Below are 85,020 nucleotides of genomic sequence, written 5' to 3' on the forward strand. Positions count from 1 at the left end.
AAAAAAAATGAGCGTATTGGCATACACTCATTTTTACTACATTTTTCTAATGTCTGCTTAACTGACTGGCATTACTCAACTGAGGGCTTTTTCATACCAGTCAGATTACTGGACTTCTTCGATCAGATTTTCGAGAGAGTCTACTCGATTTGGCTGAAGAGGCTGTTCTTGAGGTGCAGAACTTTCATCATCTGGTAAACGAATCGGTTGATCTGGTAAATCTTCAAAGTCAGTTTCTGTACGTTTCGGGACGACCACAGGTGCTGGACGGTAAAGTGCTGTCGCCAGAGGCGGAGAAGATGGATCATTCTGTGCTTCATCAGCCTGAACCACCTTGGTGCGATTTACCGGTGCCTTGGCATTGCGGTCTAAACGTACCCATGCTTCTGGCTGGCCTTTTAATGCCTTGCCCATAAAATCGGTCCAGATCGGTAGAGCTGCCACACCACCATATTCACGGCGACCTAAGGTGGTCGGCTGGTCAAAGCCCACCCAGGTCACGGTGACTAACTTGCCATTGAAGCCAGCAAACCAGGCATCTTTGGCATCGTTGGTGGTACCGGTCTTCCCGCCGATATCACTACGACCAATTCTTAATGCCGCACGACCGGTACCATGCTGAATCACATCACGCAAAATATTGGCCATGTCATAGGCAGAGCTAGATTTTAAAATACGCTGTGCCTGACGATAATTACTGTCTTCGGCAGAGACTTTAGGTGCAGCCTGTTTTTGCTCTAAAGTTGTATTGTTGATTGCAATTGCTTCGTCATCTGCGGTAATAGGGTCAGTGGCTTGAACTGATTCTTCTTTTTCATTAATACAGGAGATACAGGCATATTCAGGTTTAGCTTCAAAGATGGTATTGCCATAGGCATCTTCAATACGGGTAATAAAGTGCGGCTGGATTCGGTAACCGCCATTGGCAAAGGTGGCGTAGCCAGTCGCCATCTGAATCGGGAGGACCTGCGGGGTACCTAAGGCAATGGTATAGTTACGTGGAATCTGACTGTCCTGTAAACCAAAATCCATGAATAACTGACGTGTACGTTCAATCCCGACGGCCTGTAATAAGCGCACTGAGACTGTATTACGTGACAGATAAAGTGCACGGCGTAACGGGATCATACCCAGATAACGGCCATCCGAGTTACGTGGCGTCCATTTGCCAATGGTAATGGGTGCATCATTGACCATGGTATGTGGCGTCATGCCACGTTCTAAAGCCAGGGCATAAACAAAAGGCTTAATGGTAGAACCGGGTTGACGCCAGCCTTGGGTTGCACGGTTAAATTTCGACTGATAAAAATTATATCCCCCGACAATAGCCTCAATAGCACCATTATTTGGGTTAATGGCAATCAATTGTCCTTGTACATTGGGGATCTGCACCAATGACCAAGAGGTTTTATTTTCATTGGGTCTTAAACGAACAATGTCTTTGACTTTGACAATCTCGGACGCTTTGCTCGGTGCACCACCTACACTGTTGACGTTACGAAAGCGACGTGCCCAAGACATACCTGACCAGGGGACGGTCACGCTGCTTCCGTCCTGCATGAGTGCTTCAAAACTAGAATTACCCACCTGAGTCACTTGCGCGGGATAGGTATTGGCATAGGCACGGAACTTGTCGAGGGGTTGATCATTTGCTTCAGCACCACGCCAGCCATGTCGACGGTCATAAGCCTCTAAACCTTCTTGTACCGCTTGCTCCGCATAGGCCTGACGTTCACTATGGATGGTGGTATAGACTTTATAACCAGAATCTACCGCCTGTTCACCAAAATTTTGTACCAGTTCAGAGCGTACCATTTCACCGACATACGGGAATTTGTTTCGGGTACTCCGGTCAGGCATATCTAAATTTACCGGTTCAGCAATGGCTTGCTGATACTGGCTCTGGTTTAAATAGCCCAATTGCAGCATACGACCCAAGATCCAATTACGACGTTCCAGGGCGCGTTTGGGATTGGCCACCGGATTATATCGAGAAGGTGCTTTAGGCAGTCCAGAGATCATCGCCATTTGTGCAATTGAAAGCTCTTCTAAACTCTTGTTATAGTAAATTTTAGCTGCTGCTGCGATGCCGTAAGCATTTTTCCCCAGGAAAATTTTATTGACATACAGGGTCAGAATTTCTTCTTTACTTAAGCTTTGCTCAATTTTACGGGCCAGAAAAATTTCAGTCAGTTTGCGCTTCAGCGTCCGTTCAGGGCTAAGGTAATAGTTTTTTGCCACTTGCATGGTAATGGTCGAACCACCAGTCTGTACATCCGAGCCGGTCACCGTCTCACTGAGTGCGCGTCCCAAGCTTTTAAAGCTGATTCCGCTATGCTCAAAAAAGCTGGAATCTTCGGCGGCGAGGAAAGCATGAATAAACTCGGGCGGAATTTGTTCATATTTCACGGGAACAGAAAGCTTGCCTCCATATTCGGCAATTAATTCATTATCTGAACTAAAAACTTGTAAAGGCTTTAATAAAGGGGCCTTTTTAAGCGTAGACATTTCAGGCAAAGATGGGGCAATATAGAGATACATGCCATAGAAACCCATCGGAATTGAGATCAGTATAATGATAATGATCAAAAAAAATGGATGAACTAGGCCTGAACAAGATAGCTTTTTCATAACAAGTAAGTTTTAATAAGAGCTAATGGCGAACTAATTACCGGTCAGTATATCCTGTCGATATCCATATTGTTAGATGAGTTATTGTATCTATATAAAATTATAGACTGGACCAATTGGTAAGTTAGATTGAATTGGGGACAAAAAAATAATAGGAAGTGTATTGTGCGCAGGTTATATCGTAAACCAAATAAGGGGTTAATAGGAGTCGATATTAGTTCGACTTCTGTTAAGGTTTTAGAACTTTCTGTAAAAAGTGGCCGTTACTGGGTAGAGAGCTATGCTTTGATCCCATTATCGGAAAACAGTGTTGTTGAAAAAAACATTTTAAACCCAGAAGCAGTCGCTGATGCCCTTGGGCGTGCAATTAATTTGGGCAATACCCAGTCGAATCAGGCCGCTTTTGCAATTCCTACTTCAATGGTCATCACCAAAATCATTGAGATGGATGCAGACATGTCAGATGATGAACGTGAAGTTCAGATTCGTGAAGATGCGGAACAATACATTCCTTTTCCACTCGATGAAGCAAGTCTGGACTTTGAAGTTCTGCCAGACCGCCTTTCCAATCCGAACCGGGTCAATGTACTGCTGGTCGCTACCCGAATTGAAAATGTCGAAGCACGTTCTGAAGTTTTAGAGATTAGCAGCCTAACGCCTAAGATTGCAGATGTAGAAAGTTTTGCGCTGGAAAATGCCTTTAAAGTATTTTCGGATACTTTACCGATGGGGGTCAATACGGTTGGTATTTTAGACATTGGTCATAGTATGACGACCTTGTCGGTGATGCAGAACAACAAGATTATTTATACCCGTGAGCAGGTGTTTGGCGGTAAGCAATTAACTCAGGAAATTCAGAATCGTTATGGATTATCCTTTGAAGAAGCTGGGCGTGCTAAAAAAACCCGTGCCTTGCCGGATGATTATGATATTGAAGTCCTAGAACCATTTCTGGATGCTGTCGTACAACAGGCAGCCCGTTCATTACAATTCTTCTTTTCATCCTCTCAGTTCAATGAGATTGACCATATTTTACTGGCCGGCGGGAATGCCAATATTCCAGGTCTGGCAAAATTATTACAACAAAAACTCGGTTACCGTGTCACGATCGCGAATCCATTTTTACAAATGGGATTTTCTCCTCAAATTGATATTAAAAAAATCGAAAATGACGCGTCATCACTCATGGTTGCATGCGGTTTGGCATTAAGGAGTTTTGATTAATGGCAAGAATTAACTTACTTCCTTGGCGTGATGAGCTAAGAATTAAAAGAAATAATGAATTCGTGGCAATCTGCGTGGGGGCGCTTTTCTTGGGATTAGCGGCAGCGGGTTCAACCTGGTTTTATTATGATCACAAGCTTCAAGATCAGGAGCAGGCCAATCAGCTGATTCAAAGCACCAACCAGAATCTGGATGTGCAGTTAAAGGCGCTTGAAGGTTTGCAAGAACAGCGTAATGCGATTGTCGAACGAATGAAACTCATTCAAGGTTTACAAACCCAGCGTCCGATTGCGGTGCATTTGATTGATGAAATTGTACGGGTGACCCCAAGCAATATGTATATCACCAAATTCCAGCGTATCGGCGACAAGTTTACCATTGAAGGTCGGGCTGAAAGTCCAAATACGGTAGCAGAACTGCTCCGTAATCTGGAAGCTTCATCTTGGTATCGAAATGCCTTTATGAACGCTTTTCTAGTGGCTGAAGAAGTCAAAGAAAAGGCGCCGAGCTCGATTATTCCACGTGTGGAAGAGTCCTATGGTAGTTTTACCGTGACGGTAGATCTGGATCAGATCGCTCAGCCAGTACTTAACGAAGAACAACAAGCAGTCACTACAACTACGGGGGCATCATCATGAGTAATGAAGAATTCGATGAGTTCAGCCAGGATGTCGTCGCTGTACCCAAAAATAAAATGACTGTTGAAAAGTTTTTTCAGCAATTCAATACATTAGATCCAAATAACTATGGTAGCTGGCCTTTATCGGTCAAAATTACCTGCTGGATTTTTATTGTCGCACTGGCCTTTGCTGTGATTTACTTCGTTATGATCAGAAGCACGATTGAGTCAATTTCACAAGCCAGTGCCCAGGAACAAAACCTGCTGAATGAATTCCGTGAAAAAGAATCCAAATTACGCAACTTACAACAATATCAAATCCAGCTTCAGGAAATGGAAGCTCGTTTTAACCAGCAGTTAGAACAGTTACCGAAAGAAACTGAAATTCCGGGTCTGGTTGAAGATATTAACCTGAGCGGTGTGAATTCAGGCCTGAAGTTTAAAAATATCCGTCTGGAACCTGAAATTAAACAAGAGTTCTTTATTGAACAGCCGATTTCAATTGAAGCGACCGGCGATTATCATGCTTTTGGTTCCTTTGTGAGCAGTATTGCCGGCTTGTCGCGTATCGTTACACTACATGATTTCACCATTACCGGTACTGAAAACAAAGAGAAAAAATCTGAAATTCCGGTCATTGATTATGTGGTGAAAGCCAAAACTTATCGTTATGTCGGTAATGCGGATGGTGCTGCAGCGCAGCCTGCAGCTAATAGCACAACTCAGGGGGCGCAGTAATGAAGAATATTAAAATTACTTCGGCTTTAACACTTGGGTTTTTATTATTGGGATGTGATTCACGCATTGATGCAGTCAATCAGGAAATGGCCAATATTCGTAATCAGCCACCTTTGCCAATTGAACCTGCGCCTGATTTTATGCCAGTTGAAACCTTCAACTATGCAGCCCATCAGATCAAAAGTCCTTTTTTACCAAGCTCTTTGGCTGCTGAACTGAAAATTATGGCGGGGAAACGGGTTTATCCAAACCTATCACGTCAACTGCAACCGCTAGAAAGTTATCCGCTGGAAACATTGACCATGAAAGGCAGTATGCGCAATCAGGCAGGACAGATTCTGGCTTTAATCCAGACGCCTGATGGTGAGGTTGAGCGGATCCAACGTGGTAGCTATATGGGACTTAATCATGGTCGTGTGGTTGGAATTACACCAACACAGATCGATTTGATTGAGATTATTCCAGATGGCCGTGAGGGATATGTGGAACGTCCGCGAAGTCTGGTTCTTATCGGGCCGGCGCCATAAGTTTTAAAGGAATAACAATGAATAAGAGTATTAAAGAATTTATTTTTGGGGATGTTAATACAATGAATCGTGTGTTTCGTCAGTTTTCCATGGGTGCTGTTGCGATTGCGGTGATGCAAGCGGCCAGTGCGCAGGTTTCAATGACCAATGTAGTACCCATGCAGCTTCCTGGACAAGGAACTGAGATTCGGGTGATGTTCAATGGTTTGCCGCCACAACCACAAGCCTATCAATTAGAATCACCATCACGTTTGATTCTGGACTTTGATAAGGCACAACAGAATTTAAAACAAAGCAGTATTCCGGTGGCAACACGTGAAGCTAGTTCGGTAGATGTCACTTCGGATGCTCAGCGTGCACGTCTGACTGTAAATCTGACCGAGGCTGGAGCCTTTACGACTCGTGTAGAAGGTAATACCTTTATTCTTAAAATTAACTCGGCAACTCCTGTAGCCATAACTCAACCTGTGCAGCAACAGTCAGCTCAGGGTATTAGCAACATTGGTTTCCAGCGCGGTGCGCAAGGTGAAGGCCAGGTCGTTATTGATCTATTAGGGAATAATACTCCTGTTGATGTACAGCAGCAGGGTACCAAGGTTATTGTGCGCACTTTAGGTTCCAAGATTCCGGCTCATTTGACCCGCCGTCTTAATGTGACTGATTTTGCGACTCCGGTATCAAGTGTGGATGCTGTGAATCAAAATGGTTCAGGAGTCATTACGATTCAGTCTGCGGAAAGTTATGAATATATGGCTTATCAGACTGATAACAAGCTGACCATCAGCTTGAAACGTCCGGAAGCTAAGAGCCCATTACGTCCTAAAACTGTGGCTTATACCGGCAAGAAAATTTCCTTAGATTTCCAGGATATCGAAGTCCGTCGTGTTTTACAGCTTTTAGCTGACTTCACTGATATTAATATGGTGGCCGCAGACAGTGTACAAGGCAATATTACTTTGCGCTTGAAAGAGGTACCTTGGGATCAGGCGCTGGATATTGTGCTGAAAACCAAAAATCTGGATAAACGGCGCAATGGCAATGTGATCTGGATCGCACCAGTTACAGAGCTGATAAAGGCTGAAGAGGAAGAAGCTAAGGCGATTAAGCAGAGTGTTGCACTTGCGCCTATCCAAACGGAATATATGCAGCTCAGTTATGCCAAAGCCGCTGATATTGAGAAACTGATTACGCAGAATAAAGGCGCATCTAGTTCAGGTAGTTCGAGTAACACTACAAATAATGATGAGAGAGAAAGCTTATTGAGTTCACGTGGCTCTGTGTCTATTGATGCACGAACCAATACTATTATTGTGAATGATACCCAGCCTTTTATTGATAAAATCCGTAATATGGTAGATCTGCTCGATGTACAGGTAAAGCAGGTAATGGTTGAAGCACGTATTGTGCGAGCTACCACGGACTTCACCAAAGAAATGGGAGTGAAGTGGGGGATTCTGTCTCAAGGAATTACCAACAATAATAATCTTCTGGTCGGTGGTAGTGACACGACGTTATGGGATCTTAGAGAGCCAGAACTAGATAGTGAAACAGGTCGCTGGACCTACGATATTCAAAGACCAGATAACTTAAATGTGGATTTGGGGGTAACCAGTTCAGGTGCCAGTCGTATTTCCTTTGGTTTGATCAGCCTTTCTGATTTTATGCTGGATCTTGAGCTTTCTGCACTTCAGGCAGATGGCTATGGTGAGGTGATTTCTACCCCTAAAGTACTGACTGCAGACAAGCAGAAAGCAACTGTTGCCTCTGGTTCTCAAATTCCGTATCAGTCAGCAGAGGGTGGTGGTGCGAATGCAGTATCTACTACGGAATTTATTGATGCTACGCTAAGTCTGGATGTCACACCAAGCATTACGCCAGATGGCAAAGTACAGATGGAACTCAATATTACCAGTGACTCACCGGGTAACCCGACACCGACTGGACAGCTCACTATTAACAAAAACCAGATCACTACCAATGTCTTGGTGGACAATGGCGAAACCGTGGTTCTAGGCGGTATTTTTGAGCAAGAAACCCGTAATGCACAAACTAAGGTACCTTTCCTGGGGGATATTCCTTATGTAGGACGTTTATTCCGTAAAGATTTAAAGTCGGATAATAAACGTGAGCTACTGATTTTTGTTACACCTCGAATTGTTAATGACAGTGTTTCAAGAAATCATTAATATATTTTGAATTTAACAAAACGAATAGGTGACTCCTTGCCAAGCAAAGAGTTTGAAACCCTGCCAAATATTTATTTGGTAGGGCCGATGGGGGCCGGTAAAACAACAGTAGGACGACATCTCGCAGAATTGTTAGGACGTGAATTTCTAGACAGTGATCATGAAATTGAACGTAAAACAGGCGCGACCATTCCCTGGATTTTTGAAAAAGAAGGGGAGCAGGGTTTCCGTGACCGTGAAACTGCTGTGATTAATGACCTTACCTCACGTCCCCATCTGGTCTTAGCCACCGGTGGTGGTGCCATTACTCAGACCTTAAATCGGGATTATCTGAAACAGCGCGGAATCGTTGTCTATCTCTATACGCCGGTTGAAATTCAACTGCAACGTACCTATCGCGATAAAAACCGTCCACTCCTTCAAGTCGAAAATCCGGAACAAAAGTTACGTGATTTATTGGCAGTCCGTGATCCCTTGTATCGGGAAGTGGCGCATCATATTATTGAGACCAATCAGGGTGCTGCGCGTGATCTGGCGCAGCGGATTCTCAATCTTATTACTTCTAAAAACTAAGTTCATTGAATAAAGTGGTTAATCAAGCATGCAAACCTTATATGTAGAACTCGGAGAACGTCGTTACCCTATTTTTATCGGGAGCGATCTGGATCCACAGGCCTTATTGGCTCCCTATATTCAGGGTAAGCAAGTGATGATTGTAAGCAATGCCACAGTTGCACCACTTTATTTGCAGCGTTATCAAACTGCAATTGAAGCTCTGGACAAACGTGTTGCGACCTGTATTTTGCCTGATGGTGAAAAATATAAGGATAGTCCGCATCTGAATCTGATTTTTGATGCACTGCTTGAAGCCGGTTTTAACAGGGACTGTACTGTGCTTGCGCTGGGTGGTGGTGTCATTGGAGATATGGCCGGGTTTGCTTCGGCCTGTTTCCAGCGCGGTGTATACTTTATCCAAGTACCGACGACTTTGCTGTCGCAAGTAGATTCAAGTGTTGGTGGAAAAACCGGGATTAATCACCCTCTGGGTAAAAATATGATTGGCGCTTTCCAGCAGCCGCAGGTGGTGCTGGCGGATATGTCGCAGCTTGTTACTTTGCCGGACCGCGAACTTTCAGCAGGTTTGGCTGAAGTGATTAAATATGCGCTGCTAGGCGATGAGTCATTTCTGGTCTGGCTTGAAGAAAAGATGGATGCTCTGGTCGCTCGTGATGAGAAATTATTGGCTGAAGCCGTTTATCGTTCCTGTGCGCATAAGGCACGGATCGTAGCCAATGATGAGAAGGAGCAAGGGGAACGTGCTTTACTCAATTTAGGTCATACCTTTGGTCATGCGATTGAATCCTACATGGGGTATGGTGTCTGGCTACATGGTGAGGCTGTTGCCACCGGTATGGTGATGGCTGCTGATCTGTCACAGCGTATGGGCTGGATTTCTCAAGAAGATTTAGAACGTACAAAAAAAATCATTTCTCGTGCCCAATTACCTACTGTTTGTCCTAAAATCCCTCTGGATGATTTTCTGGCCTATATGGCCCATGACAAAAAAGTCTTGAATGGACAATTACGTCTGGTGTTATTAAAGCAATTAGGCAAAACAGTGATTACCCGAGACTTTGATCTCGAGTTAATGAAACAGGCAATATTAGCCAATCAGGCATAGGTTTAGTTTTATGGCAGCATTACATACTCCTTGGCAAAAGATTCAGCATTATTTTTGGCTGGTCTGTGGTGTATGCTGCCTATTTGCTGCCTTAGTCTTTTGGGCGGTGACTGATTCAGATGATGTCGTCGAAATTGAAAAAAAGCCTGAAACTGAAGTTCAGTTGCAGATTCAACCAGAAAAAGTCGCCACAATGATCCATCTTGGTGCACTTTTTCAGGAAGTGAAACCACTGGACCTAAATACGCGTACCGTCGTGAATGCCAGTCATGAGCCGGAATTCCGTGGTACCAAATTTGTCAATGAAGCGAAAAACCAGCACGCCATTGAATTATTTCGTGTGACCAATGAAGCCATTTTAAAAAGTTTTCTTAAAAAACAGTCCGATCGTAAACCTTTTATTTATTTAAGAATCTCGGGTGAAAATCAGCCAGAACAATATGTATTGTTATATGGTCAATATAAGACGGCGGCGCAAGCCAATCAGGCTTTATCTACACTGAAGTTAAATTTACCGGCCTCAGTCAAGCCTGAAGTTGTAGCAATGCAGCAATATGTCAGTCTGGTCAATAATCTGGGTTCAGAGGAATTGGCCAGTAATCAAAAGCTTTACGAAATTCGTTTGAAAAATGTGCCTTTGCCGAAAGTAGATGAATCGGTGCGACTTAGACAGCAGCAAACCCAGACTGAGTCCAAGCCGCGTAGCTCTGATGCTGCGACTACCAGTACCACCATTGTGCGCCGTGATTCATCGGGAAATGTGGTCGATGTACAGAAATCTGAAAGTGCTGTAGAAGGCACGCCTCAACCGCAAAATAACAATAATCGACCTGCTCAGGGCAGTAATCCTCGTCCTCAAAATAATGAGATTAGTGATCCATTTAATTAGTCCGGTCTAAAATAGCGCATCCAAAAAATTACAGAATTAAAAATGAGCGCTTTTGGTGCAAAAAATGCACATTAAAATTAACCCTTAGAGTGCTGTTCTGCGCTAAATCTTTGTCATCTGTATTGTTTTAATTTATGCGCTGTTTGTTGGCATGGAATTTGCTTTATTGGTGCATGAATTGAATTAATCTCCCTGTTTTGGCGCGAAAAATGATTCGATGACACCGTATGAATGTCATATTTATTCCAGATTTTTATGTTATTCATGAGCAGAATAAACTTTATTTGTTATGCATTTAGTCTAAAAAAGGACTAGTCTGAAGAAATAAAGAAAAATGCTTTTGCTCTACCAATACAGTCTTCGAAAGTCCATTAGACGCTAGCGCAGAGAAAAGTTTAGATTGTTTAATAGCCTGTTGAGGCTTCGTGAAAGAAGGGTACGCTATGCACATGCCATCGCCTAATAATGTAGCTCCCGCTCAAGGTTTATACCAACCGGATGAGTTTAAAGATAACTGTGGTTTCGGTTTGATCGCCCATATGCAGGGTGATGCTAGCCATGATCTCGTCAAGACCGCGATTCATAGTTTGAGTTGTATGACCCATCGTGGTGGTATTGCCGCGGATGGCAAAACCGGGGATGGTTGTGGTCTGCTCTTGGCGATGCCGAAGAAATTTTTCCGTGAAGAAGCAAAACGCTTAAGTGATACCACTTTAAGTGAAGTGTTTGCTGTGGGGTTGGTGTTTCTAAATCTTGATCCGGCACTTGCTGCACATGCCAAACAGGTTTTAAACAAAGAGATTGAAGCTGAAGGTTTAATCGTTTTGGCTTGGCGCGTGATTCCGACCAATGTCGATGCATTGGGTGAAATTGCATTGCAATCGATGCCGGCATTTGAACAGATTATTGTTAACTGTCCAATGGGTGTGACTGAGGTTGAATTTAACCGTAAGTTATTCCTGGCACGCCGTCGTGCAGAACAACTGTTGGTGAATGATACGTCTTTCTATGTCACTACTTTGTGCTCAACGGTGATCAGCTATAAAGGCTTGATGATGCCGGAAGCGATTGCAGATTTTTATACAGATCTGGCTGATCCACGTTTGGAATCACATATTGTGGTCTTCCATCAGCGCTTCTCGACCAATACCTTGCCTCGCTGGCCGTTGGCACAACCGTTCCGTTACCTGGCGCACAATGGTGAAATCAATACCATTACTGCGAATCGTAACTGGGCCATGGCGCGTGTGCCGAAATTTGAAAATCCATTATTGCCAGGTTTAACTGAACTGAATCCAATTGTGAACCGTACCGGTTCAGATTCTTCAAGCCTGGACAACATGCTGGAGATTCTGGTGGGTGGCGGCATGGATCTGTTCCGTGCACTCCGTATGCTGGTTCCGCCTGCTTGGCAAAATGTGGAAACCTTAGATGCTGATCTGCGTGCTTTCTATGAATTCAACTCAAAACATATGGAAGCTTGGGATGGCCCGGCTGGTCTGGTGATTCAGGATGGCCGACATGCGATCTGTATGCTGGATCGTAACGGTCTGCGTCCTGCGCGTTGGGTCATCACCAAGAATGGTTATATCACGCTGGCTTCTGAAATTGGTGTCTGGGGTTATCAACCTGAAGATGTGATTTCTAAAGGCCGTGTCGGTCCTGGCCAAATGCTGGTCATTGATACGCAAACCGGTAAGGTGCTGGATACTCAAGATGTCAATAATCATCTGAAACGTATGCGTCCATACCGTGAATGGTTACGTGAAAATTCTGTGCGTTTGCAAGGTAGTCCAGAGCTGGAAGAATATTTATGTGATCAAGGCTTAAAAGGCGATGGCCTGAAAGCGGCACAAAAAATGTTCATGGTGACCTTTGAAGAGCGTGACCAGTTGTTGCGTCCGATTGCTGAAAGCGGTCAGGAAGCTGTAGGTTCAATGGGTGATGATACTCCAATGGCAGTATTGTCACGTCAGGTGCGCCATGTGTCGGATTATTTCCGGCAGCAGTTTGCACAGGTGACCAACCCGCCAATCGATCCGTTACGTGAATCGATTGTGATGTCACTGGAAACCTGTTTAGGTCGTGAACAAAATGTATTTGAACAGGGGTCTGAACATGCAGACCGCTTGATCATTTCCAGCCCTGTACTGTCTAATTCGAAAATGCATCAGATCCGTACCCTGGGTCGTGCCGGTTATGAAATTGCAGATATCGACCTGAACTATGCTGAAACCGAAGGTCTGGAAGCAGCGATTGCACGTATCTGTGAAGAATCTGCACAAGCCATTCGTGATGGCAAAACCCTACTGGTGCTTTCCGACAAGAAAATCCGTGAAGGTTACTTGCCTGCCAATGCTTTCATGATTACTGGTGCAGTGCATCATTACCTGATCAATACTGGTCTACGTACAGATGCCAACTTGATTATTGAAACCGGTTTTGCCCGTGATCCACATCAGTTCGCGGTGCTTCTTGGTTTTGGTGCGACAGCCATCTACCCGTACCTGGCTTATGACGTAATCAATGATCTGGTCGCGAAAGGCGAATTATTGGGTGATCCAATTTATGCACAAAACAATTTCCGTAAGGGGATTGAAAAAGGTCTACTGAAAGTTCTATCGAAAATGGGTATTTCTACGGTTGCCTCTTACCGTGGTGGTCAGCTGTTTGAAGCAGTGGGTTTATCCAATGAAGTAGTGGATAAATGCTTTATTGGTGTACCAAGCCGTATTCAGGGTGCTACTTTTGTCGACCTTGAAAATGATCAGAAACAGTTGGCGGATATTGCTTGGAAAAACCGTAAGCCAATTGATCAGGGCGGTTTGCTGAAGTTTGTCTTTGGCAAGGAATATCATGCCTTTAACCCAGACGTGATCAACTCGCTACATAAAGCAGTGCGTTCGGGTAATTATGCCGACTTTAAAGAATATGCTGAACTGGTGAACAAGCGTCCAATTGCGACGATTCGTGACCTGTTCAAGCTCAAAACAGATAACTCGATTCCAGTCGAACAAGTGGAATCTGTGGAAGATATCCTGCCTCGCTTTGACTCTGCGGGTATGTCTTTGGGTGCATTGTCGCCTGAAGCTCATGAAGCGATTGCGATTGCCATGAACACGATTGGTGGTCGCTCGAACTCAGGTGAGGGCGGTGAAGATCCAGCGCGTTACGGTACCATCCGTAACTCGAAAATCAAACAAATTGCATCGGGCCGTTTTGGTGTGACCCCTGCTTACTTAACGTCTGCAGAAGTCCTTCAAATTAAAGTCGCGCAAGGTGCAAAACCAGGTGAAGGTGGTCAGTTGCCGGGTGGTAAAGTAAATGGTCTCATTGCCCGTTTACGTTACTCTGTACCGGGTGTAACGCTGATTTCGCCACCTCCGCATCACGACATCTATTCAATTGAAGATTTATCACAGTTGATCTTTGATTTAAAACAGGTTAACCCACAGGCGATGGTGTCAGTTAAGCTGGTTTCTGAACCGGGTGTCGGTACGATTGCGGCGGGTGTAGCGAAAGCCTATGCCGATTTCATTACTATTTCTGGTTATGATGGCGGTACAGCGGCTTCTCCACTTTCTTCAATTCATCATGCAGGTTCACCGTGGGAACTGGGTCTTTCTGAGGCACATCAGGCTCTTCGTGTGAATGACCTGCGTGGTAAAGTTCGCGTACAGACAGATGGCGGTTTAAAAACCGGTCTGGATGTTGTCAAAGCAGCAATTCTGGGTGCAGAAAGCTTTGGCTTCGGTTCAACCCCAATGATCGCATTGGGTTGTAAATACCTGCGTATCTGTCACCTGAATAACTGTGCAACCGGTGTCGCGACTCAACAAGATCATTTACGTCAAGAGCATTATATTGGCGAGCCACAAATGCTGATCAACTTCTTCACCTTTATTGCTGAAGAAACCCGTGAATGGCTGGCAGCACTCGGTGTATCAAGTCTGAAAGACCTGATTGGCCGTACTGATCTGCTGGAAGTTTTGCCAGGTGAAACTGCAAAGCATGCACATCTTGATTTAAGCAAATTACTTGAGTCGCATCCTGCTGCGGAAGGTAAAGCGCAGTATTGTCAGGTTCAAGGTAATGCGCCATTTGATAAAGGCATTCTGGCTGAAAAAATGGTGGATGAAATTCTACCTGCGATTGAAGCGGGAACTGGCGGCGAATATAGCTTCACGATCGGTAACTGTGACCGTTCGATTGGTGCACGTCTGTCTGGTGAAATTGCAAAACGCTATGGCAACCTGAGCATGGAAGCCCATCCGGTGAAAGTTCACCTGAATGGTACTGCAGGCCAGTCACTAGGTGTCTGGAATGCCGGTGGTCTGCATATCAGTCTAGAAGGCGATGCCAATGATTATGTCGGTAAAGGCATGGCTGGCGGTCGCATCTCGATCTTCCCGCCAAAAGGTTCACCATTCCAGACCCAAAATACCGCGATTATTGGGAATACATGTTTGTACGGGGCAACGGGCGGTAAGTTATATGCAGCGGGTACAGCGGGCGAGCGTTTCGCGGTGCGTAACTCGGGTGCATTTGCCGTAATTGAAGGTGCAGGCGATCACTGCTGTGAATACATGACCGGCGGTATTGTGACGGTGCTGGGTAAAGTGGGGCATAACTTCGGTGCGGGTATGACTGGTGGTTTTGCTTATGTACTTGATCTGGATAATGACTTCGTTGATCATTATAACCACGAATTGATTGAGCTGAACCGTATTTCCACCGAAGCGATGGAAGAGCATAAAGCCTTCTTGGGTCGTATTCTGGATGAACATATTAAAGAAACGGGTAGTGCTTGGGCGTACAAGATCCGCCATGAGTTTGACTTCTACAGCCGCAAGTTCTGGTTGGTAAAACCAAAAGCAGCCAACTTGCAAACGCTGTTGAAAACCACTCAAGCTGATCCACAATAATTCCACTACTGCAGAAACATAGGCAGATGTAAGGCAACTGTGAACCCCTTACATCTCCCCACGGAGAGAGACATGGCAGAACGCCTGAATAATGACTTTCAATTCCTGGATGTCGCACGCCAAGATCCAGAGAAAAAAGAGATTGATGTCCGCAAAGCAGAATTTGTGGAAATTTATAAGCCTTATACCGCGGAAATTGCAGCCAACCAGACACATCGCTGTCTAGGCTGTGGTAATCCGTACTGTGAGTGGAAATGTCCGGTACATAACTACATTCCCAACTGGTTGAAACTGGTGTCTGAAGGCCGGTTGTTCCAGGCGGCTGAACTGTGTCACCAGACCAATACCTTGCCGGAAGTCTGTGGCCGGGTCTGTCCACAAGACCGTCTATGTGAAGGGGCATGTACCCTGAACGACGGTTTCGGTGCAGTGACGATCGGGAATGCAGAAAAATATATCAATGATACTGCCTTTGCTTTGGGTTGGCGTCCAGATATGTCCAATGTGCAATGGACCAATAAGAAAGTTGCGATTATCGGGGCAGGTCCTGCAGGACTTGGCTGTGCCGATATTCTGGTGCGTAATGGGGTAAAACCTGTGGTCTTTGATAAACGTCCAGAAATTGGTGGTTTACTGACTTTCGGTATTCCAGAATTCAAAATGGAAAAAGACGTAATGAAGCGCCGCCGTGAAATTTTCACCGGTATGGGCGTGGAATTTCGTTTGAATACTGAAATTGGCACAGATGTGACCATCGACCAGTTACTTGCCGATTATGATGCGGTATTTATGGGTATGGGAACCTATACCTACATGAAAGGTGGTTTTGCCGGTGAAGATCTGGATGGTGTGTATGATGCACTGGATTTCCTGATTGCGAATGTCAATCGTTGTCAGGGCTGGGAAAAAGATCCGTCTGAATATATCAGTGTTGAAGGCAAGAAAGTCATTGTTTTAGGCGGTGGTGATACCGCTATGGACTGTAACCGTACTTCGATCCGTCAAGGTGCCGAGTCAGTCGTCTGTGCGTATCGTCGTGATGAAGAAAACATGCCGGGTTCACGTCGCGAAGTACAAAATGCACGTGAAGAAGGGGTGAATTTCCAGTTTAACCGTCAGCCGATCGAAGTTGTTGGTGAAAATGGTAAAGTGACCGGTGTGAAATTTATTACTACTCAGCTGGGTGAGCCGGACAGCCGCGGTCGCCGTAGCCCAGAGCCGATTCCGGGTTCAGAAGAAATTCTGCCAGCGGATGCAGTCCTGCTTGCTTTCGGTTTCCGTACCAGCCCTGCTGACTGGTTCACCGATGTGGAAATTAATCTGGATGGTTCAGGTCGTGTCGTTGCTGCTGAGCAGCAGCAATATAAGTTCCAGACCTCAAATCCGAAAATCTTTGCCGGTGGTGACATGGTACGCGGTTCTGACTTGGTGGTTACTGCGATCTGGGAAGGCCGTCAGGCTGCAGAAGGAATTCTGGATTATCTGGATATCTAATCGTTAGCCATCAACGCATATCATTCAAGAAAACCCGCTACGGCGGGTTTTTTAATCTTCGATGATGGTGAAACTTAAAATGGACGCATTAAAAAGATTATAAAAAGTAACAAAACTTTAGAAAATACTGTTTAAAATCAAATTAATTAAATAAATATCAATAAATAATAGAGGATAAACATCATGCGTCTATTAAAACAATCTTTAATAACCCTGATGCTGGCCAGTACTTTGACCCTCACAGGATGTGGCTATAACACTTTGCAGGTGAAAGATGAAGCGGTCACTGCATCATGGTCCGAAGTGCAAAACCAGTATCAGCGCCGTGCCGACTTGGTGCCAAATTTGGTCAATGTGGTCAAAGGCTATGCTGCGCATGAAGAGCAGGTCTTAACCGAAGTGACTCAAGCACGTGCCAATGTTGCCGGTTTGAAAGTAGACCGTGAAGTTCTGGAAGATCCTGAGCTATTCCAGCGTTATCAGGAAGCGCAATCGCAAATGACCAGTGCTTTGTCACGTCTTTTGGCTGTGACTGAAAATTATCCAGACCTGAAAGCCAATCAGCAGTTCCGTGATTTGCAGGTGCAACTGGAAGGCACTGAAAATAGAATCGCGGTGGCACGTAACCGTTATATTACCACGGTTCAGGACTTTAACTCTTATGCGCGTCAGTTCCCGCAAGTTATGACTGCCAAAGTGATTGGTATGGACACCAAGCCGAATTTTAGTGCTGAGCAAAGTGCTCAGAAAGCGCCAACGGTTTCCTTTGAATAAGTATCCACTTATAAAATAAACGAGAGATCATATGTCTGAGATTCTGCTGAAATACTGTGCTGGTTTAATTCTCATGCTGGGCATGGGAATAACCATGCTTGTTTCAGCAGAAACGGCCACGGCTACAGATACTGAAGACGTCATTGTAGCCCGTGAAATCTTACAACCTAAAAATAATCAAAATACTCCAGCCCAAAATACAGAAACTGCAGCAGCATCACAGTCACAAATTGCCAATGACATGGCGGAAGGGCAGTTTCAACGCGACTTACCAAGCTTGAATGAACCGGTCATTGATCAGGCAAATTTACTTAGTCCCGCTGAAAAACAGCAACTCAGTCAGCGTATTCTGAAACTTTATAATGAAGGCAAAGGGCAAATAGGTATAGTCATTGTTCCGACCACCGGGCAGGAAGATATTTTTGATTACTCCATGCGCGTTGCTGAAGCTTGGCAGCTGGGTTCTACTAAACGTGATAATGGTTTGTTGATGACCATTGCCATTAATGATCGCCGTATTCAAATTTTGACCGGTTATGGCTTGGAAGGGGTGCTACCCGATATAGTGGCAGGTCGAATTATTCATGACAAAATTACGCCATTTTTTAAGCAAGGTCAGTATGCGCAGGGCATTGATTCCGGACTAACCGAAATTGAACGAATTTTAAATTTAGATCCTGAAATTGCAGCTCAGGCAGCCGATGAACTGAAAGAACGTCAGGAACAGGCTTATCAGGCACAAAAAGCCAGTAAGGCGACGTTCAGTAGTGTGCTGTTTATTATTGTCGCAGGTGTCGTGGGATCCATGATCTTTGGTAAACGTCTGAGCGCAGCGACTGCGGCGGTAGCAGGTACAGTCGCAGGATTGGTAAATGGCTTAGGCTTGGTTGCTAGTTTAATGATTGGTGTAGGTATTTTCTTTTTATTGATCACCGCCATTGCCCAGCTGATTTTACATGCCTTCTTGGCAGGTGGTGGTCGAGGCAGCGGTAGTGGCCGTGGTGGTTTTGGTGGCGGCGGCTTCGGCGGTGGCGGTGGTGGATTTGGTGGGGGAGGAGCATCAGGCTCATGGTAACAACTACAGATACAACAGAGATTGTCACGCAGCCAAAGCTGGAAGAACAGGCACAGCCGAGTTTTAAGCGTTGGCTCAAGCATTTCTTTTATATGCCGGCAACCAAGCGCTTTTTTTCCAGACAGGATCAGCATGCCATTGCAGTCGCGGTTGAAAAAGCGGAGCAGGGGCATGTGGGGGAGATTCAGGTGGTGATTGAAGGTTGTCTGCCTTCACGATCTGCCTATTATCAAGATACCTTATGTCGGGCCCGACAGTTATTTGCGGAAATTGGTGTTTGGGATACCGAATATAATAGTGGTGTGCTGCTATATTTAAACCTATGTGAACACAAGGTTGAGATTGTGATTGATCGTGGAATTAAAAATGCGACGACCCAGCAAGTCTGGGATGAAATCTGCCAAAATATTATTCAGCATTTAGTCCAGCAGAAGTTTAAAGAAGGTGTAATTGAAGGGGTAATTGAGATTGGAAAAGTATTGGATCAATATTATGATCGAAAAATAGATGACTTAAAGAATGAATTAGGGAATAAACCGATTATATTGGGGTGATTTTAGTCAACTAACTGACAATTTTTGTCAGTTAGTTGCACAAAATAAAACACAGTAGTTACAAAAATAAAAGTATTTTTTTAAAGTGCTGTTTTTTCTGTTAATTTTATTATAATAAAACTTGGCACACTTAGTGCTAAATATAAAATTAAGCTAAATGAGCTTTTTCTTTAGGCTTATAAATAAACAAAAAACATTTGTGGAGAATGTTATGAATACAGTACAAAAGGGTTTTACCCTTATTGAATTAATGATTGTTGTTGCAATCATCGGTATTTTGGCTGCGGTAGCGATTCCTCAATACCAAAACTATACAGTGAAAGCAAAAGTGGGGAATGCCTTAACTGCTGCGGAGACTTTAAAAACAGAAGTCGGCTTATGTGCACAAGAAACAGGTGCATTAACTGATTGTGATACTGGAAGTAATGGTATTTCTACATTTACTGCAACCAAAGAAGTAGCTTCTGCTTCTGTTACAAATGGTGTGATTACAATGGTTTTGGCAACTGGCATCAACTCTACGGTAGATAGTTCGAAAATTCAATATACTCCTACTTTAAATGCTACAAGTATCACATGGTGCTCTCACTCAAACATGACTCATGCTGCTGCACTTGATTTGGTAAGAAAAAATAGCGTTGGTAGCTGTACAGCTCCTACCTAATGCATTAAATTTAAAAAAGACTGGTTCGCCAGTCTTTTTTTGAATTATGAAAAATGGGGATAAAGTTGAATGTCGATACAAAATGGTGTTAATGAAATCTATGAACAATTAATTCAGTTTAGATTTAAGAATAAAAGTGGTGAATTCTATAAAGAAGATTGGAGAATTCTTAGAAATAATAATATCGTTCCTCATAGATATGATTTTGTGAAAGAAATTTCTTTGAATATATACTTTGAGTGTGAGGATTTAGATTCTTTAAAATCTAAGTTTCAGGATAAAATCCAGCAAAAAATAAAGAATGATGAATTAACTATAATTGAAATTATAAACGATACGGGTGAAAAGATTTTAACAGTAGAAGAGCAGAAAGAATTATTGAATCAAATAGAAATATTTGCTATGAAAGAATCTTTAATTTTTTGTGAATAGAAATTTATTTAGAAGTAGATATAAAAAATGTCAAAACGTCTAAAATTTTTCCTAGGCCATTTATCTATTTCTTTCTTTATTGCATTATTGGTAGTGAGCTTAGTTTTTTTCATTTGGTATCCTTCTCCACTCGCTAATGCTGTTGGCGTGACCCATATCTTTTTAATGCTGTTGGCAATCGATGTGATTATCGGACCACTCTTAGGCTTATTAGTATATAAGGAGAGAAAAAAATCACTTAAATTTGACCTAAGCGTAATTATCATTATTCAAATTGCGGCCCTATGTTATGGGATATTTAGTATTGAACAGGGTCGTCCAGCATGGTTGGTATTTCATGCAGATCGTTTTGAACTTGTACGTAAAAATGACATTATTTTAGACAATATTGATCAGACCCAGCCGCAATTTCAACACGTTTCATGGAGCAAACCACAGTTTGTTGCAGTAAAATCAGCCGTGAGTACTCATCAACATCAGAATGATATGTTTACAGAAGTATTGGGTGGTATTTCTATTGCACAACGACCGGAGCGTTATGTTTCGTTATCTAAAGCAAAAAGTCAAATACAAGAGAGAGCTTTGCCTTTAAAAGAGCTGGAAAAATACAACTCAAGAGAAAAAGTCGAAAATATTTTGAAAAATTATCCTCAAGTAGATTCATGGTTGCCATTAAAAGCTAATGCACTAGATATGGTTGTTTTAATAAATAAAGAAAAAGCTGAAGTTATCAAAATCGTTGATCTACGGCCTTGGGACTAAATAAAAATTACAGCGCTTAAAAAGCAGATTACCCTTTAATCTGCTTTTTTGTTTATCATGTGCCAAACTTCTACTGCCTGATATTTCCATGAAATTCACGCTTGCCCTCATCGCAGCAATCCTGATCTCCCTTGCATGGCTCATACCTATTCATTACCGTCCCTGGGTTACCTATACCGGTGAACTCTATGCCTTCTTCGCTTTATTCGCGCTTGCTGCCATCTGTCTAAAAGAAAAACTCAAAATTCCAGCAGTGAGTCTGCCATTGCTGTTGCTGGCCTGTATTCCTTTAGTCCAATTTCTTCTGGGACAAGTATTTTTCTTCAGTACCGCCATGATGACAGTCATTTATGTGTTTAGTTTCTGGCTAGCGAGTGTCTTGGGCTATAACTTATCTATAGGGAAAAATAACAGGGAAGAGACTTTTACCCATTTAAGCTATGTATTCTTGGTGTCAGGCACCATTACAGGCTTAATTGCCTTGTGTCAGTGGACGAATCTGGATTCAGTCTTGCCAGGTATGGTCAATATCAGTGCTAATCAGCGCCCTTATGCCAATTTCGCCCAGCCAAACAATATGGCGACTTTTTTGGTCATGGCCTTGATGAGCTGCCTTTATCTGTATGAAAAGAAAAAAATCCAGACCAGATGGCTATTTTCATGTGCGGCAATTATTGTCATGGGTGTGGCTTTAAGCCAGTCCCGTACTGCATGGGTGGCTGCGATCGCGATTATGCTTTATCTGGCGTTATACCAATATAAAGGGATCATTCGCCTGAAATGGTATTACAGCACAGCATGGTTCATCTTTTTTACTTCCTGCATTGTCGCTTTTCCATTACTCAGTCAGCTGGCGACTCAGGTCATGGATGCCCAAGTGGTGCAAAGCCGTGATGTAGTATCTCGTGCCACGGGGGATATGTCACGACTCGCCATCTGGCAGCAAATGCTGGCTGCAATTCAGGCCCAGCCATGGTTTGGTTATGGCTGGTATCAGACCAGTGTCGCTTTTGTTTCAATTAGTGATACGGTGCAGGGCCCGGTATGGATCCGAAGTGCGCATAATTTTATTTTGGATTTTTTGCTCTGGAATGGACTGATCATCGGTCTGCCTTTCTTGGCATATTTTGGTTATTTAGGCTTTCAGTTGCAGCGCTGGGTGAATACGCCAGAGTCTGTCATCGGGATCTTGATGATCGGGGCTTTTGTGACACATGCCATGTTTGAGTTTCCACAGCATTATGCCTATTTCCTGCTGCCAGTCGGTTTTATTCTGGGTACGGTTCTGGCACAAAATCCAAAAATTAAAACAGTGGTTATGCCATCAATCGGCATGAAATTCATTTTCGCTGTCGGGTTGCTTTTATTGGTTGTGATTTATCGGGATTATGACGTTGCAGTACCAAAACTCGGACAAAGTATTCGTTATGAAAAGCAGCAGGAAAAAATCACCAATGAAAAACCGATCTATCTGCTGACCGAGTTTAATCATCGCATTGGCTGGATTCGTTTAAATCCTTATAGCAAAGCGTCTGTTGAACAGATTCAGGAAGGTGAACAAATGGTCTTGAGCTATCCAACCAAATATAACCTGATCAAATATGCCAAACTCTTAGCTTTTAATGGCTACGAGGCTGAGGCCAAGCATCAGCTGCAACGCTTAAAGACCATTCAGAAAACTGAAATGAGTTATGAGGAATTAACGCAGGATATGTCTCGCTAAATACAAAAAAAGCCAGCAGATGCTGGCTTTTTCTTGGCTTAATTTTAAGTTTAGAGCTGACTTTGAATATAGTTTTCAATGCCAATGCTTTCGATCAAATCAATTTGTGTTGTGGTCCAGTCCAGATAGTTTTCTTCTTTCTCTAGGATTTCCTGAACCAGATCACGCGTCACATAATCCATTTGGGTTTCAGCCAATGCCACTGCTTTCTGGATGACTTCAATATTCTCTTTGACTTTGCGTACATCACAATGCAGCACTTCTTGAGTATGCTGACCAATATACAGTTTGCCCAGATTTTGTAAATTCGGCAGACCTTCCAAAAATAAAATACGTTCAATAATTTTATCGGCATGTTTCATCTGAACAATGGATTCTTTATATTCTGCCGAGCCCAGTTTCTCAATGCCCCAGTCATTAAACATGCGCGAATGCAGGAAATACTGGTTAATGGCAGTTAAGTGGTGATACAACACCTGATTGAGCTGATTAATCACATCACGATTGCCTTTCATCGCATAACTCCATTTGGACCTGTTTTATCTTTCTAAGAAAGCGCTCTAATCCTGATAGTAAAGCAAGTCAGGGGCAAATGGCGAGTAATTTATCAAATCAAACGTAAAACCTCGTTTTCAAGGCAGGGATATAAATGAGTGACCTAAGCCATACGACATGAAATGTCGTTTCAAATTAACATTTTTAACTTTGGATATTCTATTGGTTATTTTCATTGATAAAATAATCGCATGAAAACACTTAAATTACGCATTAAAGATAAACATTCTAAGATATTAGAGCAATTAGCATCTGAAGTGAATTTCGTCTGGAATTATGTCAATGATTTAAGCTTTAAACACCTTAAAAGAAAAGGTGAATTTCTCAGTGCTTACGATATTGCTGAATATACGAAAGGTACATCTAGGCTTTGTGGGTTACATAGTCAAACCATTCAGGCTGTTACCGAAGAATTAGTCATACGCAGAAAGCAATTCAAGAAGACCAAACTAAAATGGCGGGTCAGTCATAAGAAATCAGCCAGAAGATCACTAGGTTGGATACCCTTTAAGAAAGTAGCAATCAAGTATGCTGATGGCCATATCCAGTATGGCAAGCATCAGTTTAAAATATGGGATAGCTATGGACTGTCAAATTACAGTATCAAGACTGGTTCGTTTGTCGAGGATGCGCGTGGCCGCTGGTATGTCTGCTTAGTTGTGAATAGCCCTAAAATTGAGAAATCGACTGCGACTAATTTGATTGGGATTGATCTGGGCTTAAAGGATATAGCCACTTGTTCGGATGGTACGATAATTTCAAATCCCAAGTTCTACCGTCAATATGAACAGAAATTAGGGATTGCTCAACGAGCTAAAAATAGAAAACGTGTCTGTGCATTACACGCCAAGATTGCAAACTGTCGTAAAGACCATTTGCACAAAGCAAGTACGATGCTTATAAAGAAAAATGCACTAATTGTTGTAGGCGATCTGAGTGCGAAAAAACTGGTGAAAACCAAGATGGCGAAGTCTGTTCTGGATACCGGATTTTCAGCATTCAAGACCATGCTCAAGTATAAATGCGAGAACGCAGGAGTATGGTTTGAAGAAGTTAGTGAAAGTTTCACAACCCAAATGTGTTCGTGCTGTGGTGAGGTCACTGCAAGCAGTCCGAAAGGTAGAGCAGATTTGCGAATAAGAGTATGGGAATGTGAAAACTGTTCAAGTGTTCTGGATCGGGACTTGAATAGTGCTAAGAACATACTTGCGCTTGGGCATAAGCGTCTCGCAGGAGGAATCAGCTCTATTTAGAGAGGTGAGGATGTCAAGGAACAGCAAATGAAAATCGACATCGAATCGATCCGAACTCAGATGAATGACAATAAAAACCCGCCAGAGTCAAAGGCGGGGGAGGAGTAATGACCAAAGATCATTGTTTTTTTCATTATGCTTATAGGGAGAAATCTTTCTAAATTTATGCTGCAACGGCCAGCCGTGCTGCAATTTGTGAAACTTCATCACTGATGATCATACGAGCTTCTGGTGCACAGCGGCCACAGCAAGTTCCCAAGTCCAACATATCGCGGACATCACGATAACTTTCAGCGCCATTTGCAATAGCATCTTTAATGTCTTGATCTGTAATGCCACGGCATAGACAAACGTACATAGGACACAACCACAGTGATTAAATAAGATAAGTAATATTATTGATAATTGTTATCGTTTGTCAATAAAAATCATTTGAAATAGCTTTTATCACGATTGATGATTTAGATAAAAAAGCATCATCTGAGCGGAAATCCGAGTACTGCTCGGATTTCCACACAAAAGTGATTCGTGATTTAGAATGAGATATTGCGGGGCGGGGATTGAGTGATTTTTATAACTTATTGATTAATGATGACAATACCATCCATTTCAACCAAAGCATCTTTAGGCAGGCTTGCGACACCTAAAGCAGCACGTGCTGGATAGGGCTGGGCAAAATACTCGCCCATAATCTGATTGACCAGCTGAAAGTGAGATAAGTCGGTCAGAAAAATATTCAGTTTGGCGATATCTGCCAAAGAACCACCGGCTGCTTCACAGACTGCTTTTAAATTATCAAATACCCGGCGAATTTGAGCTTCAATGCCTTCAACCAGTTCCATACTATAAGGATCCAGACCAATTTGACCTGATAGATATAAGGTATCACCCACTAAAATGGCTTGCGAATAAGTACCAATCGCAGCAGGGGCATTTTCAGTATGGATTACTTGGCGGGACATTAATTTCTCCTTTTATCATCGACATACATCATATTCGATCAATTCGGCCGATAAAAGCACTATCGTTTTAAATGATCAACTCGCTTTAGAGGCTTCACTGAAAACGACGGGCTGAGCTAGACGGATAATTCGTGGGAAACCGAAATACATGCGTAAATCCCGGATAATCTGTGCAATCTGTTTACGGTTATGCACCACGATATTGACATAGGTTTTGTCATCCTGAGTACGTACCATTTCTACCCCGGAATGCGCTTTACGGCATTGGTAAATCAGGTCGGAAATCTGCTCGTCATTCATATCCAGGTCAATGCTAAGATAGGCAGTAAAGCTGATATCTTCCAGATCATCCGAGGTCCACTGTAACAGCATGATATTTTCTGGATGCTGATGCTGTTCATGCAGCAGGTTGTGACAGCGTGCACGATGCACAATTAAACCGCGACGGGTCAAATGACCCTGAATCGGATCACCCAGCACAGGATTACAGCAATGTGCATATTTGACATCGACACCTTCCGTTCCCTGAATCAGACGGTCTGAGCTGGCAATATTCTGATGTTGATCTTGGGCAAATAAATGGTTGGCCACCAGTTGCGGTAATAAATCACCGACTGCAATCTGTTCAAAGAGCTGTTCTTTGCTGGAAACATGGCGCCATTCCAAGAGGTTTTTCCAGTCTGCTTCAGTGAGATCGCGAATAGAACGATGGAAGAGTTTCAGTGCACGATTAAGTGCCTGTTGTCCGACCAGACGTTGCTCATCTGGATCTTGATCGCGCAGAATATTCTGAATAGCACGACGGGCTTTCTGGGTATTAATAAAACTGAGCCAATCCGGATTCGGGGTGGCGAGGACATCAGTAATGATCTCGACTACCTGACCACTGACTAAAGGAGTTGACAGTGGTTTAGTTTCATTATTAATTTTTGCACCAACGGCATGGTTGCCTAGGAATAAACTCGCGGCATAAGCAAAGTCGACCGCCGTGGCGCCTTGCGGCAATTCATGTAAATGGCCGTGCGGGGTATAGACCCAGATTTTTTCCTGATGTAAATAGTCCAGTAATTCACTGAATGTGGTTTTGGCACATTCGCCATCCACCAGTACATTCAGATTCTGCATTGATGCCTGAATCGCAGAGCGGCAGGCTTGCGGGGCACTTTCACCGAGCACGACGCCAAAACGTGCTGCTTTACGCATCAGTTCGGTTTGAATGGTGAGCGACAGGGTCGTCTCTTCGCCTTTCAAGCGCATCATCAAGGACTGGTTGCCTCCCGGTAATGGACGGCGGATATGATCTTCATAACTCTGGATTTTAAAGCTTTGGGTCAGAATTTCTGCCAGTCGGTCACAGTCCGCGATGCTCTGTAAAATAATCTCAAAAGCATGGCTATGCGTCAGCTCTTGCAGGTCGATATCATTTTTGACGAAGTGGCGCAGTAGCTCAATATTGTTGTTTTTCTTTTTGATCCGGCCTTGAATGGCATGCTGTTGCAGCAGTTCAGTCAAGTTCTTTTCCCATTTGGCCTGATATTCACAGCGTTTCGGCTTGGTTTCCTGTAGTGCGGTCTGAACGTTATTGTACATATCCAGATCAAGATTCTGATAGCACAAATGTTCCAGATTGTCGGCCATTTCATTCATGCCGACAATACGTGCCATTGGGACAAAAATTTCAAAGGTTTCGCGGGCAATACGCGCACGTTTGTCCGGACGTAGTGCATCCAAAGTGGTCATGTTGTGATAGCGGTCGGCCAGTTTCACAATAATGACACGTGGATCTTGTAGAGTCGCTTGTAGAATTTTCCGGAATGAAGCGGCTTTATTATATTCTTTATCGCTAGAATGACTCAGTTTGGTCACGCCATCGACCAGCTCGGCCACAGTAAAACCAAAAGTCTCAGTAATATCATCTTTGTTAAAGTCGGTGTCTTCAATCACATCATGCAGTAAGGCAGCCATCAGCGTTTCAGGGTCAAGACGCATATGCGCCAGAATACAGCTGACTGCAATCGGATGCAGAATATAAGGTTCACCACTTTTGCGCACAATCCCATCATGCGCCATATCTGCATAATCACAGGCCGCAAGCACACGTTCGACATCGCTTTCACTTAAATACGCATCGATAATGATCTCTAACTGCTGCTTGGCTTGACTGACCTGTGGGCCTGGCATAAAACACCTTTTCAACTGAATTTTTTACAAATAAAACGTGAAAGCGCTTTAGAAATGTGAATTTCCTGGTTTGATAGTTTTTGGCTGCTAGCGAGCAGAAAACCAATACAAACTTGATAGCTAACCCTTATGTTATAACCGTTCTGGCATAAATATAAAAGTCACATAACAAAAAAAGCCTAGTTTAGAACTAGGCTTTTTGAGTGACGATCTCTTATTGGAAAGAAAAACCGTCTAAGTTTAGATTATTTGCAGAAAGTGCAAGATCCAAGCTTGATGTTTGATAGTCTTGATCACGTTGTTTCAAAATGTCTTTTGATACATGACCTGAAGCGATTTCACGTAAAGCAACAACAGTCGGTTTGTCATTGTCCCATTCTACAGTTGGTTCAATACCTTGACGTGCCAATTGACGCGCGCGCTTGCTTGCCACTAGTACAAGCTCAAAGCGGTTGTCTACATGGTCTAAACAATCTTCAACGGTGACGCGTGCCATAAGAATTCTCGTTTGAATAATAAATTTTAACAGACTGCACAGTATAAAAGGCTTTGTCTATAGACTCAAGTTTTAATCACTGCTCAGTCGGCGTAATCAGTTTCTGAATCAGTTTTTCATGACGGTTGGCTTGTTGGCTAAGCACCAGACGATTGGCAATAATCACCGCTTCAAGGTCATGCAACGCCTTATTAAAGTCGTCATTAATAATGATATAGTCAAAGTTGCTATATTGTTGCATATCTTCTACCGCGCAGCTTAGACGATGTTCAATCACATCCACTGCATCAGTACCACGGTTAGACAGGCGTTCACGCAAGTCGAACTGGCTTGGTGGCAAGATAAAAATTTGTTTAGATTCAGGAAAAAGTCGACGAACCTGTTGCGCACCTTGCCAGTCAATTTCCAGTAGCACATCATGACCTTTGGCCAGTTGCTCTTTGACTGTGGCTTGCGCAGTACCGTAGTAATTACCAAATACTTCAGCGTATTCGATAAAACCACCTTCATTGACCAGATTTAAAAAATCTTCTTTATTGGAGAAATGATAGTGTACGCCATCGAGTTCGCCAGGTCGTTGACCGCGTGTAGTGTGTGACACAGAAACGTGAAGATTGTTGACACGCTCAAGTAGGGCTTTAACAAGGGATGTTTTGCCTGTTCCAGACGCTGCAGAAACGACAAACAAGAGACCCGACATGATATTTTTCCTGATATGATAAAATATCTTCTCTATTTTAGAGTAGAGCGGCTTTAAACTAAATAGTTGTCAGTCGATTGTTTACATTTATTTCAATTGAACCGCTAAAAATGGTGTGAGTATTGAGGATTCTATGGAAATTGTTTTAGCCAACCCACGTGGTTTTTGTGCTGGTGTAGATCGTGCCATTGCGATCGTGAACCGTGCCCTAGAATGCTTTAACCCACCGATTTATGTGCGGCATGAAGTGGTGCATAATAAATTTGTGGTCGATGACTTGCGTCAGCGCGGTGCGATTTTTGTCGATGAACTCGACGAAGTTCCTGACGATAATATCGTGATTTTTAGCGCACATGGTGTTTCTAAAGCCGTACAACAAGAAGCTGAACGTCGTGGTTTAAAGGTTTTTGATGCGACTTGTCCGTTGGTCACCAAGGTACACATTGAAGTGACGAAATATGCCCGTGAAGGTGTAGAAGCGATCCTGATTGGTCATGAGGGCCATCCCGAAGTTGAAGGCACCATGGGGCAATATGACAAAAAAAATGGTGGTGAGATTTATCTGGTTGAAGATGAAGAAGATGTCGCCGCTTTAACTGTACGCAATCCTGAAAAAGTCGCTTTTGTCACGCAAACCACTTTATCAATTGATGATACAGCGAAAGTGATTGATGCTCTTCGCCAGAAATTTCCGCTGATTCAAGGCCCACGTAAAGACGATATTTGCTACGCCACCCAGAACCGTCAGGATGCGGTGCGTGACTTGGCCAATCAGTGTGATGTGGTGCTGGTGGTCGGGTCGCCAAACTCGTCGAATTCGAACCGCCTACGTGAACTGGCCGAGCGCATGGGCAAACAGGCGTATCTGGTTGATAATGCCGATCAACTGGATCAGGCCTGGTTTAATCCTGAAACGAAAATTGGTGTGACTGCCGGCGCATCTGCTCCGGAAATTTTAATTAAACAGGTGATTCACCGTTTGCAGGACTGGGGGGCAACTGCACCTGAAGAGCTTGCCGGTCGTGAAGAGAACATTACCTTTAGTTTACCGAAAGAGTTACGTATTCCTGTAACTCAGGCTTAAGGCATGAATAGATTTGTCTGAAAATAAACAAAATTAGTCGAATAAAAAGTGCCCCATGTTTCTAATAACAGAGGCATTTTTTATGTTGTTATGGATAACTGATAGAGGCTGGTGTGACTGATTTGACAGAGGTTGGAATTGTATTGCCTCCACCTTTGGCTTTTCCTAACGTCACATTCACATTCCCTCCCATTTGGGTGGGGTCTTGAGTCATATCGGTTGTTTGGTCGCCAGTTACTAGAATATTACCAAAAACATTAATATTGGCATTACCGACGAATTTTCCTGATGCTGACCCTGTGCCTCCAGCACCTCTAGACCCTATCATATTTCCGTATAGGAACATTGGTGCCCCTGGAGATGAGTTAAATTCGAATCCTGTATCGGTTAATAAGAGTATATTTGCTAAGTTGGCAGGATATGAATCCATGTCTTTAATAAATTGACTTTTATTGGCGTTAAAATAGGCCATTGTGCTATAGCCCACGGGCTTGCCAGCAGTACTAAGGTTATCGCGCAGAATTGCATCATGTGGTTTGCAGTATTGTGTTGGATAATTGTTTGCTGGGCAGACTTTATTTAAACGAGCTAGAATATTTGCATCATTCGCTTCTAACAGATAGTGATATGGAGCATATGCATGGAATTCTGCACCGTGCTGATTACCGTTAGGCTGGACAGATTTAATTGTTCCTGTTGCAATAATAGTATTAATTATATCATCATTCCGAGTGTATGCGTTGCTCGCTATTTGATCATTCTTTTTTTTCATCGTTAAATTGACATCGCCATCAAACCAAGTAATCCCCGCTAGTTGTGCAGCTGAACTATCAAACGTCCACACACCGCGGCTCAATGACACACCGCTTGGGCATGTGATTGATGTTTTTGTTGTAATATTGCTTGTACCTGATAAGTTATTTTTAGAGCAGATAGCAGCTCCAGCCGGACTTTTTTCAAAAATATAATTGGCATCTGATTTCAAACTCATTGCATCAGGAATATTTATTCCGCCTAAATATGTAGTAACCGTAATATTTCTGACAGTTCCACCTCCTGTAATTGTACCAGCATTAGCACCACCAACGGCAATTGATACATTGTCTCCTACTATTCCACTAAATTCTGCACTTCCGAAAACCTTCAATCCACTCGCAAAGATCGACCCTGTTACAGTGCTCGTTGTTACCGTATCGGTGACTTTAAACAAGGCGCGTAAAATGGCTTTGGCACCGCCACTTTCGCCTATAATATCAAAGCAATAATTCCCCATTCCAGAGGGGCAGCTTGGGGATTTGTTGTAGTTAATGACTGTACCTGTCGTAGACGTAACCGTGCCTGTGGTGGTTGCGGCTATTTTCGCCATATCCATATTTGAACTTTTTAAAAACTCAGATAAGGCTTGATAACCGACCATAGTCTGCATTTGAGCTTGAGTTTGTGCATGCGTGGTTACCGCACTCGATTGCATGGTCTTTACGGAAGCCACGTAGCCAATCGTTGCAACGGTTAGAGTCATTCCCACTAGCAAAATAAATAGCAAAGATGTGATGCCAGACTGTCGTCGTTTCATATTGATTTTTTTATGAATACCCTTTGTTTTCATTTTAGTTCTCCTTGCTGTTATGGGTTCAGTAGACAGGTGGTGTTGCGAATTTGTCTAGCGACACTATCACTACTTGCCGCATAACTATATGCAGTCACTTCAATGGTAAATTTACCCACAAGACCGCTGACGGCTGGATTTGAGTTGATAATGCCGAATGGTGTGCAATTCGTTGCATCACTGACTTTAAACTCGAACTCACCTATACGGTTGTTGCTATTTTTAATTGTGGTGTTTGCGCTTTTAATCGGCATCAATAAAGTTTTGGTTGCCCCTGTGCTTGGGACTATTGCCTCTGAACAGCTATAACTCGAATATAGATTTAAACCATCAGTTTCATTGGCAAGGGCTTGGCAAATCGCACCTGATTTCCAAACAAATATAGGGCCAGCAGTGCCTTTTGTAATGAGCGTTCCATTTGCAGCTCGAACAGCAAAATTGGTACCATAAACCAAAGGAGTGGCAGAGTCATATCCTATGCTTTGCATCATTTTGTCAATGGAAATCAGTCCCAACATTAGCATGCTGTCTGTACCTGCGCCTAAACTTGATTCTGCGGTCAATTTCCCTGTTGTGATAAAAACCCGAGACATCGCTAACACAATAATAATTGCCAATGTCATAGCAATGAGCAGTTCAATCAGCGAGACACCCTTTTGGGAGAAGTTTAAAGTTTTCATATTTTTTCCTCCCTTGTTTAATAAGGTTTAATGTCTGCTGGGATTGGAACAAATGCGTTATTGTTGGTGTTGTTTTGAACTTTTAATGCTGGGAATTTCACTTTTATTTCCCCAGTAGTTGTTGATGCGATACCACCACCACTGCCATAGGCTGCGACGGTATAAGAGCCTTCTGTGTAGGTGCAATCTAGGTTGATATTTGTGGATGCTACGGTGATGGTTTTTGTACCAGCCGTTATGCACTGTGAAGATTCCAGTTGATTGCGCATTTGGCTAATGGTGTGTAAATGCACATTTTGATCACGATGAATCACTGCTGTACGTGCAGCAATAAAAGCACTTCCCAATCCAATAATTGCCATTAAAAAAATGGAAATGAGAACTTCAATCAGTGTCACACCACGTTGCTTTGAAAACGGATGCTTATAATTTAGCTGTCGCATCTGTGCCTCCATTCGCTGTAATCGTATAGTCTGTGCACGTCGAGATATTTTGACCGTTATTGTTGAATTGTAAGGGAGTGGTGCAGCCAGTCGGGCTAAGACTGATAGTCACTGGTGCAGGTATTTTAGCTTTCCAAATAACGACAGGAGTGGCTTTGGCATTTTCAACCGTTATTTCTTTGCTAGTATTGTTAATTTTAAGGGTTGCCGCTGCGGTAGTCGCACCAATAACACCCTCAGGGTTCTGTAAAGCTTCATTTCGTACTTTGCCCAAAGCTTCAACTAAGAGTTTTTCCGCATTGCTGATGTTTGTATTGGCCATCCATGCTTGCCCTAAAGGCATAACTTTGGTGGCCAATAGACCCAATAGCGCAATTGTAATGAGTAGCTCTATGAGCGATACACCATGTTGTTTTACCATGATGACATCCCGCCACATGTTGTACCTCCGCTAATGGTACGCGTGTTGGCTTGGTTGAGCGTTAACGTGCAACCAGCATTTCGAGTTCCTGTTTTTCCTGTTGCTGTTAAGGTGTATCCTGTCATTTTTGGAGGGGTGGCGCTGTTCATAGTGCCACTTACTGTATAATCAAAACTATCCGCTGATGGTTGCCAATCTGTAGCATAGGTTTTAGTTTCTGCGGTCGTTGTGGTTGGGTTTGGAGAGGGTGCAGTATAGGCTAAAGTTCTGAGGTAATTTCTTTCGACTACAAGGCTGAGCGCCACCAGATCAGAAGCTGCACTTTTGGCCTTAGATTTGGTAACATAGCTTGAATATGAAGGTAATGCGATTGCCGCCAAAATAGCAATAATGGCAACCGTCACCATCAGTTCAAGGAGTGTGAATCCTGAGTGTTTTTTAGACTGTGTTTGAGTTAACACGAAGGATTTTTGAGTCATAGGACGTAAAAAAAATATATTGAATGGGCAATCTTTTTTCATTGAATGAATGTCCATAATTACAAAAAATTTATCTTAACTTTGAGTGTAAATTAATTAGATATAAACAAAAGAATAAAAGTGACCAACGAGATAAAAATAGAGATAAATGGTTGGCTGTACATGAATTAAAAAAAACGATCAAAGATTAAAACTTAAAAAAACAATTTAAAAAGTTGTGAGGAGAAACTCGTGTATGAAAAAAATATCAGCTTAAACAGGAGTTTGTTTAGTCGAAATATTGGTGGCATTATCGGTGTTGGCGATTAGTATTCTCGGCTTTATTGCCTTGAAATGTCTGGTTGTTGAAGAGACATCCGAAGCTATTCATCGTGTAGAATGCATGAATATTGCTTGTGATTTGGCAGAACGTATGCGTGCAAATAGGCATGGTTTTTAAGCTATAAAATAAAAACCTCTACTGTGGCAAATCAAACGACATTTATAAGTGACTGTATGCGTAATTTTTCAGTGCAGCCGCTTTGGCTGATTTTGATGTGGCGCAGGTAACGCAGAAAGTAGCCCATTTAGGTATAATCGTAAATATGTTGCCATGTGCAGCAAATAATGACGGTCGAAATTGTTTATATGTAGCATGGGGGAGACCAATGCAATGGATGGTACAGTAGCAAATGATTGTACCGATGGCTCTGCTTATGCCTGTCTATCTGAAATCACCTGTGGGCATTTTTTCGTGTCATCAGCTCCATTTGTATAGACGAAATCAATTTGCTCATTTTGTGGTATTTGATCAAGTAAATCACCAAGTACTTGTGAATCACTGACATTGTTTGTAGTGAGCTGAACTGCCCGTATTTGAAGTGTTTTAGCATAGACACCAATATGCAGCTTACGCTATTGTCGACGATATTCAGGTTGATGTTTCTTGCGTTTCTACTCACCTTCACCCAGAAACTTTAAACCTGCGCAATCAACAAGTAGGTGAAGTCCATCTTTGCTTTTTTGATAGCTGATCGTAATATCAATATGCTTTTGTCGTCCGCAAATTGTTGTGTAGTTCAGCGTAGTCCAATTCACAAAGTTTTAATGACACTTTGCACAATGCCTGTGATCATACGGAAAGATAATCGAAATAAGGACTTATCATCAAACAGCATTGAATGGCGGTATCGGAATAGGTTTGATTTCGACCATGTTTGCCTTTTGCTTGGGCATACCATTGGGTATTGGGATCAAAACAGATCGAGAGATTTCCTCGATTGATCAAAACATGGTTGTAATAAGACTAATTGGTTGTACGATAGATTTTAGGTGTAGGCTTATTCATCTGAGAATTATATTGCTGAATCAGACCTTACGGACAGCTTTGTGAAACAAAGCCGTTACAGGCTCTGCCCAAGAAGGAAATGGGCATTTGGTGTTGAATTATCATGGTGAACGATGTTGACTCCCAGGTTCTGACAAGAATAATAGTAGGGCTTGTACGCCCTCCGCAACCTTAAACTGGGACGGCTGCTAAAATAAATTCAAACCTGCGGATAAATACGTTTAGATCTTTCATTCAGGGCAAACTTCGCGTAAAATACTGCCCTCTATGAAAGGGGTTTGAAATGTATCGATGGTCGGTACAGGGATAATCCGTAAAAACTATAAGGTTGTATCATGGTAGTTATTCGTCTTACTCGCGGTGGTGCTAAAAAGCGTCCATTCTATCAAATCGTTGTAACTGATAGCCGCAATCCACGTGACGGTCGTTTCATCGAACGTATCGGTTTCTTCAACCCTACAGCGCAAGGTAAAGCAGAGAAACTTCGTTTAGATGCTGAACGTTTTGCTCACTGGGTTTCTCAAGGTGCTCAACCTTCTGATCGTGTTGCTTCTTTAGCTGCTCAAGCTAAGAAAGCTGCAGTTGCTGCATAATTTTTATATAAATTAGGTAGTAGCTTGCCCATGACACCAACACAGAATGTTCCCGAAGATCGTATTCAGATTGGACAGTTGCGTTCAGCATATGGATTAAATGGGTGGCTCTGGGTCTATTCCAATACAGAACCTATGAGCAACATATTTGACTATCTGCCTTGGTACATTGAGACCAAAGCAGGTTGGCAAATTGTCGATGTAAAACGTTGGAAACCACATGGTAAAGGCCTGGTTGTTTCGCTGAAAGGTGTGAGTGATCGCACTGGCGCAGACGAACTGGTTGGCTCCAATGTCTGGATCTCTAAATCGCAACTGCCTCAAGCAGGCGTAGATGAGTACTATTGGTCTGATTTAAAAGGTCTAACTGTGTTAGGTCTGGACGATGAAGAGCAAGAAGTCAATCTCGGTCAAATTTTTGAGCTGTTTGAAACAGGTGCTAACGATGTGATGGTGGTTCGCGCAACTGCCGACAGCATCGATGGCGAAGAGCGAATGATCCCATGGCATAAAGATGTGGTGCAACGCGTTGATCTTGAAGCTGGTCGTATCTACGTCAATTGGGGCGTAGACTACTAAGAATTTTTCGGAAATACGGGAGTCTGCGATGTTTTTTGCAGTCATTACGCTTTTTCCTGAAATGTTTGAAGCGATTACAGCCTATGGGATTAGCGGGCGCGCAGCAAAACGTGAGTTGATGCAAATTCATTGCATCAATCCTCGCGATTATGCGACGGGCAACTATAAACGCGTGGATGAACGTCCATTCGGTGGTGGTCCGGGTATGGTGATGATGGCTGAGCCTCTCGCAAAAGCAATCCAGCATGCCAAAGAGCTTGCAAGGCAAGCGGGTGCAGTTCAGGTTCCTGTGGTGTATATGTCACCGCAAGGAAAAACCTTAAACGAAACTGCGGTACAGGATTTTGTCAAATATGACGGAATCATCGTACTGTGCGGACGTTATGAAGGCGTCGATGAACGTTTGATCCAGCAATACGTTGATCAGGAATGGTCAATTGGAGATTACGTCTTGTCGGGTGGTGAACTGCCTGCGATGGTTTTATTGGACAGTATTATCCGGAGACTTCCGGGTGCCATGTCTGATGAACAGTCACACGTGCAAGACTCATTTGTGGATGGTCTTCTAGATTGCCCACAATATACCAAGCCAGATCATTTTGAAGGTTTGGATGTGCCTGAGGTGTTAAAGTCCGGGCATCATGCCAATATTGAAAAATGGCGGTTTTTGCAGCGATATCAGCGTACACTTGAACGCCGCCCAGAGTTGGTGGAAAAAGTCGAGTTGACCAAGCAGCAGAAAAAATGGCTAAAAGATTTGTAAGATATTGATGAGTGATCATTTCTGTCTTCAAGCAAGTACTTAAAATTATTTAAGTATTCTTTAATAGGCTCTTTATGGTTGAGATGGTCAACCATAAAGGGAAAGATAATCGGGTGTATGCGCTTTAGCCTCTATACCCAGCGATGATCAGACCTCTTCTGACTCGCACATATTGGAGATACCCCATGAGCGGTAAGCATCCTTTAGTTCAAGTAATTGAAAACGCACAATTGAAACAAAACATCCCTGCTTTTGCACCAGGTGATACAGTTATTGTTCAAGTTAAAGTAAAAGAAGGCGACCGTGAGCGTTTACAGGCGTTCGAAGGCGTTGTAATTGCTAAGAAAAACCGTGGTTTGAACTCTGCGTTCACAGTACGTAAAATTTCTAGCGGTGTTGGCGTTGAGCGTGTATTCCAAACTCACTCTCCAATCGTTGCTGGTATCGAAGTGAAACGTCGTGGTGACGTTCGTCGTGCTAAACTTTACTACCTACGTGAATTGTCTGGTAAAGCTGCACGTATTCGTGAAAAATTACCAGCTCGTAAAACTAAAGCTTAATTTTAAGCTTTATACGAGTAAAAAAATGCGCCTTTGGGCGTATTTTTTATGCCTAATTTTTATGTAGATTTATTCGAAATGTTCCTGAAAAGGCAAGATCATAGCATCAAAAATATCCAAGAAAATTTTATGAATAAACATCAGGAATAATACAAAATATCCCCAAGACGGGAATCCTGCATTAAAAAGTTGAATGCAAATAAAACATTGTGTGATAGCCAGTAAAATACTGATCCATACATTTGCGATAATATGTCGATGACAAGAGGGGCAATAATAAGGCTCATATTTTTTAAATTGAAAAGGATTAATGACTTTTCGTTTGCAGCAGGGGGCAGGTTCTTTTAAATTTGTTTTTGATTTCTATAGAACGTATCTGCATTTATTTTATTTCACACTTATTTTTTATATTTGATGAATATTTTATATGCAGTTTGATCATGATTAGCAAGTAAATTTTAAGAAAAAAATTAGCGAAAAATAAGATAGAAAAGCCTCTGGATGAATAGAGGCTTGTGTAGCTCTATAAACCTTGCAGTTTTAAGCGGTTGGCATGCTGGCGATAAACATCGACTGGGTCTGGAGCAAAGATATTTTTTAACCCGAGTAACTGGTTCACTTCATCCAGATGGTTCCAGTTGTAGTTATCCCGAATGGTTTTACCGAATTTGGCACTACAGCGGGAGACCAGACCATCATTTTCCTTGCCGCCATCAATGAGTAAAGCTGTAACTTTAAGTGCTGAATCAGGATCGAGCGGGTTGGTGACTTGGCCTACACCTGTGAATGAATAGTTGTAGATACCTTTTTGTTGATATGCACCTTCACCACAGGTGGTAGTCGGCATACCGAGCGGATATTTCTGGTTGAATTGAGCGGATCCTGCCAGGGTCAGGCTGCTACCACCGGCCAGAGAATCATGCGGGAAACTGTTCGGATCCAACCCTTGTGCCCAGGTGATGGCCTTAGACACCAGGTTGATACCACCGACTAAAGGCCCTTGTATCGGTGTACCTTCTGCTTGCAGGATCAGGTCTCCAACCGGGGAGCCCTTATGCGGAGCACCGACAGAAGTCAGGGAAGCGACTATTCCATTCCCTGCACCTGCGACATAACGAATGGTCGGGCCGCCATGGGAATGACCAATCAGATTGACTTTGTCTGCACCGGTAATGGCCTGAATTTCTTTGACTTGCTCTAAAAGTTGTTCACCCCGAATTCCTGAGGAGTTAAAAGGTGAGACACGTGTTGCCCAGACATTGCCGCCATTACGCGCCAGATCCGGTAAAATCTGATACCAGTAATCCAGTCCAAACTGGTCGGTACCGACCCGGATAAAGCCTGCCATACCATGTGCGAAGACAATTGGATATTGGGTCTTGGCATATTGTGAACTGGCTTTTGCTGTGACCTGACTGGCTTGGGTGGATGCCTGAGTGCTGAGGCATGTACCCGCCAGCAGCAGGCCGGTGATGAATGCTCCGAATTTCATTATATTTTCCTCACTTTTGTTGTTTTAACGGGATGATCCTCATCCGGTTGTCTAAAGTCCCCCTCTGCAGCAGGGACTCAGTTTCCTAAGTTTTTTTAATTAATAGAGATGATCTATTCATAAAAATAAGTGATTTATAAGCCTTGCAGTTTGAGCCGGCTGGCATGTTGGCGATAGAGGGCGATCGGATCCTGCGCAAAAGGGCCCAAAATACCGAAAAACTGGTTTACTTCATCAAAATGGTTATGGGCATAGTCCTGACGAATGATCTGGCCATAGCGTCCGCTACACAGTGGCAGGGCACCATCATTGGCTTCTCCTTTCAGGAAACTGCTACCTAAAGTCACAACTGTAGATTCAATCGCATCCAGCGGATTGGTCGTCTGCCGGTTGCCCATCCAGGAATAGTGGTAAATTCCATTGGGTGTAAGTTTGCTGCCCTGAGACTGACAGTCTTTGGGAATGGCAGAGGAGCCATATTTCACATTGAAGGCCTGAATCGCCTCTGGATTCATGGCTTGCAGTGCTTCGATCATACTGACCGGATACTGGTTAGCTGTAACCAGATTCATGCTGTGGCCCAAAATTGTACCAATGGCATGGATAAAGGGTTCAAGCAGTGGCGTCTGGCTGGCATTGACAAAAACCGGGGTGCCTTGCATCGCCCCGGCAATGGCGGTTAAAGAGGCGGCTTTATGCGGTGCAACGCCCTCGATATATTGAATTGTTGGGCCACCTTGGCTATGCCCAATCAGATTGACTTTCTTATGGCCCGTCAGTGCCAGTATTTCATCAATTTGCATCAAGAGCTGTTCACCGCGCAGTTCATTGGACGCAACAGCAGACAATTCGGCAGAAAACACCCATGCACCATGCCGGCTCAGGTCTTGGGGAATCTGATACCAATAATCTAAACCGATGTGATCTGTTCCAATCCGGTTAAAACCTAGACCAAAACCATGAACAAAGACCATCGGGTATTTTGTCTTGGCATAACTCGAGAGGACAAAATTGCTTTTATATTCCTGTAATGCCGAGGCTTGCACAGGGCCAGTTAATAGGGAAACCAGTAGCAAAAAGCTTAAGTAAGATATTATTTTTTTCATTGCAGCTTCCCGATCGCGGATAGGTCAAATAAAAAGAACCAGAAAAAAAGCCTATATTTCAGCTGAAAATACAGGCACTCTGGGGTTATAAACCTTCTAATTTGAGTCGGTTGGCATGCTGGCGGTAGAGGGCGACCGGATCTGGTGCAAACACGCCTTTCAGACCAAACATCATATTGGCCAAGTCCGTATGATTGAGTTTGTACTGGTCATGAATCACCTTGCCCATGAACGCACTACAACGTGAAACCATGCCATCATTGTCTTTACTGCCATAAGATAAAGGGCCGAGCTGCATCAGGATCGTATCAATATCCAGGGCATTGGTGGCTTGGGCCACACCCGTCCATGAATAATAATGAATGCCTTTACTATCTTTCTGTTTTAAATTTTTATTGCAGTTTTCTGTAGAAGCCAATACGCCATCTTTGACCACCTGCTGTGCCACTGTGGCATTAAAAGTATTTGAACCGGTCTGGCTCAGGGATTTCATGGAAGCATCAAAATCAATTTCCAGTTCAGGCTTAAACTGACCCAGTGCAATCAATGGACCAATAATATAATCACCTAAAATGTTAAAGGCGGTACGCGTCAGGCTATTGTTCTGAATATCATCTGCCACTTTGGAGCCATGGTAGGTTCCTGCAACGCCGGTAATAGAGGCGATATACTGCGGCTGGGTCGCTGCAACATACAGCACTGTTGGTCCGCCATGAGAGTGACCAATCAAATTCAGTTTTTTCTTGCCGGTAATTGCCACAACCTCTTCAACCTGATGAACTAGTTGTTCACCGCGATGCGCCGTTGTATTTGCTGGAGACAATTGTGCCGCAAAGACGGTTGAGCCATTACGTGCCATATCTGGCAGAATCTGATACCAGTAATCCAGCCCGATACTATCGGTGCCAATGCGTGACCAGCCTAGCCAGCCATGCACCATCAAGATCGGATATTTGGTCTTGGCATAGTCAGACCGGCTCTTTTCGATGACTTGTGTTGCACTCGCTGCAGCCTGAGTCTGTGCAGAAAAACTGAATCCCATAGTGGTCGCTAAAGCCACAGTCAGTAACTGGGCTGTCTTGCTGAAAGTATACATAGCTGTCCCTTCTTAAATTTTATCGTTATTCAAGCAATCATTGCTTTTTGTAGAGTGTCGCAAGCCACAAATCAGACGATGAAAATATAGTTCTGGCCTTCAGTGGCTAAGCAATTTTTCTTTTGAAGAAACGGTATTTTTTCACTTCAGAGGTCTAAAACCATGTCATTTGGGGACATGCAGGACAGGAGGGATTTACATTGTAAATATATGTTTTATTAACAGATGTATTTAAATAAAAAGTCTTTGAAATAATTGAAATTTTTCTAAGTTATTTTGTGTAAATGCGAAATATTTGGAAACAACTATAAAAGATCATTTTGAGAAAAAATATAAAGTTATCAAAAGGGCATTTATAAAAAAGCCATCAACAGGTGATGGCTTTTAGGCTTAGTCAGCAAAGGGCAGCTTGGCTCCCTGATCATGAACCTGTTCAAAGGTTTCTACCCGCAGCTGTTCTTGCGGTGTATTAAAATGTTTGCTGCGAAGTTGGGCAATGGCTTGCTGTTTGGCAGTATCGGACATGCTGGATTGGTTAATCTGATCCCGTTCATCTAAATAGCCAGTCACCCGGTTTTTCCAGTCGCTGCGTTGTACATCCAGTTGTTCCAGACGTTGTGTCGCTTCAGGGCCGACCAGATTAATCCGCATCTGACGGATTTCATCGCTGGAACCACCACGGGCCTTAATATCAGCGGTGAGTTTGCGCAGATCTTCCAGTTTATTCAGTTGTTCCAGATTTTCCTGCCAGTCCTGTGGGAGCTGTTGAAACAGTGCTTTGAGCTTTTGGGCTTTTTCAATTTCCGTTAAGCCTTTGTCTGCCAGTACGCTCATCCGGTCCAAGGTATATTCATGATAGGCATCTTCTGTGCCAAACAAGCCTTCAATTTCATACTTGGAAAAGTACTGCTGGCGCAAATTCTGGGTACTGTTATAGATACTGCGGTAATAGGCAGGATCTTCCTGATTCAGCCCGGCCGGTGCAGTGAGCTGGCCCAAATCCTGACGGTACTGGATATAACGATCCCATAAATCCAGAATTTGCGAGAGTGCTGGTTCCTTATGATTCTGGCGAATATAGGCTTTAAAATCCTGCTGGATCTGCTGCAGATTTTTTTCACCAAACTGGGTAATAAAATATTCAAAACAGTTGCGGGTCTGTTCATTCACGATCAGACGATTGCTGGCATCTAACTGCATCTGACAATTAATTTCGGTATCTTGCTGGCTGGCACTGGGGAAGGCCGCATTGGCAGGATCATTGACCAAGAGTGCGGTTTGCTCTACCTGAGTTTCAGTTAAAGGCGTTTTTGTCCCGGTATCCGACTGGGTATTTTCTTTTGGAGACAGCCATAAGATCAGCGTGAGTATGCACAGCACCAGCAAAGCCAGAATGATCCATATTTTATATTTCTGCATATCCTATGCACCTATTTTCTCGTTATTTCATTATTTTTAGAGGTTTAAGCTTTTTAAAAGCTTTTAGATGTTCAAGCCGGCTCAATATGCCATAAAAATCATTAGAGACTATAGAAAAGTTGTAAATCCTCTCGCAGGGTTTTACCATGACGCCAATTTATAAAATGTCTGATTTTTTGCCATGAAAGCATCATCTCCTAAAATTCAGCGTCGTCATCTTAGTGGTGTCTTCCTGCTTAATAAGCCTTTGGGTATCAGCTCTAATGCCGCATTGCAAAGAGTCCGCTGGTTGTACCGTGCACAAAAAGCCGGCCATACCGGTGCGCTGGATCCGCTGGCATCCGGTTTATTGCCCGTGTGTTTGGGGGAGGCGACCAAGTTTTCGCATTATTTATTAGATTCGGTCAAGCGTTATCAGACGACCGTATTTTTGGGGCATAGTACCACCACGGGCGATGTCGAAGGTGAGGTGCTTCTGGAAAAAGCGGTTCCTGAACTCTCGGAAGCCTTGATTCAGGACACATTGGCACAGTTTATCGGGGATATCCAGCAAGTGCCGCCGATGTATTCTGCCTTGAAAAAAGAAGGCCGTCCTTTATACGAACTGGCGCGCAAAGGTATCGAGATTGAACGTGAAGCGCGTCCAATTACGATTTTAGCGATTGAGTTTTTGTCCTTTACGGAGAACAGTATCACGCTGGATATTACCTGTTCTAAAGGCACTTATATCCGGGTTTTAGGTGAAGATATTGCCAAAGCGCTGGGAACTTATGGCCATCTGACTTATCTGCACCGCATCAAAACCGGCCATTTTGATTTGATTCCAAGTTATACCATTGAATATCTGGAAAGCCTGAGCGAAGCAGAGCGTGATGCACTGTTATTGCCGGCCTATGCACCGGTTGATCATTTTCCAAAAGTGCAGGTACCCGAAAGTCGTGCAGAATATTTTAGCCGCGGCATGGAAAGCAATATCGAACATGAAGCAGCTGAACAGGTGCTGGTTTTTGATGGTGAGAAATGTCTGGGGCTGGCAGAAATCACCGACAAAAAACGTCTGGTGCCCAAACGCGTCCTGAACCTCTAATCGAGTCAATATATGGAAATTGAGATCATCATCAGTCTGGTTGTCTTTGCATTTTTTGCAGGGGCGATTGATGCTGCCGTAGGCGGTGGTGGTCTGATCCAGATTCCGGCAATTATGGGGAGTTTACCGCATCTACAGCCCTGCTACGGTCTTTGGTACCAATAAATTCGCTTCCATTTGTGGCACAGCTTCTGCGGCATTTTCCTATCTGTGTCAGGTGAAACTGCCTTGGCTGCTCTTGGGCGTGATTGCACTGTGTAGTTTTGTCAGCTCTTTTATTGGTGCAGCCAGCGTTACGCTAATTCCAGTCGAGATTCTTAAGCCTTTTGTGCTGGTCATGTTGATCGTGATCGCCATCTATCTTTAGTGTGAAAGAGGACTCCACCCAACATTAGGGTGGAGGTGAATTTCACGACTTTTTTTTGGTGTTTTTTTAGTGCAATATGATAGAATAATTTACATTAAGTTTCTGTATCTAAATAGATTTAAGGCGAAATGAAGATCAACAAAGCGTACAAATTTAGGCTTGAGCCTAATGCGGAACAAGAGCTTGTTTTAAACAAGTTGCTTGGCTCTGCACGTTTTGTTTGGAATCAAATTTTAGCTGTATCATTTGAGATGCTTGCTAAAAATGAGCGAATCAACAAAGTTAATTTAGTCAATAAAATTCCTGAATTACGCAAAAAACCTGAATGTGCTTTTTTAGAAAAAAGCTCTAATGGTGTTTCACTCCAACAAAAAGTCCGTGATCTTGGTGATGCTTGGGCTAAATTTTTTGATAAAAAAGAACAAGCCAAGTTAAAGCAAAAACCATTTAAGCCTAAAAAACCAAGATTCTTTAAGTTGACCGATGGCAGTGAAATTCAGCTTAGACCACTCATGCCACGATTTAAAAAGAAATCTGATGGTTATGATTCAATTCGCATTGTTCAATTTGGCAGATATTGTTGGGTTAAAGGTAATCAGGTTAAGTTGCCTAATGACATTGGCGTTGTGAAATTCAGAAAATCACAAGAGATTCTTGGTGAAATCAAGAATGTCACAATCTCAAAGCATGTTGGAAAGTGGTATATCTCTTTCGGTGTTGAAAGCACAATAGATGCACCGATTCACCCATCCAAATCAGCCATTGGTGTTGATCTAGGTGTTAAAAAATTAATTACAACATCTAGTGGTCAGGTGTTCGACCCGATCAATAGTTTTAAAGCTAATCAAGTTAAATTAGCTAGGCTTCAACGCAAGTTGAAGAAGAAAACCAAGTTCAGCCAAAATTGGAAAAAGCTCAATTTAAAGATCAATAAACTACACCATCATATTGCCAATATTCGGCATGACTACTTGCATAAAGTCACTACAACTCTCAGCAAAAACCACGCAATGATCGTAGTTGAGGACTTAAAAGTAGCCAATATGTCGAAGTCAGCAAAAGGTACAATCGAGAACAAAGGAAAGAATGTGAAAGCCAAGTCAGGCTTGAACAAATCAATTCTTGATCAAGGTTGGTCAATGCTTGTCAAAATATTGGAGTATAAGCAACAATGGCGAGGTGGTTTACTCGTTAAAGTTGACCCTAGATATACAAGTCTAACTTGTAGCTCATGCGGTCATGTAGCGAAAGAGAATAGACAAACTCAATCTAAATTTGAGTGTGTTGAATGTGGCTTTAGCGAGAATGCGGATATTAACGCTTCTCGCAACATTTTAGCGGCAGGACATGCCGTTTTGTCTGTGGAGGGTCGATGCGGTAAAGGTCGCCCTGTGAAGCAGAAAGCAAGTGAAATCCGTGAGGAAGTCACCTAAGAGCTTTTGCTTTTAGAATCCCCCCACTTGAGGTAAAATGAAAGTGAGGGGAGTATGTCAAACCTTGATGAAAAAACAGTTCGGCCAGGTGCATACCGAACAAAAACTGAATCGGAAAATGCTGATTCTGGCCGCTTTGGGCAGTCTGGCGATAGGCTTTTATGATGGTATCTTTGGTCCGGGCACCGGTAGTTTCTTTATTTTCTTTTTTATTCGCTATTTGAGCGTCGACTTCCTGCATGCATCGGCCTTATCGAAAATTGCCAATTTCACTACCAACCTGGCCGCCTTAAGCTTTTTTATTCCTAGTGGCAATGTGCTGTTTATGGTCGGGACAATGATGGCGGTAGCCAATATTTGTGGTTCCTTGGTCGGGGTGCGTTTGGCATTTAAATATGGCAGTGGCTTTATCCGGATTTTATTCCTGATTCTGGTCAGTCTGCTGATTTGCCGGATGGCATACCAGATGTTTTTTTAGATATAAACCCGATGTAAATCATTCTCGATATTAAAGTTTCTTAACAAATCACTTTATAAACTGTGTCTGAACCTGTTCTGAAAATCTTCTAGAATCAATGATATTAAAAATAAAACAATCGGAGAAATATCGGAATGACGACTATTTTTGAAGCATTAAGAGAGAGTCATGAGATTCAGCGTGATCTTGCAGAAAAACTATTACAGACTTCCGGGGATACAGCAGAACGCCGCGAGCTGTTCAAGCAACTCAAAAATGAATTATTTGCCCATGAGGCTGCGGAAGACCGTTATTTTTATATCCCCTTGATGATGACCGATTCAGGCCTGAATATTACCCGCCATGCCTTGGCCGAACATCATGAAATGGACGAAATGATTGAGGAATTAACTGCAACTGAATTGAGTAATCCGGGCTGGATTGCCATGGCCAAAAAACTTTCCGAAAAGGTGCATCATCACTTAAAAGAAGAGGAACATGGTTTCTTTCAGCAAGCTGGTAAAATTCTGGGAGAAGAGCAAAAGACCGCTTTAGCAGTGCAGTACAAGAATGAATACCAGCATTATAAAGACATGAAAAAAGATATGCTGGTACAAAGCTAAGCTTTAAATTCAAGTCGAATAAATAAAAAAGATGGCTGTAGTGCCATCTTTTTTATGCCAATTTACCTACCTTCTATATTTTGCTTTCAAAGCAAGTAAAAACACAGAATGGATAGGATATTTAATTAGTTATTCAAATTCCAATAAGCCTTTTAGGCATTCTTTTCTGCCGATCCTTGACGGGCGGCACGTACGGTCACACCGACAGAGGCCAGCATGATACAGACTAATGCTACCGTCTGAAGATACGTAATTTTCTCCCCCAATAGCATAAAACCGGTCAGTGCTGCCAAAGCTGGTGACAGGCTGGAGAGGGTGCCATAGCTGGTCTTGTTTAAATGCTGCAAAGCTTTTAAGTCCAGCGCATAGGGAATCGCTGTGGCCAGAACCGCAATGACAACGGCTTTACCCCAATGTTGCGTATCAATCAATGCGGGCGCATTGTTATAGAGCCCAATCGGAAGCAGACACAGGGCTGAAATGCTAATCGCAATAGTCAGTGCATGCATACCGATATTTTGCTGAACCACACGTTGCCCAAAGAAAATATACAGTGCCCAGCATAAACCCGCACCTAAAGCACAGGCGGCGCCGAGCAGGTCGAAATTACTGCTATTGGCCTGTCCCCATGGCACCATCAGTGCGATGCCTAAAATGGCCATTAATACCCAAATATAGTCACTACGATGTTTAATCGAAATGAGGGCTAGGCCGAGCGGACCAATAAATTCCAGTCCTACCGCAATTCCCTGCGGTAATCTTCCGAGGGACAGGTAGAATAAAATATTCATGACCCCTAAAGCGGCGCTATAGCAGAGCAAATCCCGCCATTTCAAAAAAGGCAAACGGGAAATAATTTTCCAGGAACGGAACATTACCCCAACAATAATTGCTGCAAAGCACAGCCTTAAAATGGTCACAGTAATCGGATCCAGCACACTAAACAGCTGTTTGGCAAAAGATGCACTAATCTGGTAGGAGGTCATGGATAAGACCATGAACAATACAGCAAGGAGTTGGGCGTTTGGCATGGAAGCAGCTTCTACCCAGAGCGGGTGAAAATGAGAAATAGGAGGAAATGAAATTATAGCAAACTGGTTAATTTTTAATGAGTAGGGCAAGGAAATATTTTGCCGAGGCGAACTTAAATTTTGATTCAATCAAGTTAAGTTTTGGTCCGATCAAATACCTAAAGATTTTAAATTCAAAGTTAATCTTCTATGTAATTGCGGTTACAAATTAATCAATTTTTAAATTGATCTTGTTTTTATATTTATTAAAATATCTTAGACCCCGTGATTCGGGTTAGCTTTAAAATAACAATGAAAACACCTTGGATCCCGTGTTTCTGGACAGAATTAAAATAACAATATCAAATAATTAAGGTAGATAATAATGAAATTAAGAATACTTTCTTGCGCCATTTTCAGCTGCATGCTGGCAGCATGTGGTGGTGGCTCCGATAGTTCTGATAATAATGAACCAGTCACTAGTCAACCGGCACCGACCAATCCTGGAACCCCGGGTGATGGAGCATCAGACACCATTTCTGAATTCTATAACTATCAATTCAACTTACCGAATATTGATGGATCAGAGATGGAATCGCAAAAACTTCTATTAGCCAGTCATAAAAATAAAATTACTGACGGCATATTATATGCGGATAATAACAGCGCTGTTGATACTGAATACGATCTTGAAGAAGATATGGTCTTCTCAACTTATGTCACAACAAAAGGGGTGTTCCCTGCAGATCGCACCCGTACAGCATTAGGTTATAAGCTGGAAAAAATATTAGAAAATACGACGACTCAATTTAAAAGTCGTCCTGTGACGATACCTGAGAACAATATCAGCAATCATCGACACATAGCGTGGTATGACCTGTCTGGTAAAGCATTAACTGAACGTACCAATATTGCTGTGGTGAAAATGTATGATGATCCCGCGACCAGAGTGTTCTTTAACAGTGATAATACGACAGCTGAGCGTAAATACTATAATGAGTTTGCAACCAATTTTGTCGATTTGCAGAAGGCCCGCAAATTCCCAAATGGATCTAAATGTTTCCGTCTTCTGGCTGAACATCCTGAAGAAGAATATATTGAATTTGATCCGGAAGTAAAAACTGGCTTTAGCACACTTGCTGAATGGCAGGCACAGCAGTCTGTCCAAGAAATGGCAAAAACGATTCTAGATGACACGATGGCTAACTTGAAATATAAAAAGGCAGAATATAAAGACGATGCTATGCAATATTACAAATATTTCGGTGCGATCGAATATCAAGGCGGAATTTATTCAGTTGATTTCTCGGAACATGGGGAACATATTGATCACGACGACTATATTGCTCAATCAAGACAGGCTGCCTTGGATGACTTGAATAAACAAGAAGGTGTAACTTCTTTAATGATCAAATGGACAGAATATATGTATGATCAGCTTGCCTCTGGATGTGATGGCTATAATGCGACAGCAGCGACTGTATTAAATACTGCGATTAAAGACGCAACACCACGTTAAAATTTGAAAATAAGTGATCTTAAATAAAGGCGCTCTAGCGCCTTTATTTTTATTCAAGATTTTTGTCTTTGGGTCGTCACCGTACAGCCTACCGAAGCACTGATAATCGTGGCCAATGCCAGCCACTGTGTCCACAACAAGGTTTCACCCAGAAAAAATAGGCCTGAGAGTGCGGCAATGGCGGGTTCCAAACTCATCAAGGTACCGAAACTCAGTGCGCTTAAATTACGCAGTGCGATCATTTCTAGAGTGAAAGGCAGTGCACTAGCCAGTACTGCCAAAGCCACAAAATACAACAAACTCATCGGTTCAAAAGTATGTGCCGGCATGCCTGCAAAGAGTGCGATCGGCATCAGTACCAGCATGCCGACAAACATGCCTAAGCAGACAGTATGATTGCCAGAAACGCCTGAAGGTCTTTGGCCGGCAACGATATATAAGGCCCAGCAGGCACCTGCACCCAAGGCGAATGCCATCCCAATCGGGTCAAGCGGCTGGGCAGCTTGATCAAAAGGGAACAGCAGAACCAGCCCTAAAATCGCCAGTCCGACCCAGACAAAGTCAAATTTTTGCCGTGCATAAAACAGGGCGACACTTAAGGGGCCAATGAATTCAAAAGAGACAGCAATCCCCAGTGCCAGGCGATTAATCGACAGGTAAAACAAGAGGTTCATGCCGGCCAGAGCAAGGCCGTAACTGATAATGGCTGGCCATTTGATCTGTCTGAAATGGATTTGCCAAATTTTAAAAATCAGTGCCAAAATCACAGCGCCCAAAAGCAGACGCATTGCGGAAACAGTCAGGATCGGAAACTGACCGAACAGATATTTGGCAAAGGAACCACTGCTTTGCATACTGATCATGGCGATCAGCAAAATCAGCGGCGCTTGCACGATGGGTGCAATTTTAAAATTCAGCATGACTAAATAGGTTTCGATTGCTCGAATAACGGAAGAGCAGCATAAGCTGAAAAAGTTTTAAAATAAAAACCTTAAAAAACAAAAAACCACAGCCCGAGAGCTGTGGTTTTTCTACTATATTGAATTAGAACAATACGCGTGCGCGGATTGTACCTTCAACATTCGAAAGCATATCGAGTGCTTCATGAGATGCAGCAGCATCGACATCCATTACCAGGTAACCGACATCACCTTTAGTCATCAGTGACTGACCAGAGATGTTGATGCCTTGTTCAGCAAACAGGTTGTTGATTTTAGACAACACGCCCGGAATATTTTGATGGATGTGCAGTAAACGGTGTTTGCCTTCAGTCAATGGCAATGCGATTTCTGGGAAATTCACCGCAGATAAAGTCATACCTTTGTCAGAATAAGCTACAAATTTCTCAGCGACTTCCAGACCGATGTTCGCTTGCGCTTCCATGGTCGAACCACCCACGTGCGGAGTCAGGATCACGTTTGGCAGGTTACGCAGTGGAGAAACAAATTCTTCACCGTTCGCTTTAGGTTCTTTCGGGAATACGTCAACCGCAGCACCAGCAATATGACCAGATTTGATCGCATCTGCCAGGTCTTCGATCACGACACAGGTACCACGTGCCGCGTTGATGAAGATTGAACCTTCTTTCATTTGCGCGAACTGATCTTTGGTCATGAAGTTACGTGTAGACGGAACATCAGGAACGTGTAGAGAAACCACATCGGCATTTGCCAAAAGTTCGCCCAAGCTACCGACTTGACGTGCATTACCTAAAGGCAATTTAGTCACTGTATCGAAATAGATCACTTTCATACCCATGCTTTCAGCAAGTACAGAAAGTTGTGAACCAATTGAACCGTAACCTACGATACCTAAAGTTTTACCACGTGTTTCGAATGAACCGACAGCCGATTTATTCCAGCCACCTGCATGTGTATCTGTTGATTTTTCAGGTACACGGCGCAGAAGAAGAATAGTTTCTGCCAATACCAGTTCAGCAACTGAACGTGTATTTGAATATGGTGCATTAAATACCGGAATACCGCGACGCATTGCAGCATCAAGATTGACCTGATTGGTACCGATACAGAAGCAGCCTACTGCAATCAGTTTGTTCGCGGCTTCAAATACCTCTTCAGTCAATTGAGTACGGGAACGAATACCGACAAAGTGTGCATCTTTAATCGCTTCTTTCAGTGCTTCACCCTCAAGCGCTGTTTTGCGATAGTCAATGTTGGTATATCCAGCTGCATTCAATGTATCGATTGCGTTCTGGTGAACGCCTTCTAGCAATAGAAAACGGATTTTATCTTTAGGTAGAGAAAGATGTTGGCTCATTACGGCTCCGCTACAAAGGCCAAATTTAGTCGCGGTATGATAGCACAGGAATGGGGCGGTTATACATTTCCTTAATGACGCTCACATCAGCTATTCTGGCAAGATATATTGATAATAATGATCATGGTGTTTGATTTAAATCTGCATTTTCAAAGGTATATTATCAAAATTGTCATTTTTCGCGGGAAACACCAAAAAATAGCTTATAATATTGCGCCATGCTTTTAAAGCAGCGTGATCCGGTGCTTTAATAACCATGTTTCGCCTGATTTGTATCCATGTTTTTATGCATAAAAAATGTGCAAATGAACCAGCGAAGTCTCTCTTGTTTAAATCATGCTAGGTCTGCAAACGATGAATGCTCCAGTCGCTTTAACCCCTGAGTTATTGACCCAATTGACTGCAATTGTGGGTGAAAACCGTATTAAAACCGATACGGACAGTCTCCAGAATTGGGGTCGCGATCATACGAAGCACTTTGATCCAAACCCGTCAGTCGTCGTTTTTCCGTCGTCAACTGAGCAAGTTCAAGACATCGTAAAACTGGCGAACCAATTTAATGTTGCAGTGACTCCATCGGGTGGTCGTACCGGTCTTTCTGCAGGTGCAGTCGCAGCCAATGGCGAGATCGTGGTCAGCATGGACAAGATGAACCAGATTCTGGAGTTTTTCCCGGCAGATCGTATGGTGCGCGTACAGGCAGGTGTGGTGACTGAACAGTTACAGAACTATGCTGAAGAGCAGGGCATGTATTACCCAGTTGACTTTGCTTCGGCAGGTTCATCGCAAATTGGCGGTAACATCGGCACCAATGCTGGCGGCATCAAAGTGATTAAATACGGCATGACCCGTAACTGGGTACTTGGCCTGACCGTTGTGACGGGTAAGGGCGATGTATTGCGTCTGAACAAAGGTATGATCAAGAATGCAACCGGTTATGCGCTACAACATTTATTTATTGGTGGTGAAGGCACGCTGGGTCTGGTGACGGAAGCGGAAATCAAGCTTGAACGTCAACCGCAAGACCTGCAAGTGATGGTACTGGGTGTACCTGACTTTGATGCGATCATGCCGTTATTGCATGCCTTCCAGGCGAAAATTGACCTGACTGCATTTGAGTTCTTTGGTGAACTGGCGATGCAGAAAGTCTTGGCCCATGGTCACGTGCAACGTCCATTTGAAACTGAATGCCCATTCTATGTATTGCTTGAGTTTGAAGCGCCGTTTGAGCCGATTATGGACAAGGCGATGGAAATCTTCGAGCATTGCATGGAACAAGGTTGGGTGCTGGACGGCGTAATGAGCCAAAGCCTGGATCAGGTAGAAAGTTTATGGCGTTTACGTGAAGATATTTCTGAATCTATCGCGCCATTTATTCCATACAAAAATGACATTTCCGTTCTGATCACGCACGTTCCTGCATTCATTAAAGAAATTGATGCGATTGTATCGACGAATTACCCAGACTTTGAAATCTGCTGGTTCGGTCATATCGGTGACGGTAACTTGCACTTAAATATCTTAAAACCTGCTGATTTGTCTAAAGATGAATTCTTTGCCAAATGTCAGGTGGTGAACAAGTATGTCTTTGATACCGTGAAAAAATATGACGGTTCAATTTCTGCGGAACATGGTGTGGGCATGACCAAGAAGCCATATCTTGAATATTCGCGTTCTGCGGAAGAAATCGAATATATGAAAGCTCTGAAAAAAGTGTTTGATCCAAATGGCATCATGAATCCGGGTAAACTTTTCGATCTTTAATCGGTCGGAATTGAAAAAAGCGCATCGAAAGGTGCGCTTTTTTATTGCTGTGTAAATACAGTTACAGAGTCTAAATGGTTTTGTAGTAAGAAGCTCGGCATGATGGGTTGGAATAAGAATGATGATAAAGGGTTAAATAATATGTTCCGGATATTGGCAGTCGCAACTCTCGCTTTTGGTATATTGGGTTCAGGCTGTGCAACTGCTCAACAGGTCATTGCAAAGGTACAGTCGTCTTCGGACACGCCTTTGGAACAGGTTTTACAATTAAGAACGGATTTACGCAAGGAACTGGCAACAGTTGAATTGCGCCAGTTCTTTGACAAGATAGAGTCGCCCACGATTGGACAGGTCAAAGTCACTGAAACTGGGTTAATGGATGATTCGGTACGCTCAGTACAGACCATTTATTATTTTAAACGGGAAGATAACAGCTGGATGCTGCAAAATACCGAGAAACTGTATCGTTGTGCACGAGGTTCAAATACCAAGGCTTTCCAGAAAGCAGTCTGTCCATAATAGTGTTTGATCTTTAGACAGATTTTGATTAAAAGCGTATCTAAGGATGCGCTTTTTTGTTTTGGGAAGGGGGAGTTAATGGACTCAAATATATTAGCCGCTACAATTGGCGTAATTGGAGGATGTTTAGCTTCACTCTTATTATTCTATCTAAATAGGTTTTATACCAACTAGGATAAAAGAAAATCAGAAAAAATCCTACGAGAAAAATTATTGTATCGTGAGAAAGATAGTGAACTAGAGGCAGATCAAAATTTTATTTTTTCTTTACCTAATTTGAAAAGAGAAGTGTATTTAAACTGTCATATCAATTGGGATAGCGGAATCACTCTTAATATGATGAAAGGTAATGAAGACTTAATCTGGTTTTTAAGATTCTGTTGGCTAAGCTTAGTAAGATTTTTTCCTCAAGATCATTTTTCAACAGAAGGACATGTTAATTATATTGATCAATTTATCATGGATAGGGCTAACTATCATTCCTCTAGATTAGACTGTAGTGACCAATTAAAAAGTGGGAGTATTTCAAAAATAACGCTAGGATATTCAATAGCAAAAGATATTGATCAACTAATTATAGACTTGGTAGAACAAATTCTTCATTTTGAAAATGTTAGAAAAGAAAAATGGTTTCAAGAGTGGAATTCAGTAGAGTCTATTTGATTTTTATAAATTATTAGAATATAGATGAATAATGTATCCTCCCTTGATTTGTAATGATTATAAGTACTTTTCATTTCACGGCTTTTCAATAATTTTTATGAATTAGATAATTTGGTTTCAAGTCGCTAAAAGCAAAAATAATATTTTGATTAGGTCATTAAAAAAGAGAACGGACTTAAAAACAGGACTCTGCTAAAATTTCTTCTTTCTATTTTAGACAAAGTTCAGTCTGTTAAAACGGGCAGACTGACAATAAAAACTCCCATGCAAAAAATCCAAACCCAAAAACTGACCCGTGCCACACTCATGTTCCCGCTGGCACTGGTCCTATTTGAATTCTCAGTCTATATCTGTAATGACCTGATTCAGCCGGCCATGCTGGCGATTACCCGTGATTTTGGCGTGAGTAGTTCATGGGCACCATCCTCCATGTCCTTTTTCCTGTTGGGCGGGGCATTTGTCGCAGCGATCTTGGGGCCATTGTCCGATCGTCTCGGACGTAAAACGGTACTGCTCGGCGGTGTGGCATTTTTTACCCTCAGTTGTCTGGCCATTTTATTGACACCCAATATCGAAAGTTTCTTATTCCTGCGCTTTTTACAGGGCTTTGGCCTGTCCTTTATTACTGCTGTAGGTTATGCCGCCATTCAGGAAAGCTTTGAAGAACGTGATGCCATCAAAGTCATGGCACTGATGGCCAATGTGTCTTTGCTGGCACCCTTGCTAGGACCAGTGCTGGGTGCCTTTATGATTGATCATATCTCCTGGCATTGGGGCTTTATCGGGATTGCATTTCTTTCATTTCTGAGCTGGTTTGGCCTGAAAGCCAAAATGCCAAACCTGAAAGTCAGTATTCCCAGACAACCGGTCAGCTATATTCTGGATGACTTTAAACAGGTTCTAAAAAATAAACGCTTTGTGATCATGACTGTAGCCTTGCCTTTGGTGAGTCTGCCCTTGATGTTATGGATTGCCTTGTCACCGGTGATTCTGGTCGAGCAATTTGGATTCAGTAGTGTGCAATATGGTCTGGCGCAGTTTCCGGTCTTGGGTGGCCTGATTGCAGGTAATCTGATTTTGCTGAAAATTATCGATAAAATGCCGCTGGGTAAAACCGTATTATTGGGTCTGCCACTGATGCTGTTAGGTGCAGGTTTATTGATGTTGGGCTTATTGATTCCAGAGTATTTTGTCCATTGCCTGATTATCGGTACCACCTGTATCAGTCTCGGTGAGGGTGTAAGTTTTTCGGTACTGTACCGTTTTGCACTGATGTCTTCTGAAGTGTCCAAAGGCACGGTGGCCGCGACGGTTTCTATTATCCTGATGCTCAGCTTTTTTGTAGTGATTGAAGCAGTACGAATGGCATATGAAGCCTATGATATTTGGGCCTATTGTGTTGCCTCTTTGATTCTGATTGCACTGTGGTTTACTTTGCCACGCATGCAACTCAAACAGTTAATGCTGGAAAGACAGGAGCGTGGGGAGTTTTGATTCCTTATTAAGGAAAATTATAAATTATTGAAATCATATGTTCAGTATTGAATTTCCCTCTCCTTTTAGGAGAGGGCTAGGGTGAGGTTAAGTATTTAATAAGTTCCCTCTCTCTAACTCTCTCCCAAAGGGAGAGAGAATTTTCTTTTGACTGATCTAATTATATTAGGATTCTACAATTAAGCTTCAGCGGGCTGTTCCAGCTTCTTCAGTTTCATATCAAACAGGAATGGACCGAAAGGTAGAATCGAAGCGATTAAACCCATCACAAACATGCTGAGAGACCATTTCTGTTTTTCACATACCGCAAATAACACCACCAGAAATAGCACAAACAGTACGCCATGACCCATGCCGACATATTTCACCAGAATCGGATTATCCAGCATGTATTTCACTGGCATCGCGATAAATAACAGCAGCAGGAATGAAATCCCTTCAAGCAAACCGACCAGACGCAAAGTTTTGATGTTCATAATACATATTGATTTAACCGAATTAGTTTTGAGTGTACCGAATATCACCTGAATATTGAATCTTAATAATAAAGATATATTCAATATTTTTAATAAGTTATAACCAAGTGAGGCAGTTGGTTATTTAATCTCGGCACCTAGTAATTCATGACGTAATTTTAGTAATTCCGGTAAGGTTTCCAGCAATAAACTGATCTGTTTCAGTACCAAAAGCAGATGTGCTGACTGGTTTTCCTGGGTACTTAAGCGTTGAATTTCTGCCAGTTTATGATCAATGTCGTAGGTATCTAAAGGCTGTTGTTGCAGCAATACCCCAGTTAAGGTTTGCTGGCACCAGTGCATTAAATCCAGAATTTGTGTATCAGTAACCTGCTCACGGTGACTCCCCAATGCTGCAATATAACTGAGTTGGCTATGACTATAGACCAGATAGCGAAAGGCACTTTTGACCAGTTGCGGATCTGGATTCGGTTCGGTACTCAGACTTGAAATCATGCTGGATAAATCAATCTGTGCATTGTGGGCCAGACGCCGTGCAGTCCGGTAAGCAATACTGTTATCTTTACCGTTTTGATATTGCTCGACCACTGCAGCAAAATAGTCCAGCGTAGCAAGCGATGATTTTTTAATATTGCTGGAAATATTACGAAAATTCCAGTCAGGCCAGATCCAGCTTACTGCCATCCAGGCAATCAGACAGCCCAACAGGGTATCAATAATACGTGGCAAAATGATCGCATAACCGGCACCTTTCAGGTTGAAGATCAGGAGTACCATCAAGGTCGCCATGAGGGTTGCCATGGCATATTTTTTGGAACGCAGATAGAAAAAACCGACACCAAAAATCACTGTCAGCAGCAATTGTCCTTCGACACTTGGCACAAAATACAGAATGGGGACACCCAGCATGACCCCTAATAATGTTCCCAGGGTCCGCAATTTGAGCCGGCTTTTGGTGGCAAAATAACTGATCTGACAGACAAACAGGCTGGTCAGTAAAATCCAGTAGCCATTTTTCGCAAAGGGTAATAATGAAATGGCATAGCCGACTAGAAATACAATGGCAATCCGCACCGCATGCCGAAAGAGTGCCGATTGTGGACTTAAGTGCGGTTTGAGTTTCAGCCAGAGATCTGTGCTATCGCGAATATCATCATCAAACAGACTCAGGTCATCAAAATGCTGCTGATAGCGTGGCTTATACAGCGCCTGTTGATCATGCAGGTGTTGTAACTGCTCATATACACTCAGCAGATTGGCCAGAATAAGCTGTAAATTTTTAACTTCAATATTTTGTGGGTGTTGAGCAATCCAGTCCTGCATCGACTCCTGTAAATGTTTTAATGCCAGTTCATCATCTGTAGACAGGTAAAACTTCTCATTGCGCAGCACACAGTCTGCCAGATGCTGACAGGCAAGGGCTTGCAGACGGATATTTTTCTGAATCCGGAAAATCAGGTCAGTGCGGCTAAAATGCTGTTCGATCTGTTCATAATGCAGATAATTCGCGGTGGCCTGTTCATGAATATCCTGCATCAAAAAATACAGATTCAGCCAGTAAATGGTATTACGATTGGCACGCGAAGCTTTGAGTCGGGTCAATAGCGAATCTTTGCTGCGGTTAAAACTCTGAATGACTAAAGTATTTTTAAGTGACAACTCATAGAGCAGGGTTTCAACATTCGGATGCTGGTCCGGATCAAACAGTTTGGCTTTACTTAGCAGTAAATCCGACATGTGCTGCAAGCTTTGTGCGAGATTTTCCTGAACCTGCAAGGTAGGACGCAGCAGAAAAAACAGAATAGACGTCAGGCCGTACCATAGCGCCCCAATGACAAAATAAAGTGGCTGTTCATACCAGTGCTGATATTCGCCCAGGCCGAACATGGTATAGATTGATAGTAAAATGGTGCCAAATGAAATTGTGGCATAACGTTGGCCTAAGGCACCCATTAGAATAAACAGCGCACTCGACAGTGATAGCCACAGTGCAAACCAGAATTTATGCGGAGCAAGAAATTCCAGAATGCTGCTGACACTAAAAAACAGAATGATGACCAGTAACAGGTTGCGCAAACGCAGGCTTAGCCGGTCATCAAAATCAGTCAGTGCCGTGGCAATTGCCCCTAAAGTTACTGGAACGATCAAGAACTCATAACCCAGAAACTTCAGACCGAAAGTAGTACCTAAAAACACCAGTAGGATCTGCAGGCAATAAGTCATCAGTGCACTGGACTGAAAGGGCAGCAGGACCGGTTTTATAATTTTAACAAGAGTAACAGTCACAGGTTGGGCAGCATTCACAAGGACAGGATCCGGGAAGTAAAAACGCAAAGTTCTGAATGCAATTTAGACGCCAAAATAAAAGAAAAATCCATAAAAAACGAGCATAGTGCCCGTTTTTTCTATTTAGTTATTGGCATAGAAGGTGTTTAGATCACGCCACAGGCAATACGTTCACCGCCGCCGCCCAATGGTAATGGGTTGTCGGAATAGTTATCGCCACCGGCATGAACCATAATCGCACGACCCTGAACATCAGCCAGTTTCAGACGTGGCGCAAGCAGGGTGACACGTGCAGTTCCATCTGTATTGACTTTCAATGCTGGTAAATCACCTAAGTGACCGGTCACTGGCGTACCGTGATGCGGTGCCTGATTTGGATTGTAATGGCTACCTGCAGCCAGTGCTGCGCCCATCTTGCCGTCTTTCATGGCAGGCGCGCATGAACCATTTTCATGAATATGGAAACCGCGTTCACCCGCAGGAAGTTGTTTCAGGTTGGTACGAATAACCAGACCGGCTGGGCTGTCACTGAGTAATACGGTACCAATCTCTTGGCCCACACCTTGAGCAGTTACAGCATTCACAGTTACTGCTCTGACCACTTCATTTGATGGGGAGGTTGATGCACAACCGGTAAAAAGTGCGGCGCTTAACGCGCAAAGTGTCGTAATTTTAAACAATGAAGACATGATTTTGGCATCCTGATCTTTATTCTGTTTTGTGGATTCATTTAAACAGAGCAAGATCAGAAGCTCTATATAGAATCAGTACTTAAATGTTTTGTTTTGTTTAAGTCGATTCTATCTATGCTTTAAGGTGCGTTGGGCGGTGTGTCTTGTGTTTCCGGATCAATCTCATGTGCCATGGTGGCTTTAGGCATCATTAAAGGTTCATTCAGATTACTTTCATGTAACCATTCACGCCAGATTGCAAGCAGCACAGCCAGAATCACCGGGCCAATAAACACCCCGACCAGACCAAAGCTGGCAATACCACCCAAGACTCCAAACATGATCAGCAGGAAAGGAATCTGGGTTGCGCCAGAAATCACCAGTGGACGAATGACGTTATCGGCAGTACTGACAATACAGACGCCCCAGACCATGACCCCAATGGCTTCAATGGTTTGTCCTTGTGAAAACAGCCATAACGCCACCGCACTATAGGCGAGGGGTGGGCCAAAGGGAATCAGGGCAAAAATAAAGGTCACAATGGTTAAAACCATCGGATTCGGCACACCTGCAACAAAATAGCTCAGACCTGCCAATAAGGACTGTGCAATCGCAGTCAAACCGACGCCATATACTACGGCACGTGTAGTCGCAGAAATGGTGGAAAAATAATGATGTACACGTGGACCGACCACCATTTCAAAGGCTTTACGCACCTGATTTAAAATGGTCTGACCATCACGGTAGAAGAAAAACAGCGAAAGTACCGCAAAACATAATTTAAAGATGTTTTTGCTGACTTCATTCAACACCACTTTGCCGTAATTCAGATGACCTTGAATCCAGGTCGATACCGACAGTGCAATACTCTGTGGATCAGTGTTGATTTCATTTAAGGTTCGGGTAATTTCCTTGCCCACAATCGGAAGCCCGCGAATAAAATCAGGGACATTCAGGTGACCGGAAAAAACCTGTCGCTGCAATTCAAAATACAGGTTACGACCTTCGTGCTGCAGCATGAAAATGGCGAAAATAAACGGCAGACCAAAGACCAGTATCACGGCCAAGATCATTACGGTTGCGCTTAGTGTCGGTCGATTGCCGCACAGGCGTAACACCGACTGATACAAGGGCCAAGTCATATAGGCAATAATGGCAGCCCAAACTACAGGAATGATGAAATACTTGAGTATATGAAAACTCAAAAAAATCAGGATAAAGAACAATCCAAATAATAAGACTTTTTGTAATGTAGGCGCGTACTGTTGCACTGAATTTAATGACTCATTTTTTAGGTCGTGTTCAGGCATATTAACTGAAAAAAAAGCGATCGAAAATGATAGCTAGCCAAGTAGCGAGATTATTTTCCCAAAGCTATACCACGATTCAGATGATTGACTCAAAACCACTGACTCGGATCATCAATAATGGCATTCAGTACCGGTTGCCATTGAGCCTGCAGTTCCCGGTAGATTTTCTGAGGCTTATCAAAGACGGACAGGCCTTCCATAGCCAGTCGGCTATAAGGAGCACGTTCCGAAATCCAGGCCACTGGCTGCTGGTCGATCTTGTCAAAAAACTGCTGTATGTCCTGATTGCTGGCTGCATTTGCTTTGGTGCGATTGGCCAAAAGTAAAATTTCAACCTTGCCCTTACGGATGCGTTTGATGTCCTGCAAATGTTTGAGAAAACGGCGGGTCGAATCGATATCAAAAAAAGAAGGCTGGATCGGGATGATAATCGCATGTGCTTCACTGATCAGCTGTTCGGCATGATCATCGGTCAAAGCACCTGGTGCATCAATAATCAGGTATTCGATCTGCTTCGGTGCATCACCAATGGACTTGCTATTGCGCCAGTCCAGACTTTGGATCTGTGCTGCCTGTGCCGGACGATGCTTGAGCCATTGCAAAGTTGATTTCTGGTTGTCGGCATCGGCCAATGCCACCTTATAACCCTTTTGTGCGAGTGCTGACGCCAAACTAATAGCTGTCATGGTCTTACCACAACCGCCTTTCTGATTCGCAACTAAAATTGTTTTCATGACTCAAGGTGATTTTATTCTGTTCCGGCCTAGCATATCATTCTTTTCAAGTATGCAAATGGCCGAAGTCCTCAACTTCAGTCGAATGCGATGCTATAAAAATCAGGCAAATTAGGAAGATTGAATGTCCATATGGATGGCCATGCTGATTGGCACATGTATCGGGGTGGTATTGACCACTATTATTTTAAGTCAGACGCGTAATGGACGGATCAAGGCCGAATATGAGCAATATATTGCCGAGCTGGAACTAGAGCATCAGCAGTCCCTCATTGCCGCGCAAAAACGCAGCGTGAATACCAGCCGTGCCGTTCTCAAAGGAAAAATGGCGGAACAGCTCGCGCCGATCATGCCGGAATTTCAATATCTGCCGAGTGATGCCAAGTTTTTGGGTGATCCGGTGGATTATGTGGTCTTTGATGGTTATACCGATTTTCGTGATGGCGAAGGCGACGCTGAAGATATTGAAGTGGTTTTGATTGACATTAAAAGTGGCGGAGCACGTCTGACCAAAGGCCAGCAAGCCATTGCCCGTGCGGTTCAGGAAGGGCGGGTACGTTTTGAAACCATTCGGATTGATTTTCAGGATTGACCAAAATCCAGTGAAGAATAAAAAATTATGCAAAAATTACTAATCACTGCGCTGCTGTTTATGCTTGGACTCTGGGTCTGGAATGAGTTTTTTCGTGCCATTCCGCATTTGCAAGAAAAAGGCGTACTTAAAAACTTTCAGGTAGAACCCGTTAAGCGTATTTCAGCGACCTATATTGTGCATGATCACCGTTTCGTAAAACCTGATCGTCGGGTACTGCATCAGGCCAGCCCAGTGGTTGGACATTTTAATGATCTGGCCTATCTCAGCAATATTGATGTGATATTGCTGAATCAACCGCTGCCGGCCATGCAGGCAAAATTAGAGTTTGATGAAGCAAAGCGCTGCTATCAGCTCGAAGGACAAACCAATAAAGCGGAGCGTGACTTCGTCAATACACATGTGCAGCATTTTAGTCTGATTGCTGCCACTGAAAAAATTGCCGATCAGATTCGCCGGCTAAAATCGGGGCAGAAAATCACGCTCACAGGTGATCTGGTAACAGTTCATTCAGGCACGACTAGACAAGAATTCCAGGTCGGGACGGGCTCTGAATATCGTGCTCATTGTCAGTTGCTGCAAGTAACCCACGTCCAGCAGCACTAAATACAAGAGAGTAGTGAATTAGCCTTGTGGTTTGCGAAACCGTGCTAACAACATGCGTTGGCCAATCTTCGGAATACCTTCGGCATCTACATAACTTAAAGTTTCTATTTCAAAGCCGGTTTCTAGCAAGGCGGTTTCAATATCCCGATTCAAATGACAGCCATCAGCGACTTTCTTTTGAATGGGGTTGAACAAATGTTGCAGACGCTGAATATTTAAATTTTGTCGATTCAGAACATGTTCGACCACATGTAAAGTCCCACCCGGTTGTAGCACACGATAAATTTCTTGCAGGCTCTGTTCTAGCTCTGCAATACTACAAAGTGTCCAGGTTGAAACCACATGTTGTAGGCTATTCGCTGCAAAAGGCAAAGTTTCTGCGCTGGCCTGAATATGCTCAACCGGAAACGCAGCCTGCTGAATCCGCGTTTCTGCCAGTTTGAAGATCGCCGGATTCGGTTCCAACGCATAGAGCTTGTCAACCGATTGATAAAACGGCAGATTCAGCCCGGTACCAAAACCAATTTCCAGTACTTCACCGGAAATGTCCAAAAGCAGTTCACGACGTAAGTCCATCAGGGATGGCGTTTGCATCACCTGATTCAGCAGATGCGGAAAAATATGTTGTTGATAAAGTTTATACAGCATTTGAGTTATTTTAATTTGATGGAAATACGTTCTAGCTTAACTGAAAAATAAAATGACGGGCATATATCGAGCTGACTAAATACGTGCAGTTTGTTACCAAGTTCAACTGTTTATTCATTAAAAAATCCGTAAGATCAAGGAAGATATCCTTAAAACGTTTGATCAACTTGATTAGGATTAGATTAAAAATTATGCTCAAATACTTTAAACATTATGCTTTGCTGGCCAGCCTGTTGCTGCCTATTTCGGGCTATAGCTCGGTCGACAACAATATTGCCAAAGGCTTGCCTCCCGTCGTTAAAGGCCAGTCAATTTCGGTCTTGCAGCCCTTTAAAGGCGATTTCCGTATTCTGGGTTCCAAGGTTTATAGTTCTGACCCGCAAGCCAAATTCTCTCCGATTGATTATGCCGTCAGTTGGGGGCTGTTTGCTGAACCTGAAATTGCCCGACATATCACGGTCAATCAATATGACCGCTATTTGAACTGGAAAATGGATCGAGTGCCAGTGCCGGTAGAACAAGCCAAGCAGATGGTGTCCAATATGCATATCATTCCTGCCAATCCTGAAATTGCCAAGGCAATTAAAAAGGTAAAACGTGGCGATCTGGTGCGTATGCAAGGGGAGCTGGTTGAAGTGAGGGATAAAGATCTGGTCTGGAAATCGTCTTTAACTCCGACCGATACGGGTGATGGTGCTTGTGAAGTTTTCCGCGTCAGTTCTATTAAGTGGATTGAAAAAGTCGGTAAAAGTTAAAACAGACTTCATGCACGCTTCTAAGTTGCATAAAAAAACCGCTCCTTTGAGCGGTTTTTTTATCTGCTTAGGACTTACTTCGCAGTTAAAGCCTGACCTTCAAAGGCAATTCCATCCCAGCCATTGAGCATAAACTGGCGGATATTCTGATGATCAGTCGCCTCTGGCGTCGCCAGTACAGCAGCATAATGTTCAGCAAACAGGCTTAAGGTCTGTGCTTGATCCAGACCATTTAATTGTGCAAAAGAAAAGACTTTGGCGCTGCCCTGGTTTTCTGTAACCGCATTATTCTGCTGGCCATTTTTAAATGCAGTCGGTGTATGCGTATAACGCGATTCGATATACGCAATTACATCTGCAAATTTTGCTTCGCCTGCTGCCAACTGGGCCAATAAATCCTGTGCCATGCTGTTTTTTTCCTGTACCATTTATGAAAATTCGATGCGATAAATATAGCAATTTTCTTGCGAAGTTCCATGGTATTTCATTGATTTTCGGTTCAAGATAGCAGTGAAATTTATCCATGCTCAATACGAAACTTTGGATAAAATAAACTTGATCAATAAATAGAACAGGAAAAAATATGGGCTGGCTTTGGGTGGCAATGGGTGGGGCAATCGGTGCCAGTTTGCGTTATGCAGCAGGACTTTGGCTATTTAAACCACAAATGCAATTTCCCTGGCCCACCTGGTGGATCAATATTCTGGGCTGTTTATGTGCTGGGATTTTTTTTGCCTGTAGCCAAAAGTATCCAGTACTCCAACAAGAAGCTCGTCTGTTTTTAATGGTGGGGATTCTCGGTGGCTTTACCACATTTTCCAGTTTCAGTCTGGAAAGCTTTTTGTTATTCAAGCAAGGTGCTATGAGCCTAGCGCTGTTATATGCTTTATCCAGCTTAATTGTCGGCATTATTGTTCTGGCGCTGGGCTTTTATTTAACTTCAATCGTATTGGCACAGAGTTAAAATAAGCGCATAAAAAAGTCAGGAAATTGGAGGTCATTTCCTGACATAAACCACGATTTAAATCTTAAGATAATCGAGGGTTTTCGGTTTTAACCACGTTTAAAGCGGCCAAAACGTTTGTTAAAGCTTGCTACACGTCCTTCATTACTGGTCTGACGTTGCTCACCCGTATAGAAAGGATGTGATGCACTCGAAATATCCAGTGTCACATAAGGGTATGTTTTACCTTGATATTCTTTGGTTTGGCTCGAGTTCATCGTGCTGCCAATCACGAAATAGGCATCGGCATTGGTATCATGGAATAACACTTCACGATACTCGGGATGGATATCTGAACGCATATCTAACTTCCTCAAGATTCTTGATTAAATGTTATAATGTAACATTTGATATTTCAAGTAATCTAGGGTTACAGCGTGTAAGCCTATCGTCTCAACTTAACTTCGACTCGGTACCAGTTCTTCAAATACATCACTTAAATCATCATGTACTTTGAGATGAATCAGGTTCCAGTATTGTCCTGAAATTGTCCGGTTCACCATCAAGGTATCAGGAGAGGGCTTAAATACATCCCAATATTTCAACGAAGGTTTTAGTAGCTCCATCCCATCATGATGCGCTGAGTTTTCGGCAAAATCATAGTGAGTGACCAAAGGACGCATGAGCACTTCCAGCCATTGTTCATATAATTCTTTCGGGAATTTTCCAGTCTCAGTCAAGGAATGCAGCGCATCCAGTTGTTGCTCGATCACAGGAATATTCTTCTCGCGTGCAGCATGGATCAGTTCCCTAAAATGTCCGATCACTTCAGTCGATAAGGTTTTAACGCCGCCATAATCATAAACAATCACAGAACCATCTTCACGGAAGGCAAAGTTGCCCGGATGTGGATCACAGTGAAAGCGTTTCAGATAAAAAATTTCTTGGCCAATGGCGCGGAATAGGCGGCGACCTAAAGCATTTCTGGTTTCGAGTGGCCAAGTGCTGGCAGTTTCGATACTTTCACCAAGTTCCTGGCTCAAAGTTAAAATATGCCGCGATGAATACTCATGAAACACTTTTGGAATCACAATTTTATTGTCCAGAGGCTCATGGAAGGCACGGGCGATTTCCAGATTCTGGGCTTCAATTTCATAGTTCAGCTCATTGTCCAGACTGTGCTGAATTTCTTTAAATAATTGATCTTGAAGTTTACGGTCAATCTTTAAGACGCCCATCATGCGCAGTGCCAGACGAACTTGTTTCAGGTCGCTTTCGCAGGCTTCATCCACACCAGGATATTGTACTTTGACCACAACTTGCTGGCCATTCGGTAGGGTGGCTTTATGCACCTGACCAATCGAGGCCGCGGCAAATGGCTGCTCATCAAACTGCTGGAAAAGTTGCTGTAAAGGTTTACCCAATTCTTTTTCCACTTGTGCCTGAATTTCTTTAAACGGCATCGGTGGCGCCTGACGCTGTAACTTGGCAATGGCTTTAGCGACTTCGGGCGGGAAAACATCTTTATATTGAGAGGCGATCTGGCCAACTTTCATGACTGCGCCTTTCATTTCCCCCAAGGTATCCGCAATCTGCACACCAATATCCTGAAATAATTTACTGCGCGCAGTGTTTTTCTGCTCGTCATCGGCAGTTAAATTTTTAATGGAATTGGAGAGGGTTTTACCTGCAATACTTGCGGTCATTCCGGCAAGTTTCATAAAGCGACGACCGGGTGTGCTAGCCGTTTTTGCCATGCGAGATTCCTTGAAACCAACTATGAATGGATGTATTTGATCATAGGTGACAAAGGTTCAATTGCCTAGATTTAATTGTAGAGGTTGTGTTGTGATTTCCTTCAGCTTCTCCATGTTTAATGCATCATCTTTGATTTGTTAAAAGATTTATCTTTATTGCTTGCGTTTAAACTATAAGAATATGCCGGAATCCGTCATCGTTTTAGATAAGACCGAGTACTAATTCTGAATGTTGTTTTATAGCTAAAAGCTTAGAATAAACAGAGTGTAGTAATGAAGAAAATTCAATGAAAGTCTATCGATATTTTACCGGGAAAGATGATGTACATTTTTGTGCGCGGGTGACCCGTGTCTTAAATGAAGGTTATGAGCTATATGGTTCACCCACCATGACTTTTAATGGTACGGATGTAATTGTGGGGCAGGTGGTGATTAAAGATGTAGTGGATGAATCTGAGATTCCACAAGGATTAAAAAATGCGCTGGATCTTTAATCTCAGCGCATTTTCTAGCTTAAATTAATCAAATAAAAGTGTTTAGTTGTTTAGACTTAAGCGTTTATTATTGCCATATAAACGGCCCAATAAAAGTATACAAGCTACGCTGAGGCCTACAATCAGGCCAACCCAGACACCGGCGGCGCCCATGTCGGTAAAGCGGGACAAATACACCCCGACCGGGAAGGCGATGACCCAGTAAGCCAGCATGGTAATCCACATTGGCCCCTTGGTATCCTGCATGCCGCGCAGACAACCTGCCGCACTGATCTGCCAGGCATCCATCAGCTGATAGGCAATGGCAAACAGAATCAGATACACCGCAATTTGGGTCACGATCAGATCTGAGGTGTAGAGTGCTACGATTTCATTGCGGAAAACCCAAAGCAGAATCATGGTCAGGATCGCCAGAATAGTGGCAGTAATCAGGCCGAGATATTGTACTTTACGCATGGCTTGCCAGTTCTGTTCACCATAGTAGGTGCCAACCCGAATGGTCAGGGCAATCGCCAGTGACATGGGAATCATGAACAGTTGTGAAGTGACAGAAATAGCAATCTGATGGGCAGCGACAATGGTCTCACCCAAAGGACTCAGCACAATTGCAGCAGTACTGAAAATACTGACCTCAAAAAAAATTGCCAATCCGATTGGAAAGCCAAGCTGTAAGATGCGCTTCATCCATTCCGGGTTGATTTTTTCCCAATGGGTAAAAGGCTGGGTACGTTGATAGGCCTTATTTTTAAAGATATACAACGCGAGGGTGATGACCATTAGCCACTGTAAAATCGCCGTGGCAAACCCACAGCCTGCACTGCCTAGGGCCGGAACAGGGCCAATACCATACATAAAGATATAGTTCAGCGGAACTAGCAAGACCAGCGCCAATAAACTAATCACGGTCACCGGACGCGGATTTCCAATCGCTTCTGAGTAGCCGCGTAAGGCTGCATACATGGTTACCGCAGGCATACCAAAACCAATGGCATGCAGGAATAAACCGGCTTTAGGCTGTAAGCTTTCCGGTACACCCAAGAGTGGCAAAGTGGCGGGCAGGAGTTGCAAAATCAGGCCGGCAATTACTCCAAGGATCAAGGCGACCCAAAGTGATTGACGTGCAATGGTGGCAATTTTTTCAGGTGTGCGTGCGCCGTTAGCTTCGGCAACCAAAGGCGTCGTGGCAATCATAATGCCACTAAACAGCAGCATCACCGGAATCCAGAGTCCTACTCCGACGGCAATCGCGGCAAGATCGGTAGCAGACAGGTGACCGGCCATAATGGTATCAATCAGGCCCAGACCAGCCTGAGAAAATTGGGTCACCAGAATAGGCAGCATCAGATGAAAAAGTTTTTTTAATTCAAAACCAAAGGTTGTGACTGGTGAAACATTCGACACAAAAATTACTCATCGTGATCATGTGCTTAAATAGAAGGTTTAGCGTTGTAAAGTGAGAAGCACACCAATAAAAATTACCACGCCGCCTAAAAGACGTTGCCAATTAATCGGCATTTTTTCATTACCCAATAATCCCAGATGATCGACCAGCATCGACATCATCATCTGACCAAAAATAATGAGACCGCTAAGAACCAGAAAGCCAAGTTTGGGCGCTGCATAAATGCTCATACTAATCGCATATACACCCACTATTCCCCCGAGCCATAAATACCAGGGAACACTCATCAGTTCCTGTAGACCGGGTTTGGGATTGGACTGAAAAAGTACGATTACGGCGAGCACTATTGTACCAATCAAAAAGGAAAAAAATGCAGCTTGAATAGGAGAATATAAATATTCTTTTAGTTGTGTATTAATTGCGGTCTGGAGTGTCAATAAAACACCGATTGCAAAAACCAAAGGAAGTAAAATAATAAGTTGAGAAGATATTTTCATAATTTTAACTGACTAATTCTATTTAAATTTTTAGGCATATCACACGATCAAATTTAATTTTAGCAGTGTTGCCGCCGAGTCATGTTAAAATTCGGCTATATCTTGTAATCGTTTTTGAGTAGTTCTTTGGCTGAATTGAATCCTGCTGCTGTCCCTTTGTCCTTATATATTCATATGCCTTGGTGTGTGCGCAAATGTCCTTATTGTGACTTCAATTCGCATGCGGTTCCGGATGGTCAATTATCACTGGAATTGGAACAGGAATATTTACGAGCACTGGTGGAAGACTTTAAAACTCAGGTCGATTTTGCCCAAGGCCGGCAGATTCACAGTGTCTTTATTGGTGGGGGGACGCCGTCACTGATTTCTGCCCCAGGCTATCAATGGTTATTTGATCAGCTCAAAGCCGTTATTCCCTTTGCCGAAGGCTGTGAGATTACGCTGGAAGCCAATCCCGGCACAGTCGAACATGATCCGTTTGCCGGTTATTTACAGGCCGGAATTAACCGTCTGTCGATTGGGGTGCAGAGTTTTAATACCGAGCATCTCAAGCGTTTGGGACGGATTCACAGCAATGAAGATGCGATTTCTGCCATTGGGTTAGCACGTGAAGCCGGCTTTCAGCGCATTAATGTCGACTTGATGCATGGTTTGCCTGAACAGACCTTGGATCAGGCTTTGCATGATTTAAAATTGGCCGTGGAACAGGGTGCTACACATATTTCCTGGTATCAGCTAACGATTGAGCCAAATACGGTATTTTTCCGGACTCAACCGATTTTGCCTGTCGATGAAGTATTGGAAGATATTCAGGAGCAGGGTGAGCTCTACTTAAAAGCGCAGGGTTTTATCAACTATGAAGTTTCGGCTTGGCGTAAAGAACTGCCTTCAGCACATAATCTGAATTACTGGCAGTTTGGTGATTATCTGGCAATTGGTGCCGGAGCACATGGTAAAGTCACTCAGCCGGATGGTGTATATCGGTTCCAGAAAACCCGTTTACCTAAGGACTACTTAGCCAAAGTACCTGCCGAACATGTGCAGTTTAAACGCATTGAAGATACTGACTTACCTTTTGAATTTATGATGAATGCGTTACGTTTAAATCAGGGTGTGGAAGCCAAACTCTATGCTGAACGTACCGGTTTGAGTCTAGATACTTTAGATGAGTTACTGAGTTCTTTACGTGATAGAAAATTAATGGTCGATGATCAAGATCGGCTTTCATGTACCGAGCAGGGGCATATCTTTTTAAATTCGGTGCTGGAAGAATTTCTTTAATTATTTAATTTCTCCATTATTCTAAAAGAAACCCTAATAGATTCTAAAAGAAACCCTAATAGGATTTTATTGGGGGTTTTTTATTGCCTTCAATAAAATGCCTAAAGTCTGATTGATGCTTTCTTAGAGAGAAGTTTTCTGAGAATATTCAAAGATTAAATTAAATGAATATTATAATTTCTAAAGGGTGGACAGGTGGATACATTATGGGCTTTTCAGCAGCTGGATTTAACTGATACCCGATTCTTTATTTTTGATAGCAAAAGTGATCATCTGGTTTATGAAGATCGGGACTTTCAAGAATATCATTGGGATCAAAGTAAATATAATCGGGTTAGAGAAGGAGATTTCTTTTTATATCGACGACCGCAAAAAGCTTCTGAAATTAAAAATCAATTCTATCTTTATGGTGCAGGCCGTATAGCCAAGATTATTGCACCTACTGCCATTCCTCAAAATCATCAAAAACGCCGAACCAAACCGGTCTTTGCGAAAGTGATCGATGGTATACGTTTTATAGATCCTATTCTGCAGTCCGATTTGGAAGATTTTCAATGGACTTTTAAACCACGCGGAAATACTTGGGAATATTTTTTTCAACAATATGGCATGAATGAGATCACGGCAGATGATTTTTGGCGATTACTTAAATTAGCAGGAATAGGCGAAAAACAGGATGCTTTGTTAGATACGCATTTACGTCAAGAAATCCTCGATTATAGTGTTGAAGATCAATATGCCAATGTAAAAGTTCGCGGTTCGCCACACCAGGAATTTGCTTTACAAGTTAAACTTAATTATCAATATCAATGTGCGATCTCTGGTATTAAGACCAAAGCCTTTTTAGTGGCTTCTCATATCGTACCTTGGTCTGAAAATCAGGTACATAGAAGAAATCCGCGTAATGGAATTTGTTTATCTTCTTTATTGGATCAAGCTTTCGATCAGGGATTTATCACGCTAGATAAAGGGCTTAAAGTGTGTCTTGCGAATCAAGCCAAGCAAGATGCGAGTTTATACGCCTATTTAAAACTTTGGTGGTGTTTCAAAAAGTATGCTGAAAAAAACAATATGGCTTTTGATAAAATAGAGGTATGAAAATAACGCTACAAATCAAATGTCCTACCTGTCTAAGTAACAATATAAAGAGAAATGGCATCAAAGTAGATGGGAAACAAAACCATCAATGCAAAGATTGCAAACGTCAGTTTATTGGTGATCATGCATTAAGCTATCAAGGATGTAACTCAGGTATTACCGGCAAGATATTACATTTAATGGTCAGAGGAAGCGGTGTAAGAGATATTGCTGAAGTCGAGCGTATCAGCATTGGCAAGGTATTACGAACCTTAAGTGAATCGATCTATCAGATTCAGCCTAAACAAAGCCACTACGAATGTCTTGAAGTCGATGAACTTTGGACTTTTGTAGGGAATAAGAAAAATAAACAATGGCTTATTTATGCCTACCATCGAGAATCTGGAGAAGTTGTTGCTTATGTTTGGGGTAAGCGGGATTTAGCAACGGTTCAACGTCTTAAAGCTAGACTTAAAAAGCTTGGGGTTCAATATGCTGGAATTGCGAGTGATCACTGGGATAGTTTTATCACAGCATTTCAATGTTGCAAGCAAGTGATCGGTAAGTTTTTTACCGTCGGTATTGAAGGTAACAACTGTAGAATTCGTCATCGAATCAGGCGTGGATTTAGGAGAAGTTGCAACTTTTCTAAAAAGCTCGAAAATCATTTTAAAGCCTTTGATTTGACTTTCTTTTACCTTAATAACGGATTTGTTTAACGCCAGCATACTTTTTGAAACACCACCAAAACTTTATCACGGTAAACGAATCGACGTACCAAAACGTTTTGCCCCTGATCCGGTATTTTTAGCCTGGCATAGAGCACACCGGTTTTTAGAACAACCCAATGATCTTTAAAAGCGAGCGGTATGAGAGAAATGATAGGCACAAAAAAAGCACTCTAAGAGTGCTTTTTTCAATATCTTGCTTCTAAATTATAGAGCAACGATATTTACAGCTGTCGGGCCTTTTTGACCTTGAGCTACGCTGAAAGAAACCTTTTGGCCTTCAACTAAAGTTTTGAAACCTGAACCAGTGATTTCGCTGAAATGAGCAAAAACGTCTGGACCTGATTCTTGTTGAATGAAACCGAAACCTTTAGTTTCGTTGAACCATTTTACTGTACCGTTAACTGTATTAGACATAATATAACCTATTGAATCGTATGAATTTATAGCCAAAATTTCAGATGACTAACTGTAACTTTGAAAAATAAAAAGGATGGAGCTTTTTGATCTGTAATACGAAGGTTTATGACTAAAACTGCGATACTTAAAAGAAGACTAACCAAAACAAGAATTTTTCTAGTTGGGATTATCATACCGCTTATTTTGAGATATACAAGCGTTTTATTTGGCTAATTTATTAGGATGTTGAAAAATATAAAATTAAATTTGTATATTTTCTATCCAGAAAGGTTTTTTAAGTTGAAGAAGGGCATCTACATCAATAAAAAGAGCGCCGAAGCGCCCTTTTCAAGTCAATTTACAGCTTAGTAATCGAAGCTAAAGTGTTCTGGCGCGAGTGCCGTAATGGTTTTAGACGGATTCACCATCGCTTCTGCATGACCTTGGGTACGTGGCAGGATACGTTCAAAGTAGAAATCAGCAGTTTTGATTTTTGCTTTATAGAACTCTGGTACTTCCGCACCATCGCCAGAAGCCAGTTTGGCTGAAGCGACTGCGGCTTGTTGTGCCCAGAAGTACGCCATCATCACATAACCGGAGAACATCAGGAAATCGACTGATGCAGAAGAAACGATGTCGCGGTCCTTACGTGCAGCCAGCATGATACGCACAGTTAGTGCATTCCACTGTGCACAGAGCTTGGTCAAATCCCAGGCAAAGCGGCGCATGTATTTATTGCGTGCATGCTGACCGCAGAATTTCAGGATTTCAGCAGTGTAATCACGAATCACTTTGCCTTTCGAGGTCAACAGCACTTTACGACCAATCAGATCCAGTGCCTGAACGCCTGTTGTGCCTTCATACAAGGTAGAAATACGTGAGTCACGTACGATCTGTTCCATGCCCCATTCTTTGATATAGCCGTGTCCACCGAAGACTTGCATACCGTGATTTGATGCCTCATAACCCATTTCGGTCAGGAAGCCTTTCAGGATTGGAGTATAGAACCCAAGATGGTCATCATGCTGTTCAAATGCTGCAGTATCGCCACGCAGCAAAGCATCATTCATGTTGTCGGCAATTTTTGCTGCATGATAAATCATGGCACGGCCACCTTCAGCAATGGCTTTTTGCGTCAATAGCATACGGCGGACATCAGCATGGTGAATGATCGCATCCGCTACTTTTTCCGGATCTTTTTTGCCAGACAGGGCGCGCATTGACATACGCTCTTTGGCATACGGTAAAGCACCCTGGAATGACAATTCAGCATGACAAATACCCTGAATCGCAGTACCAATACGCGCCGTGTTCATAAAGGTGAACATAGCGTGCAAGCCTTTATTCGGTTCGCCAATCAGGTAGCCAGTCGCATTGTCAAAATTCAGTACAGCCGTTGCTGAAGCGCGAATCCCCATTTTGTGTTCAATCGAACCGCAGTTCACTGGATTACGCTCGCCGATCCCGCCATCTGCAGCAGCAATAAATTTCGGTACGATAAACAAAGAAATCCCTTTGGTACCTTGCGGCGCATCTGGAAGGCGTGCCAGTACGATATGTACGATATTTTCAGTCAGGTCGTGCTCACCTGCGGAAATAAAGATTTTGGTGCCTGAAATGGCATAGCTGCCATCTTCTTTCGGCTCTGCTTTGGTCTTAACTTGACCCAAGTCAGTACCACATTGCGGCTCAGTCAGACACATGGTGCCCGCCCAAGTTCCTGCAACTAAGTGAGGCAGATACGTGTTTTTCTGCTCATCGGTACCATATTGCATGATAGTGTTGATACAACCCACACTTAAACCCGGATACATCTGGAATGACCAGTTTGCAGTCCCCATCATTTCCGATTTGATCAGGTTTAAAGACATTGGCAGGTTTTGGCCACCAAATTCTTCAGGATAAGACAGACCTTGCCAGCCACCTTGTACGAACTGGTCGTAAGCTTCTTTAAAGCCTTTCGGTGTTTTTACTTCGCCATTTTCAAAATGACAGCCTTCTTCATCACCGCTTTGATTCAACGGCGACAGTACATTTTCACAGAAATCTGCAGCGCCTTCTAAGATCATATCTACCGTGTCGGCATCGGCATATTCACCATTCGACAAATTCTGGTAGTGCGCAGGGTAGTCAAGCACTTCATTCATAAGGAAGCGAATGTCGTGTAAAGGGGCTTTATATGCTGGCATGCGTTTAATCCTGATTGAAATTAGTTTTGGATTATCTGTATCGATTCTTTGATTATTCACATTCGGGATAAAAAAACATTGATGAATTCAGTGAATAAAAATGTCAGAAAAGCTAATCGATTTTTAAGGCTAATGAATGAAATCATCGAATTTCATCATTAGGTGTTTACATTACAGGAAGATTAAAAACTTGTTATATCAATGGAATTTAGTGAGTTAAAAGGTGATTTGTCCAGTATATTTTTGTATGAATTGTGCTCGGATTCAGGTGGCAAAATAACTCATTTTAAAATGTCATTAAAACCAATCCATGGTTTTTCAGCTTATAAAAAGTAGTAGGAGGGAAGTAAAGGGTTGCAGTTGCAACCCGAACTGAACTCATTAGAGAGATAGGGGTTTTAAAGAAACTCTTTTAAATCCGGTTTGATACCATTCCAGATGTAAAAAGATTCAATTGCTTGACCGACCAGCATGCCAAAACCTTCAGATGTCGGTACACCGCGTGCCTTGGCTTGATCCAGAAAGGAAGAAGGTTTGCCATAGGCCATTTCATAGGCCCGTTTAAACTGTAGCGTTTCCGGTAAAACCAGGGCATCACCGCTGAGACTGGCAGAAGTGGCATTAATCATCAAATCAAATTCACCGGATAAAGTGTCTAGTGAAATCGCCTGTAATTCGACTTGCGGTACGGCATTCTGAAGATCAGCGACCAGTTGTTCCGCCCGTGCCAAGGTACGATTGGCGATCACGATTTTTTTCGCACCTGCCTGGGCTAGGGGATAGATTACACCACGCGTGGCACCGCCTGCACCAATAATTAAAATATCTGTATTTTCCAGTGGCCAATCTAGTGCTCGAATTGCTTCAACCAGTCCCTGACCATCGGTATTGTCGCCATGCAGCACACCATTTTCCATCCATAGCGTATTCACGGCTTTGGCAATTTTGGCTCGTTCACTCAGTACCTGACAGTGGGCAAAAGCCTGTTCTTTAAAGGGTACGGTGACATTCATGCCACTACCGCCATTGCTAAAGAACTCCTGAATGTTGGCTTCAAAGCCATCTAGTGGTGCCAGACATTTAGTGTAATTCAGGTCGATCCCGGTTTTGGCTGCAAAGGCGTGGTGCAATTCTGGAGAACGTGATTGTTCAATCGGGTTACCAATCACGGCAAATTTTTTGCTCATTTCACAATGTCCATGTGCGGAAATGGCCATCAATATACGTGAAAAAGCGCAGGGACTAAAGCCTGCGTGATTTTGAATTGCTGCTAAGTTATTAGGATTTTAGGAACTACAAATATCCATAATATGTTCCGCAAACATCAGCGCCATACTGAGAACAACCCCAAACCCAGTCAGGATACTCACCAGAATAGCGGCGCCATCCAGAATCAGGTTGTGACTCAAAATTGCGGTACTCATCGCACTGATGGCGAGAGCCAGAAAAAGCCAAAAGGCCAACACAGGTAGATTTAATTGAAGATTATGCATTGTTATTCTCACTAGACATCAAATGGAATATGATCGATGTAGCGATAGGGTGCCGCGATCAAATCAGGTATTTCTATGCAGCAGTATAGAGGATATATCTATTAAAACAGCCCTCTATTTGAGGGCCGTTTGTATCATTTCATTGCGTTGGATTTTAATTCTGTTAACCAGTTATGTGGTTTCAGGTAGTAATCTGTTAAATGTTTTTCCGGTGAGCCCTCATCCCATTCAGGGCGATATGACCATCCGGTAAGCGGGGGCAGGCTGACCAGAATCGATTCAATCCGGCCACCAGTCTGCAAGCCAAACAGGGTGCCGCGGTCATAAACCAGATTGTATTCCACGTAACGGCCGCGACGGTATAACTGGAATTCGCGTTGTGCTTCGGTATAAGGCTTATCCTGATTACGCTGGAAAATCGGCAGAATGGCTTCCAGATACCCATTGCCTACAGCCTGCATATACTGGAAACAGGTTTCAAAATCCCATTGATTCAGGTCGTCAAAAAACAAGCCGCCAACGCCACGCTGTTCATCACGATGTTTCAGATAAAAATAATCATCACACCATTGTTTATGTTCAGGATAAACCTCTTCGCCGAATGGCGCACATAGATCATGCGCCGTTTGATGCCAAGACAGTACATCTTCATCATTCGGATAAAACGGAGTCAGGTCAAAACCGCCACCAAACCACCAGATCGGATCCTGGCCTTCTTTTTCTGCGACAAATAAACGCACGTTGGCATGCGAAGTCGGTACATTCGGGTTTTTGGGATGAATCACCAGTGATACACCCATCGCTTGCGCTTTGGCACCAGCAATATTGGGATGGCGTTCAGTCGCAGAAGCAGGCAGTTTTGAAATGTTGATGTGGGAGAACATCACCCCGCCTTTTTCAATCACCGTACCATTTTGCAAAACACGTGAACGGCCGCCACCACCTTCCGGACGCTCCCAGTCATCGATGATAAATTCAGCCGTACCGCCGCCAGCACGTTCCTGCTGTTCTAGTGCCGCACAAATCCGTGCCTGCAAGTCGAGGAGAAATTCACGAACGTGTTGAATATCCGTAGATGTAGGATGCTGCATCAGAGCCTCGTAAGGAAATAAAAAAACTAACGACATCAAAGCATAAAATCAGTCAAAGATTAAGGTCTATTTGGTGATGCACTGCATCGATGTGGGCTTTGAGTTTCATGATTCATTGGTAAAATGTGGCATTAAATCCGACCAAAGGGCTAGGTTGAATTCTTTTTTCAAGCTCAGCACAATAACTCGCAAGCGCTCATTGGCTTGAGCATTTTTCGATGGTAAAGGTGGGTATCATGTCGGTACAGGTCAATTCCCTGATTCAAAAATATAATGTTCCCGGGCCACGCTATACCAGTTATCCCACTGTTCCGTATTGGGAAGAGCAGAATTTCTCGCTGGAACAATGGAAGCAAACGTTAAAAAAGTCTTTTGCGGAATCCAATCAAAACGAAGGCATTAGTCTGTATATCCATTTACCATTTTGCGAAAGCCTGTGTACCTTCTGCGGGTGTCATAAGCGTGTAACCAAACGCCATGAAGTTGAACAGCCTTATATTCAGGCTGTGCTGAAAGAATGGGATTTATATTGCGAGCTATTAGAAGAAAAGCCCATGATTAAAGAGATTCATTTGGGCGGGGGAACACCGACATTTTTTTCAATGGCGCATCTGGCTCAATTGCTTCAAGGCATTCTGGACAAAGCAGACATCGCACCTGTACATGAATTCAGTTTTGAAGGCCATCCTAATAATACTACGCGTGAGCATTTGCAAGGATTGTATGATCTTGGCTTTCGTCGGGTCAGTTATGGGGTGCAAGATTATAATGAAACCGTGCAAAAGGCGATTCACCGGATTCAGCCCTATGAAAATGTTAAACAGGTGACCGAATGGGCGCGAGAAATTGGCTATGAGTCGATTTCTCATGATCTGGTCTTTGGTCTGCCATTTCAGAGTCTGGATGATGTTTTAAATACTATTGAACAAACCAATTCGCTCTTGCCGAACCGTCTGGCTTTATATAGCTATGCACATGTGCCCTGGATTAAAGGTAATGGTCAGCGCGGTTTTAAAGATGCCGATGTGCCCAAAGATGCGATCAAACGGGAATGCTATGAAGCGGGTAAAAAGAAACTTCTGGCACATGGCTATCATGAAATCGGTATGGATCATTTTGCCTTAGAAAAAGATGCGATGTACCAGTCCTTTCAAGCGGGAACATTGCACCGCAACTTTATGGGATATACCGCCTCTAAAACCCAGGTGATGATTGGACTCGGGATTTCTTCAATCAGCGATAGCTGGTACAGCTTTGCCCAGAATGTGAAAACCATTGAAGAATATTATGAATGCCTGACGCGCAATGAAATTCCGGTATTTAAAGGACATGTCTTAAATCAGGAAGATCTGATCATTCGGCAACATATTCTAAATTTGATGTGCAGCTTTAGCACCTCATGGGAAAATTCCGAGCTACGTTTTCCTCAAATTGATGAGGTTTTGGAACAGCTTGAGGAAATGGCACAGGATGGTTTAATTCAATTTTCAGACTCGTCAGTCACGATTCTGGAGAAAGGGAAACCATTTGTACGAAATATTTGTATGGCTTTTGATTTACGTTTAAAGCGACGGATGCCGGAGAACCGGATCTTCTCGATGACGATTTAATTTTTTAATACGCCCTTTCGGTGCTGTGCTCCTCATCCTTTAGCAAAGGAGGGAGACAGACATTTATAAAGGAAGGGGGCATCTATTTAACTAGATGTTAGGCCTCCCTTTATTAAAGGGAGGTTGGAGGGATTAAGTTAAAATAAGGTAGGACAGGGTTTTAAAAATATTAAAAATCATCTTTTTTATAGAGATGTGCCATGCGTTCGTGCTTGGTCTTGAGATATTGTTCATTAAAAGGGTTTAAACCCACAGTCAAAGGCACACGATCGATCACGTTAATTCCCTGGGCTTTTAAAGCCTCAATTTTAGAAGGGTTATTGGTCACCAGGCGTACTGCTTTCACCTGTAAATGATCCAGCATGATGCTACACATATCATACTGGCGTGCATCTGCGGGCAGGTTCAGCATTAAATTGGCATCTACGGTGTCATGTCCCTGATCTTGCAGAGCATAAGCGCGAATTTTATTGGTCAGGCCAATGCCACGACCTTCCTGACGCAAATACAGAATGACTCCGCGGCCCAATTCATTGATCAGTTTTAAAGTCGCTTGCAATTGCGGGCCACAGTCGCATTTGAGCGAAGCAAAGGCATCACCGGTTAAACATTCAGAATGCACACGCACCACTACAGGCTCATCTGATATTTCTTCAAGTCCTTTGGAAAGTGCGACATGTTCTTCGCCAGTCTCAGGGTCTTGAAATACAGTAATTTTAAATTCACCGTGAGCGGTAGGTAATCTTGACGTTGCGACAAATTCGATTGGCACAGCTGAACCCGTTAAATCCTGAAATTGGCTAAAGTATAGCGTAATGATTGAACATTGGTAGAATTGCAAAGTCGAAATTCTGCAATAGATTTTCTTTTTTGTAGAAAGCGAACGATAATAGTTGATAAATAGTAAGATTATTCAGGATAATCGTAGGCTGCAATTTTTTCACCCCGACGAGATCATTGTTTAATATTGCATCGCTAGAAGCGTAGCTGAATTGAAGCTGCTACAATTCAGCTATATGATCGGGTACTCCCCATTGACCTAGCTTTAGATTTGCCAGGCTTTAGAAGGCTTTGCCATAATATGCTGTATACAGAAATCCCAACTCAACGCCCTGTAACACCGTTGCTTGATGCGATCAATCATCCTGAGCAACTGCGTGCACTCGAGCAAAGCCAGCTAGAACAAGTGGCGGATGAGTTACGTCAATTCATTTTGTATGCTGCCGGGCAAAGTGGCGGACATTTTGGTGCCAATCTCGGTGTGATTGAACTCACCGTGGCTTTACATTATTGCTTTAATACACCGCATGACCGCCTGATCTGGGATGTAGGTCATCAGGCCTATCCGCATAAAGTGTTGACTGGTCGTCGTGAACAGCTCACCACGATTCGTGCCAAAGATGGTCTGGCTGCGTTTCCGGCTCGTGAAGAATCTGAATTTGATACCTTTGGGGTAGGGCATTCTTCGACGGCGATTTCTGCTGGCCTAGGTATGGCGCTGGCACGTCGTTATCAGAACAAGCCGTGTGAAGTGGTATCGATTATTGGCGATGGCGCCATGACGGCAGGTATGGCTTTTGAAGCTTTGAATGATGCCGTGGCACACAGTGCTGATCTGATGGTGGTGCTGAACGACAATGATATGTCGATTTCTTGCAGTACCGGTGGTTTTGCCAAACATCTGGCTGCCATTTGGGAGCGCGGTGAGTTCGTTAATGTTACCGAGCAGGGTGAGGCATATGTACAGCCACATCCAGAATGGTTGTATAACTCGCGTTTGCACAGTGCAGCAACCGATGCTGCAGATAACTTATTCCAAGCCATCGGCTTTGACTATTTTGGCCCGTACGATGGTCATGATGTCAAACAGCTGGTGCATGTCTTTAATGCGCTGAAAAAGCGTAAAGGCCCACGCCTGATTCATGTCTATACTAAAAAAGGCAAAGGCTTTGCTCCGGCAGAATCCGATCAAATCAAATATCACGCGATTAGCAAAATCAATGCTGTTGCCGCCAGCAATACTGCACCGAAATATTCGGATGTATTTGGGCAATGGCTTTGCGATGAAGCGGCACAAGATGCCCGTTTGCTCGCAATCACACCTGCCATGTGCGAAGGCTCAGGCATGGTGAAATTTGCCAAAGAATATCCAGAACGTTTCTTTGATGTCGCGATTGCCGAACAGCATGCAGTTACCTTGGCTGCCGGTATGGCTTGTGAAGGCTTGAAGCCAGTGGTTGCAATTTATTCGACTTTCCTGCAACGTGGTTATGATCAACTGGTACATGACGTGGCTTTGCAGAATCTGGATGTTACTTTCGGTATTGATCGTGCCGGTCTGGTCGGTGAAGATGGCCCGACGCATGCCGGTGCTTATGACTATGCCTATATGCGTACTATCCCGAATATCGTGATCATGGCGCCGAAAGACGAAAATGAATGCCGTCAAATGCTGCATACTGCGTATTTATATCCAGGACCGGCAGCGGTACGTTATCCACGTGGCAATGGACTGGGCGTTGAGATTCAGCAAAAGATGGTTGAGATTCCAATCGGTCAGGCAGAAATCGTGGCCAGCTTTAATGGGCAGTATGATGAATATATTTCTGTACTGGCATTTGGTAGCCGGGTACAGGCTGCAGTCGACGCTGCTGAAGCATTTGCCGTGAAACATGAGATTGGCGTGCGTGTGGTTAACATGCGTTTTGTCAAACCACTGGATACTCAAATGCTCGATGATCTCGCTTTAAGCACCAGTCTGTTTGTCACGGTAGAAGAACATGCGGTGATGGGCGGTGCGGGTAGTGCCGTGAATGAATATCTGGCAGAAGCACAGATTGTCAAACCGATACTGAATTTGGGTCTGGATGATACATTTATGGCACAAGCGACTCATGCACAGATGTTACAGCAGGCGGGGCTGGATGCGCAAGGTATTGAAAAATCAATCAATCAGGCTTGGTCCAACCTAGGGCAAAGCGTCTTGTCATAATATCTTAAAAATTTTAGACACATTTTTCCCAAAAAAGCCCTGATATTTGCTAAGATATCGGGGCTTTTATGCATTATTCTTTATCAGTGTCTTCAAATTTGTAGTGGGTGTTCAATGGAACCTATGGTGGTGATGGCTGCGCGTGCGGCTCAGTTAGTTGGTCAAGAGCTTTTAAAAGCGCATCAGAATCGTCATAAACTCGATCTACAAGTCGAAGAAAAAGGAATTGATGGTCCGGTAACGCGTGTAGATCGTTATTTGGAACAGTTGACCATCGATACCCTACGTAAAAGCTATAAAAATCACAGTTTCCTTGGTGAAGAGTTTGGCTATCAGGAAGGGAAAGGTCATGACGCCGATTGGTGTTGGGTGATCGATCCGCTAGATGGTACTTTAAACTTCATTAACGGTTTCCCGCATTTCTGTATCTCTATCGCAGTTCAGCACAAAGGCATTACTCAACACGGGGTGATTTATGACCCGGTGAAAGATGAGCTATTCTCTGCCAGTCGTGGTCGTGGTGCCATGATGAACCAGCGCCGTATTCGTGTGAATGTTAAAGACAGCCTGGAAAATACCTTTATGGCTGTTGGTCACGCTTATCGTGCCAAGCGTAATGGCGAAGTTGTGTCTTATGCCAAGAACCATTTTCAAACCCTGTTAAACGTAACTGAAGCTGGCGCGCAATATCGTCGTTCAGGTTCTGCAGCATTGGATTTAGCCTATGTTGCTGCAGGTCGTTTCGATGGTTATTTCGAACTTGGTTTAAAGCCTTGGGATATCGCAGCTGGCGAATTGATCGTGAAAGAAGCAGGCGGTACTGTAGTTGATGCACGTGGTGGTAGCGACTCTATGGAAAATGGTCAAGTTTTGGCTTGTTCAATGAAAATGCTTAAGCCTTTAATGCAAGCAGTTGTTCCTGCTTGGGGCGAAGCAGCAAAATAATCGGGTTTAGATGAATCAGATCTAATATTGAGAAAAGGCGTCCTTCGGGATGCCTTTTTTATGCATGGAAATTTAAGTCGCGAGAGACTGATGCAAGATTGTTTGTCTATGCTTGAATACTGGAAATATCAGGTGAATTGGCGAAAAGTAACTTTTTATACCGACTGTTACATTTTTTATTGTATTTTAAGTATTAGAAATATATAGATAAATTATGAAAGAGGAAAATTAGTTTTAAAACTTAATGACATTGTGGAATATTCTGCTATAATTCCGCCACGCACTTAATTTCTGTTCTTTACCTGAACACTATCTTCTAATCATTGTATGCGCGTGCTGTCCATAGAGAGGACATATCCTTCGCGCCCCAATCGCTTAAGCGATTCCTTCAGGTTTGCGGCCGTAATCATGCGTGCGTTATATCCACATCGTCGTTACTCGGATCGCTGCTGAATCCTAATATTTTCAGCATTATTTGCTGTGCCGCTTTTTGCCGATGTCCATAATTGTTATTTATTAAATGGAGCACCCACTTCAGGGTGAATACTCTCTATGAGCAAAACTTTTGCTGATTTTTCCCTCGACGAATCTCTAACCCAGGCTCTCGACGCTTTAGGCTTTACTACTCCTACTCCTGTACAAGAACAAGCGATTCCAGCTGCGCTTGAAGGCAAAGACCTTCTTGTGTCAAGCCAAACAGGTTCTGGTAAAACTGCTGCATTCTTACTGCCTACGTTAAATGCGTTGGCAAACCAAGATACATTAGTACCGTTTAAAGACCGTATGAAAGCGGTTACTCAACCAAATATTTTGGTGATTTCACCAACGCGTGAATTGGCACAACAGGTATGTCAAGACGCGATTGCATTTGTACGTCACATGAAAGGCGTGCGTATTGCGGCAATCATGGGCGGTATGCCTTTTGGTAAGCAAATTCAACAGTTAAAAGGCGCGCAAGTTGTTGTTGCAACTCCAGGTCGTTTACTTGACTTGGTGAATCGTCGTCAAATCAAATTGGATAAAGTTGACGCATTAATCGTCGATGAAGCTGACCGTATGCTTGACCTGGGTTTCTCTGAAGACTTAGAAGCAATTGGTGAGTTGGCTGCAAACCGCAAACAAACTCTTATGTTCTCTGCGACTTTTGCACCACGTATCATTACACTTGCAGAACGCATGATGAATGATCCAATGCGTATTTCGATCGAAACTGGTCACTCTACAAATACTGATATTACTCAGACTTTGCATTGGACTGACGGTTTCGAGCACAAGAAAAAACTTCTTACTCACTGGTTGAGCGAAGAAGACGTTGATCAAGCAGTTGTATTTGCGTCAACTCAAGAAGACACAGATATGTTGGCTGAAGAACTTGCTGAAGCAGGTCTATCAGTTGTAGCGCTTCACGGTGCTATGCCACAAACTGTTCGTAACCGTCGTTTACGCAGCATCCGTGAAGGTCGTGCGAAGATCTTGGTTGCAACTGACGTTGCAGCGCGTGGTCTTGACGTACCAACTATTTCACACGTAATTAACTTCGGTCTTCCAATGAAGAATGAAGACTATGTACACCGTATCGGTCGTACAGGTCGTGCGGGTCGTACTGGTAAAGCCATTACTTTGGCGACTTACCGTGAACGCGGTAAAATCCGTGCTTTAGAAGACTTCCTTGATGCGCGTCTAAACGTATCTGAAATTGAAGGTCTTGAGCCATCTCCACCTCCTGCACGTGGTAGCCGTGATGGCGCTGGTCGCGGTCGTGGCCGTGATGGCGGTCGTCGTGATGGCGGTCGTGGTGGTTTCGGTGGTGGTCGTCGTTTTGAAGGCGAAAGCAACTTCAAACGTCGTGAAGGCGGTGATGATCGTCCACGTCGTAGCTTCGATGACAAACCTCGTGGCGAACGTCCAGCATTTGGCGAAGATCGTCCACGTCGTGACTTTGGTGATCGTCCAGCTCCACGTCGTGAAGGCGGTTTCGGTGATCGTCCACAACGTTCGTTTGATGACCGTCCAAAGCGTGACTTCGGTGATCGTCCAGCTCCACGTCGTGAAGGTGGTTATGGTGATCGTCCACAACGTTCGTTTGATGACCGTCCAAAGCGTGACTTCGGTGATCGTCCAGCTCCACGTCGTGAAGG

General features: G+C 43.2%; 79 protein-coding genes and 5 pseudogenes. 46 read left to right on the forward strand and 38 right to left on the reverse strand.

Annotated elements, in window-relative coordinates; genetic code table 11:
* Positions 1–105: 105 nt before the first annotated feature.
* Positions 106–2,631 (reverse strand): penicillin-binding protein PBP1a, encoded by a 2,526-nt coding sequence (gene ponA / locus PV763_RS04520; protein ID WP_420937434.1) that lies wholly within the window; start codon positions 2,629–2,631, stop codon positions 106–108.
* Positions 2,632–2,796: 165 nt separating this feature from the next.
* Between ponA and PV763_RS04525 the strand changes: the two genes are divergently transcribed.
* The 17 genes from PV763_RS04525 (at position 2,797) to PV763_RS04605 (ending at position 22,898) form a co-directional block, all read left to right on the forward strand.
* Positions 2,797–3,855 (forward strand): pilus assembly protein PilM, encoded by a 1,059-nt coding sequence (locus PV763_RS04525; RefSeq protein ID WP_004644949.1) that lies wholly within the window; start codon positions 2,797–2,799, stop codon positions 3,853–3,855.
* Positions 3,855–4,493 (forward strand): PilN domain-containing protein, encoded by a 639-nt coding sequence (locus tag PV763_RS04530; protein ID WP_071851535.1) that lies wholly within the window; start codon positions 3,855–3,857, stop codon positions 4,491–4,493. Before PV763_RS04525 ends, PV763_RS04530 begins: the two co-directional genes overlap by 1 nt.
* Positions 4,490–5,212 (forward strand): type 4a pilus biogenesis protein PilO, encoded by a 723-nt coding sequence (locus PV763_RS04535; RefSeq protein WP_071851533.1) that lies wholly within the window; start codon positions 4,490–4,492, stop codon positions 5,210–5,212. Before PV763_RS04530 ends, PV763_RS04535 begins: the two co-directional genes overlap by 4 nt.
* Entirely contained in the window at positions 5,212–5,739 is a 528-nt protein-coding gene (locus PV763_RS04540; protein ID WP_004732447.1) for a pilus assembly protein PilP, read from the forward strand. The genes PV763_RS04535 and PV763_RS04540 overlap by 1 nt, the downstream gene beginning before the upstream one ends.
* A gap of 17 nt (positions 5,740–5,756) precedes the next feature.
* Entirely contained in the window at positions 5,757–7,925 is a 2,169-nt protein-coding gene (gene pilQ, locus PV763_RS04545) for a type IV pilus secretin PilQ (protein WP_420937435.1), read from the forward strand.
* Positions 7,926–7,961: 36 nt separating this feature from the next.
* Positions 7,962–8,498, forward strand: a complete 537-nt coding sequence (gene aroK, locus PV763_RS04550) for a shikimate kinase AroK (protein ID WP_005101380.1) — start codon at positions 7,962–7,964, stop codon at positions 8,496–8,498.
* 28 nt (positions 8,499–8,526) lie between these two features.
* Entirely contained in the window at positions 8,527–9,606 is a 1,080-nt protein-coding gene (gene aroB / locus PV763_RS04555) for a 3-dehydroquinate synthase (RefSeq protein WP_253100434.1), read from the forward strand.
* A gap of 10 nt (positions 9,607–9,616) precedes the next feature.
* On the forward strand, positions 9,617–10,495 hold the full coding sequence (locus PV763_RS04560) for a hypothetical protein (protein ID WP_005263881.1): 879 nt from the start codon (positions 9,617–9,619) through the stop codon (positions 10,493–10,495).
* Positions 10,496–10,944: 449 nt separating this feature from the next.
* Entirely contained in the window at positions 10,945–15,420 is a 4,476-nt protein-coding gene (gltB, locus tag PV763_RS04565) for a glutamate synthase large subunit (protein ID WP_420937436.1), read from the forward strand.
* Between the two features lie 72 nt (positions 15,421–15,492).
* Positions 15,493–16,914 carry an FAD-dependent oxidoreductase gene (locus PV763_RS04570; RefSeq protein ID WP_420937437.1) on the forward strand — a complete coding sequence of 474 codons (1,422 nt, stop codon included), beginning with the start codon at positions 15,493–15,495 and terminating at the stop codon, positions 16,912–16,914.
* Between the two features lie 183 nt (positions 16,915–17,097).
* Complete coding sequence (locus tag PV763_RS04575; RefSeq protein WP_004281156.1) at positions 17,098–17,688, forward strand: LemA family protein; 591 nt, start codon at positions 17,098–17,100, stop codon at positions 17,686–17,688.
* 31 nt (positions 17,689–17,719) lie between these two features.
* A complete protein-coding gene (locus tag PV763_RS04580; protein ID WP_420937438.1) occupies positions 17,720–18,763 on the forward strand; it encodes a TPM domain-containing protein in 1,044 nt (347 codons plus the stop codon).
* Positions 18,757–19,317, forward strand: coding sequence for a TPM domain-containing protein (locus PV763_RS04585; RefSeq protein WP_420937439.1), 561 nt, complete (start codon positions 18,757–18,759; stop codon positions 19,315–19,317). Before PV763_RS04580 ends, PV763_RS04585 begins: the two co-directional genes overlap by 7 nt.
* A 211-nt stretch (positions 19,318–19,528) precedes the next feature.
* A complete protein-coding gene (locus tag PV763_RS04590; RefSeq protein WP_174894145.1) occupies positions 19,529–19,981 on the forward strand; it encodes a pilin in 453 nt (150 codons plus the stop codon).
* Positions 19,982–20,050: 69 nt separating this feature from the next.
* Positions 20,051–20,413 (forward strand): hypothetical protein, encoded by a 363-nt coding sequence (locus PV763_RS04595; RefSeq protein WP_174894146.1) that lies wholly within the window; start codon positions 20,051–20,053, stop codon positions 20,411–20,413.
* A 27-nt stretch (positions 20,414–20,440) separates the two neighbouring features.
* The gene (tfpZ, locus tag PV763_RS04600) at positions 20,441–21,175 is read left to right on the forward strand and encodes a TfpX/TfpZ family type IV pilin accessory protein (protein WP_174894147.1); all 735 of its coding nucleotides are present in this window, start codon (positions 20,441–20,443) and stop codon (positions 21,173–21,175) included.
* 88 nt (positions 21,176–21,263) lie between these two features.
* The gene (locus tag PV763_RS04605) at positions 21,264–22,898 is read left to right on the forward strand and encodes a Wzy polymerase domain-containing protein (protein ID WP_420937440.1); all 1,635 of its coding nucleotides are present in this window, start codon (positions 21,264–21,266) and stop codon (positions 22,896–22,898) included.
* A gap of 50 nt (positions 22,899–22,948) precedes the next feature.
* Here PV763_RS04605 and bfr read toward each other — a convergent pair whose 3' ends face one another.
* Positions 22,949–23,413, reverse strand: a complete 465-nt coding sequence (bfr, locus tag PV763_RS04610; RefSeq protein WP_005265547.1) for a heteropolymeric bacterioferritin subunit Bfr — start codon at positions 23,411–23,413, stop codon at positions 22,949–22,951.
* A 231-nt stretch (positions 23,414–23,644) separates the two neighbouring features.
* Here bfr and PV763_RS04615 point away from each other — a divergent pair, with 231 nt between their 5' ends.
* Complete coding sequence (locus tag PV763_RS04615; protein WP_420937441.1) at positions 23,645–24,706, forward strand: RNA-guided endonuclease InsQ/TnpB family protein; 1,062 nt, start codon at positions 23,645–23,647, stop codon at positions 24,704–24,706.
* 163 nt (positions 24,707–24,869) lie between these two features.
* Here PV763_RS04615 and PV763_RS04620 read toward each other — a convergent pair whose 3' ends face one another.
* The 5 genes from PV763_RS04620 to gmk form a co-directional block, all read right to left on the reverse strand.
* The gene (locus PV763_RS04620) at positions 24,870–25,064 is read right to left on the reverse strand and encodes a bacterioferritin-associated ferredoxin (RefSeq protein ID WP_004644972.1); all 195 of its coding nucleotides are present in this window, start codon (positions 25,062–25,064) and stop codon (positions 24,870–24,872) included.
* Between the two features lie 220 nt (positions 25,065–25,284).
* Positions 25,285–25,668, reverse strand: coding sequence for a RidA family protein (locus PV763_RS04625; protein WP_004644973.1), 384 nt, complete (start codon positions 25,666–25,668; stop codon positions 25,285–25,287).
* A 75-nt stretch (positions 25,669–25,743) separates the two neighbouring features.
* Positions 25,744–27,849, reverse strand: a complete 2,106-nt coding sequence (locus tag PV763_RS04630) for a RelA/SpoT family protein (protein WP_005108527.1) — start codon at positions 27,847–27,849, stop codon at positions 25,744–25,746.
* A gap of 214 nt (positions 27,850–28,063) precedes the next feature.
* A complete protein-coding gene (gene rpoZ, locus PV763_RS04635) occupies positions 28,064–28,345 on the reverse strand; it encodes a DNA-directed RNA polymerase subunit omega (protein WP_004281186.1) in 282 nt (93 codons plus the stop codon).
* A gap of 76 nt (positions 28,346–28,421) precedes the next feature.
* Positions 28,422–29,045: a guanylate kinase gene (gene gmk / locus PV763_RS04640; protein ID WP_004281187.1), complete on the reverse strand. Its 624-nt coding sequence runs from the start codon at positions 29,043–29,045 to the stop codon at positions 28,422–28,424.
* A gap of 133 nt (positions 29,046–29,178) precedes the next feature.
* Here gmk and ispH point away from each other — a divergent pair, with 133 nt between their 5' ends.
* The gene (gene ispH / locus PV763_RS04645) at positions 29,179–30,129 is read left to right on the forward strand and encodes a 4-hydroxy-3-methylbut-2-enyl diphosphate reductase (protein ID WP_407595272.1); all 951 of its coding nucleotides are present in this window, start codon (positions 29,179–29,181) and stop codon (positions 30,127–30,129) included.
* Between the two features lie 88 nt (positions 30,130–30,217).
* Here the strand turns inward: ispH and PV763_RS04650 are convergent, their stop codons facing one another.
* The 6 genes and pseudogenes from PV763_RS04650 to PV763_RS04675 form a co-directional block, all read right to left on the reverse strand.
* Positions 30,218–31,735 (reverse strand): hypothetical protein, encoded by a 1,518-nt coding sequence (locus PV763_RS04650; protein WP_407595273.1) that lies wholly within the window; start codon positions 31,733–31,735, stop codon positions 30,218–30,220.
* A 17-nt stretch (positions 31,736–31,752) separates the two neighbouring features.
* Positions 31,753–32,415 carry a PilW family protein gene (locus tag PV763_RS04655; protein WP_407595274.1) on the reverse strand — a complete coding sequence of 221 codons (663 nt, stop codon included), beginning with the start codon at positions 32,413–32,415 and terminating at the stop codon, positions 31,753–31,755.
* 17 nt (positions 32,416–32,432) lie between these two features.
* Complete coding sequence (locus PV763_RS04660) at positions 32,433–32,858, reverse strand: type II secretion system protein J (protein ID WP_407595275.1); 426 nt, start codon at positions 32,856–32,858, stop codon at positions 32,433–32,435.
* Positions 32,839–33,297: a Tfp pilus assembly protein FimT/FimU gene (locus PV763_RS04665; RefSeq protein WP_407595276.1), complete on the reverse strand. Its 459-nt coding sequence runs from the start codon at positions 33,295–33,297 to the stop codon at positions 32,839–32,841. Before PV763_RS04665 ends, PV763_RS04660 begins: the two co-directional genes overlap by 20 nt.
* Positions 33,273–33,584, reverse strand: a complete 312-nt coding sequence (locus PV763_RS04670; protein ID WP_407595284.1) for a hypothetical protein — start codon at positions 33,582–33,584, stop codon at positions 33,273–33,275. The genes PV763_RS04665 and PV763_RS04670 overlap by 25 nt, the downstream gene beginning before the upstream one ends.
* Positions 33,585–33,622: 38 nt before the next feature.
* Positions 33,623–33,758: pseudogene (locus tag PV763_RS04675) on the reverse strand (pilus assembly FimT family protein); the annotation flags it as partial.
* 271 nt (positions 33,759–34,029) lie between these two features.
* Here PV763_RS04675 and PV763_RS04680 point away from each other — a divergent pair.
* Positions 34,030–34,197 (forward strand): annotated as a pseudogene (locus tag PV763_RS04680) (type IV pilus modification protein PilV); the annotation flags it as partial.
* A gap of 257 nt (positions 34,198–34,454) precedes the next feature.
* On the opposite strand, the pseudogene PV763_RS04685 reads toward PV763_RS04680, so the two are convergent.
* Positions 34,455–35,025 (reverse strand): annotated as a pseudogene (locus tag PV763_RS04685) (IS5 family transposase); the annotation flags it as partial.
* A gap of 395 nt (positions 35,026–35,420) precedes the next feature.
* Between PV763_RS04685 and rpsP the strand changes: the two are divergent.
* The 4 genes from rpsP to rplS all read left to right on the forward strand — a co-directional run bounded on the left by rpsP (position 35,421) and on the right by rplS (position 37,580).
* Entirely contained in the window at positions 35,421–35,678 is a 258-nt protein-coding gene (rpsP, locus tag PV763_RS04690) for a 30S ribosomal protein S16 (RefSeq protein WP_407595277.1), read from the forward strand.
* A 30-nt stretch (positions 35,679–35,708) separates the two neighbouring features.
* The gene (gene rimM / locus PV763_RS04695) at positions 35,709–36,257 is read left to right on the forward strand and encodes a ribosome maturation factor RimM (protein ID WP_004281200.1); all 549 of its coding nucleotides are present in this window, start codon (positions 35,709–35,711) and stop codon (positions 36,255–36,257) included.
* Positions 36,258–36,285: 28 nt separating this feature from the next.
* A complete protein-coding gene (gene trmD, locus PV763_RS04700; RefSeq protein WP_004281202.1) occupies positions 36,286–37,020 on the forward strand; it encodes a tRNA (guanosine(37)-N1)-methyltransferase TrmD in 735 nt (244 codons plus the stop codon).
* A gap of 185 nt (positions 37,021–37,205) precedes the next feature.
* The gene (gene rplS / locus PV763_RS04705; RefSeq protein ID WP_004281205.1) at positions 37,206–37,580 is read left to right on the forward strand and encodes a 50S ribosomal protein L19; all 375 of its coding nucleotides are present in this window, start codon (positions 37,206–37,208) and stop codon (positions 37,578–37,580) included.
* A 523-nt stretch (positions 37,581–38,103) separates the two neighbouring features.
* On the opposite strand, the gene PV763_RS04710 is transcribed toward rplS, so the two are convergent.
* The 4 genes from PV763_RS04710 to PV763_RS04725 form a co-directional block, all read right to left on the reverse strand.
* Complete coding sequence (locus PV763_RS04710) at positions 38,104–39,072, reverse strand: esterase/lipase family protein (RefSeq protein ID WP_420937442.1); 969 nt, start codon at positions 39,070–39,072, stop codon at positions 38,104–38,106.
* A gap of 134 nt (positions 39,073–39,206) precedes the next feature.
* The gene (locus PV763_RS04715; protein WP_420937443.1) at positions 39,207–40,178 is read right to left on the reverse strand and encodes an esterase/lipase family protein; all 972 of its coding nucleotides are present in this window, start codon (positions 40,176–40,178) and stop codon (positions 39,207–39,209) included.
* Between the two features lie 85 nt (positions 40,179–40,263).
* Complete coding sequence (locus PV763_RS04720; RefSeq protein WP_336018022.1) at positions 40,264–41,274, reverse strand: esterase/lipase family protein; 1,011 nt, start codon at positions 41,272–41,274, stop codon at positions 40,264–40,266.
* A 390-nt stretch (positions 41,275–41,664) separates the two neighbouring features.
* On the reverse strand, positions 41,665–42,693 hold the full coding sequence (locus PV763_RS04725; RefSeq protein ID WP_420937444.1) for a lipase secretion chaperone: 1,029 nt from the start codon (positions 42,691–42,693) through the stop codon (positions 41,665–41,667).
* A gap of 181 nt (positions 42,694–42,874) precedes the next feature.
* Between PV763_RS04725 and truB the strand changes: the two genes are divergently transcribed.
* The 5 genes and pseudogenes from truB (at position 42,875) to PV763_RS04750 (ending at position 46,660) form a co-directional block, all read left to right on the forward strand.
* On the forward strand, positions 42,875–43,780 hold the full coding sequence (gene truB, locus PV763_RS04730; protein WP_086044417.1) for a tRNA pseudouridine(55) synthase TruB: 906 nt from the start codon (positions 42,875–42,877) through the stop codon (positions 43,778–43,780).
* 12 nt (positions 43,781–43,792) lie between these two features.
* Positions 43,793–44,141, forward strand: a pseudogene (locus tag PV763_RS04735) (TSUP family transporter); the annotation flags it as partial.
* 134 nt (positions 44,142–44,275) lie between these two features.
* On the forward strand, positions 44,276–45,580 hold the full coding sequence (locus PV763_RS04740) for an RNA-guided endonuclease InsQ/TnpB family protein (RefSeq protein WP_336018026.1): 1,305 nt from the start codon (positions 44,276–44,278) through the stop codon (positions 45,578–45,580).
* A 61-nt stretch (positions 45,581–45,641) separates the two neighbouring features.
* Positions 45,642–46,058: pseudogene (locus PV763_RS04745) on the forward strand (sulfite exporter TauE/SafE family protein); the annotation flags it as partial.
* A gap of 134 nt (positions 46,059–46,192) precedes the next feature.
* Positions 46,193–46,660, forward strand: coding sequence for a hemerythrin domain-containing protein (locus PV763_RS04750; protein ID WP_004732380.1), 468 nt, complete (start codon positions 46,193–46,195; stop codon positions 46,658–46,660).
* Positions 46,661–46,812: 152 nt separating this feature from the next.
* Here PV763_RS04750 and PV763_RS04755 read toward each other — a convergent pair whose 3' ends face one another.
* The gene (locus tag PV763_RS04755; protein ID WP_005101268.1) at positions 46,813–47,691 is read right to left on the reverse strand and encodes an EamA family transporter; all 879 of its coding nucleotides are present in this window, start codon (positions 47,689–47,691) and stop codon (positions 46,813–46,815) included.
* 364 nt (positions 47,692–48,055) lie between these two features.
* On the opposite strand from PV763_RS04755, the gene PV763_RS04760 reads away from it, so the two are divergent.
* Positions 48,056–49,189 carry a hypothetical protein gene (locus PV763_RS04760; RefSeq protein ID WP_336018029.1) on the forward strand — a complete coding sequence of 378 codons (1,134 nt, stop codon included), beginning with the start codon at positions 48,056–48,058 and terminating at the stop codon, positions 49,187–49,189.
* 53 nt (positions 49,190–49,242) lie between these two features.
* Here PV763_RS04760 and PV763_RS04765 read toward each other — a convergent pair whose 3' ends face one another.
* Together PV763_RS04765 and serA are read right to left on the reverse strand one after the other, a co-directional pair.
* A complete protein-coding gene (locus PV763_RS04765) occupies positions 49,243–50,109 on the reverse strand; it encodes an EamA family transporter (protein WP_336018031.1) in 867 nt (288 codons plus the stop codon).
* Positions 50,110–50,233: 124 nt separating this feature from the next.
* Positions 50,234–51,466, reverse strand: coding sequence for a phosphoglycerate dehydrogenase (gene serA / locus PV763_RS04770; RefSeq protein ID WP_174894164.1), 1,233 nt, complete (start codon positions 51,464–51,466; stop codon positions 50,234–50,236).
* 354 nt (positions 51,467–51,820) lie between these two features.
* Here serA and PV763_RS04775 point away from each other — a divergent pair, with 354 nt between their 5' ends.
* The 4 genes from PV763_RS04775 (at position 51,821) to PV763_RS04790 (ending at position 55,906) form a co-directional block, all read left to right on the forward strand.
* A complete protein-coding gene (locus PV763_RS04775; RefSeq protein ID WP_004644999.1) occupies positions 51,821–53,230 on the forward strand; it encodes an FAD-binding oxidoreductase in 1,410 nt (469 codons plus the stop codon).
* Positions 53,231–53,371: 141 nt separating this feature from the next.
* Positions 53,372–53,749, forward strand: a complete 378-nt coding sequence (locus PV763_RS04780) for a hypothetical protein (RefSeq protein ID WP_420937456.1) — start codon at positions 53,372–53,374, stop codon at positions 53,747–53,749.
* Between the two features lie 213 nt (positions 53,750–53,962).
* Complete coding sequence (locus tag PV763_RS04785; RefSeq protein ID WP_257223372.1) at positions 53,963–54,412, forward strand: hypothetical protein; 450 nt, start codon at positions 53,963–53,965, stop codon at positions 54,410–54,412.
* Positions 54,413–54,676: 264 nt separating this feature from the next.
* Positions 54,677–55,906, forward strand: coding sequence for an MFS transporter (locus tag PV763_RS04790; protein ID WP_420937445.1), 1,230 nt, complete (start codon positions 54,677–54,679; stop codon positions 55,904–55,906).
* Positions 55,907–56,085: 179 nt separating this feature from the next.
* Here the strand turns inward: PV763_RS04790 and PV763_RS04795 are convergent, their stop codons facing one another.
* From PV763_RS04795 to PV763_RS04815, 5 genes are all read right to left on the reverse strand, one after another.
* Complete coding sequence (locus PV763_RS04795; protein ID WP_253175363.1) at positions 56,086–56,382, reverse strand: DUF3817 domain-containing protein; 297 nt, start codon at positions 56,380–56,382, stop codon at positions 56,086–56,088.
* Positions 56,383–56,502: 120 nt separating this feature from the next.
* Entirely contained in the window at positions 56,503–58,686 is a 2,184-nt protein-coding gene (gene yccS, locus PV763_RS04800) for a YccS family putative transporter (protein WP_420937446.1), read from the reverse strand.
* 128 nt (positions 58,687–58,814) lie between these two features.
* Positions 58,815–59,357: a superoxide dismutase family protein gene (sodC, locus tag PV763_RS04805; RefSeq protein ID WP_004732359.1), complete on the reverse strand. Its 543-nt coding sequence runs from the start codon at positions 59,355–59,357 to the stop codon at positions 58,815–58,817.
* A gap of 122 nt (positions 59,358–59,479) precedes the next feature.
* Positions 59,480–60,610: an AI-2E family transporter gene (locus PV763_RS04810; protein WP_004281568.1), complete on the reverse strand. Its 1,131-nt coding sequence runs from the start codon at positions 60,608–60,610 to the stop codon at positions 59,480–59,482.
* A 128-nt stretch (positions 60,611–60,738) separates the two neighbouring features.
* A complete protein-coding gene (locus PV763_RS04815; protein WP_004281566.1) occupies positions 60,739–61,383 on the reverse strand; it encodes a ParA family protein in 645 nt (214 codons plus the stop codon).
* A 124-nt stretch (positions 61,384–61,507) separates the two neighbouring features.
* Here PV763_RS04815 and PV763_RS04820 point away from each other — a divergent pair, with 124 nt between their 5' ends.
* On the forward strand, positions 61,508–61,975 hold the full coding sequence (locus PV763_RS04820; protein WP_148335026.1) for a Holliday junction resolvase-like protein: 468 nt from the start codon (positions 61,508–61,510) through the stop codon (positions 61,973–61,975).
* A gap of 27 nt (positions 61,976–62,002) precedes the next feature.
* On the forward strand, positions 62,003–62,581 hold the full coding sequence (locus PV763_RS04825) for a hypothetical protein (RefSeq protein ID WP_004281563.1): 579 nt from the start codon (positions 62,003–62,005) through the stop codon (positions 62,579–62,581).
* Positions 62,582–62,599: 18 nt separating this feature from the next.
* On the opposite strand, the gene PV763_RS04830 is transcribed toward PV763_RS04825, so the two are convergent.
* Positions 62,600–63,229: a class I SAM-dependent methyltransferase gene (locus PV763_RS04830; protein ID WP_420937447.1), complete on the reverse strand. Its 630-nt coding sequence runs from the start codon at positions 63,227–63,229 to the stop codon at positions 62,600–62,602.
* Between the two features lie 191 nt (positions 63,230–63,420).
* On the opposite strand from PV763_RS04830, the gene PV763_RS04835 reads away from it, so the two are divergent.
* The gene (locus PV763_RS04835) at positions 63,421–63,984 is read left to right on the forward strand and encodes a hypothetical protein (RefSeq protein ID WP_314137563.1); all 564 of its coding nucleotides are present in this window, start codon (positions 63,421–63,423) and stop codon (positions 63,982–63,984) included.
* A gap of 74 nt (positions 63,985–64,058) precedes the next feature.
* Here PV763_RS04835 and PV763_RS04840 read toward each other — a convergent pair whose 3' ends face one another.
* Complete coding sequence (locus PV763_RS04840) at positions 64,059–64,391, reverse strand: HopJ type III effector protein (protein ID WP_420937448.1); 333 nt, start codon at positions 64,389–64,391, stop codon at positions 64,059–64,061.
* Positions 64,392–64,567: 176 nt separating this feature from the next.
* Here PV763_RS04840 and crcB point away from each other — a divergent pair, with 176 nt between their 5' ends.
* The gene (crcB, locus tag PV763_RS04845) at positions 64,568–64,948 is read left to right on the forward strand and encodes a fluoride efflux transporter CrcB (protein WP_420937449.1); all 381 of its coding nucleotides are present in this window, start codon (positions 64,568–64,570) and stop codon (positions 64,946–64,948) included.
* 89 nt (positions 64,949–65,037) lie between these two features.
* Here crcB and PV763_RS04850 read toward each other — a convergent pair whose 3' ends face one another.
* Both PV763_RS04850 and PV763_RS04855 read right to left on the reverse strand, forming a co-directional pair.
* Positions 65,038–65,289, reverse strand: coding sequence for a type B 50S ribosomal protein L31 (locus PV763_RS04850; RefSeq protein ID WP_004732342.1), 252 nt, complete (start codon positions 65,287–65,289; stop codon positions 65,038–65,040).
* A 96-nt stretch (positions 65,290–65,385) separates the two neighbouring features.
* A complete protein-coding gene (locus PV763_RS04855; protein ID WP_153566888.1) occupies positions 65,386–66,684 on the reverse strand; it encodes an ABC1 kinase family protein in 1,299 nt (432 codons plus the stop codon).
* Positions 66,685–66,971: 287 nt separating this feature from the next.
* Here PV763_RS04855 and PV763_RS04860 point away from each other — a divergent pair, with 287 nt between their 5' ends.
* Positions 66,972–67,178: a DUF1737 domain-containing protein gene (locus PV763_RS04860; protein ID WP_071850912.1), complete on the forward strand. Its 207-nt coding sequence runs from the start codon at positions 66,972–66,974 to the stop codon at positions 67,176–67,178.
* A 42-nt stretch (positions 67,179–67,220) separates the two neighbouring features.
* On the opposite strand, the gene PV763_RS04865 is transcribed toward PV763_RS04860, so the two are convergent.
* Both PV763_RS04865 and PV763_RS04870 read right to left on the reverse strand, forming a co-directional pair.
* Positions 67,221–68,579 (reverse strand): MATE family efflux transporter, encoded by a 1,359-nt coding sequence (locus tag PV763_RS04865; protein WP_085064902.1) that lies wholly within the window; start codon positions 68,577–68,579, stop codon positions 67,221–67,223.
* 39 nt (positions 68,580–68,618) lie between these two features.
* A complete protein-coding gene (locus PV763_RS04870; RefSeq protein WP_005101244.1) occupies positions 68,619–69,077 on the reverse strand; it encodes a DMT family transporter in 459 nt (152 codons plus the stop codon).
* A 126-nt stretch (positions 69,078–69,203) separates the two neighbouring features.
* Between PV763_RS04870 and hemW the strand changes: the two genes are divergently transcribed.
* From hemW to PV763_RS04885, 3 genes are all read left to right on the forward strand, one after another.
* Entirely contained in the window at positions 69,204–70,358 is a 1,155-nt protein-coding gene (hemW, locus tag PV763_RS04875; RefSeq protein ID WP_004281546.1) for a radical SAM family heme chaperone HemW, read from the forward strand.
* Between the two features lie 195 nt (positions 70,359–70,553).
* A complete protein-coding gene (locus tag PV763_RS04880; RefSeq protein WP_420937450.1) occupies positions 70,554–71,456 on the forward strand; it encodes an HNH endonuclease in 903 nt (300 codons plus the stop codon).
* On the forward strand, positions 71,453–72,154 hold the full coding sequence (locus PV763_RS04885; protein ID WP_005263793.1) for an IS1 family transposase: 702 nt from the start codon (positions 71,453–71,455) through the stop codon (positions 72,152–72,154). The genes PV763_RS04880 and PV763_RS04885 overlap by 4 nt, the downstream gene beginning before the upstream one ends.
* 216 nt (positions 72,155–72,370) lie before the next feature.
* Here PV763_RS04885 and PV763_RS04890 read toward each other — a convergent pair whose 3' ends face one another.
* The 5 genes from PV763_RS04890 to hemF all read right to left on the reverse strand — a co-directional run bounded on the left by PV763_RS04890 (position 72,371) and on the right by hemF (position 77,335).
* Complete coding sequence (locus tag PV763_RS04890; protein WP_004281542.1) at positions 72,371–72,580, reverse strand: cold-shock protein; 210 nt, start codon at positions 72,578–72,580, stop codon at positions 72,371–72,373.
* Positions 72,581–72,927: 347 nt separating this feature from the next.
* A complete protein-coding gene (locus PV763_RS04895; protein ID WP_420937451.1) occupies positions 72,928–74,751 on the reverse strand; it encodes an acyl-CoA dehydrogenase C-terminal domain-containing protein in 1,824 nt (607 codons plus the stop codon).
* Between the two features lie 398 nt (positions 74,752–75,149).
* Complete coding sequence (aroE, locus tag PV763_RS04900; protein ID WP_420937452.1) at positions 75,150–75,938, reverse strand: shikimate dehydrogenase; 789 nt, start codon at positions 75,936–75,938, stop codon at positions 75,150–75,152.
* A gap of 99 nt (positions 75,939–76,037) precedes the next feature.
* Positions 76,038–76,244, reverse strand: coding sequence for a hypothetical protein (locus PV763_RS04905; RefSeq protein WP_004281539.1), 207 nt, complete (start codon positions 76,242–76,244; stop codon positions 76,038–76,040).
* 134 nt (positions 76,245–76,378) lie between these two features.
* Positions 76,379–77,335, reverse strand: coding sequence for an oxygen-dependent coproporphyrinogen oxidase (gene hemF, locus PV763_RS04910; protein WP_420937453.1), 957 nt, complete (start codon positions 77,333–77,335; stop codon positions 76,379–76,381).
* A 236-nt stretch (positions 77,336–77,571) separates the two neighbouring features.
* Here hemF and hemN point away from each other — a divergent pair, with 236 nt between their 5' ends.
* Positions 77,572–78,945 carry an oxygen-independent coproporphyrinogen III oxidase gene (gene hemN / locus PV763_RS04915; RefSeq protein ID WP_420937457.1) on the forward strand — a complete coding sequence of 458 codons (1,374 nt, stop codon included), beginning with the start codon at positions 77,572–77,574 and terminating at the stop codon, positions 78,943–78,945.
* Between the two features lie 169 nt (positions 78,946–79,114).
* On the opposite strand, the gene ribA is transcribed toward hemN, so the two are convergent.
* Complete coding sequence (ribA, locus tag PV763_RS04920; protein WP_004281536.1) at positions 79,115–79,717, reverse strand: GTP cyclohydrolase II; 603 nt, start codon at positions 79,715–79,717, stop codon at positions 79,115–79,117.
* A 309-nt stretch (positions 79,718–80,026) separates the two neighbouring features.
* On the opposite strand from ribA, the gene dxs reads away from it, so the two are divergent.
* From dxs to PV763_RS04935, 3 genes are all read left to right on the forward strand, one after another.
* Complete coding sequence (gene dxs / locus PV763_RS04925; RefSeq protein WP_420937454.1) at positions 80,027–81,937, forward strand: 1-deoxy-D-xylulose-5-phosphate synthase; 1,911 nt, start codon at positions 80,027–80,029, stop codon at positions 81,935–81,937.
* A gap of 114 nt (positions 81,938–82,051) precedes the next feature.
* Positions 82,052–82,882, forward strand: coding sequence for an inositol monophosphatase family protein (locus PV763_RS04930; protein WP_004281534.1), 831 nt, complete (start codon positions 82,052–82,054; stop codon positions 82,880–82,882).
* 552 nt (positions 82,883–83,434) lie between these two features.
* Positions 83,435–85,020: DEAD/DEAH box helicase (locus PV763_RS04935; RefSeq protein ID WP_420937455.1), on the forward strand; the 1,586-nt coding region annotated here is incomplete at its 3' end.

It is taken from the genome of Acinetobacter sp. AS5 (assembly GCF_048957595.1).
Lineage (GTDB): Bacteria > Pseudomonadota > Gammaproteobacteria > Pseudomonadales > Moraxellaceae > Acinetobacter.

What these genes read in the sequence shown, in the direction of transcription:
- ponA (WP_420937434.1), bottom strand. Translation starts at nt 2,631, where the DNA reads ATGAAAAAGCTATCTTGTTCAGGCCTAGTTCATCCATTTTTTTTGATC.
- PV763_RS04530 (WP_071851535.1), top strand. Translation starts at nt 3,855, where the DNA reads ATGGCAAGAATTAACTTACTTCCTTGGCGTGATGAGCTAAGAATTAAA.
- PV763_RS04535 (WP_071851533.1), top strand. Translation starts at nt 4,490, where the DNA reads ATGAGTAATGAAGAATTCGATGAGTTCAGCCAGGATGTCGTCGCTGTA.
- PV763_RS04540 (WP_004732447.1), top strand. Translation starts at nt 5,212, where the DNA reads ATGAAGAATATTAAAATTACTTCGGCTTTAACACTTGGGTTTTTATTA.
- pilQ (WP_420937435.1), top strand. Translation starts at nt 5,757, where the DNA reads ATGAATAAGAGTATTAAAGAATTTATTTTTGGGGATGTTAATACAATG.
- aroB (WP_253100434.1), top strand. Translation starts at nt 8,527, where the DNA reads ATGCAAACCTTATATGTAGAACTCGGAGAACGTCGTTACCCTATTTTT.
- PV763_RS04560 (WP_005263881.1), top strand. Translation starts at nt 9,617, where the DNA reads ATGGCAGCATTACATACTCCTTGGCAAAAGATTCAGCATTATTTTTGG.
- gltB (WP_420937436.1), top strand. Translation starts at nt 10,945, where the DNA reads ATGCCATCGCCTAATAATGTAGCTCCCGCTCAAGGTTTATACCAACCG.
- PV763_RS04570 (WP_420937437.1), top strand. Translation starts at nt 15,493, where the DNA reads ATGGCAGAACGCCTGAATAATGACTTTCAATTCCTGGATGTCGCACGC.
- PV763_RS04575 (WP_004281156.1), top strand. Translation starts at nt 17,098, where the DNA reads ATGCGTCTATTAAAACAATCTTTAATAACCCTGATGCTGGCCAGTACT.
- PV763_RS04580 (WP_420937438.1), top strand. Translation starts at nt 17,720, where the DNA reads ATGTCTGAGATTCTGCTGAAATACTGTGCTGGTTTAATTCTCATGCTG.
- PV763_RS04585 (WP_420937439.1), top strand. Translation starts at nt 18,757, where the DNA reads ATGGTAACAACTACAGATACAACAGAGATTGTCACGCAGCCAAAGCTG.
- PV763_RS04590 (WP_174894145.1), top strand. Translation starts at nt 19,529, where the DNA reads ATGAATACAGTACAAAAGGGTTTTACCCTTATTGAATTAATGATTGTT.
- PV763_RS04595 (WP_174894146.1), top strand. Translation starts at nt 20,051, where the DNA reads ATGTCGATACAAAATGGTGTTAATGAAATCTATGAACAATTAATTCAG.
- tfpZ (WP_174894147.1), top strand. Translation starts at nt 20,441, where the DNA reads ATGTCAAAACGTCTAAAATTTTTCCTAGGCCATTTATCTATTTCTTTC.
- PV763_RS04605 (WP_420937440.1), top strand. Translation starts at nt 21,264, where the DNA reads ATGAAATTCACGCTTGCCCTCATCGCAGCAATCCTGATCTCCCTTGCA.
- bfr (WP_005265547.1), bottom strand. Translation starts at nt 23,413, where the DNA reads ATGAAAGGCAATCGTGATGTGATTAATCAGCTCAATCAGGTGTTGTAT.
- PV763_RS04615 (WP_420937441.1), top strand. Translation starts at nt 23,645, where the DNA reads ATGAAAACACTTAAATTACGCATTAAAGATAAACATTCTAAGATATTA.
- PV763_RS04620 (WP_004644972.1), bottom strand. Translation starts at nt 25,064, where the DNA reads ATGTACGTTTGTCTATGCCGTGGCATTACAGATCAAGACATTAAAGAT.
- PV763_RS04625 (WP_004644973.1), bottom strand. Translation starts at nt 25,668, where the DNA reads ATGTCCCGCCAAGTAATCCATACTGAAAATGCCCCTGCTGCGATTGGT.
- PV763_RS04630 (WP_005108527.1), bottom strand. Translation starts at nt 27,849, where the DNA reads ATGCCAGGCCCACAGGTCAGTCAAGCCAAGCAGCAGTTAGAGATCATT.
- rpoZ (WP_004281186.1), bottom strand. Translation starts at nt 28,345, where the DNA reads ATGGCACGCGTCACCGTTGAAGATTGTTTAGACCATGTAGACAACCGC.
- gmk (WP_004281187.1), bottom strand. Translation starts at nt 29,045, where the DNA reads ATGTCGGGTCTCTTGTTTGTCGTTTCTGCAGCGTCTGGAACAGGCAAA.
- ispH (WP_407595272.1), top strand. Translation starts at nt 29,179, where the DNA reads ATGGAAATTGTTTTAGCCAACCCACGTGGTTTTTGTGCTGGTGTAGAT.
- PV763_RS04650 (WP_407595273.1), bottom strand. Translation starts at nt 31,735, where the DNA reads ATGAAAACAAAGGGTATTCATAAAAAAATCAATATGAAACGACGACAG.
- PV763_RS04655 (WP_407595274.1), bottom strand. Translation starts at nt 32,415, where the DNA reads ATGAAAACTTTAAACTTCTCCCAAAAGGGTGTCTCGCTGATTGAACTG.
- PV763_RS04660 (WP_407595275.1), bottom strand. Translation starts at nt 32,858, where the DNA reads ATGCGACAGCTAAATTATAAGCATCCGTTTTCAAAGCAACGTGGTGTG.
- PV763_RS04665 (WP_407595276.1), bottom strand. Translation starts at nt 33,297, where the DNA reads ATGTGGCGGGATGTCATCATGGTAAAACAACATGGTGTATCGCTCATA.
- rpsP (WP_407595277.1), top strand. Translation starts at nt 35,421, where the DNA reads ATGGTAGTTATTCGTCTTACTCGCGGTGGTGCTAAAAAGCGTCCATTC.
- rimM (WP_004281200.1), top strand. Translation starts at nt 35,709, where the DNA reads ATGACACCAACACAGAATGTTCCCGAAGATCGTATTCAGATTGGACAG.
- trmD (WP_004281202.1), top strand. Translation starts at nt 36,286, where the DNA reads ATGTTTTTTGCAGTCATTACGCTTTTTCCTGAAATGTTTGAAGCGATT.
- rplS (WP_004281205.1), top strand. Translation starts at nt 37,206, where the DNA reads ATGAGCGGTAAGCATCCTTTAGTTCAAGTAATTGAAAACGCACAATTG.
- PV763_RS04710 (WP_420937442.1), bottom strand. Translation starts at nt 39,072, where the DNA reads ATGAAATTCGGAGCATTCATCACCGGCCTGCTGCTGGCGGGTACATGC.
- PV763_RS04715 (WP_420937443.1), bottom strand. Translation starts at nt 40,178, where the DNA reads ATGAAAAAAATAATATCTTACTTAAGCTTTTTGCTACTGGTTTCCCTA.
- PV763_RS04720 (WP_336018022.1), bottom strand. Translation starts at nt 41,274, where the DNA reads ATGTATACTTTCAGCAAGACAGCCCAGTTACTGACTGTGGCTTTAGCG.
- PV763_RS04725 (WP_420937444.1), bottom strand. Translation starts at nt 42,693, where the DNA reads ATGCAGAAATATAAAATATGGATCATTCTGGCTTTGCTGGTGCTGTGC.
- truB (WP_086044417.1), top strand. Translation starts at nt 42,875, where the DNA reads ATGAAAGCATCATCTCCTAAAATTCAGCGTCGTCATCTTAGTGGTGTC.
- PV763_RS04740 (WP_336018026.1), top strand. Translation starts at nt 44,276, where the DNA reads ATGAAGATCAACAAAGCGTACAAATTTAGGCTTGAGCCTAATGCGGAA.
- PV763_RS04750 (WP_004732380.1), top strand. Translation starts at nt 46,193, where the DNA reads ATGACGACTATTTTTGAAGCATTAAGAGAGAGTCATGAGATTCAGCGT.
- PV763_RS04755 (WP_005101268.1), bottom strand. Translation starts at nt 47,691, where the DNA reads ATGCCAAACGCCCAACTCCTTGCTGTATTGTTCATGGTCTTATCCATG.
- PV763_RS04760 (WP_336018029.1), top strand. Translation starts at nt 48,056, where the DNA reads ATGAAATTAAGAATACTTTCTTGCGCCATTTTCAGCTGCATGCTGGCA.
- PV763_RS04765 (WP_336018031.1), bottom strand. Translation starts at nt 50,109, where the DNA reads ATGCTGAATTTTAAAATTGCACCCATCGTGCAAGCGCCGCTGATTTTG.
- serA (WP_174894164.1), bottom strand. Translation starts at nt 51,466, where the DNA reads ATGAGCCAACATCTTTCTCTACCTAAAGATAAAATCCGTTTTCTATTG.
- PV763_RS04775 (WP_004644999.1), top strand. Translation starts at nt 51,821, where the DNA reads ATGAATGCTCCAGTCGCTTTAACCCCTGAGTTATTGACCCAATTGACT.
- PV763_RS04780 (WP_420937456.1), top strand. Translation starts at nt 53,372, where the DNA reads ATGTTCCGGATATTGGCAGTCGCAACTCTCGCTTTTGGTATATTGGGT.
- PV763_RS04790 (WP_420937445.1), top strand. Translation starts at nt 54,677, where the DNA reads ATGCAAAAAATCCAAACCCAAAAACTGACCCGTGCCACACTCATGTTC.
- PV763_RS04795 (WP_253175363.1), bottom strand. Translation starts at nt 56,382, where the DNA reads ATGAACATCAAAACTTTGCGTCTGGTCGGTTTGCTTGAAGGGATTTCA.
- sodC (WP_004732359.1), bottom strand. Translation starts at nt 59,357, where the DNA reads ATGTCTTCATTGTTTAAAATTACGACACTTTGCGCGTTAAGCGCCGCA.
- PV763_RS04815 (WP_004281566.1), bottom strand. Translation starts at nt 61,383, where the DNA reads ATGAAAACAATTTTAGTTGCGAATCAGAAAGGCGGTTGTGGTAAGACC.
- PV763_RS04820 (WP_148335026.1), top strand. Translation starts at nt 61,508, where the DNA reads ATGTCCATATGGATGGCCATGCTGATTGGCACATGTATCGGGGTGGTA.
- PV763_RS04825 (WP_004281563.1), top strand. Translation starts at nt 62,003, where the DNA reads ATGCAAAAATTACTAATCACTGCGCTGCTGTTTATGCTTGGACTCTGG.
- PV763_RS04830 (WP_420937447.1), bottom strand. Translation starts at nt 63,229, where the DNA reads ATGCTGTATAAACTTTATCAACAACATATTTTTCCGCATCTGCTGAAT.
- PV763_RS04835 (WP_314137563.1), top strand. Translation starts at nt 63,421, where the DNA reads ATGCTCAAATACTTTAAACATTATGCTTTGCTGGCCAGCCTGTTGCTG.
- PV763_RS04840 (WP_420937448.1), bottom strand. Translation starts at nt 64,391, where the DNA reads ATGGCACAGGATTTATTGGCCCAGTTGGCAGCAGGCGAAGCAAAATTT.
- crcB (WP_420937449.1), top strand. Translation starts at nt 64,568, where the DNA reads ATGGGCTGGCTTTGGGTGGCAATGGGTGGGGCAATCGGTGCCAGTTTG.
- PV763_RS04850 (WP_004732342.1), bottom strand. Translation starts at nt 65,289, where the DNA reads ATGCGTTCAGATATCCATCCCGAGTATCGTGAAGTGTTATTCCATGAT.
- PV763_RS04855 (WP_153566888.1), bottom strand. Translation starts at nt 66,684, where the DNA reads ATGGCAAAAACGGCTAGCACACCCGGTCGTCGCTTTATGAAACTTGCC.
- PV763_RS04860 (WP_071850912.1), top strand. Translation starts at nt 66,972, where the DNA reads ATGAAAGTCTATCGATATTTTACCGGGAAAGATGATGTACATTTTTGT.
- PV763_RS04870 (WP_005101244.1), bottom strand. Translation starts at nt 69,077, where the DNA reads ATGAAAATATCTTCTCAACTTATTATTTTACTTCCTTTGGTTTTTGCA.
- PV763_RS04885 (WP_005263793.1), top strand. Translation starts at nt 71,453, where the DNA reads ATGAAAATAACGCTACAAATCAAATGTCCTACCTGTCTAAGTAACAAT.
- PV763_RS04890 (WP_004281542.1), bottom strand. Translation starts at nt 72,580, where the DNA reads ATGTCTAATACAGTTAACGGTACAGTAAAATGGTTCAACGAAACTAAA.
- PV763_RS04895 (WP_420937451.1), bottom strand. Translation starts at nt 74,751, where the DNA reads ATGCCAGCATATAAAGCCCCTTTACACGACATTCGCTTCCTTATGAAT.
- aroE (WP_420937452.1), bottom strand. Translation starts at nt 75,938, where the DNA reads ATGAGCAAAAAATTTGCCGTGATTGGTAACCCGATTGAACAATCACGT.
- PV763_RS04905 (WP_004281539.1), bottom strand. Translation starts at nt 76,244, where the DNA reads ATGCATAATCTTCAATTAAATCTACCTGTGTTGGCCTTTTGGCTTTTT.
- hemF (WP_420937453.1), bottom strand. Translation starts at nt 77,335, where the DNA reads ATGCAGCATCCTACATCTACGGATATTCAACACGTTCGTGAATTTCTC.
- hemN (WP_420937457.1), top strand. Translation starts at nt 77,572, where the DNA reads ATGTCGGTACAGGTCAATTCCCTGATTCAAAAATATAATGTTCCCGGG.
- dxs (WP_420937454.1), top strand. Translation starts at nt 80,027, where the DNA reads ATGCTGTATACAGAAATCCCAACTCAACGCCCTGTAACACCGTTGCTT.
- PV763_RS04930 (WP_004281534.1), top strand. Translation starts at nt 82,052, where the DNA reads ATGGAACCTATGGTGGTGATGGCTGCGCGTGCGGCTCAGTTAGTTGGT.